Here is a 101,665-nt window from a genome sequence, read left to right on the forward strand (position 1 = left end):
CTTAGTGGTCTAAATAGCATTTTAATCGCAATGCCATTTGTAATATAACCGATTAAGCCACCTACTAAAGGTCCTATTAAAAATTCTAAGTTCATATCCTTCCTCCTTAGATATCCTCTTTTGTCTAGTCTTTTATTATAGCTACCTTATCTTCAAAAAACAATAACCTTTCGCTTTATACCTATACCCTGTTATACTGATAACATTACTTACATTTACTATAACCAATTTTTTATTATTAATAAAGGAGCTATACCATGTCAAAACTTTACTATACTAATCCTTATCAAAAAACTTTTACTGCTGAAGTAGTTTCTATTACTGAAAAAAGCGGAGACTTTCATATTGTTCTTGATCAAACAGCTTTCTATCCCGAAGGCGGTGGCCAGCCAAGTGATACAGGTTTTATAGAAGACTCACCGATCACTTATGTCTATGAAGAAAACGGCACCATCTATCATGTAAGCCCTAAAAAACCAATTAAAATTCATAAGGCGAAATGCCGTTTAGACTGGGCACGTAGACTAGATCATATGCAACAACACATGGCTCAGCATATTCTATCGGCCTGTCTTTTAGATGCTTTCGAGGCTAACACAGTAAGCTTTCATTTAGGTAGGGAAATCTGTACAATTGATATTGATAAAATGCTTACATCTGAGCAGCTTTTAGAAGGAGAACGTCTTGCCAATGCTATTATTAACGAAAATATTCAAGTAGAAATCCTCTATCCTACTAAGCAAGAGCTTAAAAAATTAAATATTAGAAAATCTCTTCCTAAAACTTACGAACCGATTCGTATTGTAAAAATAGGAGACCTAGACATTAATCCTTGCTGTGGTACACATCCTTCTTCAACCATAGAAGTTCAGCTCATTAAACTCATAAAATGGGAAAAGAATAAAACAAATCTTCGTATCACCTTCCTTGCTGGGGACCGCGGTGTAGCAGATAGCCTTTCTAAAGACCAATTTGTACGTCATCTTTGCCATATGCTTAAAGGCAATGAACAAGATGTTCTCACTAGAGTAGAAACGCTTACTCAACATACCAATACCCTTATAAGCGAAAACCGAAAGCTTAAAGAAAAAATTGCAGAATTCGAAGTAAAAGGCTTACTTGAAGAAGCCCCTATTATTCGCAATTGCCACATTGTCAAAAAGTCCTTCTCAAATAGGACACTTAAAGAAGTACAGTTGCTAGGTTCTAAACTTACTGCTACTCCAAATACTATTGCCCTTCTTGGACTTATGCTAGATGAGCAGGCCTATCTCATCTTTATGTGTTCTAAAGAGCTGAAGAAATTTAATATGGATACCCTTCTGAAAGATAGTATTACCCTTATCGATGGCCGTGGTGGCGGCAGTTATTTCTCTGCTCAAGGCGGTGGTAAATCCCTTAGCAATTTAGAATCTGCTTTAGATTATGCTTACTTAAAAATATCTAAATCTTAACTTATGTTCATTGTAATATATAGTAATCTATAGTATATTAATAAGTTGAAATATTAAATTATACTATGTATTATTGGGGAGATGTCACATACAATGGAACTTAGTTTATCTAACTTTTTTAATTGTGAAAAAATGATTAAACCGGCTCAGCAAATTGGTACTATTCCACCTTCTAAACAGATTTATCAAAATACGATTAATCTCGCTTGGCCATCTGCTGTAGAAAGAGTGCTGGTTAGTTTAGTCGGTGCTATGGATACTATGATGGTAGGTATACTTGGTGCAGAAGCTATTGCTGCCGTAGGGATTACACAGCAACCTACCTTTATTCTACTTGCTATTATCTTTTCCCTTAACATTGGTGTAACGGCATTAGTTGCAAGGAGATGTGGTGAGGAAGACTATGTAAGTGCTAATAAAATTCTACGTCAGTCTATTATCTTAGTAGGTATTCTTTCAGCTCTTTTAGCCTGTATAGGGTTTATTTTTGCTAGACCTATTTTAAACTGGATGGGAGCAGGTAGTGACACACTTACTGATGCTACTATTTACTTTAGAATTATTGTTATTGGTATGTTCTTCAACGCACTTAGTCTGAATATTAATGCTGCTCAACGAGGTGCAGGTAATACTAAGATTGCTATGTATACGAATATTACCGCTAACCTCGTTAATCTTGTATTCAACTTTTTACTTATTGGGGGACATTTTGGCTTTCCAGCTCTTGGTGTAGCCGGTGCTGGTATTGCTACTGTACTTGGCAATATAGTAGCTTTTAGTATTTCTACCTATGGGATTATTCGTTCTAAAACACCACTTAAACTTCATCTTAAAGATAGTTGGAAACTAGATTTTAAAATATTAAAAAGTATTTTTAATATCAGTAGCAGTGCTATGGTAGAACAGCTCTGTATGCGTATAGGTTTCCTAGCCTATACTAAAATGATTACGAGTCTTGGTACAGTTGCTTTTGCAACACATCAAATCTGCAATAACATTTTAAATATGACTTTCAGTGCTGGGGATGGTATGAGTATGGCTGCTTCTTCACTGGTAGGTCGTCACCTTGGTGCAAAACGTTCAGACCTTTCTATTATTTATGGTAAAACCGCTCAGCGTATTGGTCTTATCTTATCATCCATTTTAGTATTAGGTTATATTTTTGGACGTACACCTCTTATAGGTGCTTTTACAGACGATCCACAAATTATTGCTCTTGGAAGTGTCATTATGCTTATTGTAGCAGCTGTATCCCCTCTTCAGATTTCTCAAGTTATCATTTCTGGTTCACTACGTGGGGCAGGAGATACTAAATTCGTAGCACGTACTTCTTTTATCAGCATTTTAGTTATTAGACCTATTATTACATATATTCTTTGTTACCCATTAGGACTTGGACTATTTGGGGCATGGATTGCACTACTTCTTGATCAGGGGCTACGTCTTATTCTTAATATCATCCGTTTCTCTGAAGGTAACTGGATTAAAATTAAATTATAAAATACAAAAAAGACTTCTATACTTGTAAGAAGTCTTTTTTTATGCTCTTAAATTTTTTTGAATAATCATTGACTTCTTCACTTTAATGTGATAAAGTTTTGCTATACTAAATTGTTTAAATTAATTATTCTATATATTTATATTAAGGGGGATTTATAATGAAAAAATTAGTAAAGAAATTATTTACTATATCTTTTATAGGATTACTAAGTCTAGGTCTTGCAGCTTGCTCTAATACACCAGACAACACTACTTCTGACAAAGCCTCTTCCATAGTGGATAAAGATACTTGGGTTATCGGTCTTGACGATACGTTTGCACCACTCGGATTTAGAGATATAGATGGAAATCTAACTGGATATGACGTAGATTTAGCTACTGCTATGTGTAAAAAGTTAGGCAAAGAAGTTACCCTCCAACCTATTGACTGGTCTATGAAAGAAGCTGAACTTTCTGCTGGCAATATCGATTTAATTTGGAACGGCTATACGATTACACCAGAACGTAAAGAAAAAGTAGATTTTTCCTTGCCTTATCTAGATAATAAACAAATTGTAGTTGTACTGGCAGATTCATCTATACAGTCTAAAGCAGATCTTGCTGGTAAGAAAATAGGGGCTCAAAGTGAATCTAGTGCTGTTACAGCAATGGAAAAAGAAACTGAACTCTATAAGTCATTTGATGGTGGTAAAGCTACAACTTATGAAGATAACAATCAGGCCCTTATGGATCTTGATATTGGTCGTATTGATGCTGTTGTAGCTGATGAAGTTGTCATACGTTATTATATAAGCTTAAAAGGGTCTGACAAGTATCGTATTTTAGATGAAGACTTTGGTGCTGAAGAATATGGTGTTGGCTTCCGTAAAGGCGACACATCAGCTGTAGAGGCTTTTAACGAAGCTTATAACGATCTTAAGGAAGACGGTACACTTACTGCAATCTCTGAAAAATGGTTTGGCAGTGATGTGAGTAAATAAATTTAATTTTTAAGGGGGAACCTTTATGGACATGATTAACAACATTTTTGAATATACACTTTTACTTATGCCGCAAGTACTAGAAGGTTTAGAGATTACCCTAAAGCTTTTTGCACTTACCCTCATCTTTTCTATACCTTTAGGTATTCTACTTGCACTTGGGAGACTATCCCGTTTTAAACTAGTTAAGGCACTTACAAGTCTTTACATTGTAGTAATACGCGGAACTCCCCTTTTACTTCAAATTGTATTTGTATTCTTTGGCCTTCCTCTTATAGGAATTACTTTTGACCGTTTCCCAGCTGCCCTTTTTGCCTTTTCTCTTAATTATGGTGCTTACTTTGCAGAGATTTTTAGAGCTGGCATTACCTCTATTGACAAAGGACAGTATGAAGGCGCAGAAGTTCTTGGAATTTCTGGTAGAGAGACTTTCTTTCATATTATCTTTCCACAGGCATTAAAGCGTGTATTGCCCCCTGTAGGCAACGAAGTTGTCACACTTATTAAAGATACAGCTCTCGTTTACATTATTGGACTTGATGAGCTCTTAAAGGTTGGAAAAATTGCCTGCAATCGCGATTCTTCCTTAATACCACTTATTATCATTGCTATTGTTTATCTCATCCTTACAGCTATTTTATCTAAAATTATGACTGTTATAGAAAAAAAATATGATTACTACCAATAAGGAGGTCCTCTATGCTACATATTGAAAACTTATATAAAAGCTTTGGCTCTAATGCCGTTCTAAAAGGTGTAAACCTTCATATTTATCCTGGTGAAATCCTTGTTGTAGTGGGGCCTTCAGGGGGTGGAAAGACTACACTCTTACGTAGTATTAATTATCTTGAGAAATGTGAATCAGGCTCTATTTGCCTGGGAAATAATTATCTCTTAAAAGATGGGCGCTATGCCAGTAAACAAGATTTAAAAGCTATTCGCCGAAACATTGGCTTAGTCTTTCAAAACTTCAATCTTTTCCCACACCTTTCTGTAATAGAAAATATAACTGAAGCTCCTACCCGTGTATTAGGCATTGCAAAAGAAAAGGCTACTCAAGATGCTCTAAATATTTTAGGTTTTTTAGGTCTATCAGATAAAGCTAACAGTTATCCTTATGAACTTTCTGGTGGCCAGAAACAACGTGTTGCTATCGGGCGTGCTTTAGCACTTAATCCCAAACTCATGTGTTTTGATGAACCTACTTCTGCTCTTGATCCAGCACTGACAGATGATGTAGCCAATCTTATTAAAAGTTTAAAAGTCAAAGGTATGAGCATGTTGATTATTACACACGATATGGAGTTTGCTAAGAAAGTAGCTGACCGTATTGTCTCTATGGACCAAGGTCAAATTACAAATGAGCATATGTATGATAATGAAAAAACAGGCAGCTGATAATAAGCTGCCTGTTTTATTTATATATTAATATACATAGTTATATGGATTAATTGGTGTCCCATTACTTCTGATTTCAAAGTGAACATGATTACCTGTGGAATTACCTGTACTTCCTACTCCAGCAATATTTTGGCCTTTAGATACTTTTTGCCCTACTTGTACATATAAACTACTACAATGTGCATAGTAAGTTTGGTAACCATTATTATGGTCAATGATAATCAGTTTACCAAATCCACCATTATTATATCCTGAATAAGTAACTGTTCCTGATGCCGCCGCATAAATTGGTGTTCCTGCAGATGCTGCAATATCAAGTCCTCTATGGAATGATCCCCATCTGCTTCCATAATTTGAAGTTAGGGTACCCCCACCATTTAATGGATGCATGAACATACCTGAATTACTACTTGACGCAGATGAACTTGGTTTTTTATTGGTACTTGTACTTGTTGGTTTTGGCTTTTCTTTTGTACCAAAAGCAATAACTTTTGTTTTCGGCTCTTTAAGTACTTTTTCTGTAATTAAATCACGACTTACTTCCTTACCATTTACTTTATGTACATCTACTGTAATCTCTTTTACGCCATCATATCCTTCTTGATAAACTTTAGTCTCATCTTTATAAAGGTCTGAGAATTCTACATACTCTATCTCTGCTGGAATAAGTTCTTTAAAAGTAGCTTGCTCCGTTGTAGAAATAGATAAAATAGGATCTGGTACCTCTAACTTAATAACCTCTCCAATCTGCATACGTGTTTCATCTTCAATCTGCGGATTGATTTCTAAAATGTGGTCCATAGTTGTACCATGTTTAATGGCAATATCCCAAATATTATCGCCCTCTTTAAGTTCATATTCTACAATTTCTTCTGTATTACCTAAAAGAATATTTTTAGCTTCTTCTTCACTTAGAATTTGCTCTTCATCAATATATGTACTTCTTACAATAACTTCTTCATTAAAGTCAAACTCTGTAAGCTCACGTGCTATTTTCTGTCCTTCTGTAGGCTCTTCCTTCTCTTCTTCTTTTTTGTCTACAGTACCTACTTTTACCTCCGACTTAACCTCTGGTTCTTTAAGTGCATCTTTAACTTCTAAAACCTCAATAGGAGAAGTTTCATTTTCAGTCGCTAATGCATTTTCTCCTTTCCCATTGTCTTGTACTGTCTGTATAGTAGCTGGTTCTAACTTAGTTGCTTCTATAGATTCTGTCACCTCTACCTGCCCTGAACCAGATGTCTCATTAACTTCTTCTATTTTTTTTACATCTAGCTCTACTCCGGAGCCTTCTGGTAGATGCATTTTAGCAATATCAGACAAAATACGCTCTGCTATTTTCTGAGTCTCTACAACTGCTTTCACTTCACCATCTACCAGAATTTCATATGCCTCTATTTCATAGCTGATTGTATCCTTTAAAGTTGCTTCTAAAATATCTTGTGTCTCAATTTCTTTTACTTTACTATTAACATGCTCTACAGTTACTGTTTCTTTAATAGCAATATCTACGCCCTTTTGATCCTTAAGTTCCGTTACAATATTCTCGAAGGCTGCTTGTGCCTCTTCTTTTGTTTTTACAACACCCACAACTTCACCATCTACAGAAATGGCATAGGAATTATTTTGCATTCCTATTATCCCAAATGTTAAACCTACAACTGCAATGCCAGCTATAATCTTATATGTATGCTTACTTGATTTTATATTTATTAAAAAGTCCTTCATGTGCGTTCCTTCTCTAGTCCCTAAAATTATTTTGTTAATATTAAATTTATTACATACTTATTACAACGTATAAATTTTATCAAAGTTTTATCAAGCTGTAAAGTTTTCCTTAAATTTTAAAGAGGTGTACAGAATTTTTACTGCACACCTCTTTAAAATTTCTATCCATTTTCACGTAAATTTTTCAGGTACTCATAAGCTTCATTAATCTCAATAATCTTCTGATTAGCAAATTTAGCATAATCCTCTGGCATACTTTCTGCAGCCATCTTATCTGGATGATACTCTTTTACTAACTTTCTATAAGCTTTTTTAATCTCAGATAAACTAGCATTTTCATCCACACCAAGCACATCCGCATACTTCTTTGTAAGAGATTGCGTCCCCTGCGTATGGAAACCACTACTATTTGACTGATTATAACCATACTGACTATAGTTACTATAACCATAGCTATACTGCTCTTGTCTAAAGGAGGCTTTAATACTCTCATATTCATACCTACTAATACCTAGTTCAGCTAAAATACTACGTACTTGCTCATCTTCTGCTACTGAGATGCTTGTCCCATCCTGCATTGTAATTTTTACGAGTAAATAAGCTATAGCAACTAAAATATCTTTTCTGCTGTAATAGCTTGTAATCACATGCGTAAATTCCTTATATTGCTCAGGATGATCTTTACCATACTCAAATGCACCTGCATAGTCATTAAGTTCTTCATAAGATAAGCCAAAAGTTTTTACAACAAATTGTTTAACCACTTTAATTTCTTCTCGGCTAATACTACCATCTGATTTTGCGACAATAGCTGATAACGCCATAATAGATGCTACAACCGGATTTTTCCCTCTAAATGCTTCATGATACTTTAAATCTCCTACAAACTTAGGCATTTTTCTTGGTATAAAAGGCATAATAAAAACAATCCATGGGAAAAAGAATCCTAATATCCCCCAAAACAGAGGACTTCTTCCTTTAAAAGCAGCTATTCCTGCGATAACGAACGCAAGAATAATTGTAAAAATCATTGTTATTAAGGTAAATCCAATACTAAATATACTCTGAATAAGACCGAATAAATAACTCACTCTATTTCACCTCTTCTTCTGTAAGCCATCTCTAAATGTTCTCATTATTTGCCTATTTTATCACATTCATACCTATTCTACAATAAACATACTGTGAACACTAAAAAAAGGTAGAGCCTAAGCCCTACCTCTTATCATTATTATTATAATTTAACTACGTTTTCTGCTTGAGCGCCACGTGGTCCTTGAGTAATATCGAAGCTTACAGCTTGACCTTCTTCAAGAGTTTTGAAACCTTCACCTGTGATTGCTGAGAAATGTACGAATACATCGTCACCGTCTTCTCTAGCAATGAAACCAAAACCTTTTTCTGCGTTAAACCATTTAACTGTACCTTTGTTCATGATGGTACCTCCTAATAAAATTTCACAGTAAACTAAAAAATTCACATGTTATTACAGATTAGATAAGCACGAAATAAGCATTATATAATCTCTAACAACATGTGAAATTTATAAATACATATTAACTGCTTCTTTATTATATGATATTACATATATAAATGTCAAGCAGAACCTCTTTCTTATTTTAATCTTCTTTATATAAACCTTGTTCTAGAATTTTCTTAGCAATAATACCAATATTAACTTCCTTTGTATCCATATACACATCTATAACACGATCTGTAAGCGTTACTTCTACGCATTCAATATGCTTACCTTCTTCATCTATAAAATTAATAATATCATAAACAAGTATCTCATCTTTAAGCTGTTTTAATGTAATCATGTCAAATCTCCTTTATCTATGTTATACAATTTATTATATCAGATTTTTTTATTTCTTGTCAAAAAAACTATAGAACACTTGTTCGATTTATGCTATAATCTTTTTATAACATGAAATTTGAAGGAGAGTTTAGTCATGAGCGTATCGGGAAACATTCGTGAAGTATTACAACAAATAGAGTTATTAATTAAAATCTATGGAGATGCATCTTTAAGAGACATTGCCCAGTCTGTATCTCTTGTAAGAAATAAATAATATATTATAGAAGAAGCTACTATGAAAACATAGTAGCTTCTTCTATAATATAGTTCTTTCTTCACAACCTTTTTGAAGTTTACCTTCTTGCACATAACCTTCTGGTCTATCTTTTAAAGTTTTAATCATTTCTTCTCTAAATGCTGTAATATGTGTTTGATAATTTTCATCTACTATTAAGTTATGTAACTCATAGGGATCTTTTTCTAAATCAAAGAATTGTTCCTTGCCACTTTGTGTATACCAAATATATTTATACTGCTCACTTACAAGGTAATGATTCCCCATATGTCCACCAGAATGTTCTCCATGAAGCACTTTACGCCATTCTTTTTCTTTACAATTACGCACACTTTCTCCATCTACACTATCTGGAATAGGCGCATCTGCAAAGTCTAATAAAGTTGGCATAATATCACGAAGTTCTACCAACTTTTGTTCACGTCTGCCACCTGGTCCTACTAGGTGTTCTGGACCTGATAAGATAAACGGTACTTTAATACTACCTTGGTACGGTCTTGTTTTTCTGCACATATGATGATCACCCAAAAGCTCACCATGATCTGAAACGAATAAAATAACTGTATTATAGTAAACACCTTCTTCAATTAAGGCTTGAATAAGTCTACCAATTTGATGATCCATATGTGTAATACATGCATAGTAACCAATTTGTGCTTCCCTTACAAGTTCTGGATCTGCAATACCTTCTGAAGAATCAAATACTCTCCCCCATCTCTTATATGTTTCAGTATCAGCCCAGTCTCCAATATGAGGTGGCTGAAGCTCTTTATGTCTGTAAAGGTCAAAGTAATAATTTGGTGCATCAAATGGCGGATGAGGTCTTACAAAAGACGTCATAAGAAAGAATGGTTTACTTCTATCTCTCCTTCTTAAGAAATCTAATGAACGGTTAACAACCCAGTTCGTTGGATGAGTTTGTTCCTCATACATCCATGGTCTTGCTACCCATGAATTGCATTCAAGTCCTGTATCTGTCACATCACAGCTAATGCCTTTTTCTTCTTTCAGCCAATAAAGATAATCATCTGCCACCTTTTGACTTTCATAGTAAGGTACATTAGCATAGCGATTATGATGTAAGTAACCATCATGAAGCTCAATATGATGAAAGCCTAGCAAATTACGAAGTGGGCTTACATGCATTTTCCCTACACATTGTGTATAGTAGCCAGCTTTACTAAGCTCGCCTGCTAATGTATGTTCATAATCCCATGCCACACCATCTCTATAGCCTACACGTTTATGATTTTCCTGTGCCATCCCCGTCATAAGTGCAGCTCTTGCCGGAATACATGTCGGACATGCTGAATAAGCATTTTCAAATAAGGTACCACGCATAGCTAAACTATCTAAATAGGGTGTTTTAACATCAGGATGTCCTGCTATTCCTAGACAGTCTCCCCTATGTTGGTCGTCTACAATGAGAACGATATTAGGTCTATTACTCATTTTATTTTCCCCTCTTTGTGTTTATTTGATTTCATTACTGTTTAATATGTGCAGTCTGTCTTTGTGCCATAACAAGGTTATAATATACAGACTCATTTTTCATAAGCTCTTCATGAGTACCTATTTCTTCAATAGTTCCTTTATTAAGTACAATTAAGCGATCTGCCTTCTTAAGTGTTGAAAGTCTATGGGCAATGGCAAAGGTTGTCTTACCTTCAATGACTCTATCTAATGCTTCTTGTATTTTCTTTTCAGTCTGTGTATCCAGTGCTGATGTCGCTTCATCCAGTATAAGAATTTTAGGGTGATGGAGCACAGCTCTTGCAATCGCCACTCTCTGCCTTTCACCTCCCGACAAAGTATAACCTCTCTCACCGATTACCGTATGATAAGCATCTGGTAATTTTACAATAAACTCATGGGCATTAGCAATTTTAGCAGCTTCTATAATTTCTTCAAAAGTTGCATTAGGCTTAGAATAAGCAATGTTATCTAAAATAGTACCTTCAAATAGGAACGTCTCCTGGAGCACAACCCCTATTTGACTTCTTAGAGATTTTTGAGAAAACTTTCTAATGTCAATGCCATCTATTTCAATACTTCCCTCTGTTACATCATAGAGTCTCATAAGTAAGTTGATAAGCGTAGACTTACCTTCTCCCGAAGCGCCTACAATTCCTATCATCTCCCCTGCCTTAATCTGACAACTCACATTCTTTAAAACAGGCTCATATACAGTGTAGCCAAAACCTACTTGATTAAAAGTTACATCCCCATGAATAGTATGCTCAACAGCTTGCTTATCTTCTACAAGCTCACTTTCCTGTTCAAGTAATTCAAAAACTTTCCCTCCACTAACCATAGTATCAGCTAGTACACGAGGCAATTGAATAGACCATCTAAGCGGTACATAAATCATAGATACATAAGTGGTGTACTGAATAAGTTCACCAATTTGCATCTGATTCTTCAAAATTAAATTTCCTGCAAACCAAAGAACTAGAAACTCACCAAGTGTAATAAGATAACCTAGGAATGGAAATGTCTTAGACCAAAAAGTTTCTGCACTAATCATAGCTTCGCTTACTTTATCTGCAGCTTTTGTATAACGTTCAACTTCTATCTCTTCGTTTCCATAAGCTTTAACAACACGAATACCACTTAAAATATCATGTAGCAAACTACTAGATTGCCCATGTTTACGCCACTGTTTCCAGTATTTAAGTTCAATGGTATTCTGAAGTTTAGAAACCATCCATAACACAGGTGGAAGTGGTAAAAGCACTAAAATAGCTAGACGATAATCTGTTACAAACAGAATAATACTTAATACAATTAAAGAAAATCCCCTAATAATAACGTCTCTTCCATACTCTGCAATAAAGTTTTGGATTTTCTCTGTATCTTGCCCCATTCTGTTCATCAGTTCACCTACTGTACGGTTAGATACATCTTTAAGCGATAAGGCTTGTATTTTTTCAAATACCATACCTCTTAGCTCTTTTGCTACTTTATTCGAAAGTTCATTGGTTAACCTCATAGTACATCTTTCTAAAATGGAAATCGTCATAAAGATACCAAGGTAAACGAATATAAGTTGCATAAGCCCTATAGGATCCTGGTTACGTGGTACAATATAACCATCAATAACAAGTCTTAATATATAAGGATTGATAATCCATAACAGTTCCACACATAGTGTGACTACAATAGAACCAACGAGTAACTTTTTATAAGGCTTACAAAGCTCCATCATCTTAATCAGTACTGTACTCTTTTTCTGACACCTGAAACAATGTGTACTTCCATTTAAAAGTGGATAACCACATTTTTCGCAAATGTACTCATCCTTTTTTTCATCATAGTCACTATGTACTTTATTTTGTGCATAGTAGTTAAGCATCTTAGCAAGTTCTGCATAACGTCTAAACCATTTAGGGGTAAAGGCACAAATCCTCGCGCCTTCCCCTTCATAAGTTACTTTAAGCGCACCACTTCCAATAAACTGCTCTACCTCATAGTCCTTTAATGCTTCTAAACTATATGTTTTATCTAACATATGCGCTTTAAAAAGGTGCAATTTAGTTTGGGTTACAACTAAGAACCCGTCTACTTGTTCCCCTTCAAAATCCAAATCGTAAGGAAGTGCATAAATGATGTCTTCCTCTAAAGACTTTTCAATTTCAGGGCTTAGATTAAACTTTAATTTCATTTTTATTTACCCTCCCCAAGCACTTCATCTATAAGAAAACATCTATTTTTTGTCTACTGTCCTTATCTAACTTTTGGATATTGCTCATACGGTACTTATTACCTTCTACATCTGTAATACTGAGAAGATTTTCCTTAATCAGCCTAATATTACTTACAAAGTCTGCAATACAGATTTCTTTCTCCCCACCTTTTGTGTCAAGGTTAATGTAAAGAAATCCCATTTTCTCTTTTACACTATTGATTTTTGTGATCTCTGGTATGTAGTATTTATAATTAAGATGTTTAATAACTTGATCATATTCTTTAGATTCAAGTTCACTTAAATCTTTAATAATACCAATTTCTTCTTGATTTTGTATCACTGCAATATAAGCCTCTTCCTGACTGTAGGGTAAAAGTCTCGTTAGTGTTACTTTATCATAAACTTTATCTTCTAAAGTTAATTTTAAAAAACCATTTTCTAGCGTTTCAAATTTGACTTTTGTGGCATCTATAAACATATTATCACCCTTCTTCTATAAACTTGATCGCTTCAGTCTGCAACTTATGCAGCTCGTAATACTTGCCTTGCTTTTCTATAAGCTCTTCATGAGTACCCATTTCAAAGAGTTCACCGTTTTCAATAACAGCTAGTTTATCTGCATCCCTTAAAGTAGATAAACGGTGGGCAATGGCAATAATTGTACGGCCTTCTTTTAAGTTCTCGATAGCTTCCTGAATTTTTCTTTCAGTCTGTGTATCCATAGCAGCCGTTGCTTCATCTAGAATAAGAATAGAAGGCTTCTGTAAAATCGCTCTTGCAATAGAAAGTCTCTGTTTCTCTCCACCAGATAAATTCACGCCACCAGAACCAATAATCGTATCATACCCTTCTGCATGCTTCATAATAAAGTCATGCGCATATGCTGCTTTAGCTGCAAAAATAACTTCCTCCATTGTTGCATCTGGTTTAGCATATTTAATGTTCTCTGCTATACTTCCTATAAATAAATAAGTTTCTTGAGACACAATACCTATATTTTTACGTAAACTTTCAAAAGAAAGTTGCTTAATCGGTACGCCATCTATTGTAATGGTACCTTCTGTTGTATCGTACAGTCTGGACATCAGGTGAATAAGTGTGGATTTCCCTGCTCCAGTCTTACCTACGATCCCAAACATCTGACCTTTTTCAATATTAAAAGAGATATGTTTTAATATTGGTCTACCCACTTCATATTCAAAGCTTACATTATCTAGTACAATATCCCCTTCTAGTACATCTCTTTGAATCGGCTCAGCTGCTTCCCTTAAAGAAGGAAAAGTGTCAAGTATTTCAAACATTCTAGAGGCAGCATCAATACATCTTGCCCATCTATCCCCCATATTAGCAAGGAAAGTAATAGAATTCTGAATCATACTTGTATAGGAAAAGAGTGCATATAGGCTTCCTAAAGTCAAATTGCCATAAAGAATAGAGAAGGCACCAATAGCTAGAACAGCTGTGTCAGAAGCTCTTGAAATCATACGTACATATGGAAACATATTAGCGGATCTTTCACCTAAATGAAGGCTCACGTCATAAAACTCTTGATTCTTAATAGTATATCTACCTATTTCCTGATCTTCTTTTGCAAAAGCTTTAACAACACGCTGCCCATTTAAAGAGTCACTAATCAGTGCATTCGTTGCCCTTACAGCATGATGCTTCCTTCTATGGAGCTTACGCTGTTTCTTTCTAAAACGTTTTAAGATGACTACTGTAATCATAACTCCTGTAAACATCACAATCGTAATCCATACATTAATAAAGAGCATAAGCCCAAGTAATCCAATGATGGTTACAATACTTACGATAGCATAAGGTACTACATCTACAAAGAACCAATAAATATTAGTAGCATCTTGATCTACACGTGCCATAAGGGATCCTGTCTGTTTACTTGAAAAGAATCCTACTGGTAAAGTCTGTAGCTTTGAGAAAATCTCTACCTTAATATCTCTTGTAATCTTTGGTGTCATACGTGCAAGTACAATACCATAAATGGCTGACAGCACAATACCTATAAAACGTATCCCTGCAATTAATAATACAATAGCTGTTACTTTTCCATACCAACTACCACCCTTAGTAAGTACCTCATCATAAAGCAGCTGCGCACTAAAGTATGGTGTGATTAAATTAAAAAGGGTACTAGCTGTAATCATAGCCATAACAAAGATAAACTCTTTCTTATAGCGCATATACATACCTAAGAGGCGTTTAAATGTACTTCCTTTATCTAAACAGTTAGGGCATACCTTCCTTTCCCTATTTGGATATCTATTATGACACTTAGGACAAAATTCCTCTCTATTTTTAAGGTCTGTATCATCAATCGGCTCATTATTTTTGGTTTTTAGAAGACGGTCTTTAAACTGTTCAAATTGCTCACTTTTACCTAATGAGAAACGTGCAATCTCATATTCCCTATTCTCTTCCCTAACAATCAACCTTGCAGTATGAATTTGTCTATCTATATAGAGATCCTCTATATTCTTTATATCGATTTCTTCATAATCTACAACCTGAAAATAATCTTGTGCTACAGCATCGTAGCCCTGTAATATATACAGGGCTCCTTGATCAAATGTCATATGTACATCCACATAATGACCTTCCTTATTTAGATCTGCCTTCACACAATATAATAAATGTTCTACATCCACACCTCTTTCATGAAGTGCGTCACTTACACTGCTTGGCATACTATAAAAATAGTTCAAGTTCTGTTCCTCTTTTCTTACTCCCCAAAGCTCCCTCTATTGCACTGTATAAATACCAACAAATCTAAGCGTCGGAGAAACTCTAGATTCTAAAACTCTAATACAAATTTTTGAAGTTTTAACAGCTTCAAATTTACAAATCTTAGCACTACCTACAACTGTTCCTTCATAGATTACTTTTTCACCTTCTTCAGTCTCCGCTAAAATTTCAAACTTTTCAATTCTTTGACTAAGTGCTAAAGCTTCTTCTAAAACAATATGATTAATTTCATATACGTCGTCAAATGCAAAGCAGATTGTATCTGCTTCTGTACCATCTGGTGCTTTATAGTAATCTTCATTACGAGTTGTTACATGCTGTACCGGATACTCAGCCTGTGCATGTAGAGATGTAATATGTGCTTTTTCAGTAATACATTCTTTAAAAGTCTTTTTAAGATAACTTGAAAGTTCTTTAAGTCTTTGTACATCTGCTTCATGAATAAGCCCTCTTGTATCAACAGGTATATTTAAAAGTAGAGAGGCATTGCCACCTACAGAATTATAAAAAATTTCAATTAATTTTTCTAAAGGTTTGACATGATCATTTTCACTTTCATGATAAAACCAACCTGGTCTAATAGAAGTATCTACCTCTGCTGGATACCAGATTAAATCTTTTTCATCTTTTAAGACTTCACGGCTTCCAAGATCTTGATCCATTGGAGTAATTGGACGTTCTCTAAATTCTGTATTATCTTCTTGCTGACTATTTTCTGCTATAGTCTCCTGTTTACTTAAACGTCTAGGTACAACATTCCATTCTGCTTTACGGCAATGACCAGCTTCATTCCCACACCATCTTACATCTTCCCCACAGATTGCTGCAACAGCATCTGGTTGATGCTCTCGGATGACTTGATGATAAAGCTCCCAATCATACTCTTGTTTTTTACCATTTGGTCCTTCTCCACATGCACCATCAAACCATACACTAAAGATTTCTCCATATTGTGTAAGAAGCTCCGTTAATTGTTTTACAAAATACTCATTGTATTTTGGAGAATCACCATAGCAAGGTTCATGCATATCCCAAGGTGAAAGGTATACACCAAATTTAAGACCATATTTTTTACAAGATGCTGCCATTTCACCTACAATATCACCATTTCCATCTTTGTATGGACTATTCTTTACACTATGTTCTGTATATTTACTTGGCCATAAGCAAAAACCATCATGGTGCTTACAAGTTAAAATAACAGCTTTCATCCCTGCTTCTTTTAATGTATGACACCATTGATCTGTATCTAATTCTGTAGGATTAAATCTTTGTGGATCTTCTTTACCTGTTCCCCATTCTGAATTGTAGAAAGTATTCATCCCAAAATGGATAAAGGCATAAAACTTTAATTCATGCCATTTAAGCTGTCTTGAAGATGGCACTACTGATACTAATCTTTCTGATAAATTGTTCATCTTTCATATCCTCTTTTCTTTCAAATCTAAAGGTTAATAATAGTTGTTGTTCCTGCTTGACACTGTAATGTATGAAGTTCACCATTTATCCTAAGTGTACAGCTTCCCTCTTTTAAACTACGTACAGTCACCTGCACTACTTTATGATTTTGCCATTTAAAATCTAATGTATAACCACCTCTGGCTTTTAATCCTTTCACCCTACCATGCGACCAATCTTTAGGTAATGCTGGTAATAGTTCAATCACATCTGTATGACTCTGCATTAAAAGCTCACAAACACCCGATGTAAATCCAAAGTTTCCATCAATTTGGAATGGTGGATGTGCACATAATAGGTTTGCATAGGTTCCACCCCCCCCCATATTAATACCGTCCATACCAATATAAGTAAGCTGTTTCTTAATACAATCTAGTGCTCTTTCACCTTTTTTTAGTCTAGCCCACAGATTAATCTTCCAAGCTAGGCTCCAACCTGTACCTGCATCGCCTCTTCTTTCTAATGTCACTTCACAGGCTTTTGCTAACTCTGGTGTATGATCTGGTGTAATTTGATCTCCCGGATACAGACCATATAGATGTGAAACATGTCTATGATGCTGATCAGACTCTTCAAAATCCATAAGCCACTCTTGAAGCTGACCATGTTTGCCAATTAGATAAGGTGGCAGTTTTTCTTTTGCAACCTTTACCTCTTCTAAAAGCTCATCTCGTTCATTTAAAAGGGTACAGATTTTTTCATAAGTCTCAAATAACTCTTTTAAAATAGCTATATCCATTGTGGAAGCTATCGTGGCTGCATAAGTATGACCTTTAGCATCTTTAAAAGTATTTTCTGGTGAGGTAGACGGTATAGTCACATAATAGTCTTGGTAAGGTACTAAATAGCCTAGATAAAAACGAACTGCTTCTTTAATAATAGGAAAGGCTTCTTCTTTTAAGAAAGTCTCATCTTGATTAAAAACATAATGCTCCCATAAGTGTCTACATAACCATCCCGAACTCATTGGCCAGAAAGCATAACATACGGGTGGGCAGTTTTGCTCATAATGTCCTACAGGTGTAGCCATTCCCCAAGGATCTGTATTGTGATGGCTTACCCATCCATCAAGCCCATAAAGTTCTTTAGCAGCCTTTTGCCCCATCTTACTCAGCTTTTTAATGAGTTCAATAAGGGGAATATGGCACTCAGAAAGGTTAGTCGTTTCCGCCGGCCAGTAATTCATCTGTGTATTAATATTAAGCGTATAGTTACTGCTCCAAGGTGGTCTTACTTCACTATTCCAAATACCTTGCAGATTGGCAGCGAGCGTACCTGGCATAGATGAACTAATCATCAGATAACGTCCGTAATTAAAGAGTAATGTAATAAGTGCTGTATCTTTACATCCTTCTTCTTCAAATAAACGTAGTCTTTCATCTGTTGTCCTATCTGTTTTTGCTTCTCCAAGTTCAAGCTGCATGGCATTAAAATAATGCTGATAAGCTTCTATATGTCTTTCTCTAAGTGTTTCATAAGGCATATGAGAAATATTTTCTAACTGCTCTGCTACTACACTTGCAGGGTTATACCCTATTTCCTGCTCAAAATCACTTGTTGCAGTACTTATTAATACTATTTCATCTGCGTCTACAATATGTATTGTATCTTCTTCTATATGTACTAATCCTGTTGTCTGTACCCTAAGTCCCATAGCATAAGCTATTCCTTTTCCTTCCTTATATACCACTGGATCTTCGCATTGATAATAGTTAGGTGCCACATAAGTAGGCGCATGACCTGTTAGCATTAAAGTATGTTGTTTCTCACCTTCTACTATACCCTTTAATGGAGACTTAAGCTTTAACTTTAAGTTAAGTACCGTCTTAGATGCTTTAAGCTTTAAGACAAAGACTTTGTCTTCTATTGAGCAAAATGCCTCCTGCTCATAACTTATACCTTCCTCTATATAAGTTTCTTTATACAGCGATTGAGTTAAATCGAGTCCTCTACTGTATCCTTCTAGATCTTCCCTAAATCTTTCTTCTCTTCTTTCTAAAGTTAATGTTGCTAGTGGCAAGTAAGCCTCTGACCAGTCTCCTAGTATATTTTCTTGAAGACTTTTCTCAGCTGCTTTATAATCTTCCTCTAAAATAGCAGTTCTTATAGCGTTCCAATCTTTCTTATCTGAAGGGTTGCTTTTATTTCTGCCTTCTCCGGACCATAAAGTATCTAAATTAAAATCTATACGTGCTACATCTATTCCCCCGAATAACATGGCCCCTAGTCTGCCATTGCCTAAAGGCAATGCTTCATTCCATTTTGTAGCTGGTCTGTTGTAATATAAGTATTTACTCGCATGATTCATAAAATATCTTCCCTCTTATTTTTTATATAATATTAAAGACGAGGCACTCTAAAGCATCCATTCGAGGGGAATTAATAATCACGAACTGAATACAAAAGAATGACTCGCCTCCAACTTATTCATTCAATATGTTTTTAACCTACGATACCTGAACGCTCTAAGTTTTCTACTAACTTACGTTGAGCTAGGAAGTAAATAATTAAAAGCGGAATTAAGAAAATAAAGAGTGCCGCTTGTTTTGTTGCATCAAAAGTCATTTGGTTAGTGAGGAAAATGTCAAAGTGCTTGAAGAGTGCATCATTGATTGCCTCACGTCTTGTTGGGTCAAACATACGTTGTAATATAACGCTTAAGTATGGCCCATCTGGATGGAAGTAGTTTGTATAGTATACATCTCCATAGTTCCATACAAATGAAAGAACTCCTACTGTCATAACTGGTGGCATAGCATTTGGTAACATAATTTTGAAATATGTACGGTAGAAACCACAACCATCAATTACAGCTGCTTCTTCAAATTCATTTGGCATTGTAATGAAGAACTGTCTGAAGATGAAAATGAAAAGTCCTTGTTTAAGACCAAATCCAAGGAATGCCATTAAGTAAAGTACATAAGGTTTATTAATAAGGTCTATTGTCCCACCTGTAAACATTGTGATAAGACCTAAAACATCAAACTGTTTAAAGTGAAGGTATTGAGAAATAAGTAGTGCTTGTGGTGGTACAAGAATTGTTAATACAACTAATGCAAAGATAATATTACGTCCTCTAAAGTTAATACGTGCAATAGAGTAACCCGCCATGGCGCTCATAAAAATCTGAATAGCTGTAATACTTAAAGCATAAAGTACCGAAATCACTAAACTGCCAATACTTCCACCCATCGCAATCTTAAAGGCTGCCTTAAAACTTACTGTTGAGAATTCTTTAGGAATCCAAACAACGTCTGGATTTCCTAAATCACTCATTTCCCCAAACACTGTTGGGAAAAGTTTTAAAAGTGGATATAAAATAATGAAGCAAAGTCCTACTACTAATGAGATGAAGAAGACTTTTTGAACAAGGCCCATCGCTTCTTTTTTGATACGATAACCTTCCCATGGTATTTTAGCCTTTTTAAATTTTTCAGGAATATATACATTATTGACTTGCATTTTATCTAGCTCTCTATTATTTGCCATAGTCTAACTTCACCACCTTTTTAAGGAACCAACTAATAAGCCCTAATAATACAACTGCATTTAAAATAAAGATTACAGAAAGGGCAGATCCTACCCCAATTTTACTCTTAAGGAACGCAAATTGATGGATTTCTTTTGTAATTGGTGACCTTAAGAATACATCGATTAAAGTGTAGATAGATGCAAAGAAGATAATATTTGCAATAGCTGGAATTGTTACTTTCCAGAATGTCTCATAACTTGTTGCCCCTTCAATCTTTGCTACCTCATACATAGATGGTGTAATAGATTGAAGACCTGCTAAAAGAATTAAAGTTTGTACACCAGACTGTGTAATTAATGTAAAGATATTATTGATGATATCTTTAATAAATATAATTGCTTCTGCTGGTAGGCCTGTGAATTTTAAAATCGATTCTGCAATAGATGCATCTGCAAAGGCTGAAGTTGTTGCTGCAGCTTGTCCCATCATACCTGTATCAAGCTGCATCATACTCATAACGATATCCAACCCCAGGATAATCGGTAGGAAGAAGATTACCCTTACCACGCCACGCCCTGGGAATTTTGCATTAATAATAAGTGCTAAGAATAAACTGAAGATAACAATAAGTGGTACGTTAATAATCATTTGTTGATTTTCTTCAACCAAAAGTCTAAGTACCTGCTCATTAGCTGTTGTAACCTCTTTCTGGAATAAGTCTATATAGTTTTGAATACCTGAATATTCCAGGTTCATTCCTCCTTGTTCCCTAACACTTACTTCATTGAAAGAGTATACTACTGTATTCACTAAAGGAACTGCAAAGAACATAATAAAACCAATTAGCCAAGGCAAGATAAAAACAAACCCATGGAACTTTCTTTTTGTCTCGTATTTTAACTGTTTCATTTTATCCCTCCCTCACTATTTAATAATTTTAAAGCCTACTGGTGAAAGGCTATGCCCTTCTACTGTCACAGCATCTTCATTGTAGTTTGTAAGTACTTTAACACCATTTGCATATTCTGTTTCAAATACACCTTCTGCTACAAGGCGATGATTTACAATTTCAGTTGTACCAATTTGATTGAATGCATTTTCATACTCACTATAAAGCTCTTCAATTCTAGGTTTAAGATTTTCATAACCTACTGTGAAGTAATGTGTATAAGGTGTATCTTTTAAGATATCTTCTTTTTGGTAGCTAATTGTAAATTTAGGGTAGCTTCCTACTTCAAGTGCTTGAAGTAAGTAATACTCCATACGTTCTTTAGACATATTAACATTTAAAGTTGTATACTCTACTAACCCGTTCATTACTAATTGTCTAAATGGAACTGCTGTATACATTGTTCCATATGGACTGCTCTCTCTTGAAATATTAACAGCATAGTCACAGTATGGAAGTGTATTGGCGTTAGGATTATTGAATGCTACAATTTCTTTTGATTCATCCAGTCTTTGAAGCTCTCTTTCAATTACAGCATTTGCCTGAATAGGTGTTACGATATCTTTTACATTGTAGTTTGCATAGTATGTATTTGGTACGTCTGCTACCGAAATATTTGAAATCGTCTCTGTAGCACCTAAGAAATTATCCATTACATCTTTAAAGTATTGTGGATGAAGTAAGTACTTACGATCTACTTTACTTGGTGAGAACTTGCCATCAATTAAATTGTATTTATAGATCTCTGCTGGTTTACCATCGTATCCATTGATTGCATGTACTTTCGCTTTGAATGGGAAGCTTGCATCTTTAATTGTCATAAGGTTTGTTCCTAATAAGAGCTCAGCACCCTTCTCATTAGCTACTTGCATTAAAGCTTCAAGTTCTTTTTTAGAACCATTTTCTTTTACCAGCTCTACTTTATTCATAATGCCTGTTTTTTCACCATTATTGAAAGCCCCTTGATAATCTACTACTAAGTTCATGTCACTTAAATCTTCTATAATTTGACCTAACTCATTATAAGTTGTCATTGAAACAACTTCATCATATGGAACACCTACAAAATGTTTTGGTAATGTAAGTGCACCTAATACTTCTAAGTATAATTTAGGTTCATTTTTATAAGTAAGCTCCATGCCATGTTTTTCACTTAGATATGTTTTGTAAGCTTCTGCAAAGTCATAGTATGTAGTTGCTTCATTAAAGAATTTATATCTTACAGTGTAATCCATTTCAATAGGTCCTGTAGAAGTTAAGTAACGTGTACTTTCTTCAGCATAAGGCCCTTGTAATTTAACCCTTGAGTATTGAGATGTGTCCACAGCAGAGTATACTTTATTATTGATACCACCGCCTGTTGAACTATCATCTGTACCCAGTTGAACATTAACCGAACTAAGTTCTTCCCCCGATTCAATAATTCCCATCATCCCATGTGTAGCATTTTCATCTTTACCATACATAATCCCAAAGACTGGCATAGACACGTTTTCACTGAATGTATCTCTTGTGTACATTTGGTCAAAGTATGTATTGTTGTAAAGCGGTCTTGAATATTGAGGATAGCTTGCATTGTAGCTATTAAGTTCAAAAAGAGCTCCTGAACCATCTGGTACAAAAATATAACCATCTTTTACAACATCTGATGAAGCATATCCAAAGTTAGGAAGTACTTCAATTTTTTGAAGTGTGAAGAAATCATTACCACTTACGCATTCATAAGTTGGAATATTAACAAGTAAGTCACCTTCATCAAGTGTAAGATTCATAACAATTTTGAAGCTAGCCATTTGTGGCATTTCAATATCAAGTCCTGCAGCTTCATTATCTGCTCTTACCATATCTTCTGTATAGCCAATCACCTCAACAAGTTCATTTAATTGTTTAATACCACTTGGTGGAAGTGTATTACCTGATTTAATTTTAAGGCCGCCTTTACCTGAGTCCTTTACATAAACAGAGTTTAATACACTTTTATAAGTGGCAACTTGCTTACTTGTTAATTGACCTTGTTTTTCTTTTTGCTCAATTGGACTGATGAAACGCTCTTCATAGTGCTCTTGGGTAATATAGCTTGGTACAAGTTGCTCAATAGTTTTTGTACCATTTTGGAAATGCATTGTGATACGAGCACCATCTTCAATTTGAGCAATTTCATAGTTACCTTGTTCGATAATATTACTGTATGCATCCCACTCTACTTTTTTATCATCTTTACCAATGTAAGTAATATTTACGATAGATTTTTCTTTATTATTTGCTGCATCTTTAATTTGACTAGACCATTCTTTACCTGATGCTTCATCTACAACACGAATCGATAAATCATCAGTATTTACGAAAAGTTGTTTACCATCTGAAGCCGCAACAAGCATTTCGCCTTGTTTAATAGCAATTTCACTATTTACCGGTGCCAACTCCCCTTTTGCGTAAGGCTCTATAGCCTCCGCTTTAAGGGTCATTTGTGGGATAGTTTGTACAACACCTGTTGTTACAAATATAATGGCTGCCAAAGCAATAATCATGTTTCTTATTTTCTTATTCATACCCTATCACCACCTTCTCATGAATTCTTGGCTAATTGTTGTCACAAAGTTAATAACTTGTTCCATAAGAGAAAAATAAAGAACACATAAAAAGATAATAATAATAGCTGCAACAGCTGTTGCTAGAAGTGTCATAATATTTTCTTTTAATGTAAACTCATGCATAGTTGTCAAGCCTGTAAACATTAAGAATAAGAACCAGATTGTTCCCATTGTATTAAATGAAATAACTAAACTTGCTTCTTCCATAATGATAATGTTACTTAGTAAAACAGTAATCACATTAAACACAATAATAGGAAGTAAAGAGTAACTGACTAATACATAAAGATCTTTGATTTTTGCCTTACCATTGTAGAGTGTGGAAACACTCCAGTTACTAATCATAAATAAGAATAGTGGTGCTAATGCAATGGTCACAATGGCAATACTATTCATTTCAAATAAAGCGTTTTCATTTATGATATAGCCTGTATATTGATAGCTGATTACTTGTACAATGCTATAAATTGCCAGTAATAATGTTGCAAGAAGCATATTACCTTTACCACGCCATTTAATCTCATAAAAAGCATCAAATGGGTGGAAAACTGTATACTTCAGGTAATTTAAATCTTCAACAAATTGTTTCATTTCAACCCCTCCTTATTTTCTTTGCTTTTTATAATAGCGGTATTCAGAGTAAGCAACGCCGGCAACTACAAGAATCATACCTGCAAAGATAAAGGCAAAATGTTCTTGAATCCATATACTACGATAGCCGTTAAAAGCTTTAGAATATTCTTCTCTGTTATTTCCTAATTTGAAGTAATACATTGCTTTTTCATAGTCTTCTTTCATAAGGTAAGATTTACCGATGGTTGTATAAGCCATCTCAAAGTTACCGTTAAGACTAACCGCCTCTTGTAAAAGTTCAGTTGATTTATCCCATTCGCCTTTGTAGTAAGCCTCAGCTGCTTCAAGTGCTAATTCGCCAAATTGTGTTGGTTTGTATACATAGGCACATTTCATTTGTTTATCTGTTACGATAAGTTGGTTATCGAGCCATGCTATTGAAGTTGGATCGTTAAGTTCACCTTTCATAAAACCTTTTTTGCCAAAGACATTCATAAGCTCCCCATCAAAGTTATAGATAAATATACGACCATTATTTTTATCTAATAAAGCATATGTACCATAATCTGTAATGGCAATATCTACAAATTTACTTGGTGACTGTGTCACAACAAGCTCTGTTTTATCGATTAAGTCACCTACTACTGGCCAGAAGCCATTTTCACGAAGTACGTTTTCACCTTTTGGATTTAATCTAAACACCATATCTTTTGCACTTGTGTCAAAAGTAGTAGCATAGATAAAGCCTTCATCATCAATTTCAATATTATTGAAAGACGGCGCAAGTACTTTTTGCATCTTTGCTTTTTGCTCTTCAGATGCCATGTTTCTCCAGAAGTGGTCCATTAAGTTTACTTTTGGTTTATTAACCCCAAAGTATCTGTTGAACTCGCCATCGTTGTTAAGCTCAATGATTCCTTCGAATCCTGATTGTACAATGATGTAAATTCTGTTAATACGGTCTACTGCAACTTTAGAAGGCTTAAAGCTTGTTTGCCCTACCATATTAGCTGGTTTTGTAATAATACGATTAAGTGTAAAATCTTTTTCATTTAAAACGACAATTCTCTCATTACCCGTATCTGCAATGTAGATTTCTTCATTTTGTTCATGAATAAAGACACCCTCTGGGTTTTTTAAAGTAACTTGACTTTTTGTCTTAGGATCGATTGCAATCTTTCCTTCTGCATTACGTACAACTTTAATACTATTTATTAATTCAAACTCTGTATTAAAAACATTAAGACGTGATTCTGTTGTATCGATTATATAAATTCTATCCCCTACAACAGTTACATCATCCATCCCTGAAAGGGTAATATCCCCCATAGCTTCCTTATCAATTGTTTTATAAAGTTCAAAGAAAGGAATATCTTCAATTCCATTTCCCCACCAATTGTAGTTATAAGTTGTTTCTACGGTATTTTGGGCAAATACAATGTTTTGAAGCATTAAAATCGTGGTAAAGATTAAGGCTATAAGTTTTTTTCTTGTTCTCAATTTACCCACTCCTTTATCAGTCTTTCATACCAGAACTTGCCATTGTCTCAATGACATTGCTTTGTGAGATAACAAATACCGTTACCGGCACAATCATCATAATAAGGGATACTGCCGATGCTACCCCTGTTCTTGCAATCCCTCCACCTACAACTTGTGAAAGAGCATAGCTAATAGGCTTTAAGTTTTCAGAATAAATGAAGTTACCACCTGTTGCTCCCCATAGAGTTTGGAAAGATAAAATACAAAGTGTAATCCAAGCTGGCTTGCATAATGGAATAATAACGGTCCAGAAAACTCTAAATTCAGCTGCACCATCAATTTTAGCTGCTTCAATCAGTGATGTTGGAATTTGTACGATGAAGTTCTTCATCAGATAAAGTCCAAGTGTTGAACCAATAACTGGGAGAATAACTGCCCAGTAAGTATTCACAAGTCCCGCTTTACTCATAATGATGTAGTTAGGGATTGCTGTAACTGTACTGTTGAACATAAGTGCGTAAACAATGATGTTAGACATGACTTTAGAACCTGGGAATTCATACTTTGCTAAAGGATAAGCTGCCATTGTTCCAAGTAAAACTGTACCCCCTGTTCCTAATATAGTAATGAACAGTGTATTAAACATATATCTTGAGAAAGGTACCCATGAGTTTCCAATAATTGTTGATAAATCAAAGAAGTTATCCATTGTTGGATTCTGCACAAAAAGTTTAGGTGGGAATAAGAAGATCTCACTTAAAGGTTTAAAGGCATTGTTAATGGCATAAATAAGAGGATAAGCACTAAAAAGTGCAAAGGCTCCAAGTAAGACCATTAACCCCAGGTCTCCCCCAATACTTCTATTTCTTCGTGTAAATTTTCTACTCTTTATACTACTTTTTACTCTGTCAATAATCTGCATCTTAGTCCCCAACCTTTCTTAATAATTTTTGAACTAAAATATTAGCTATAAGCATTATCAAGAATAGTACAGTGGCTATAGCACTTGCATAACCCATCTCAAACCTTACATTACCGAAGTCATGTAAGTGTGTTAGGATTGTATGTCCAGCATAGTCAATAGATGGGAATCCAACTAACTCTATAGAAATTGCAGAGATAGAAAGTGAATTTGTAATCTGCATAACTGCACCGAACATAAGCTGTGGCTTCATAGATGGTAATGTAATATACCAAAGTTCTTGCCATCTATTTTTAATACCGTCTACTGCACCTGCTTCATAAAGTGATTTGTCTACAGTCTGTAAACCAGCGATAAAAGCAAGGAAACTTACACCAAGGCTTAGCCATAACTGAACAAGGATTAAAATTGGTAAAATATATTCTGCAGTTTCAAACCATAAAATCGGTGAATCAATAATTCCCATTTTGATTAGCCATGCATTAGCAAAACCATACATATCAGATGAGAAGATCAGTTTCCAGATCATATACACATTACCGGATATAGATGGTGCATAGAAAATAAGTGTTAAAATGGCACGTGGTTTTGGTGGAAGTTCATTAATAAGCCACGCGAAAAGGAAACACATCAAATAACTAATAGGTCCTGTAATAATTGCTAATAAAAGTGTATTTTTGACTGCTATTAAGAAAACATCATCATAAGCTAAAAGCTGTATGTAGTTTGCAAGTCCTATAAAGTCAGGCGCTTCTAACATATTAAAAGATGTGAAGCTCAGGCCCATTGCAACTGCAACAGGCACTAAGTTGAAGATCACAAATATGATAGCAAAAGGCGCGATTAATAAATATTTTTCTTTATGTAGACTCCAGGCTTCTTTAAAAGAGACTTTTACTTTTTTCTCTTTTTCTACTTTTTGATTTGTACTGGTTAGTGTTTTCATTCTACCCTCCTAATGCTACTCATTATTTTCTAGTGTAGATAAACCAAACTCATTACGTTTCTTTGTTAACTCCTCATTGATTGTCTTAGCATTGAGGTATAGGGCTTCTCTAGGATTTTGTCCATCTGTTACAACATTTTTGAATGCATAATCCACCATACGTGTTGTCATATAAGCACCTGGTACTTCTGGTACCCCTTTTGTTGCTTTAAACTGAGTTTCTAACGCTTCAATTTCACTACGTGACCAAGGTAACTGTCTAAGAACCTCTACGTTTGCAGATGGATAACGTGCTGCAGGTCCCATGATCCCTTCTGTTGTTGTTGCATATTGAAGTTGAGTTTCTGTATCTACCCACCATTTCATAAATTCCCAAGCTGCTTCTTTATCTTTTGCTACATCCATCATCATAGCTTGACTTGTTGCGGTTACGAATGTATTGTCAATTTCTCCATCTGCATTTACTTTACCTGGTATTGGGCCGAATGACCAAAGACCTTTAATTTCAGATGCAAATACTTGAAGCTGTGTATATGTACTATATGGAGCAACCCCTATTGGCATTTCTCCTGTTCTAAAACGGTTTGAGAAATCTGCTACAACTGGTAAATGATAGCTTGTGAAGAATTGTGTAAGCTCTTTAAAGGCTTGCATGGCTTCTTCTTCATATAAACCTGTTTCAATACCATAATCTTTACCTTCTCCTAAGTATAAATCTCCACCTGCTTGGTAAACGAGTGAAGGATATAAACCTGTTGATGGCATATAAAAATCATAGTTATGAGCTTGTAAAATAGGAATCATATCTTTAACTTCTTCCCATGTTTTTGGTACCTCAAGCCCAAGTTCTTGTAAAATATCATTTCTATAAAACATCATCATAAATGTTTGCTGTTCTGGTAATCCATAAATACCATCTTGGTAAGTAATGCTTTCAAAAGCACTTGGATAATATCTACTTGCAATTTCTTCAAAATCTTCAAATTGAGATAAATCTACTAATGCATTACGTACTGCAAAATTCATAGCTTGTGTGTCTGGGAGACCAATAACAACGTCTGGCCCTTCACCAGCAAGTGTAGCTGGAATAATAACACTATCAGGAATAAGTTCTAATTGAACATTAATACCTGTACGAGGTGTAAAGGCTTCTTCTACAAGGTTCATAAGAACTTGTGCTTGGTCACGACCTGATCCAGTCGTAGCCCCTGCTACAGCCCCTGTACCAATCCATACTTTAACAGAACGTTCATCTTTTCCGGCTTCATCCGAGAATGATGTATTATCACCAAAGAATGTTGCTGCAAAACGTTTTGTTTCATGCATAAATTTTTCAAAGAATCCTGGAATTGTTTGGATAAGCTCATCATTTTCTTTACTTAATGTAATCGTATCCACTTCAAGTGGCATAGAAGCAATATCCATATTCCAAAGACCTAATGAAGAAATATTATTTTTAAGCTGTTCAATTTCTTTTACAACTTTATTTGGATCTTTTGCTAAATTAGTAAGCTGATAAGCTAGTTTTTCTAAAATAACAGCTTCTTCACCTTTCTCACCTGTCACCGCAATAACATCTTCTAAAAGGCTATTAAGTCTTATAGCTTCTTGTTCAAAAACTTGTTTAACTTCTGGAAGCTTTTTATCAATTTCATAATCGATGTATTGGTCAGGTACTGTACCTGTTAATTGAATGATCTTACGATAAGTTTCATTCATAATAAATAAACACTCTTCTACTTCTGTTGCAGCTCTGTCAAATTCACCAAGTACTGTTTCAAAAGTAATCGTATTCTTCCCTTGTTCAAGTGGAATGAGGTAAGCTCCATTTTCGTCCCCAATAATGTAGTTAACAAATTCTGTTGAGTATGGGAAACCAATGCTATTTGCTTCTTTGAATGGCACTTCACCATTTACTTTAAGTCTTCTGTAAGATACACTACCTCGATTGATATTTTGTCTTGCTGTAAAGCTTAATTGATAAAGTCCTTTTTCAGGCACTTCAATTTCCCATGTTACAGCATCCCCAGGTGTTTTCCAGCTATCCCCACCAATTGTATTAAAAACAATATGGTAAGCATGTGCAGGTTGGAGTCTTGGACTTGAGTAATTTGAATTCATAAGAATAGATCTTGATGATTTCATAACATTTGTTGTCATACCATCTACACGTTCTGCTTGTCCAATAAGTAAGTTACCGCCATAAACTGGATACTCTGCTTTTAATTCATTTATTTTTTCAGCATAGCTTATAAGTTTTGGTGCTTCTTTAAAAGTAATACCTGTAACACACATAGGTTCTTTAACTGCTTCTAATGTCAGTGTGTGTGTACCTTTTGATAAATAGAATTTATAAGGCTCTGCTACTCTTTTTTGGCTATCTTCAACAAATACAACTTGTTCTCCTACTTTTTCAATAGTGTTCGGCCTTACTTCATCATTTCTTCTAACTTCTATTTCATCACTTTCATTAACCCAGCTTCTATCAAAACTTATTTGTTCCATTCCTTTAAAGAAAGTTTCACCATCAAGGTATAACTTACGTTCAACACTTGAGTTAGTTCCTTCTAATGGAACATATCCGATTTCCAGATTATAAAACCCTGGTGTGTCTACTTCAAATTGCCATGTCACTTTTCCTTGTTCTGATGTACTAATGCCATTTGGTTCTAATGTAGCTACTGCATTTTCTGAAACACTATACTGACTAAGGTCTACTGCTACTTCCCCAGTTGCCATCTTACCTTGATAGCCATTGGCCTCAAGGTAAGATTGATAGGTACTTTCATAGAAAGTTTCTCTTTCAGATACACCTATTGTATAGATGCCTTGTTTTGAATCACTTGCATTTTTGTAGCTAAAACCAACGGCAGCTAGGGCAACCAGTGTCAGTCCAAAGCCGATAAGCCTTTTTTTCATTGCCTCGCCTCCTAAAAAACAAATTTATTATTCAACAACAACTTCTACTGTTTGACTTGCTTCATTACCTGCATAGTCTGTTACTGAAAGCATAACATTATATGTACCAGCTGTTGTTGTATCCAGTTCTGATAAATCTGCTACAACATTTGCTTTAAGGTCTAAACCATCTTTATCTACTGCTGTTTCAACAAAGTCATTAGCCCAGTTAATGGTTGCTGTATCTTCATTTAATGCAATTGTTCTTGGTGCTTCTTTAGCTGTTAATGTTGGTGCTGTTGTATTATTTGCATCGTAGATTACAACATTAATTTTTACTTTACCTTCATTATCATTTGAATCTTTTAATGTACCAATTACACCGCCTTGATAAATACCTGGTGTATTAAAGTCTACTGCTGATGTATCAATTGTCATTTGGCTTGCATCAAGCTCACCATCTAAGTTATCTGCTACTGTGTAATTTGCACTCCATTCAATTGAAGACGGATCTGTACCTACTGGTAATGTATAAGATTTACCTGCTTCGATTTCTGTAAATGCTGGTGGAATATTATCTTTTGCTTCTGTTGTATTAAGAAGTTTTTCTACAGTACTGATTTTGTCTGTAATAAGTGCTTTTTTAGCTTCAATCGCTACATCATAGCTTGGTGAGCCACCAATACCATAGATTGCATCACCTGCAATTTGCATGAAATCCCAATAAACTCCTGTCATATTAGAGAATTCATTAACTTTTGTTCTAGCGATACTTTCTTTATAGATTGCTTCCATATCTGCACCAATTTCTGGATGATAGATATCAATTGTTAATTTAATTTCTGAAGATGTACCTGCTTCAAGTTCTTTTTTTAGTCTTGTTTCTTCAGCCATAAACATTTCATAAGCTTGGATAGCTAAAGGAATTTTTTCTTCATCCACACCTCTTAAGATTCCCCAACTTTCTCCACCTGTACGAACTTGGCGATAATTAGGATCATCAAACTCCATATGATCTGGTCTTGGGAATGGAATGAAACCAATAGATTGTCCACGTTCTGCTGCTTTAGTTGCTGCTTCACCTGAACGCCAGTCTTCAATATTTGTAAATACTGACTCACCTTGATTAAATGGTGCTCCTTGTGCATTGTATGGTCTGTTACTTGTACCTTCTTGTAATTCACAAACTAAGAGTTTTTTATCTACAAGTCTTTGTACGAATGCAACAGCATCTTTAGTTTCTTGTGATTCAATTGCAAGCCCCTCGTCACCGTAGATACTACCACCTGCTGAGTGCATAGCTTGGATAAGTGTTTCTGTATAGTCTGTTCTATAGGCATCAATACGTTTTTCTGGTCTTTCTGGCGCTTGACTGTTTGCATAGTGTGCTTCGATTTTTGCTAAATAATCTTCAAATGTACTCCATGTCCATTTACCAGCTTTGTAAAGGTCTGTTGGATAAACAGTTTTCCCATTTTCTTTTAAAGCATCAACTTGTTCAATGTAATCAATATTGTAGAACAATGGTGATAATGGATGTGTATAGTCACCTGCTACAGAAAGGAAATAATGTTTTCCATAAAGTGCCGCAGGCGCTTCTTCATTAAAATACTCTAAATAATCATCGAGTGGTTGAAGAATATTTTGTCCTAAAATAGTTCCTTGTGAGTTCGCATAAAGGTTAACAACATCAGCAACTGGATCCCCAGCCATAACACTTTGAAGTAATACCTCTGTTGTTTCTCCCGGGAACTGTACCCACTCAATTTTTACATTTAATTCATCTTCAACTTTTTTCATTGCTGCAAGTGTTATCTCACGATATTCTTCACTCATCGCATATTCGCCTGTTACAGGATCTTTGTAATCTGGATTCATAGAGTTACCAGCATGTGATCCAAAACGGATAACTACTGAATCTGATTCACTCCCTTTACCAGCTGTTTCGGTTTTGCTACCTTCTTGTCCCCCAGCACAGCCTGTAAGAATCATAGTGCATGCAAGCCCAAGAGTAAGAGCTTTTTTAAAATTCTTATTCATATTAACTACTCCTTTTTTATTTTTAGCCATTCTTTTTTAGAGAATGACGTTTAAACTAGTTCAAGCTTCTTGTCCATTCTAATGAATTTCTTACTACTTACAGTTACTTTTCCCCTGTTGTCTTATACCTTCTGTCATAACCTAAAAAGTCATACATTATCCAAGCTCTGAATAATGTATGTTTCCTACATCTCCCGCATTACCTTCTGCTTATAGTAGATGCATTTTATCATATGAAGTACTTAAAACTATATTTTTACCATCTGTTTTATGACATATTTAAAAAGTGTTATAACTTCTTTAAATATATAATCCAACAAATACTTTGCGATTTCCTGTTAAATATGTACAATTAAGGATTTGTTAATAACTTACATTATTTTACTTATGTACTTTTTTGTCCAAAAGAATGTTTACAGGAATTCACTTATTTTTTAGTTAATGTACATTTGCTTTTAGTTAATTATTCTTAATGCTCATTGTGCATTTTACTAAAAAAATAGCTTTTTTTTATTTATTTATATATAAATTAGCATATATCACATATAATTTCAAGATATTTGTCTTATTTTTACTAAAAATGTTGTAATTTATCAATCTTTTACTAAATAATCTCAGTTGTCTATTTTAGTAAAACAAGAACTTAATTTTTACTAAATTATGTTTTTTCTATTGTGCATGTTGTTATTTTAGTATATGATTTACTTAATTTTCTCAGAAAGGAGCCTCATGATATGGCCTCACAAATTACATTAGACTCTACAGTTGTTTTTGAACCTTTAAAAGACTTTAATTCTAAATACTTCAGAATTCCTTTTCTCACATCAACTCCTAAAGGAGCACTTATTGCAGGCAGTGATGTACGCTATACAGACGGAAGTGACTACAACCAAATTGATATAGGTATTGCCCGTAGTGAAGATGGTGGAAAAACTTGGATAGGTAAACAAATTGTTTTCAAAAATAACAGCATCCATGAACATTCTCGTAAAATGGATGGTTGTATTGTAGTTGACAAAGTAACAGGAAGAATCTTTTTATTTGCACTTTCTTTAGATTTACACATGCACCTAGACTCCACAGACAATAAGCATCAAAGTTTCGTTTATAAGTATTCTGATGATGATGGACTAACATGGTCAGAAGAAATCAGTCTTAGACATTTCTATGATGATGACTGTATCCTCTTCTTCCAAGGCCCTGGTAACGGCATTCAACTCCAGGACGGTACACTTGTTATCCCTATTCAAAGATGGGTGCCTGTCCCTCATCGCAATCGTTCTCAAGCAGGTATCATCTACTCTAAAGACCACGGTCTAACTTGGGAAAAATGCGAAACACTTATAGATACTTACACTTCCGAAAGTGCAGTTGTAGAGTACAAACCAAATGAAATTCTTATTTCTTGTCGTTCTCCACTTACTGAAGCACGCGGCTTCTATGTAACAAATGATTTAGGTAAAACTTGGACCCCACATATAAGCCATGATACATTATTAGAATTTGGTGGTTGCCAATCTGCTTTCCTTAAGATTACTGCTCCAAACCAAAAAACTTACGCACTTCATACTGCTCCACAACAAACTCACTCTCCATGGGAGCGCAATAAGCTTACACTTATGTGCAGTGACAACTATACTCACTGGAATTACATTGCAGAAATTATACATATGCCTAATGATGGCTACACTTGTATGACCTATGATGAGAAAAAACATGAACTCTATTTACTTGGTGAGCAAAAAGGTTCTATTGTTTTCTATAACCTAACCTGCTTCCTTCCACTTATTATGCAAAATACAAGAAGCTACGATCATCAAGCACTAAGCACAATACATCAATATCCTGTTTATTCACAAGGACATCATCATGCAATTTCTCATCCAGATAACTGGTATAAACTTCTAGATGTAAACATAAAAAAAGGAGGCTTCCTCCTTCTCAATCTAAATCTATTAAGCTTTAATCATAATGAACTTATTACACTAAAACTAAAACAATCTGACGTTGAGCAACACGATCTTGCAAATTGTCACCTTACTCATACTACTTTAGAGCAAAGTACAGATTGTGCTACTTTAGCACTTATTCCTACTAGTCAAGGTACTGATACTTTCCATTATGAGCTCTACTATACTCAATCTAGTATAGATACATTAAGTGTCTCTGTTGTAAACTGCCTAGCGGCAAATCATGATAAAACATCTTTCAGATTATCGACATCTTTCCAAGATCCAAATCTTGAGAAATATGTTACTGCATTACCTAAATGCAACTCAGATTTACAACCAATACTTTTAAATCTTTAATTAAAAATGCTCCCGATATTCTAAATATCAGGAGCATTTTTTAATAAATCTTTTCGACTACCGCATCTGCAGTCTTATGTCTATTTTTAGTATTTACTTCAAATTTACCTCTATAAAAATCCATATACATTAAATCAATAAGGAACATTTGACTAATCTGCGAAGAGGTAGATCCCCCTTCCAAAGGTCCTTCTTTAGAGCCACACAATATAGTTACATCCGAATAAGCCGTTAGGGGAGATTTAGCGAACTTAGTAATACATATCACCTTTGCCCCTGATTTTTTAGCTTGCTTTGCAACATGAATTGTATCTTTTGTAGCTCCAGAATAGGAAATAATAATCGCTACATCCCGCTGTGTCATCATAGATGCTGCCATGGCTTGCATATGAGAATCCATCACACAGTGCACATTAGGCGTAATTCTTAAAAACTTATTCATAGCCACCATAGCTGTAAGCATACTAGTTCCTACTCCAAAAAAATGAATATGCTGGGCATCTTGTATGTAATGCATAGCTTTATCAAATTCCTGCGCATTAATTAAAGAATATGTTTCGTTAATAGCACTTAGATTATTTTGAAGCACTTTTTTAGCAAGCACATCAAAAGAATCTTTAACACTAACTTCTCCTAATTCTTCTAGCGTAGCATTTTCTACATGCATACTTAAAGAGAGCTGCATTTTAAATTCTTGATATCCCTGCAACTTTAATCTTCTACAAAACCTAAATACACTTGTATCTCCTACTTTACAGGCATCTGCTAAATCTGATATTGACATAAAGAGTACTTTTTTAGGATTCTCTAATACAAAACTTGCTACTTTTTTCTCTGCCTTAGTATAATTAGGATAGTCTTCTCTTATTCGCCTAATCAAATCATGATTTGACACTTCTTTCACCTCATTCTTTTTCTAAACCTCTAGCAAGATGAATCACTCCAAGCATTCCAGCCTGATTACCTAGTTCAGCTTGCTTTAAAACCACATTCTTAAAGCTTGGCATAATCTGAGTGTATAGTATTTCTTTCAATTTTTCTAGTATATAAGGTTGAGCAAGTACACCTCCTCCTAATACAACACATGGTGGATTAAATATATGAATAAGTGTAGTAAGCCCATATACTACTTCTTCTAACCATCCATTTACAATATCCTGAATATCAGATTCATCTATTCTTCCAAAAATTGCCCTACCACTACTTAAAGACTCATCATAAACCTTCGCTCTAGCAACTAATGCCGTTGTAGAAGCATATTTTTCATAACATCCACTAAAATAATCACTCTTTATCCTATCTTCAGGATGAATAATCATGCTACCAAATTCTCCTGCCGAAAAAGCTGCCCCTGTATAAATCTGCTTATTGATTACAATAGCACCACCTACACCTGTCCCATAAGTGAGGCATAAAAAATCATTAAATTCTCGCCCACCTCCAAAGTGTGCTTCTCCTATAGCAGCCGCATTCACATCATTCTCCACTACCACAGGCACTTTAAAGCGTTCTTCTAACCTTTCTTTAATACGCATCCCTGTATAACCCGGAATATTTTCATTAGCATATCGAATAACCCCCTCCTTAGAATTTACTTGACCTGCTGTACTAATTCCTATAGCATCAAAGCTCTCATATTCACTTATAAGTTCAATTACTCTTTGAAGAACATGCTCCCCGCCTTTTAGCGCCTGTGTATCACGTTCTTTTAAATCTTCTAATATATCATCCACCCATAAACCACTCTTTATAGATGTCCCCCCTATATCTAGTGCTACAATTTTCATCTTTCTTACTCCTCCACAGCTACTTTTATAACACATTTTTTAAGAGTTCTTTCATCCTGGCATGCTATACTAGGTTTATGCGCCTCTTCTGCCATACATACAATGAACCTTCCTGCCCCCATTACACATCTTGCACTTGTAACCGCTCCATAAAATCCTATATCTTTTCCTTCATCATAAGGTGTAATCTCTTCTAAATCTCCTACAGCTGTTTCTATAACTTCTATCCCCTCTAAGTCAATTTGTATATCCATATACTTCTTATGTACTTCAAAATAAATTTCATCTTCTGGTTTAGCTACAGCTTCCATTACATTAATAAAGACACGATGCTCATCTATATCTGTTCTACCTAATGGTAAGGTATCTAAATCATGTTCCTTGATAAATTTAATCGCTGTATCTAAATTTTTAGAAATACCTTCATAACGTTCTATATTTTTTAATAAATCATAAATCATATATTCTATCTCCTTTGATTAAAACTATATTAACTACTTTTTACGAAAAAATGATGAGGCATATGCCTCATCATCCTTTAACAGCTCCCATCGCAATACCTTGAGTAAAGTATTTCAGAAAGCATATAAACATTAATACACTAGTGGATAGCCTCTAGCATTATTCCAGCCATAATAACACTATAATTGGTTACAAACTTAGCTTGTTTAGAAATTGCCATAACATTGACATAGCCAAACTGTGAAAATTTAAAAACTTTTTCATAAACAAAGTACATAATTGTACTTGTAGAAGAGTTAAATCCTCCCGATGTCAAAAGCTGGACTAGAGAGAAACATTGAAAAGAATTAATAATTGCAATAACAGCTACATAAAAGTTGTCGTCATTAGACAAGTCCATTTTACCTTCTCAAATAGTTTTATAGCGATTACAGATTTACATCTGATAGATCCAAAATTTATTTCCTTTACCTACGCTTTAAGTGCTTCAACATATTTTTTTGTAATATCCATTGGTCTTGTAATGGCTGTACCAACTACTGCCGTAAATACGCCACAGTCCATTACTCTTTTTAATTGTTCCGGGCTCCAGATACCACCTTCACCTATAACTGGTTTACCACAATCTTTTACAAGTGCCTGAACTAAATCATAATTTGGTAAGCTTACCCCTTTTGTATAGTCCGTATATCCATGCAAGGTTGTTCCAATAAAATCAAATCCAATCTCTGCTGCATGTATACCTTCTTCATAATTTGAACAATCTGCCATAAAGAGTTGGTCTTTATAAAGTTCCCTTACCTCTTTAAAGAATTCATCTAAACTTTTACCATCTGGTCTTATTCTATCCGTAGCATCTACAGCAATAATATCTACACCACATTCTACAAGCGCCTGAACTTCTTTTAAAGTTGGGGTAATATATACCTGTGAATCTTCATACTCAGCTTTAATAATACCTATAATAGGAAGGTCTACCACCTTCTTAATCTCTATAATATCTTCTATTGTATTTGCTCTAATCCCAACAGCACCACCTAAATAGGCTGCATAGGCCATTCTAGACATAATATAAGAACTATGTAAAGGTTCATTTTCAAGAGCTTGGCATGATACCACTAGTCCACCTTTAAGTTTTTCTAATATTGACTGTGTCATAGCTCTTCCTCCTTCAGAATTATATGTTTTCTTCTGAATAAATGGTAATATAAAAAAAAGTTTTTTTCAATAGCTTTTGGGAATTTTTTTCCTTTTTCCTTATTCTATTTATTCATTTTATACTATTTCTTTCTAATTTTAATTTCATCTATAAGCTTTTTATCTAATCAAGAAAATTATTTTCTTTTTTTCTATTTATCTTTACTAAACTAGAAAATTTTTTTCTATTTTTATTGATTTCCAATTTTAGTGATGCTATGATAATTTTATGATATATTTCTAACCTATAAAAATCAGGGGGCTCTAAAATGTCAAAATACAATACTTCTCAATTTAGAAATGTAACTATTGCACTTAATACACCTTTTACTTCTACAGGTGATATCGATCTTAAAGCAACAAAGGCACTTACTCGCTACTATATCAATAAAGGTGTTAAAAATATGTATGTATGTGGTAGTACAGGTGAAGGTTTCTTACTCGACCATGACGAACGTAAACAAGTTGTGGAAGCAGTATTGGATGAAGCCGGTAAAGAAATGAATATTATTGTTCATGTAGGTACACCTTCTAGCAGACATGCAGCTGAACTAGCTAAACATGCTGAAGCAGTTGGTGCTGCTGCTACTTCCGCTGTGCCTTGTGTTTACTATAGACCAAGTGAAGAAAGTGTTTACCGTCACTGGAGCACTATTACTGAAGCAGCTGACCTTCCTTTCTTTATCTACAATATTCCTCAGCTCACAGGCTTTAACCTTTCTATGAACTTATTTAATCGTATGCTTGAAAACGAACGCGTTGCAGGTATTAAAAACTCTTCCGAACCTTGCCATGACATTTTACGTTTTAAACAAGCAGGTGGTAAAGACTTCATCGTTTTCAACGGGCCTGATGAACAATATTTAGCAGGTCGTTTAATGGGGGCTGATGCTGGTATCGGTGGCACATATGGTGCAATGCCAGAGCTTTACCTCAAGCTAGAAGAACTCATTGTACGTGGTGAAATTACTAAAGCTCAAGAACTACAAAATACAATCACTGCATTTATTTATCGCCTTTGCAGCTTCCCATCTATGTATGGTGCATGCAAAACAATTATCGGTTTAGATGGCTGCCCAATCGGTAATCCAAGACTTCCATTCTTACCAGTTTCATCAGAAGATCCAGCTATTATTGCACTTTATAAAGATATTCGCGCTGCTGTAGAAGCAAGTAAATCTCTTTAATACATGAAGAGATGTGTACCTACAAAAAACAATAGTATGTTATAGTGATTCCAATGCCCATGGCTACTATAATGCTACAACATATGATGGATTTAATGAGGGCAAAACTATCACGTTATAAAAGAAGGTTTTTATCCTATAACCAAAAAAAGAAGTAGAACTTATTTACTGAGTTCTACTTCTTTTTTTATTGAATAGACTTTCACTTTTTTCTTATCTTTTATCTATAAGATGTTTTTAAAGCTTCTTTTAAAACCTTTGGATCTTTCTTATATGGCGTTACCGGACATATTTCTTTATCTTTCACACCAAATAAGGTATATACTGCAATACGTGCAGCTCTTACAGAGTATTCTTCTGTAAAGACCATATCCTCTGGAATTTCCACAAACTGACTAATCATAGCAAAGTTAGTGGAGCCCTCTGGAACAACCTTTGGACGATCTGTCATTTTACGAGGTTGAAACTGAGAAACAATATAAGGCATCATACATGGAATTACATTAATAACTGTTTCTAAAATCTCTTCCTGCTTATCTTCTAAATGTAAATGATGTAAAAGTTCTATAAGAATCTCTTCACCTGTACATTCACGCATTGTTTTTTTCACATAATCTCCCATGCGATCTGTATAAAGACCATATCCCCAGAAAATAGTTGTATCCATTGGTTGTGCTTTAAAATGTGGCTGTGCTGCTACAACAATACTCATTAACCAATTAGAATCTTTAAAGGTCATTAAAGCACCACTTCCTGGTATATTACCTGAAAATTGTTCAATAAGTTTAAGGAGCTTATTACCCTTACATGTTACAGTAAAGCTTTCCCAGTTAGTTTCTTCTGGATAATCAAAGAAGGGACTAGGATTACCTAAGTTCGGTTTCTTGCTCGCTACTTTCTTCCAAAGTTTAGCTGAAATTGGATTTTCAGGTTTATATTCTGGTGCAGTATGAAGATCGCCTAAAGTAGCACTATCTGTCATAGAGCCATTGGTCATAATACATACATCACCTTTATTTAATTTAATGACCTTTTCACCTTCTGAATCTTCAATGTAAAGCGCTGTAGCTGTAATACCTTCACCATCTGCAAATTCAATATCCGTTACAGTAGCATTAATGCTAAAATCTACCTGATGAGTATCTAAATAAGCCTTAAGCGGAAGAATAACAGATTCATATTGATTATAAGGCGTACGTGTTACACCTTCTAACGTTTCAATGCGAGAGAATTCAAAAATCATACGATTCATATAACGTTTAAATTCAAATAGGCTTGACCATTTTTGAAAAGCAAAAGTAGTCTGCCACATATACCAGAAATTTGTTTCAAAGAAATGGGGTGTATGAGCGAACCACTCTTCTATAGTCATATCATCTAGTTTTTCTTCTGGCGTAATCATAAGTTTGCCTAAGGCCATACGGTCAGCTTGATTAAAGCCCATACTCTTCACATCTAAGATTTTACCATTTTTATCAACAAGACGTGCCTGAGCATGTGTTGGGTGATGGTGGTCGAAGTTTAAAATCTCCTCTGTAACACTCATTCCTGGCATATCCAAAGATGGAATACTAGAAAAAAGTTCCCAGAAATTCTCATAGGTTTCTTCATTAAGCATTCTTCCCCCTCGACATACAAATCCATCAGCCTCACTACCTGCACCGTCATTACTACCACCTAGAATATGCAAGCCTTCTATAATATGAATATTTTCGCCTTTAAAATGGCAGTCTCTTATAAGATAAGCTGCACCTGCTAAAGATGCCAAACCACCACCGATAAAATATACTTCTCTATCTCCATATTCCTCGCATTGAAGTAGATTAAGCTGTTTTTGAGCTGTTTTATAGGTTTGATTGTTTTTACTACTTTTAACAGCAAGGGTTGCAAGTGCCGCACCACCTGCTATTGCGCCTACCGTTAACAAAGTTCTATTAGTATTATTTCTAGATTTTCTATTAAACCTTTTTATCGCTTTTTTATAAGCTTTTTTGTAATGCTTTTTATTCATTTCAAACCCTCCATCTTCTATAGGCGTGCCTAAAACTTTTAAGTCATACTAGATATAGCTTAAACAATCTTCTATTCAATTATGCATTTGCATTATTTCATTCAAAAAGTTATTATTCCTATTCTAACCTCACTTTTATAAAGTGGATTTTATTCAAAACTATTCTGTCAATATAGTTTTAAGTATGAAAAAATACTTAAAAACAAATCCTATAAAAAGATTAATTTTTAGAGACATCATGTAAACTCTTGAAAGGAGTACACTTTATGAACGTTACTCAAATTATAGCTATTTTAATTTTTCTCGTTGTTCTCTTTTGTATTATTACGGAGAAAATCGATCGTACAGTAGCTGCTATGAGTGGAGCCATTTTAATGGTATTACTTAAAATCTTACCTGCTCCTAACGCTATTAGTTATATTGACTTTAATACAATAGGCGTACTTATCGGCATGATGCTTGTTGTGTCTATTGTCAAAAACTCCGGCCTGTTTGAATATATAGCCATTTATACGGCAAAAAAAGCTAAAGGAGATGCTTGGAAAATCCTTATTAGCTTTGCCATTATTACAGCAATTTTATCTGCTACTCTTGATAACGTTACGACTGTTTTGCTTATTGGTCCCATGACTTTAGTTATTACACAAATTCTTGAACTTAACCCTATACCGTTTCTTATTACAGAAATATTAGCCTCTAATATCGGAGGTACTTCTACTTTAATAGGTGACCCTCCTAATATTATGATTGGTAGTGCTGCCGGGCTTAGTTTCAATGATTTTCTTACTCATACAGGACCAGCTGCTCTTGTTATTCTCATTGTTACTATTGCTATTTTGTACTTCTTATACCGCAAAGATTTAATGGTAGATGATAAATATAAAGAAGAAATTCTAGCATTAGATGAGAAAAAAACTATAAAAGACAAATCCTTACTCATTAAAAGTCTTATTGTTATGGCACTTATTTTAATAGGGTTTATGACACACCAATCATTAGATCTTGAATCGAGTACAGTAGCTTTAACTGGTGCTGTTATCCTTCTACTTATTGGTAAACAAGATGTAGAAGAGATTATCTGCGGCATAGAATGGCCTACCATTGCCTTTTTTACAAGTCTCTTTGTCCTTGTTGGAGGACTTGAAGAAGTAGGCATTATTCATAGCCTTGCAATTTGGCTCATCGACCTTACATCAGGTAGACCAATTATGACTATGATCTTACTCCTTTGGTTAGCAGCTATTGTATCTTCCTTCTTAGACAATATCCCATTTGTTGCTACACTTATTCCACTTATTTTAACAATGGGTACTCAAGGGATTGATATTAGACCACTTTGGTGGGCCGTATCTCTTGGAGCCTGCCTAGGTGGAAATGGTACACTTATTGGTGCTTCAGCTAACGTTGTACTGGCTAATATTGGTGAACGTAATGGCTATAAAATCTCATTTGGAAAATACTTCAAAGTGGGCTTTCCGCTTATGATTCTTTCCATTATTATCTCCACTGTTTATTTACTTTTTTTCTTTACTTAAATTCTATGACGAAAAGGATGTGTTATTATGAATGCTTCATCTGTTAAAGGTGATACCATTGAGGCAAGGCTTAGATGCCTCGGTGCTGATAGTGTTCAACAGGTACAGGGCATTTTGTACTTTGTAACCTTCAAAGAAGGAGAACATGAAGTCTCCTACTCTTATAATATAAATGGTAAAAATAAATATTTTCTTCAACGTATTAAACCATACCCTCTCCCTGAGGGTATCTTCTCTGACGAAGAGCAAGTTGTAGAATTTATCAAACGTGACCTTAAGAAATTTAGAAATGCTAAACATAGTCACAACTTTGCTCAATTTATACATGTTACCAATATGATTGGTGAAACAACCAAAGAGATTGAAACATTCTTTTTAAATTACAATGTAGATAAAGAATGCTTAGATGAACTCACCCAAGAGTTAAATGCTATTCATCAAATTATTTCTAACGCTAAAAAACGTAGTGCCCACATTATTGTTTAAGATATAAAGGCTGTCACTTTTATGTAACAGCCTTTATATCTTTTTATTAATAATTAACATTCACTCTAAAAAAATCAATAATCATAGTAGGGTATTCTCTTATTAAATAATTGATTCTTCCTAAAAGACTACTTTCTGCCGATAGCCCTATACTCTCTAAATCCATAAAATAGGCAAGCATTTGCGCTCTAAAAAGGTGATAATCATGTGTAATAATAAGTACACTTTCAACCGTTTCTTCTCTCGTCATCAAAATTTCTTTACTAAATGCAATATTCTCTAGTGTTGTTGTAGAACGGTCTTCTTTTATAATAGATTCTCTTAGAATTCCCATTTCTTCTAGGTATTTTCTCATTGCCTCTGCTTCTGATATGACTTCATCTGGTCCCTGCCCACCTGACACAATAATCATAGTTTTGGGATGAAGATTATAATAAGCTATCGCCTGATCTAACCTAGCTTTTAAAGTAGGCGATACATCTTCTCCTCTAAGCCCAGCCCCTAGTACAATCATATAATCTACTTCTTCTAAGCTCTCTACTGATTGATGATGTCCTATATTATAGACAAGAAATCCTTCTATTAAGATAAATGAACCCACAAAAATAGCTATTCCCCACATATATATTTTTGATAAAATACATAACCACTTCTTCTTATAAGAGTATGCTAACCGCCTTACTATAACTATCCCATAAACAAGCCATAAAACTACGATCATAAAGATAGCTGAAAAACTTAATTCCAAAGTTAAAACTAATAAAAAATCTACTACTATAAGTGCTATTATCTCTAGTAATACTTTCATATAAACTCCTCTTAATATATATTGTTTTACATATAATAAAATATTATAATATAATAAAAAAATTTAAAATACCAAAAGGAGTTTTTATGACACTTTATAGAAAAGGCCTCTCAAATGATCAAGAAGCTATTATTCATTTAGGTAATTATGTATTTGATACAGATTTTCCTGCACTTCTTCCTAAACTTTACTCACCTTCTGTTAATACAGCTACTTCCCACTTTCTTGCTGAAGAAGAGGATGGTATTAAAGCCCTTGTAGGTTCTTTTCCTTTGGACCTTCATGTACTTGACTATGATCTTAAAGGCTTTGGTATTGGCACAGTCTGCGTAGACCCTGATGCAAGAAGTAAAGGTTACATGAAACAACTTATGACAAACGCCTTAGCTGAAATGCATGAAGAAAAAGCTGACTTTGCCGTTCTTGGTGGCCAAAAACAGCGCTATGAATATTTTGGTTTTACACCCAGTGGGACTCATCTAAACTTTACACTTACTGCTACTAATTTAAGACACCACCATATAGTTGCTTCACCTAATTTCACCTTTAAATCTTTTGATGCACTAGATACTCCTACTTTATCTTGTATCCATAAAATGCATCATTCAAAACCACTTTTTAGTACACGCTCATTCCAAAACTTTATATCTATTTGCAGAAGCTGGAAAAGTGAATCCTTTGCTATATACAACAAAAATGAACTGTGTGGCTATGTCCTTTATAAAAATAATTGTATAGAAGACTTTTATGTCTCTCATTCTGACTTACTTATTCCAGCATTAGCCTCACTTATGCAAACTTTATCTTGGAATGAATGCACTATTTGCCTTAATACATATGAAACAACACTTATTAAACTGCTTATAAACATCTGCGAAGGGTATACTACTAGGCTTTCTACCTGCTTAAATATCTTGAACTACCAAAATTTTATTAACGCCTTTTTAAATTTAAAAAAGAGTTATACTGCTTTAGAAAAAGGTCATCTTGTACTAGAAGTTCAAGGAACTGAAAACCTTCTTATTGAAGTAGGTGAAAATATCAACGTAATGCCAACCACCCTAGAGGCAGACTTATCTTTAACCCATTTAGAGGCTACCCACCTTTTATGCGATCCCCTTCAAGTATATATAGATTATCATCATGAGAAAAATAGGCTTATCAAATCTTGGTTTCCTCTTCCTTTTGCTTTCTGTAGCATTGATAACGTATAAAAAAATAACATCTTTTCTTATACAAAAAGCCATATATAACTAGAACGCACTCTAGCTATATATGGCTTTTATTCATCAAGGTTTATAAAACACTGTTTCATCTAATTATAAATTTCAAGTTCCTGTTTTGCTATGGTTAAAGCTTTAATAAAAGTTTCTACAAGTTCTGGGTCAAACTGTATACCTTTACATGCTCTAAGTTCTGCAAATGCATCCTCATCACTTTTACGTCTTGTGTGATAAGGTCTATTAGACGTCATAGCATCAAAGCTATCAACTATAGTCAGTATACGTGCTAATAAAGGAATCTCCTCTCCCTTCATACCATTTGGATAGCCTGTACCGTCATATTTTTCATGATGATGTAAAATAAGTGGTATAATTTCTTTTAAAGAATCTACTGTTTTTATAATTTCTACACCATGTTCTGGATGCTTCTTAAGCATTTCCCATTCGGCCTGATCTAAAGGCATTTTCTTGTTAAGAATTTGCTCTGGAATGTTAATCTTACCTATATCATGCATATAAGCTCCATACACGAGCGTTTTCTTGTCTTTTTCACTAAGTCCGAGATAGTCTGCTATAATTCGGCTATACATCACTACACGCTCACAATGTCCATAAGTATATTTATCCTTCGCATTAATAACGCTAATAAGCGTCTTAATAGAAGTTACTAATTCATTATGATCATCATTAATTTCTCGTTTTAACTCATCTAGTACAGATACATAGACTTCTACGCGATTCTTCTTAAAAAATTTAGCTCTATATAAGGCGTCATCAGCACTTTTAATAAGTGCTAGTTCATCCTTAGCGTTATCTGGATAAGTAGCTATACCTATTGAAATAGTAAGATTTCCTGTAGGCTGATTTTCCTGCCCCATAATATAAGTGTCTTGCACTTTTTTTCTAACTGTTTCAGCTACTTTAATACTTTCTTCTCTATCTGTATTCGGCAAAATAATAGCAAATTCTTCTCCACCATATCGTGCTACTAAATCCCCTTTTCTTACACTACCTTCAATGAGCTTGGCAACTTCTTTTAGAACCTCATCACCTTTTTGATGCCCATTTAGGTCATTATAATATTTAAAGTTATCTATATCTAAGAAAAGCATAGAAATAGGTTGATTGTTTTGAGACGCTACATGAATGTTTTCTCTTAATGCATCTTGAAAAAAACGATGATTATACATGCTTGTAAGACCATCGCGATTTACCATTTCTTTTAGCTCTTCTATATGCTCATTACCAAGTTTAACATAATAGCCTAACGGAGCAGCTGTTAAGACAAATATACCTACTAAAATAAGGTCATCTTCAAAATAAGGATTAATTGCTAAAGCAGGAAAAAACATTAAGTCTACTAATAATATAAGTACTGCTGATACAGCTGCCATTACCATCCCATTTTTCATACCCGACTGAATCGTTGTCGTCATAATAGTAAATACAAATAAAAACTTATGCGGGCTGTCTGGCCCCCCTGATATAAGAATCATTACAAAAAAGATAGCTATAAAAATACAATTTTCAATAACCTGTTTATACTTCTTTCTTTTTTCACTAAATTGTCTAACAGCGACAGTTGACCATATTAAATATATACCAAGTAGGAATAAAGCTATAAATAACATAGAAAAAGCTGAGCCATACTCCTCTAGACTACCAGTAATTGTTTTTGTAGCTAAATATTTAAAACAAATAATCCCACAAAATAGCAAGGCAGACAACTTAACAACTACAAGTATATTATTAACCTGTTCATACTTTGTATCTTCTAGTCGTTTATGCATGTTCACTCCCCTCTCTCTTAACTTTACAATAAATAAAGATCGGTAAAAACCGATCTTTATTTACTAGTCTCTTAAACATTCAGGCTCTTCTGGTTGATACGTAAACCAAAAACATGCTGATGTAGATACAAGAGATGCAAATACTGTTGCTACAGCTGCAAGTGTCATTAAAACTTTTGCATTAATCTTTTTCATCTGTACATTCTCCTTTTCGTCTTAAAATAGTATGTATTAAAAATAAATCTATTTTTTCTACTATAAGATGTCCAAGAGGTGTAAGAGTAAGAATTTGCCAAAATATACCTATGCATATACACATAACCCAGACTAATACTATATCTTTCTGTTTAGTCAAATATATACTTAGCAAACCTATTGTTCCTACTAAGTAGACTCCTAAAGTAAATATAGATTTCTTTTTAAGCGCTTCTTTCTTTTCTTGCTTTCTGATAGGTTTTGCCATACTATCAACAGGTGCTAACTGATAGACTTTATAAAACCCTAGAATAAATATAACTAGTACACTAATTATTACAACTATTAAGTTCCAATGCATTTTAGATAATAACCATGCACCTCCTACCGAAATAATAACACCTATAATAGCACATGACTCTGGTGAACTAGCATGTGCCCCACCTGAGTATTTTCTAAGAATAACTGTTGTTACAGATAGTATAAGCGCAGGTATAAGTACACCTAAAAGGCTTCCTGCTAGTACAATAGCTCCTATAGAGATACTTGTATGAATAATCGCAAATAATCCGTAATGGATAACTGCCTTTTCATTCTCACTTACTTGCAATTCCCTACCTATTTTATTTGAAAGCCTAGTGCACACCTTATCAATCATGACTTCTCCCTTTCTTTTTACTTATCCACTTATAGTAGATAAATATAACTAACATCCAGATTATAAGAGATGGTATACCATAAATAACCTTTGTAATAGGATCACTTACTATCTCTTGTACACTTTTTCTAAACATTCCCTGGATTAATAGCATATTAATCCCCTCTGCCAAGAACTGCACAATAACATTAATAATCGCGGCACGTATAGTCTCTATAATACCTAGTTTATTCAGTGTAATAGATAATGTAATCATAGCCATAATGATTAGGATCGTATGAATACCATAACTAATTGGTAAAAACCTAATAAAAAGCATCATTATCGCTAAAATGATGCCTGTCTTAACATAACGGCGCTTGTCCAATTTTACTCCAGTAAAAGCATACATCGCAAAAAGATGAATAAAAGCCTCTGGAATACCTCTTAAAATAAATTCTATCAACGTTACTTTTAACATTTCTTCTCTTTTACCCCTATATTCCTTTCTCTTGACTCAAGGAACTATTAATCTCTTTAATCGCCCCATATAAAACAAGTACAACAAATACTCTAATCAGTACATCACCGATACTTAGTACGCTATAGCCTAGATCAATCCAGTCTGTTAACCATTTTAACTTAGTCTGGTCACTACCTAGAATATGAAAATCATTCGCTACTTGCCTAGCTTTTTCAAAAGCTTCTGGAGATGCATACCCTGTCCAGTAAGTCAAAGTTGGAAATACAGGCATTTTCCCTCCATTGACTTTTATGGCTATATCATTGCATAAGCCTCCTAAAAAGACACAGCCAGAACCAACTAAGGCTTCTTTATAAAGTTCGTATCTGAAAATCAGTCCTAAATAAGTGCATAGATAAATACTTTTTAGTAGACCTGCATATTTAATCCATTCATAATGCTGTTTAAACAGAGCAATTTGAATACCTATATAAATAAGCTCAATACCTAATATATAGTACATTTCTTTCTGTTTGAATATAGGTGAAATTTTATATTTTTTATATTTACTGTATATAAGTACCAATATGACCGTTTCTAACATTATTGCCTCTTTCATATTTTTCTTTACTAAATTATACTACATACTTTAATAATTATCCACTATTTAATAAATGTATATATTATTCTTTAATTACCTAACTAAATATGTCAAAAAAACATAAAATAATCATTATTATTCCATATTTTAGTTTTATACTTGTATACAATTCACTTTTATGTTACCCTACTTACATCATGTATTTGACTTATCTTTAGGAGGTTTTACATAATGAAAAAAATGACACTAACTACGAAAATACTCCTTTCACTTATATTAGGTGCCTTATTTGGAGTTCTTCTTTCTCATTTAGAATCTGATTTCATTAAACATACCCTTATGCTTGATGGTATACTGAAACTTATTGGTACAGGATTCTTAAATGCTATTAAACTACTTGTTGTACCACTCATCTTCGTTTCTATTGTATATGCAACAGCTTCTTTAGATGATATAAAAAAAATTGGACGTATTGGTAGCAAAACTTTCCTTTATTATATAACTACAACTGCTATAGCTATTGTAGTAGCACTTACTGTTGCCAATGTCATTAAACCAGGTATAGGCATTGACCTCAGTATGATTACATCTGGTGAAGGGGTAAGTGAAGTTGCTTCTATAAGCTTTATTGATACCTTACTTCAAATTATCCCTACAAATATTTTTGAAGCCTTCAGTACAAATAATGTACTTGGTGTTTTATTCTTTGCTGTATTAATGGGACTTAGCATTACTTTAGTAGGTGAAAAAGCACAACCTGTACTTGTACTATTTGATGGCCTTAACGAAGTCTTTCTTAAACTGGTTACACTCATTATGCAATTTGCTCCATTTGGGGTATTTGCACTTGTAGCCAATACATTTGCAACTTTTGGCTTCTCTGCTATGCTTCCACTCTTTAAATATGCATTAAGTATACTAGTAGCACTTGCTATCCAGTTCTTTATTGTCTATTTAAGTATGCTATTATTCATTGGAAAACTTAGCCCTAAAATATTTGTCAAGAAATTTACACCAATATTCAACTTCTGCTTCTCAACTGCTTCTTCAAGTGCAGCACTTCCACTTGGCCTTGAGAGCTCAGACAAACAATTTGGTGTATCTAAAAAAGTTAGTTCCTTTACTCTTCCTTTAGGTGCTACAATCAATATGGATGGTACTGCTATTATGCAAGGGGTAGCCGTTGTATTTATTGCTCAAATCTATGGTATTCAGCTTGGTCTTGGAGAGTATATGATGGTTATCTTAACTGCAGTACTTGCTTCAATCGGTACAGCAGGTGTTCCAGGTGTTGGACTTGTTATGCTTACAATGGTACTTAGTGCCATTAACCTACCAATTGAAGGTATTGCCCTTATTATGGGTATTGATAGAATTCTAGATATGATTCGTACGGGTATTAATGTTGCAGGCGATCACGTCTGTACACTCCTTATTGCTAAACAGGAAAATGAATTTGATGAAACTGTTTATAACCGTCCTATGGTAGATTTAGACTAAAAAAGAGCGTATTGCCATGAATGCAATACGCTCTTTTCATTTCTATTAAGCTTCTGGATTTAAAGCTGTCAGTACTTCTTCAGCTTCCTTTACTAGTATCATCGTTACATTATTTTAAAAGTATTCATCACTATACGTACTTATATTACAACTGATTTTTAATTAAGAATTAGGCAATTCTTTAAAATCTAGTCACCTACTCCAAAATCTGTATTATTATAGAGGACTTCTATTTTAGGATTTTCATCTAAAAACTTATATTTTTGTATAAACCACTGTACAAGCTCTTCATCTCTTTTCACTGTCGTTGTATTATCTATAAAAACATTAATGGTAGCATGGTCAAAATGCTTAAGAACAAGCTCCATATCCCTATCTATCATTGCTTTTGTTTGCCCTTTGATACCCACCATCATACACGGTGAATCAAAATACTTTTTCAGCTCATCTATAGATTTAAAATGAGCACTTTTATTAAGATACCCATTTCTAAAATCCTCATCAAAAGTCTCTACACCAATTTTAAAAGTAATAGGAATACCAAAGAAATCTCTCATTTCTTGAATTCTGTTTCTATACGCCCAATGACTCTCTAAGAAAAGCTTTTCAATGCCCTTTTCCTTAATAATAGCTTTAATTCTTTCTAATGTAGCCTGTGGCAGTTCAAAACAGCTTCCTGAATTAATAACTTCAAGTGCTTTATATTTACCTGTAATCTGCCCTAATACTTCAAAGTTTAGTGCGTTCATTTCCTCTTCATGAGTACCATTATCTAATATATAGTCACAGAAGCTACATTTTCCCCACACACAAGGAGATCCCTTTAACAGTACAATCTCTCTTATATTTTTATTAGTGACTTCACTATATCTATCCACTCTAGTATACCCCCTCCGTATGCTCAATAACTTCTTCATAACCTCTAAAGATGCGTTTTAAGAAGAAATCCATAAAGCGTTTTTCATCTACCGAAGTAAGAATTTTGGCATTGCGTTCTTTCCTATAAAAACTTGCTACATCTACCAATGTTTGGCCTATAGCAATGCCATCAGTAGCTACCTGTACATAGGAATCAAATCCATCGCATAAGCTTCTATCTATAAAATAGGCTACAGCAAGCGGGTCATTAATCACACATCCAATAATGCCTTCCTGCATCCAATGAAAATCTATATAAAAACGTGTTATTTCTGTTATAAACTTAGCCTTATTTTGATCTAACCTGTTAATAAATTCTATAATGTTAGGTGTGAGTACAATTTTTCTTGTAACATCTAGCCCTACCATATGTATTTTATGACCTAACATCTCATAAACATACTGCGCTGCATGAGGGTCTACCCAATAGTTAAATTCTGCTACTGGTGAGCAGTTACCATGTATCCTAAAGGCTCCTCCCATAGAAATACATTCATCTAAATACGTAAAAACTTCTTTATCCTTCATTAAGGCTTTTGCTAAATTGGTAAGTGGCCCCAATGCAATAATAGAAACTTTTTCATGAGTTCTTAAAGTGTCTAGAATAAAATCTACAGCGCCATCCCTGTAGCTTATACCTTCTACCTCTTCATAAAAATTCTCACCAAGACCATCCTCGCCATGGGTATCTTGCGCCGTTACAAGTTCTCTTTCAAGTGGATCTGTCTCTCCAACATATACAGGAATATGTAATGCTTCACACTTTTTAAGAACAATGAGTGCATTTTTAGCTCCCATATATGCTGGTACATTCCCACTACATACAGTAAGACCTAATACCTCTAGTTCTGGTGAATGGACCGCAAGCATAATGGCAAGTGCATCATCTATACCTGGGTCACAGTCAATAATTACTTTTCTTTTTTCCATATCTCTTTCCTCCTTAATAGTGGTTTTAAGGAGAACTATACGACTTTTCAACCTAAAAAAGTCGTATCTAAGGATACGACTATATACTGTCACTATACATGCCCTTAGTTTTTTATACTGGGAGTTCCCGAACCAGTCCTAACCTTATAAGTTTAGGTTTCAACAAGACATATACTAGCATTATTAGTTTTCTTTTTCAAGCTTACTTAGGTTAAATGCGCTCCATAAACAGCTCTATCATCTCTTCTTTTGATAAATGTTTAAAGATATTACCATTATTTAGTCCATCTGTCATGATTGCATCAATTAATTCTTTTTTACTTTCTTGCAGTTGCAACACTCTTTCTTCTACCGTTCCTTTAGCAATAAGCTTAACAACATTTACCACTTGCTCTTGCCCGATACGATGGGCCCTATCTGTAGCCTGATTCTCTACAGCTGGATTCCACCATGGGTCAAAGTGTACAACTATACTTGCACTTGTAAGGTTAAGCCCAGTTCCACCTGCTTTTAAAGAAATGAGAAAGACCTGTTTACTTTCATCCTGATTAAAATCCTCAACCAGATGCATACGTTTTGCTGCAGGCGTACTTCCATCTAAATAACTGTAAACAATATCTTCTTGTTCAAGTCTATCAGCTATCCCGCCTAGTACTTTAGTAAACTGTGAAAAGACAAGTATCTTCCTACCTTTTGACTCTTTAATAAGATTGACCAGGACTTCTAACTTAGAATTTTGGCCTTCATAGTTTTTCACAAGCCACTCTGGTGCTAGTGCTAGCTGTCTAAGCTTAGTCAAATAGGAAAAGGCCATAAACCCTGTACTTTCATCCTCTTCCATTTTTCTTTTGGCCAGCTGCGTATAGGAACGGTAAACACGCTCATGCTCCTTTTCTAAAGGTACATAATATACTTGCTCAATTTTATCTGGTAATTCTTTAGCAACTTCCTTTTTACTTCTTCTTAACATAAAAGGCTGAATCATTTGTTTCAGTTCCCCATACTGGTCTTCACCAGACATGAAAATCTTCTGGAATTTAGCTCGTGTATAAAGATAATCTGGCATAACAAAGTCAAAGATAGACCAGAGCTCTAAAAGGTTATTTTCAATAGGTGTACCTGTTAATGCAAATTTTACGTTAGCCTTAATACTTTTAATCACTTTTGTGAGGGTTGCATCTGGATTTTTAATGGTTTGCGCTTCATCAATTACACAATAATCAAAAACCTTTCCTGCATAGAAGGATGCATCATTTTTAAAAGTAGTATAAGTAGTAAGGAGTACATCATACTCTTTGTATTTATTAATAAGCTGGCTTCTTTCCTTGATACCATGTACAATAGCAACTTTAAGTGCTGGTGCAAATTTTTCTATTTCCTTCTTCCAGTTATAAAGAAGAGCCGTTGGTGTAATAACTAAGCTTTTCTGTCCCTTTCTTGCTAATAAGAAGGTAATGATTTGAAGCGTTTTTCCAAGTCCCATTTCATCTGCTAATACGCCGCCAAAGTTATAGGCTGCCAAACTATTTAAAAATTCGAAGCCTTTTACTTGATAATCTCTTAATGTAGCTTGTAAGGTTTCTGGCAATGTATCTTCTATTTTTTGTTTTCCTTTAAGCTTAGCCACCACATTAGCTACAAATCTTTGCCCTTCAAGAAAATCCATATGTTCATTTATATAACTTTCTAAGTATAAAGCTTTTTCATTAGGTATACGTAAATCTTCAAAGTCATTGAAGAGTCCTAATAAATCAATAAGCTTAAAAGTAGACTGTAATTTATCATCTGCTAAGTCTAAGCAGCTTCCATCTTGAAAACGGTACAGTTTTTTCTTTTCTTTATAGGCATTGTAAATTTTACGGTACTCACTTCGTTCTATTCCCTCAATATCAAATTCCATTTTCATATAGCCATTACGTCCTGGTGACATACTTACTGTTACCTCTGGGCTATAAATAACACCTTCATTCGAAACACCTTCTTCAGCTTGATGTTTCAAACTATCAAGACCTTTAAGCACTGTTGCCACTACATGAGGGCAAAGGGCCAAATTACTTGTAACACTTACATAGCTTTGACAGTCACAGCTTGCATCAATGGTACCCTTAAGCCCATTAATATTAGCCATACATGTATAATGTTGATGATGGTATTCATCTTTGACATTAGCATAGAATGTAGCCGTAACAGTCTCTACTCTAGCATACTCCCCAAAGACTTGTCCATTTTTAAAGAGTGCCTGCCCACTTACAAACTTCTGGCGATCTGTATTTAATTTTAAAAGCTCTGGTATTCTTTTTAAATCCATATGTTTCACCTCTTTCCGGAACATATAAAATCCTCAAACAACTATTCTTTAGCTAGTTTGAGGATTTTATACATTAAATTCTCTTCAATTATATAACAAGCCTTTTGAAATTACTACAAATTTCCACTAGCTTTATACTTTTAAAGTGCTATAATGGTAAATCTCCCCTAAGGGGACTTGATTAAAAACACTAATAGAAAGGGAAATCTATATGAAAAAAAGAACATTATTAGACTTTGTTATGTATTTTGTTATCTCTACTATCGCTAACTAAGCCTTTAAGTAGAGATTACTTAATCTCTTTACATATCTTTTACTTTCATCTACCTTTAACCCTATCTTGCTATACTCCTAGCCAAACTTATAAAAAAAGTAGCTATTAACTCGTAACCTTTGTTTTACAACTTTACTCTCCACACTTTCTCTATTTATCTTCTTTTTCAGTTTATAAGAATGCATCTTACGGAGCAATTCCATCATACAATCAATTCTTAGTTTATCTTTCTTAATTTCTTAAGAATCTTTAAGAATTCTCTACAGGCCATATTAAGATTTATCCCTTATTCTAGAATTATTAAAAGGTTTGCAAATGCAAACTAACTACTAAAGGTGATTCAAATGGGTATAAATCAAACTTTTATAAAAAAACTTATTAATTTATCCTCTATCATAGGTATATTAGCTACTATTACTTTACTTATTTATGGATATCAAGCCGGTATCTTCTCTTCTGCTGAGCAACTCTCTTATATGATTAGTCAAGCTGGCATATGGGGACCTCTTATTTTTATATTTATTCAAATTATTCAATGTGTTATTCCTATTATCCCAGGTGGCCTAAGCTGTGTAGCTGGCATTATCCTATTTGGTCCTTTTTATGGTTTCATCTATAATTACATAGGGATCTTACTTGGTTCACTTATTAACTTTATTCTTGCACGCCATTATGGAAAACCACTTATTGAAACTATAGTGTCTAAAAAAACGTATAACAAATATATTAGCTGGCTTGATAGAGGCAAGCATTTTGACAAACTCTTTGCTCTTGCCATCTTTATGCCCGTTGCTCCTGATGACTTCTTATGTATGCTAGCAGGTCTTACAAAAATGACCTACAAAAAATTTATTACCATTATTGTACTAGGAAAACCTGCTTCTTTATTAGTTTATAGCTTAGGTCTTACTACTGCTTTAGAAGCCATTATGAAAACTCTAGGATAAAAAAGAAGCTATTATCTTCCTATAATAGAAGATAATAGCTTCTTTTTTATTGCTTAGTTCTCATACCTTTTATAACTAACCAAATCATCCCTATACAAAGTACAATATCACCTATACTAATGACAAAGCCTACTTTGCCTAAAAAGATAGGTATGATATCTGATAAAATTTTAAAATGTGTTTCTTCTCTCATAATACTATAGAGACCTGTAAGTGATGCATCAGTAGAAATCCCCATATAGTCCATGGCTTTAGGACTCACTGGCATAGCTCCTCCATTTGCAAAAATAGGTATTGCATTCATTACAAAGCCTATTCCCATAGCACATAAAGGTTTTAATCTACTATTTCTCCAAATAAATATAAGTATCAGTATGTACATCAATAAATCTAATAGGTAAGTAAGAATTCCTAGCTCCATCCAACCTATCTTTAATAAAAGATTTAGCCCTCTTTCTAACAAGAAACCTATCAGAATAAGCCAAATACCTCTTATCTGTAAATTTATTAGATGACTCAATCTACCTTTTAATAAATACCCTAGTATAATTGCAACAATAAGTGATATACCAAACATTGTTTACTCCCATATTTGATCTAATTTTGTACTGTCTTGTGCGATTTCTAAGTAAGCCCTTGCTACATTTGGATGAAACTGTGAACCCATATTTTCTTCTATTATTTTTATAATAACGTCTTTAGGTAATCCTTTTCTATAAGGCCTATCACTTGCCATAGCATCTATAGCATCAGCTATTTGAATAATATATACCTCTAATGGTAATTCATCACCTTTTTTACCATCAGGATACCCTTTTCCATCAAAGCGCTCATGGTGATGTCTCACAATCATTCTAATATCATCAAAATTTTTAATTCCTTTAATAATCCCTTCACCTATAATTGGATGACTCTTAATAATTGTAAATTCTTCTTCTGTCAATTGCCCTGGCTTATTCAGTATAGCATCACTAATGCCTATTTTCCCTACATCATGTAACATAGCCCCAATACGTAGCTTCTCTATCTTCCATTCATTAAATCCCATACGTTCTGCTAAAATAGCAGCCACTTCTGCTACACGGTGTGAATGCCCTTCTGTATAGTTATCTCTTGCTTCTATGGCATTCATTAAAGATTCAACAGTCTGAATGAACTGAGACTGAGAATCTGCATAATAAGTAAAAGTATATTTAACAAGTAATACCGGAAACAAAATAAAGATAATTCCCCAGTAACTATATTGCGTATATAAATAAACAAGAATAACTCCAAATGGAATCATAATAATATAATTTAACAGAGCTAGTTTAATATCTTTCATAAAGCAGTATATTAAACTTTGACCTGTATAGATCTTCATCATACTTGCAAGTAATATTTTATTTACAATAAAATATACACCACTAAATAGTATAATAAATAAAATACTATCTTTTATTGTTATGCCCTTAGTTACATAATTTGTAACACAATGAGCTACTAGTAAACTAATACAAAAAATACTACAATTAAATAGTGTACCATACCAAGGTGTATTAAACACATGTTTATATGTATCATTATCTATTTTTAAAACTCTAATTAAATAACCTACTTGACAAATAATTAGTGTTTCAAAAGGTCCTATTAAAATATACATTGCTAAAGTAACTGCAAAGGTCGTACTAAATGATATCTTATTAAAATATAAAGTAATACTTTCTGTTAATCCTATTACAGCCATAAAGAAAATTAACTTACTATAATCTTCAATTTTAGCTACCAAATTTCCTTGTATCAAGCTATACCATAATATAATCAGTGCTATTGCATATACACTACAAAAGAATCTCTTTTGCGCTAAAGGTAACCCTTTCACTAAATATCCCCCTCTATATATAAAAGCCAATTATAGATATTATATCTGAATAATTAGAATACCCAAGTCATTTCTGATCCGCCAGCGATTGCAAGTGCTACTAAAGCAAATACAAGTGGCATTAATCTAATAATAGTATTTTTCATCAGTGTTTCCCCCTTTATGTAGATTAACAGACCTCCGCTAATCATCCGTCATGTTTCCTCTCCGCTAAAGGGTTATTGCATTTTCTATAATTGGCCTCTATACCAAATTAATAATCGGTAAGTTTCCGATTTACTGCATCTAGGGTTGCACGAGCCATTGCTTCGTTAATGTCATCCCTAATTAAAGCTGTTCCTATTAAATGATCTTCTTTGCCCTTTTCAATCCTATTAACAATAACGCAGGCAAAACTAATCTCTTTACTATCTATTACAAAAGTATCTTGTACATCAAAAATATACTTACCTTTTGTAATTTCTTCTATGGCTCCAATTGTTGTTCTCGCAATAATGTTATATCGATTACGTGTTGTTTTAATACACTGTTTTATACAAGAATGAATTTCCCCTTCATGCTCTAATTTTACTTGGCATTGAAGTTCATTACCTTCATTACCTATAGAAAGTCCTTCATACTTAATTCGCTTAATAGGTTTTACAATCTCTGTATCTATTTGGGCAATACTAATAATTTTGCGATCAATCTCATAATCAAATACTGCTAATAGAGTAGATTCTATATCCCTCACAATTTGCTTAGCTGATCTATTATTCCCCGCTACAATATGTATCTCTTTTATAGTCTCTTCATCAAATTGTATTTTAACATGTAAGATACCATCAATTTTTTTGATCATATCATGAAATAGCTGATAATTCATTCTCTCGCCTCATTTCTGCCCCTCTTTTCATATTCTAGCTTTATTATACATATTCATATATTATATTACAACAATATAATAATCTAACACAGCATAATTTTACTTATAAGTTTATATATTTTTTACTACTAACTTTTTCTTATTAAAATTTTTCTATCAAATTGATCCGTTATAAAAATTATAAAACTCCTTAGATTATAATCTAAGGAGTTTTATAATAGTATTACTTTTCCAATTTTAAAGGACTTTCTTCTAATATAAAAATGCGAAGTATAATATAAGTAAATGCACACACCCAAACTATTATAAGTAATGGGCGAAGCTTCTTACAGGTGTCAGAAAAACTACATCCTATAATAGCTCCTACAATAAGAATAGCCATTTTAAAAATAAACCAATCTTCTACTTTAAAGTTAGTAACTTGACTATTTACACGTTCTATAAGTTGTTGCATCCTAGTCCCTCCCTCGTATCTTTTATACCTTTAGTATACCTTGTTACTTACTATAATTCTACCTTTTAGGCTATACAACCTAAATATTTTGTTGCAAAGTCTTATTCTGATTCAACTCAGGCCAGATGAGCATCAACATAGTAATAAAGCAGGCCGCTCCTCCGATAAAATTAGAGATAGGTTCAGCCATAAATACACCTGCTATATTTAATCCAAATAATCTCGGCAGAATAAGTGTAAGTGGAATAACAATAATGGCCTTTCTAAATAAGGAAAAGAATATAGCTTGCTTAGACTTCCCGAGTCCTACAAATACAGATTGTCCTGCAAATTGAAGCGCCATCATAAAGAATCCGAAAAAATAAATCTTCATAGCTGGTATACCTGCCTGAATAATAGCTTCATCATGATTAAAAATTTGGATGAAGAAAGCTGGAAAACCATGTACAACAGCCCAGGCCACTAATGTATATAAAATACATGCTCCTGACATAAATTTGATAGCAATTTTAACCCTACTATAAGCCTTTGCACCATAGTTATAACCTATTACGGGTTGAGCACTATTGGTGACACCTAAAACAGGCATGGTCACTAATTCTCTTACTGTATTAATAATAGTCATAACCCCTACATAGAGGTCTCCCCCGTAAAACTGCAGACTAGCATTACAAACAATCTGAACAGCACCATTGGTAATAGCCATAATAAATCCTGATAATCCAAGACCTACTATCTTTTTGACACGTTCCTTCTTAAGCTTAAAACAAGTTACTTTAAGCTTTAGAAGAGCTTTCTTCCCAGTTAAAAACTTTATAATCCATATAGCTGATAGGATTTGTGAAATAACTGTAGCTAAAGCTGCTCCTTGAACCCCCATATTAAAACCAAATATAAAAATTGGGTCTAAAATAATATTAGCTACAGCACCAATAGCTACAGTTAGCATACCTATTTTTCCAAATCCTTGCGCATTGATAAAACTATTCATACCTAGTCCTATCATCACAAATAAACTCCCTAAAAGATAAATAGTAATATAGTCATTTGCATAAGGAAAGGTTGACTCACTTGCTCCAAACAAGAAGAGCAGGGGTTTCTTAAAGAGTAAGCCTAATAGAGTAAGCAGTATTCCAAAACTTATGAGTAGTACAAAAGCATTTCCCATAATATGTTCTGCTTCTTCATCCTCCCCTGCCCCTCTTGCTATAGAAAAAAGTGGTGCACCACCCATACCAAATAGATTGGCAAAAGCAATTACAATTGTAATAATAGGCAATGCTAACCCTAGCCCAGTTAAAGATAAAGTAGCATTTTCTGGCATCCTCCCTATGTACATCCTATCTACTACATTGTAGAGTACATTAATCAGTTGTGCTAATGTCATAGGCACAGCAAGTTTTAATATACTACCTATGACACTTCCCTTTGAAAAATCAGTTTCCATATTTGTCTCTTCTTTCTTCTAGTATGATTCAGTTACTAAATTATTATATTTCAAATTTATCTTGTATTTCAATTTATTTATTCTAAACCTTCATCTAAAGTTAAAGTCTATAAAAAAATCCTCTTTAGAAAACTAAAGAGGATGGTATGTCATCTTTCCTTCAGAATAAACACCAGCTTTTCTAAGCTGTCCACAACCTGTTACAGCTTCTTTTGCTGCATCTAACTTTGGATCTGCATATTTAGTAAACCAGTTCGCCAGTTCACTACGAAGTTTTTCTTCTATTTCCTTGTACTCTAACTGGCCAATTAAATTATTCTTTTCTCCTGGATCTTCACTTAGATGATAAAGTTCGTGTGGTCCATAAGGATAGCGATGTATATATTTCCATTCTTTTGTACGAATCATACGGTTCGGACCATATTCATCTAAAATGATAATGCTTTGATCCTCGGCCTCTTCTCCTAGAAGACTGCATTTAAAGCTTCTACCTGGTAAGCGGTCACTCAGCTCTTCATCAATTTCCAGCCAATCTACTAATGTATGAATAATATCATAGTGACTTGCCATATCAAAACTTATCTTGCCACCTTCAAATGCCTTCGGATAACTTATAATAAAAGGTACTTTAACAGCTGTGTCATATAAATTCATCGGGAAAGTTCCATTGCCTTTTCCCCAAATACCATGATGTCCCATATTCATACCATTATCAGCACTAAATATAATCATGGTATTTTCAAGTTCACCTTTTTCTCTAAGCTTGTCTAAAATTCGTCCTACACCTGCATCCATAGCACTTACTGCAGCATAGTAACCTCTTAAGAGTCTCTTTCTTTCTTCTCCTATGCCAATTGGTGCGCTATGAATTTGATTTGGATGGATAGGTTCATTTGGTGTTGCATTAAATTCACAGTCTCTGTAAAGGTCTACAAATTCCTTCGGGTGCTGATTTTCATCCCAAGGGTCATGAGGTGCTGTATAATTGACATTTATGTAATAAGGCTCTTCTTTACTACTAAGCTCTTCAATATACTCAATAGCTTTATTTGTAATGACATCTGTAATATAACGATTTTCATAATAGATTTCACCATTCTCGATAACATCTGCTTTATAGTAATAACAACCTCCTCGGCCTATGGTAAACCACTTGGAATATCCATGCTGTGGTGTCATACTATCTCCAAGATGCCACTTTCCAGCTAGTGCACAAGTATAGCCATTTTCACTTAAAATATCTGTATAAGTTCTTAAGCCCTCTAAATATTGAATAGGTCTATCTTCATTGCTATAGTAAGGATCATTTTTCTTCTCCCCTAATTTTTCCTTATCTAAGCTTCCGGAGCGAATCCAGTCATGCACACCATGCTGTGAAGGAATACATCCTGTTAAAATAGAAGCTCTTGCTGGTGAGCATACAGGAGATGCACAGAAGAAATTATCAAATCTTATACCACTCTCTGCTAAATAATTAAGATTTGGTGTTTTAATATCTGCATTACCTGCACAGTTCATAGCCCATGCCCCTTGATCATCTGTTAATATAAATATAATATTGGGTTTTTTACGCATACTTATTCTCCTTAGAAGTTTCATAATTAAAATAAATTGCAATCCTATAACCTATTATAAATAATTTTACATGAATTTAAATGCTTATTTGAAAAAATTAAATACTTATGTGCAAAAAGCTGTCGCAAACAACTCTTTAATTGAGTGTTACGACAGCTTCTATTTTTAGTGTAATTGAGCTTTACCTGTATAAAGTTGATAATAACGTCCTTTTTGTTCTAATAAAGACTCATGGTTTCCTCTTTCAATAATTTCACCTTGTTCAAGTACCATAATTGCATCGGCATTGCGAATAGTTGAAAGTCTATGTGCAATAACAAATACTGTTCTGCCTTCCATTAACTTGTCCATACCTGCTGCAATAAGCTTCTCTGTCCTTGTATCAATAGAACTTGTTGCCTCATCCATAATTAATACAGGTGGGTTGGCAACCGCTGCTCTAGCAATAGCAAGAAGCTGTCTTTGTCCTTGTGAAAGCCCTTCTCCATCTCCTGTTAGAACAGTATCGTATCCATGTGGTAAATGCTTAATAAAGCTATGAGCATTGGCAAGTTTTGCTGCTGCTATAACCTCTTCATCTGTAGCATGTAGATTACCATAACGGATATTTTCTGTAATTGTTCCTGTGAAAAGATGGGTATCTTGAAGGACAATACCTATTGATTTTCTAAGGTCATCTTTTTTAATATCTTTAATATCAATTCCATCATAAGTAATCGTTCCTGAGTTAATTTCATAGAAACGATTAATAAGGTTGGTAATTGTTGTTTTACCTGCTCCTGTTGAACCAACAAAGGCAATTTTTTGGCCAGGTTTTGCATAAAGGGAAATACCTTTTAAGATAGTCTTCTTCTCATTATATCCAAAGACTACATTTTCAAACTGTACATCCCCGCGAAGTTCTTTTAAAGTACCTTGTGCATCATTCATTTTCCATGCCCAGTGACCTGTATACTGATCCGTTTCTGTCAATTTAGAACAATCCTTACTATCTACTTCAGCTTTACAAAGTGTTACTGTACCTTGATCTACTTCTGGTTCTTCTTCAAGTACATTAAAAATACGTTCTGCCCCTGCTAATGCAGCCAAAATCATATTAACCTGTTGCGATACTTGTGCAATAGGTTGAGATACTTGACGCACATATTGTAAGTATGAAACAAGTGACCCTACATCAAAAGCACCTGCAATTGTCATAAGTCCACCGATACAACAAGTAATAGCATAACTAATGTGTGTTAAATTTCCAAGTGCAGGCATCATCATCCCTGCATAAGTTTGTGCACCTGTTGAAGCCTCTCTTAATGCTTCATTATATCCTTTAAAGTCTTCTAATGCTTGATCTTCATGGCAAAATACTTTAACAACTTTTTGCCCTTCAATCATTTCTTCAATATAACCATTTACATCTGCCATTTTTTGTTGTTGCATACCAAAGTAATATTTACTCTTCTTACCAAACATTTTGATAATGCCAAACATCAAAGCAAGCATTACAAATGTCACAAGACTTAATACCGGACTTAAAACAACCATCATGATGATAATTCCTATAAAAGTTAAAAGTGAAGAAATAATATTAGTTAAACTATTATTAAGTGCCTCACTAATATTGTCAATATCATTCGTATAAAGACTCATAAGGTCACCATGTGTATGTCTATCAAAGTATGCAATAGAAAGTTGTTGCATCTTATTAAATAAATCTGTACGAATATCTTGAATTGTACTTTGTGCAACACGTACCATAAGACGTGAATAAATATAAGCACTTGCTGCTCCTGCAAGGTAGATACTTCCCAGTATCACTAGCATTTTAAGAAGTCCTGCAAAATCTCCAAGCAAGATATAGTCATTAATAATAATCTTTAAGAAATAAGTACCAGCTACCATAGAAAATGAGCTGACTACAATAAAACATGCTACAAGCACAAGTATTAATTTATATTTACCTAGGTAGCCAGCTAGCTTACCAAGGGTTTGTTTCATCTTGTTAGTTTTCTTTATTTGCTGTTCCTTACTCACTAAAACCAGCTCCTTCCTGTTGAGAATTGTATACATCGCGGTAGATCTCACTATGAATCATCAATTCATCATGGGTACCTACTGCACAAATCTTCCCATCATCTAATACAATAATTTGATCTGCTTCACAAATTGAATTAACTCTTTGTGCAATAATAATCTTAGTTGTTCCATTTAGATTCTTACCAAATGCTGCCCTAATTTTAGCATCTGTTGCAGTATCCACAGCACTTGTACTATCATCTAATATAAGTACTTTAGGCTCTTTTAAAAGTGCCCTTGCAATACATAATCTTTGCTTTTGCCCGCCAGATACATTGACTCCACCTTGGCCAAGGTCCATCTCAAGGCCTCCTGGTAGCCTGCTAATAAACTCATTGGCACAAGAAGCTTCACATACCTTATCTATTTGCTCGTCTGTAGCATTTTCATTCCCCCATTTAAGGTTCTCTCTAATACTACCAGAAAATAGAGTATTTTTTTGAAGTACCATAGCTACAGCATTACGAAGTGTTTCTAATTCATAATCTTTTACATTAACGCCACCTACTAATACTTCTCCTTGGGTTACGTCATATAATCTTGGAATAAGCTGTACAAGACTTGTTTTTCCTGATCCTGTTCCACCTATTATTCCTATTGTTTGACCTGCCTTAATCTTAAGATTTATATTTTCTAAATTATTTTGGTCACCATCTTCTTCATACTTAAAGCTTACATTCCTAAATTCAATCTCACCATCTTTAACTTCCAAAATAGGAGATACTTCTGGGTTCTTAATATCTACTTCTTCTTCTAATACCTCAATAATACGTGCTATTGATGCAATTGAACGTGAAATCATCATAAGTGCCATAGCTAACATCATTAAAGAAATTAAAATTTGATTAGAGTACACAACAAAACTTGTAAGATTCCCAATAGTAAGCTCTCCATTATAGACGAAATGCCCACCATTCCATAAAATAACAATAATACTTGCAAACATTACAAGTTGCATTACTGGCATACTAAATACAACAATGCTAAATGCACCCTCTGATGCCATTCTTAATTCGTCATTACTCTTTTTAAACTTTTCTTTTTCTTTCTTTGCTCTAACAAATGCCTTAACCACACGAATACCTACTAAGTTTTCTTGAACAGTCGTATTCATTTGGTCAATACGTTTTTGCATCATTTCAAACTTAGGTCTTACTTTCATAATAATAAAACCTATAGCACAAATTAATGCTGGCATTGAAACAAGGAAAATTAATGCTAATTTAGGACTAATGAGCGTTGCTAAAATACATGCACAAATAAGCATCATTGGTGCACGAACTAATAATTTAATTCCCATTGTTACAGCATTTTGTACTGCTGTAACATCTGTTGTTAAACGTGTAATTAAAGAAGCTGTACTAAACTTCTCAATATTTTTAAAGGAATAAGTCTGTATTTTTCTATATTCAGCTTCACGAAGCTCCGCTCCTAATCCTTGCCCCGCAATAGCTGCATACTTAGAAAGTGCTAATCCAAAGCTTAATGAAATAAGTGCCATTACAACCATAAGTATACCCATCATTACTGTATAGCTCATATCTCCTGTACTAATTCCAACGTCTACAATACGAGCCATTACTAATGGAATCAACAACTCAAATACCGCTTCTAATGCTGCAAACATGACAGCTAGGCCTAGTGCCTTTTTATATTTACTCATATACGGCATAAGTTTTTTAATCATTCTAGTCACCCCTCTTGTTGTTTTAATTCTGTCTATATACCGGTATAACAACTATATAGCAAGCTATCTATTTACTGATAATTATCTATTTTATGCTCTTAAGCACTTTATTTAACAGTGTCACCAGTTCCTTACGCTCTTCCTGGTTTAATCCTTTTGTTAAATAGCCTTCTATCTTATTAGGACCAATACTTAAAGTTTCAAGTACAACTTCTTCACCTTTTTCTGTAAGTACTAGACATTTAAAACGACCATCTTCTTTTGCCGGAAAACGATTTATCATCTTCTTGCTTTCTAGACGTTTTACAATACCTGCCACAGTTGGATTGGACAACCTTAGATAGTGTTCAATATCTTTTTGATACACAGGTCCTTGATTTTTTGAAAAATATAAATAAACGAGAATTTCCTGTTGTACTGCTGTTATATCATATTTTTCTAACTCCTTATTAATTTCATTAACAATAGTCTTATCAATGCATTTAATTAAGAACCCTATATGCTGATGATGATCTGTACATTTCACTTTTTTATCCTCCAAATATATAGCATGCTATATATTTTATCTTATTTTTCTTATTTGTCAACTTCCTTCTTTTCACCATAAATTTTTTCCCGTTTCTTAAAAAGTAAAAAGTTACAAGCTCTTTCTACCTATTATAATTTATTCTGTAAACATAACCTAAAATTAAGGATGTATTCCATAATAAAACACACTAAAAATCCTTTATAAAATAAAGTTTTTTAGTGTGTTTTTAGTTTATATTTATTTTAAATTTACACATCACCTATATTGCCAAGCTAACTTTGCAATAACAGGATAGTGATCAGATGGAAAGTGCTCATTGATTCTATCACGGCATATCTTTACCTCTTCAATATCTAGGTCAGGGCTTACAAAAATATAATCTATAGGCTTCCCTTGTACGCTTCCCTTAAATCCATGATAACTTCGGCCTATAGATCCATCTTTTAAATCTTGTCTGACTGTATAGAGATTTATAAGAGATATCCTTTTTTCAGAATCTCTTTCTTGATCCCATTTACGGAATGTTCTACTTGTAGGCGTTGCATTAAAGTCCCCCATAAAAAGAATAGAATCAGAACTCTTCATATACTGCTCATGAATTTTATTTGTAATCAGTTTAAGACTATTGATTCTGGACCAATAACTCATATGATCAAGATGCGTATTAAAAATGCTTAGCCTTTGCTCCTTATTATCTTTAAAAGACAAATTACATGTTGTACAAATCCGTGGAAATGCTGCGAACCAAGCACGACTTGGCCTCTCTGGTGTACTAGAAAGCCAAAATGTATGCTCCTCATTTAAAATAAATTTATCCTTTAAATAAAAAATGGCTGTATATTCTCCTTTATCGCCACCATTTCTTCCCATGCCTACATAATCATATTCTGGAAGCATACGCTGCATATCTTGAAGTGCCTTTCTTGTTAGCTCTTGTGTTCCTATAATATCTGGTTTATATTCTTTTATAATTTTTTCAATACGAACAGCTCTATATAGCCATTTATTCATACCAAAAGATAAATAATTGCGCTTCATATTAAAACTCATTACTTTAAGAGAAATAGACTTATTCATCAGCTTCTCCTCCATTCACTCTTACTTACTCATAGTATTCATTATACAATAAAAATCTACATATATTCTACATATTTCAAGCATCCATGAATTGTTAAAATAAAATCCCTAGGAAGTATATACTTCCTAGGGATTTTATTTTTATAAAGATTCGATAGATTTTAAAATCACATTGGCTACTTCATTACTTTTTGCCTTTAAAATAACAAATGTATTAGCTTCATGACTTTCATAGTCAGCTACTGTACGACCTCGTGTTTCACCCACTAAGTCTACATGTACTCTTGCCTGTTTACCTTCAAAGAGGCTTTCATCAATAAGGTAGGCCATAGCACATGGGTCATGCATCACACAGCCTGTTGCTCCAAAAGCAGGGCTACCTTTAATGTAGAAATCCATAAGCTCTGCAAAAACTCTTCCTGCATCACTATGCTTTCTAAGATATTCATAATCTTCTTTTAGAATCTCAACTTGTTCTGTTACATCTAGACCACACATTACAATCGGAAGACCTGAACTAAATACAATTTGTGCTGCTTCTGGATCGACGTAAATATTAAACTCTGCATATGGTGTAATATTCCCGTGACAGACTCCTCCACCCATTAGAGAAATTCTCTCTATTTTGTGTAAGTATTGTGGATAAGCTTTAATCAAAAGAGCTACGTTTGTAAGCGGCCCAAGTGCTAAAATCGTTACTTTCTCTTTAGCATCTCTTAAAATGTCTGCCATAAGTTCTACTGCACTTTTATCAGAATCCTTAGAGGTTGTCTCAACTTCTAAAGTTGGGCCATCCATCCCACTATCACCATGGAACTCTGCTGAAATAATGGGTTCATTAATAAGAGGTGTTTCTGGTCCTTTCGCCACTTCTACCTCTGACTTCACTACAGATAAGATATAGTGTGCATTTTTTGTTATCTTTTCTAAAGTATTATTTCCACATACTGTTGTTACAGCACGCAGGTTATATTGATCACTATGTGCAAGAGCCATAAAAATAGCCGTTGCATCATCATGTCCTGGATCACAGTCTATTATTAAATCTTTTCTCATATTTTAGGCTCCTTTTGATCTTCTTTTCTTTTTACGATTTTCAGAAAGCGCATAAGCTAAAAGCCCTAGTAGCGTTACAACGTATGGTAAAATACGTAAAAGTTCTGATGGAATACCTACTGTACCTAATGCATTGGCTGTAGCATCAGCTGCCCCAAATAAAAGGGACGTAATAGTTGTTCCTATTGTTGAACTTTGCCCCATAGCTTCTGCCGCGATAGCAATCCATCCGCGTCCAGCCACCATATCTCTTGCAAACCATGATACATACCCCATAGACATAAAGGCACCACCAAGACCTGCAAGTGCACCACTTAAAAGAAGTGCAATAGTCTTTGTACGCATAACGTTAATCCCCACTGAATCTGCAGCATTAGGATTTTCTCCTACAGCTTTTAAACGATAACCAAAAGCTGTCTTTTTAAACATTAGATAAATCACAACCACTGCTACAGCTGCCATATAAGTTAAAATATTATGCCCCGATAAAATAGCACCTAAGACAGGAATATCTTTTAAAATTGGAATATGAATAGTTGGTAATACTTTACTTGCAAGAGCTGCTGAAGTTCCTTTATCATTTGCAAAAAGATAAAGGAAGAAAACTGTCCCGCCACTTGCGAATAAGTTGAGGGCAATCCCTCCAAGAATTACATTTGTTTTATAGTAAAGTGTAAAGAATGCTAACACACCTGCAAAAGCTACACTTGAAAGTACTGCTGCTATAAGGCCAAGCCATGCACTTCCTGTAAAAGCACTTACAATAACCCCTACAAGTGCTGCAATCAGCATGAGCCCCTCTAAAGCAATATTGGCAATCCCTGCTGTATTAGCAATAACTGCCCCTAAGGCTGCAAATAAAATAGGAGTTGTTACCCTAATAATGGAGTAAGCAAATTCTGATGTAAAGAGTAAATCCATAATCTCACTCATTTATTTTGCCTCCTTTAAAATCATTTTTTGTTTATAACGTGCAAGAAATCTCTCTGCCGAAATAAAGAGGATGATAACCCCTTGCAAAATACCGATCATCTCTGCTGGTACATCTGAAAGTCTCGCTACGAGATCAGCACCTACCCTGATATAAGCTAGGAAAAGTGCTGCGCCAATAACACCAATTGGATTATTACGTGCTAACATAGCAACAAGTGCACCATCAAACCCATAACCTGGAAGCATCGTCCATTCAAATCTTTTATGCATCCCGATTGTTTCAATAGCACCACCCATACCAGCAATAATGCCTGATAAAAGGTGAGCAATTATAATAACTTTAAAAGTATTAATACCTGAGTATTTCGCAAACTCAGCATTAAGTCCTGTCATACGGATTTCATAGCCCCACTTAGTCTTATATAAAATCATATAAACAACTGCTACTGCCACTAAAGCAATAATAAGACCAAAGTGAATACGTGTTCCTGGAATAATACGTGGTAAGAGTGCTGATTCTTGCATCTCATAAGATACAACTGACATAGCATTAATATCTCTTAACTTATAGTTAAGGAAATAAAGCCCTATACCAAATACAATATTATTAAGCATAAGGGAAGTTACAAGTTCACTTGCATTCCATTTTGCTTTCATCACACCTGGAATAAAAGCAACCACTGCCCCTACCATGGCACCTGCCATAATAACTACAAGCTGATGGAAAATAGTTGGCATTGGTACAAAGATTGCTACTGCTGCTGATACCGCACCACTAATGTAGAAAATCCCTTCACTTCCTAGGTTAAATAAAGAAGCTTGGAAAACAACTGACATAGCAAGACCTGAAAAGATAAGTGGTATTGCCATTTCTATAATATTTCCTATGTATCGTTTATTAGATAATGGTCCAAGTACGAATGTTTTAAGCGCTTCTAACGGCTGATCACTAATAAGGAGAATCATACCGAATGCAAGTACAATCGCAATGAATACAGATACTAAGGTACGAATGAAGTTAAATCTCTGTTCTCTATTCACTTAAAGCCCCCCTGATTCTAGTCTGATCATGTTTATTAATCCCTAACATACATAATCCAAGTTCATGTTCTGTTACATCTTTTGTATCTTCAAAGTAAGCTGTAATCTCACCATTGTACATAACAAGTAATGAGTCAGACAGCTCCATAAGTTCGTTAAGGTCAGCTGACATAAGAAGTACAGCACATCCTGCATCACGTAATTCAATAAGTTTTTCATGAATAATTTGTGCCGCCCCAATATCTACGCCTCGTGTTGGTTGTTCTGCAATAAGGACTTCTGGGTTAATATCACACTCACGTGCAACAACAACCTTTTGCATATTACCACCTGATAGCATCGCAATCTTTTGGCTATAGCCAAAGCATCTTACTTTATAGTCAGCAATAGCTTTTTCTGCTAAACGAATAGCTTCTTTATGATTAAAGAAAATTCCTTTGTAGAATTTCTTATGATCATAAATATTAGAAACATAATTATCTTTAATAGAACCTTCTTTAGCCGTTCCTTGTCTTAAACGATCCTCTGGTATGTAGCCAAAACCTGTATCTCTTAACTTCTTAACTGTTAAATCTTTTATATTTTGACCATTGATTTCTACACTGCCACCTTCAATATTCTTCTGACGTGTAAGGATTTCAATGAGTTCTGCTTGTCCATTTCCTTCAACCCCTGCAATACCTAAAATGCAACCACCACGTACATTGAAGTTAATATCTTTAAGTACTGGCACTTCACTTTCACCTTGATAATGAAGTCCTTTAACTTTCATTTTAGCTGGTCCTAATTTCATAGGCTTTTTATCATATTTAATAACCACATCACGGCCTACAATCTTATTACTAATTTCCATTTCTGAAACAGTATTAGTATCAAATACGCCTTCCCATTTTCCTGCTCTCATAACAGTAATACGATCAGAAATAGCTTTAACCTCTCTTAACTTATGAGAGATAAAAACAATAGTATGTCCTTGCTCTTTAAGATTAATAAGTTCTTCAAAAAGAAGGTCTGTTTCTTGTGGTGTTAAAACTGCTGTTGGCTCATCTAAAATAAGGATCTTAGCTCCTCTAGCTAGTGCTTTTAAAATCTCAATTTTTTGTTTCATTCCTACTGAAATATCACTTACTTTTGCTGTAGCATCTACTTTTAAGTTATATTTCTCACTTAAAGCATTAGTAAATTCTATAGCTTTCTTCTCATCTACAAAAAGCCCTTTTTTAGGTTCCATACCTAGCATAATATTTTGTGCTACAGTAAAAGACTCTACGAGCATAAAGTGCTGATGTACCATTCCAATTCCACTTGCAATAGCATCCTTTGAAGAGCTAAAATGCATTTCTTTACCTCTTAAAAGAATTTTTCCTTCCGTCGGCTTTTCCATACCAAAAAGCATTTTCATAAGTGTAGATTTACCTGCACCATTTTCTCCTACCAGTGCATGAATCTCTCCTTCTTTTAAAGAAAAGTTAATGCCTTTGTTTGCAACCACACCGTTGTCATACACTTTTGTAACATTGTTCATTTGTAAAAGATAATTAGACATACTGGCTCCTTTCTAAAAAAGGGGCGTAGCATTTTTCTAAATGCCATACCCCTATACATTTAAAAATTATGGACGAACTGCATCTCTTCTTGCTGCGATTTCTTCGTTGCTAAGACCAAAAGCAGTTGATACTTCTACTTCACCATTTGTAATTTGAGCTTCAATAGCCTCAATTCTAGCTTGATTTTCTTCACTTACAAGTGATTTGTAAATCTCATTTTTTGCAAGACCTACCCCACCTTCAGCTACGCCAAGCACTTCGTGACTGCCGTATGGAAGTGTACCTTCTACATGCATGTTAACTGCTCTTAAAATAGATTCGTCGATTTTTTTGATGGCTGATGTTACAACATGTTCTGCTTTTTCTTTATCACTTTCCATGAAGGCTAAAGCTTGGTCAGAGTCTACACCAATTACATATTTGTCTAACTCTTTAGCTGCGTCGATTACACCAAGTCCTGTTTGACCTGCTACTTGGAAGATAATATCGATACCTTGGTTGTACATAGAAATGGCTACTTCTTTACCTTTTGTAGCATCTACAAAGCTTCCAGCATAAGCTGTTGCGACTTTAATATCTTTATTAACGTGCTGTGCACCTTCAATATAACCTAATAAGAAGTCATTAATTCCTGGGTTATCCATACCACCAATGAAACCAATTGTATTTTGTCCTTTTTCTTCTGCCTCAATAGCTGCAAGTGAACCAGCTAAGAATGCAAGCTCATTTGTACGATAGAACATAGAATATACATTATCTACTACTTCTGGCTCTGATGTATCAAAGTTAATGTATTTTTTATCTGGGTAAAGTTCACCAATTTCGTTAAAGATAGGCGTCATATCCCATGAACCTGATATAATAATATCCCAGTCTTGCTCCGAAAAATCAAGTACAGTTGGTTCCCATTTTGTTTGATCTGTTCCCATTTCTACAACTTTAACTTCTGCACCAAGTTCTTCCTCTACCTTTTTAACACCGTTGTTAGCCGCATCGTAGAAAGATTTATCTCCTAAATTTCCTGGAATTAAAAGAGCTACTTTTAATGCATCTTCTGTACTTACCTCTTGATTTCCTTGTACTGGTGTAGAACCTTCTTCACTACTACAACCCACAAGTGATGTTACTGCCATTGTGCCCGCTAATAATGCTGCTAGTATACGTTTCATTTCAAGTCCTCCATTATGTAATATATTAAACTTTTTATTGCTCTTAAGTAACCGTTTTAGTATAACGTTTACTTCATTCTAGCATCCCGAACTTTTTACGTCAACTAAATCCGAACGTTTTTTTTAAGTTTATTCACTTTATACGATTTTCCATAAATTAATAGCTTTTTTATTGTTATTGACATTTATTCCCTTAATCAGTAGTATAAGTAATTAAAGAAAACGTTTACGTTAAGGAGATTCTTATGAAATCATCAAATATTCTTGTCATCGGAAGCTTAAATATGGACTGGATTATTAAGGTGCCACGCACTCCTCTTGCAGGAGAAACACTTACAGGTGAATTTTCACTTGCTGTACCTGGTGGCAAAGGCGCAAATCAAGCTTTTGCTGCAAGTAATTTAGGCGGCCATGTTTACATGCTTGGTGCTGTAGGCACTGATGAAGACGGTCAAACTTTAATTCAAACACTTAAGAAAGCTCATGTGCATACTGATGCTATTGCTCAGCTTGAAAATAATAAAACAGGTCTAGCACTCATTTATGTGAATAGCGAAGGAGATAATACTATTGTTGTTCTTCCTAATGCCAATGCTAAAGTAGATCATGCGGCCATCGATGCTCATATGGACCTCATGCATCATAGCGATATTGTCTTACTCCAGATGGAAATTCCTGAAGAAACCCTTTACTACGCTATAGATCTTGCTCATAGTCTAGGCAAAACTATTATTCTAAACCCTGCACCTGCACCAGATACTATTCCAGATCATATTTTATCTAAAATTGACTATCTTACACCAAATGAAACGGAGCTTACTACCTTATCTGGTATACAAGCAGATACTTTTGAAAATATAGAAAAGGCTTGCCAGTCTCTTATTGCAAAAGGCGTAAAAAATGTTATTACAACACTTGGCCCTCGTGGTGCACTTCTTGTTAACCAAGAACGTACTGCTCATTTTAAAGGTTTCCCAGCTCATGCTATTGATACAACAGCTGCAGGCGATTCCTTTAATGGTGCTATTGCTACTTACCTTTCACAGGGTAAAACCATTGATGAAGCCATTACTTTCGGTAATAAAGTTGCTTCCATCACTGTGACCCGCGTAGGCGCTCAGTCCTCCATTCCATCATTGGAAGAAGTACTTAATCACTAAACTCATCTCTACACAAAAAATAGAGAACCTATACAAAAAATAATTTTGTATAGGTTCTCTATTTTTATAGCTTTCGTTTCTCCCTTCCCATTTGCCTAGAAGTTTAGCATCACACAGCCTTCCTAATCCACTCTTATTTTATTTCCTGTAATTTATAGCTTATAAATCCTGTACGGCTTGCATGATTATTTCCAAATCCAATACATCCATGTCCATAAGTTCTATCTGTATCCTCATATGTAAGAACTTCACTTCCTGCTACGCTTACTGTGATTTTATTGTCTTTTGCAGTAATTTCTAATGTATATACCTCACCATGTTGCCACTCAAAATCTACTTCATGAAGCGTTGTATAATCTTCATATTTTTTATAAAGAGCAAGTTTACCTTCTGGTGCAAGTCCAACAGCATAACATCGATTACCCCCTTGTACTCTTACAAGCACATGGTGATGGTCACCTAATAAAGGTTTTAATGTAGCTTCAAGCTTATAATCACTCCAATGTAAATTACCTGTGTAAGCTTCAACAGGTTTACTGCTACCACTTGCCATAAGCATGTCTTCTTCTACTCTAAAGATACCTCTTAAGAATGTAAGATGGGCTGGTAATTCATGAATTGGATTCCATTTTTCATTTGGCAGCTTACCTAAATGCATTGCATAGTTACTATGACTAATGATTTCCATCTCATCTAAGTTAACGCTTAATGAGAACTGACGCATAGCCATATTACCTCTTACACAAATGATATAGAAACCAATCTCTTCTACAATCATATCCGTAGCTTCTGGAATTTTAAAGCTTACTTCTTTCCATTCTTTCTCATCTACAAGAAAACTTATTTCACTTTCCATAATATTTCCTGTCATACGGTCTAGTACATAAGGTACAACTTTCACCGTCCCTTGTTGATTTCCACTTACCTTAATTCTAGCTTTTACTTCATCCCCAGGGAATACAATAGGTGAGAAGTCTGGATCATAGCGGCTATCATCAAAATCACTTGGTGTATAGTAAGTTTTATAATAAAGCTTAAACTTATCTCCATTTCCTAAAACAGGTACTGTAGCACGTAAAGAACGTGTCCCTTTATAGCACTCATCATCTACATTTGTAAGGATTACATTTGGCTTACCAGCAAAATCTGCTCTTATACCAAAAGTAGATTTTGGATACTCAAAGTTAAAGTATTTGCCTTCCTCATGGCTAAAGAGTTCTTGCCACATTTCATTTGGCTCTATACCATACATTTCATGTGTTGTCTTAGCTGTAAGTGTCGCAATTTGAGGCACGTTTTGAATATTGAGGTAACCTAAGCTACCTGATGCACATACAAAATCACCAATTTGAGGAAGCCAACTATTATCAATGCCAGATATGCCGTTCATAACACCTAAAATACTTCCTACATTTCCTACATTACAGTCGGTGTCCCATCCACACATATTACAAATATTAATCGTACGAGAGTAGTCTCCTTCGCCATACATCATAGAAAGTACCATGACTGCTGCATTAGGAATAATGTGGCATACCCCTTCATAATGCTGATAACCATAGTGTTTTTCTACATAATGGAAAGCAGCTCTCCAATCAGCTGGATTTTCCTTAACATATCTGATTACATCTTCAGCAACAACTCGATACTCACAATCTGCTGGAATGAGGCTAAGTCCTGTTCTTATAATTTCTTCAATATCATCACATACATAAGCCTTAGCAATACATGCTGCCACAAAAGCTGCTCCATATATGCCATTACCGTCATGAGTTACACTTGCCATTTTCATAGCAAGGCTTGCAGCCAATTTCTCGTCTCCCGGACATAAGAAGCCCCATCCATCTGCAAAAATCTGTCCGCCAATCTGTTCTGCCATTGTTACACCATTTTGCGCAATAGACCCTGATCTAGGTGCTGGTATACCATTCATAAGGTTTTCATATGCTGTATGCTCAGTAGATACACCATAGCCCCCCCACCAGAAGAATCCATGTCCATCTGCTACATAATTGGTCAAAGTATGTGCCATATCCTCAGCTGATAACGCCTTATTATAATTAAAATCTTGAAGCGCTCTTATATAAAGCATTGGCCCATTAATATCATCATCGGCACAGAAGTTTTTATATGTAAATGGATAAGTGGTAATCTCACCAAAAGTATCTTTTATCTTTTGATACTCCCATCCTTCTACATTGGCACCATGAATGACACCGATAATTTTCCCAATCCATCCACCATACATCTTATCCATATACAATCTATCTAACTGCATTTTAAGTCCTCCTTAGATGTCATTTATTTTGAGTGTATTGTAGCATAGCATTTCAAAAGTATAAACAAAAAAATAGAAGTAAAGGTGTAAAAATAAATTTTTACCTTTACTTCTATTTAGGCCTCTTTAAAGAAAAATGAAACAATATACACTACTTGCAAGTCCTATGCAAGCTACAATTCTAGCTGCCCTACTCACGCCATACTCTTTATTTTGAAAGCTCATTAAAATAGCTGCAAGAGCTGGTATGCCTGGTAATAACCCTACTAATTGACTTGTCATATAGTTAGTTGGCAAACTTGTTACCGTAAGAAAAATAATTATACCTGTAAGTACAAGTGTTACAATAAATCCTGTATGAATTACTGTTAAATTTTTGCTAAATAGTGTAGTAATTATAGTAATAATAGAAATAAATAAAATACTTATAAAGAATAACCCTAATATACCTAGTGCCATATGGAGCACCTCCTTTAATTGATAAGCTTATTATAAAAGTTAATTCTGTAGATTCTTCATAGATAATTCTAAAGAATTCTGTAGAGGAAGCTCCATAACCACTTGAAATTGCAACTTATCTTGCCAAATCTTACAGCTTCCATTATAACTTTCTATAATCTCTTTGCAATTTTCAAGTCCAATACCATGACTCTCTGTCTCTACACCTTTAAGATTTATAGCGTTCGTTATACTTAGAATAAACTTCTGATTTTCTTTTTTTATGGAGACTTGTACAGGCTTCATTTTATCTGCATACTTTTCAATATTAGAACAAAAATTATCTAGTACACGTCTTAATAAAACTACATCTATACTAAGTGTATCACCTTTTGTCATAGTATTTTCATAAGTTACATTAAAACCACAACTATCTAACCAATCATCTATTTCTAATAAAATCTGGTCTGCCAAAATATGTGCTTCAAATAGCTGATTTTTCTTAGTCATCCCTCTTTTAGATGTACCTACATAACTAAAAAGTGTATCTGTGACACCTTTAATCTGAAGTGCTTTTTGGCTAGCAATGTGTATATACTCTTCCATCTGGCTAGAAGAACTATAAGCTCCTTTTTCTAAAAAATCCAAATAGCTCATAACTGCAGTTAATGGTGTTCGAATATCATGAGAAAGGGAAGAAACCATCTGCATATTCTGTGCTCTAAGCCTTTTCTCTTCTTCTATTTCCTGTTCAATACGACTCGCTAACGCATTAATATGACGTGCTACTTGCGTCAGTTCATCTTCCCCTTCAAGCGGAATACGCTTTTTTAGGTCTCCACTTTCCATAAGTTTAAGTATTTCGCTTATTCTAAGCAAATACTTAAACTTATAATGGCACATAAAAAGTACGAAGAAGATAAAAAGCATTCCTGAAGCCATCCTACTCATAATGCCTACCTGCATGACAAACTGCTTAGTATAACAAGGATATAACTTTACACTTTCCCTCCCATAAGGTGTCTTGACTTCAAAAGTATAAAAATCTTCCAGACCATAATGACTTGCCGTCAAATCCGGGCTTGTATAATAGAGCTTATCCTCCCTATACAAACTAATTTGTAGTTCTGGATACTCAACATTCCATGTTAATAAGCTACCTATAGGAAATTCTTCTCCTTCAGAACTTTGTAAAAGAGTCACAAGTTCCAAAGCCCCTTCTTTAATATAGGCCTGAAACTTTTCCGAACGTATTAATACCTTACTTCCCATAGATAAAGCAGCTGTATGAATAAAAACATATGAAAAAATAGCACCTATTGCAGCGATGATTATATACCCTATAATTTCTAAACTTAATTTCTTAGTCAATGTAGTAACCCTTTCCCCAGGCTGTTTTAATATAGCGTGGATGCCTTGTATCCTTTTCTATTTTCTTACGTAAATTCTTAATATGAACCATAACTGCATTATCGCCTACCACTGTCCCATCTTCTTCCCAAATACTCTTATAGATATTCTCCATAGAAAAAACTTTTTTACGGTGGGTTAAAAGTAAATGTAAAATATTATACTCCGTAGAAGTTAGGATAACTTCTACTCCCGCTACTGTAACCTTTTGAGTTTCTTCATCTAGGCATAAGTCTCCTACACTTAGTATAAGACTATCTTTAATAGGCATAGGTTGATAAACATAGCAACGTCTTAGAAGCGCCTTTACCCTAAGTAACAATTCTGTATTTGAGAAAGGCTTTGTAATATAGTCGTCGCCACCTGCACAAAAGCCCATAGCTTTATCTGATTCTTGTCCATAAGCTGTCAAAAATAAAATAGGTACCTGCCATCTTTGTCTAATCTCTGAGCAGGCTACAAAACCAGATTTTCCTGGCATATTTACATCTAATAGAATGAGCGCTATAGTCTCATCCACTAATTTTATAGCTTCCTCGCTATTACACGCACATACCACTTCATAGCATTCTCCCGTAAGGAGTATAGTTAAAATCTGACGTATATCTTGTTCATCATCTACAATTAAAATCTTCTGCACATTACTTGCTTTTATATTCATAAAAAATAACCCCCGTATTTATAAACTATAACTTTGAACTCATTATAGCATAAATAAAGGGGTGTTGTAGATTAAGCCTTATAGACTATTTGCCCATCAATGATGGTATAAAGTGTATCTGTAAAAATTTCCATTGGATTTCCTGAGAAAATAGCAATATCTGCATCTTTCCCTACTTCAAGACTTCCCACACGGTCTGACACACCACAAATAGTTGCAGCATTAATGGTAATTGCTTTAAGACCTTCTTCAATACCTAAACCTTCCTTTGCAGCAAGTCCGGCACATTTACTTAAATATTGCACAGGAATGACGGGATGGTCTGTTGTAAGCGCTACAAGCGTACCTGCCTTATGTACAATTCCTGGTGTTTTAAAGGTTTTGTTTTGAACTTCTATTTTACTTCTACGTGTTAACGTTGGACCAATAATAGCAGGATAAGAAGAGGCTGCTACATACTCTGGAATGAAGTGCCCCTCACTACAGTGGTCAAGTGTCATATGTAAATTAAATTCTTTTCCAATACGGATAGCTGTAAGAATATCATCGCTACGGTGTGCATGGGCTTTAAGTGGAATTTCTTTATTAAGCACTGGAAGCCATGCCTCTTGTTTAAAGTCTTCTGTAAAGTCCTCACCTTTTGCAAGGGCTTTTTCCTTCTTCTCTTTATACTGCGCAGCTTTTGTAAGCGTTTCGCGAAGCAGTGCTGCTGTAGCCATACGTGTAGCTGGCATTTTACCTTTACCGCTGTAGACACGCTTCGGATTTTCTCCAAAAGCAATTTTCATTGCTGCTGGCTCTTTCACAATCATATCATCTATGCTTTTTCCTTTTGTTTTCATAAAGACAAATTGGCCACCTACTACATTAGCACTTCCTGGCCCTGTCATAACCGATGTTACACCACCTTCTACTGCATCATTAAAGGCTGTATCCATTGGATTAATTGCATCAATGGCTCTAAGCTGTGGTGTAACTGGGTCTGTCATTTCATTTGTATCATTTCCCTCAAAGCCTTTATCTTCTTCCATAATCCCTATATGGCAATGTGCTTCTATAATACCTGGCATAACCCAGCCACCTTTAGCATCAATAATCTCCATATTTTCTGTCTCTACAATAGATTCCCCTATTTCTTTGATTTTTCCATCTTCCACAAGGATACATCCCTTTTCATAAGTAATCCCTGCCATTGTCAATACTTTACCATTTTTAATAAGTAACACGACCTGCCTCCTTAGCATCTACTACATAAACTCTAAGCTTATTGCTTCTTGGAAATTCTCTTCTTTCCAGTGTCTTTAACAATTTCTTCATATCCTGTACTTCTAGATTCATAAAAGACTGCTTTTCAAACCCCTCTTCATAAACATTATAGTTTACTGCAAGTTTTTCGATAACTACTTTTCTATCTTTCTTAAAAGTACGGATATCTAAACACTTTCCTACTTCAAGCTTTTCTAATCTTTTTAAAGTGTCCGCAATAAAGCTATCCTTATTAATCATATTTTCAGCCCTTCCTCTTGATGTCTTAATTTTATTTTACACCTTTTTATGATTTTAGAAAGTTTTTTAGCTTGTTTTATTCAGATAAAATATAAAATTGTACTCTCCCCCTTAGACTTTACTACTGTTAATGCAGAGGAGGTATATGACATTCTTAATCATGAGGTATGTAATTAAAATGATACCCTCCTAATTCATGTAAATTAGCCTAAACTTTCATCGACAATAACCCTATATGGCATAATCGTATCATTTCCTTGCTCCCTCTCACTCTTTCACATCCCTTCTTGTATCCTTCACTTTATATACCCTCTATCTTATCAAAAAGTTTGAAGAAAAATATATTTTTATAAAATAAAAACACCTACCAAATGGTAAGTGTTTGAAATACTACTTATTTTGTCTTGAAATGCCTTAATAATTCCATTGCAATAAGTAAAGCACTATATAATGGAATGGCAACTAGCAATAACAAATGATTTATTTTTGCTCAATTAATTATTTCAGTATAATGCTAAGCCTTAATACTATTACCCTAACTAACCTTTTAAAGATAGATTCTAGATCTTCCTTTTCTTGTACAATCCCTATGGATATTCTTAGTGCGTATTTTGTCTACGCTAAAAAATATATCCTATGAAGATTAATACTAGCCCTATACCTATTAAGATAAATTGTGCAATTGCAAAATTTCTTAATAAACTCTTTGTACTATTCCATAAATCTCTTTACCTATACTACTCATATTAGAAATATTATAATATGTGATGTCAGCATGAGCATCTGTGTGCTGCCTTAGTTCTGCTTGGCAATTGGCACAGTAGAAATCCCCCTCATTATTTTCATAATTACATTTCGGACATACTTTTTTCATAATCTATTACTATTTCCTCCTGTATTTATTATCTGATTGATATACTAATATTTACATTTAATTATATAAAATAATTCATTATACAATAAAAAAATAGACTTAAGCCTTATCTCATAAAGCTTAAGTCACATTTTATATACTAAGAGCGGATGACGGGAATCGGACCCGCGTCCTCAGCTTGGGAAGCTGTAATTGAGTCATTTTTTAATTTTCATCAATCCCTTTATTTACAATACTTAGGGCTATTTTTGCACAATCTATTTTTATAGATTTTCTCGTTTGTAACTCATTTGTAACTCACTTAAGTTTTTTTACATTAATTTAACACAACTATGTAAGACCTCCTCTTTAGGAGGCTTATTTTATTAACTCTTATACTATATTTTACTCCATATTAATTCAGCATTCTATAGTATACCTAATTAAAACTTTGAATGAAATACTGTACATATAGATAATACAGCAAAGCCTATCATCAATATTCCCATAATAAACATGCTTATAATAAATCGTTTAGTCCTCTTTTCATCTCTCTTAGTATAATTTTTAAATGTAAAAATTGGGCTAAATCCCAAAAGCAATAACTGTTGAAAGGCTTCAGAAAAGTTCCTAAAGGAAACCTTGTACAGCGTCTTTCTTCCCTCTTTAACCCTAATCATTCTGAATGCATGAATACCATGATTATCTACACTATACAAGTCTCTTAAAAAATTTGCCCCAAATGCCGACATAATAAGAATCCCTATAAAAATACCCGCAAGTATCAGAATAACCTCTTCAAAATGAACTAGAAAATTATATGGGAATATCTCCACCATTGTTTCCTCATACCATTCTAGAAATTTATTAAACATATCTATCTCTCCTTTTCTTTTGCTAAGTGCTCTGCCATTTCACGAAGTGCTTGTATAGCTTCATCTATTTCTTCATTCGAAAGCGATTTGTCTTTAGATATTTGATTAAGTGTTTTTCTTATTGAACTAGGTAATGCAATAATATTGGGAACTTGTTCACTTTCTATCCTTCCATACATATCAAATAACTCTTGCTTATCAATATCATAAAATTCAGCTAAACCTATTAACATTGACTCTCCGGGTAAGGTTTTCCCTCTTTCTATTAAGCTAATATAATTTCCTGATACGCCTAATTGCCTTCCAACTTTATGTACTGATAAGTTTTTTTCTTTCCTCAATTCTCTTAATTTCTCACCAGCACACACCCACATTTGATTTTTTTTCATATATGCCACCTCATATGTCTAGTGTGAGATATAGAGCAGATAATATGTATATGAGTGTACAAAAAAAGACCTACAATAAGGCCTAATTTATATCCTATATTTCTCTGCTATCTCTTTCAATTCATCTAAGACTTCATCAAAATATTCTTGTGTTGCTAATTTACTAATTGAACGATCATTAGCAATCTGCCTCAAATATGGTGATAATGATGCTATTTCTTCTGCCCTATTACTTTCAATTAACTGATACATATCATATATTTGTTTTCTATCTATCTCATAAAGCATTGCTAATGAAACTATTATTGCCTCTGAAGGCATCACCTTACCACGTTCTAACTTTATTATATAAATAAGTCGCACTCCTAACTCGTCTCTAACTTGAAATACCGATAAACCTTTTTTCTTTCTTATATTGCGTAACTTTGAACCTGCTTCTATCCACACTTCGTTTTTGTTCATAAATTTCACCTCAGTAATTAGTGTGGATTTAAAAGTTTGAAATATGTATTTTATTGAGTGGAAATAAAAAAGAGGGGGCAATACCTTTATATAGATACTGCTCCCTAATTTTTAATCTCTTGCCTTATAACATAAGGCCCTATTTCTAAGATTAGATGCTCTCAATATACCTATTAATTTAAACTTTCTACATAACCCAGCGCATTTCCCCACCATCTTACCTCTATTGCTACTTCTACATTATTCTTAACCTTCCCTTCAACAGCTCCCAAAAACTTCTCTGCCCCTCCACCAACAAATACCTTATCATGCAAGATGGTCTTACCAAACCTATTTTCGATGTCTTTCATAATGTCTCTACAAACCGGAAGTATATCTGACAAATGGTCAACTAAATTAAAGTCCCCTTTTTCTGTCCTAATAATTGGCTTATTGGATTGAAACTTTTTATCGATTTGCTCTATAGTAACTTCTACACCCTCACTAGCAATCTTATCCTGCAATACCTTATACATATCATAAAGGGCAATGTTAGTCGTTCCATAATTGCTTATTGTAAATTTACCATTCCATTCTACTAGGATAACATCTGTGGTCTTCATTCCTATATCTATAATAAGTGTGGTATTATCTTTGTCTATATAATTTGTCAGAATCCTAAGTGCTGCATACCCTTCTGCTTGTACTTTAACATCAACAAGGTTTACTGATATCTCTTTTCCATTAACCACACCTTCTATTGTTCCAAGAGCCTTTATCTTCTCTCTAAACTCTTCCTTCTTGGCTTTGTAGATACTGATTGGTAATCCCACACCTAAGTTAATATAATGTGTGCCACTTCCATATAAACTATGTACTGCCCATACTATTTGATGCTCTATGTATTCTCTATTTGTCTTGTCCACATTACTAAGGGTAGTCTGCCCTACCCCTAGTGCTAACTTAACTCCCTTACATTCTATAATATCTCCACTTATAAGAGCCGTATCCATTGAGTATACGCTATTCGTGTAGGCCTTTATTATCTCACCTTTATCATTTATGCCAGCCACACAAATGGTGCTGTTACCCATATCAAGTCCTAAATTTTTCACATTGTTTGCCATGTTGTCATGCTCCCTGTTGTTTAAAATTCTTCTATTTCATCAGTATTGTGTAGTGTGGTTATAATTGGTGCATTTTGGTGTACTATTGGTGCTTGCTGGTGCTTGATTGGTTCAATTAGGTGTTGCTGTGGTTGACATTCTTGCCCTTTTGATTCACACTCCCACCAATTTAGTGCATCTTCTACCACACTTGTACCATTCTTCCTTATATAATCATCTAAGGCCTTATTAATCTCACCATTTAGGTTTCTAAAATTAGCCTTTGCCATAAGTCCTAGTTGCTTCTTCATTCTACTGCTTATGGATATACTAAATCGTTCCATTACAATGTACTTCCTACGATTTTTTCTATATCTACTGCACGTATTTTTATAGTTCCAAACTTAATAGCTGGAATTTCCTGTCTCTTAATCATTTGATAAACAGCTTCCCTAGTTACCCCTAACCTTTTAGCTACTTCTTCAACTGAATATAGTGCTTTTTCATGCTTCTTCTTTTTTTCAATTTCCTCTAATCGCTTAGTTAGTTGTTCAATTTTTACTGCTAGTTCTCTATTTGTCATTTTATCACCTCTATGTAAATTGTAGTTGACTTACGCCACACCATTCAGTTGGTACTTCCCTATAGGTGCTTGCCAGTTCTTCATTCGTTCTAAAGCGAGTGGGTTGAGCCTGATCTATAGGCTCCCCCTTTAGGAAAGCTTCTATCTCAGGGAATCTTCTTTTAAGCCTTTCGATTGCATCCTCAGCCATCTTATTAAGGTCGAAGCCTTTCCACATGAGTGGCTTCTTTTTAGGTGGTGTGGTTGATAGTTCTTGTTGTTCTTGAGGTACCTCCTCCTCAATATTTTCTTCCTGTGGTAATGTATTCTTAACCACACGAATTGTTCGTTTATAGTTGTCCTCAAGGGTTGAGATTATGTAATTCTTGGTAATGAGTGATTGGATAATATCACTTGCTCGTTTAGGTGTTACTTGAAGGATTTCTGCAAAATACTTATTTGATGCAAAGCAACCGTTATTTTTATCTAATGCCTTGATGATTGCTAGTGTGAATTTTTCTTGAAGTGTTAAATTAGAATCTGTAAGAATGTCAAGGCCAATCCAAAGACCTTCCATAGTATTAGATGTGGTATTTTGCATAGCTGTACTCCTTTCTAGTTTGTCCAAGTTGTTATAGTGATATTATACCATAACGGATATACCCAGTCAACAGGTCACCTGTTTATAGGTTGTATCTTTTTAAGTGGGCATGTGATAAAATAAGTACAAGAATATGCTACCGAGGTGACAAGTACGTGAGAGTAACAAATAACATCATAGCGATATTAGAACAGCAAGGTAAAACCATATACTGGCTAGCAAAAGAATGCGACATGAAATATGAAAGTGTCCACCGACTAGCAAATAATAAAACTGAATCTATAAAATTTGAAAATATGGCATCCATTTGTACTGCTCTTGGATGTACGTTAAATGATTTATTTACTATAAGTGATTAACTCAATGTGGTTAGTTGCTTATTTTTTTGTCCTCATTCTTCCTACTCTCTTTCTTTAACAATAACGATACTATAAAACATATTATAAGCTTTATTATAAATATATTATTTATCCTCACATCCTTATATCCCCCTCCCTGTTTTCATGGAACCCCCTTGGAAATAAAAAAGAACCCCCTAGAAGAAAAGTTCTAAGGGGCTAGAAGTATTTAGTGATATGGGGTAGAAGAATATTTATAGGGGTGTGGATAAGAATATTGGGTAAAAAAATAGAACCAGTCTTTTGGACCGGTCTTATCTATATTTATTCTAACGTATTTCGCTCAACATCAAATGTTATATCTTTCCCCTCATCATCATAAAATCTTAGTGTTTCAGACTCAGGAAACGTGCTCTCTATATTGTTATTAACCTCAAAACCAACCATAAAATACTCTTGTTTTGGAACATTTATAGTATACTCTTCACCTTCTAAGATAAACGATATTTTATTTATTAATAAGTCAGTGTTCTTTCCAGCAAATATAAAGCGCTTTTCATTTTTACCTTCTTCTACGCGATATCTAAAATTTCCTGTTCCATGACCTGAGGACTCTATCATATATTTACCATTTATCCCCTTTATAAGTCTAACTTCACCTAATTGACTATCCAATAAAATGGATACATGCCTTCTGTTTTCAAAGTCTATCCAATCAAGTATTTGAACATCTTTTTTAGGAATCTCATTGTTTCTATTATGACGATTCGACCACTCTAATATATATTTTTTTAGATTACTATTATCTGACTTAATCGGATATCTAAAGTGCTGCGTAATTACTAGTAAAATTACAAACATAAAAATTATTACTGTGCCTAAAGATATTCTCTTCATCGTCCCACCCCCTAATTACCACTTAATATTATAACACTCAATTCAATCATTTCTAACATTCTTTACATACTTCACAAAAAATCCCCTCACATTCCCCCTACTATAAATCCCTAATGAATGTAAAAATAAGGCCAACCATAATGGCTGGCACATTAAATTATTAGATTCAGTTGGTCTTGTGAATTAATCGGTCTTCCATATTATTATTTCTTCCTCACTTACTTATTCCCCTGAAAGTGTTTTTAGAGTGTTTTCATCAATATGACCGTCTGGAATGTAATAATAAGTTATACCAGAACGTACTTCATCTTTACAAAAATCCATATAGGTTGTTTTTCCCTTAGATTTTACAAACCACACACCTTTTAAGTTATATTTATTATTTTTCAAGTTATCTTGTGAAATTTCTTGTACAGTTTTTTTTATGTATTTAAATGAGCTGAGATAGCTCAGGATTTGGTCAATTTGGTAGTGGTCAGTTATACTATTAGGTTGATCCTTCCAGACAAGATGTATTTCAACAACATCATCCATTCTAAAACCTAATAGATGTTGAAAATTTTTAGGTGAATGCTCATTAATGTACCACCCCCATATACCTATCAGTACAATCAACAATATTAATATCTTTTTTTTCATCATAAACACCTTCCTATTATGAAATATAAAATAACACTCTGGTGTAACAATATCGCGGATATAACCATCACAATCAATGGACTATTCATTCTATGCTTTAACTCTAGTGTATCATCACTTTAATTGTTTGGGATTTCTGCATTTTCTCCAATGTAGGAACTCACCTCTCAAATGTCTAGCTACTTACTTTAATGTTATATCAGCACTTAACCCTCTTTTCTATTCTTTATATATTTAATAAATTTGACTATCTCCACCCCAACTATAAGCCCCCCTACATATCGCAAATTCCCCATAGATACTATAAGCAGACGCTGCATTGGTATTAAAACTCCCAATGGAAATGTTAATAACACCAGTAGAGCATTTGGAATTAATATAGTACATATCTCTAATCGTATATCTCTTGTTGAGGAAATACTTTTTTTACTTACTAACCAGCTTATACCTAAGCCTACCAATATCCACACACCTACTTGAGCCAACATCCCTAAATAACTCCACTCCATTTGACCAGTCCTTTTTATTTGGCTCTGTGCATAGTTTACTATTTTACTTTCAACCAAAATAATTCCCCACATATACAAGTTCCATATTAAGTAAATGACAGGTTGCTTTATCTTGTTTAGCATCCTAATCCCCCTTTTAATTCATATGATGTAATTATAACTCATAACTTGGATTGTATATAGCAGTTTATTATTTTGAGTTTCTTTATAGGGTATATGATAATTTTAGTATAAGCGACCTCACATTATCCCTCGTATAAACCCCATTAATCCACACCTCGGGACTACTAATAACCCCCTTCTTCTGCAACACCTTCACCGCTTCAACAAGCTCTTTATCCTCCTTCATTTTACCCTTTACTTCTTCCTTCAACTTTTTAAATGCCCCCACATCTTCCACATAATACTTAGGGCAAGTCTTCCCTGTTACGTCATAATGGCGAATAATGGCCCGTGTAGGTTCTAATTTGTACTTTTTACATAGTTCTACTAATAGGCTAACAAGGCTCTCATGTGCCTTTTGTGTAGGCTTTCCTGACCAATCAGGATGACAAACTTCCACACCTATAGAATGGCTATTAGCCTTACTTGCATGATAAGCCACCTCATTTTCAGGAACGCATCTTACTACCACACCATCATTGCCTATGATGTAATGAGATGATGCGTAGATGTAGTCACCAGCTGAGTTCTTTTTTCCTCCTTTCAATCCATCAAAATACTTCGCATTATTTTCTGCTGTCGTTCCAGCATTGCCAATCCAATGGATAACGATATTTTTAATTTGTCCTATCTTCTTCTGTGGTCTACTATATGGGTTTGGTGTAATGATCATTTCTTTGATTTGCATCTTATGTACCTCTCTTACTGTTTTATATTTTTAACAATCTGATCGAGTTTTGTATTAATATCTCTTGCTAATATTGCGTTTGTTTCAAGTAGCATTTTATTTGTAGCTGACATTTCTCCTAGCTGTGTAAGTAGCTTTTCTTCTCGTTCCTTTGAATCTACTCTTTGTTCTGCTTGCACTTTGGCAATATAAAATCCAAGACAAGCCACACAAGCTACTGGAAAGCCAAAAGTCTGTAGTAATTCTGTGAAATTCATGTTGTCACCTCTTTTCTCGATATAAAAAATCACCTAAGTGCATTGCAACTTAAGTGTCGAAAATTCTCTTTGATTTATACATTCAATTCGTCATAACAAATCTCTACCTTACCTGACATAGTGAGTTTAGTAAAAGAAGTCCAGCTAGGTGGTGATAAAGTTGGTACAATCATAATATCTACTGATTCATCATTAAACCAAACATCACCACATTGTGTTAATGTGCCATTTAATGCGCCTCCTCCTTGAACCGTTTGAATCCCTTCTATATAACCATTATCATTAATAGCAGATAGACCAATTGTTATAAAGCCTGCCAAATTGGGTGATTTTGCATGGGATTGGTTCTGTGTTAACTCTAAACTTGTTCCTACTGGTGCATCAGCAAATGATTTTTTAACGCTGTGACTATCTGTTAAAAAGGTAGAGGCTGTTAGGAATATTTCACAATACCCACTTGCTTTCCCTGCTGCTGATGCATTGGATTTGGTTGTACCACTCCAAGTAGTTGTCACCTTAATTCTAGCCGAACCATTTAATTTAGGTAGTCTTGTGCAAGGCAATGCTATCTTCCGATGGGATTTCTTTTCATTGTCTGCACTTATGGGTGTAACATCCATACTTGGAATATTATAGGTTATTTTTACATGATTACTTGCTCTTATTTGCATGCCCATTCCTCCTAGTCTCTCCCATCTTGTCCACGCCTTACCTGACGAAGACCTCATATACATTTCATTTCTTCCATATGGCATAGCTATTTGTGTACCATATCCATCTACATTCAGGTGTTTCTTGTAACTCAAATGCCAATTTCCTGCATCAGGTAATCCTATAGCTGTAGCTTGTGTACTATGTACCCAACAATCATAGTTTTGATGATGTGCCGGATTATTAATAATAGATGTACTTGGATTTGAGCCAAGATATACTGCAATATTTTGTGCTGACACATTGCCTATTTTATCTGAGTTCACTGCATGACCTACACTTACTTGACTAGGCTGATAAACATATTGTTCTGTACTAGAACCTTCTGAACCCCATAGGTGTGTGGGTGCTTTAGTGCCAAAAGACCAGTTAAACTTTTTACCTCCTATAGTATCTGCATTACCTCCATTAGCTGGAAGTGAAGAGGGGAAGTCTGTTATTTGTGCTTTTGTGTGGATGTGGTCAATAGGTTGAAACTCTGTAGGTTTATTCTGAATCCCCTCCCAAGATACATCTAGTTCCTCTACTTGCCTTTGAATTTCTTCCACATTCGCCCTAATATCCTGATGAGTCTCTCTATCATTTTCATGCTCCTTCAAAGCTTCAGCTGTTAGATAGACTAGACTCTTATCAATGACTGCTGTAACTTGTGTGGTGCTTGCTACAAGTACGGTTACATTAATCATCTTCTCATTTAAAGAATCCTTTGAGATATAGGAACTGTTGGTAGTATAGCCATACATATAAAGCACTTCTACATTATCCTCCCCCCTTGCATAGACTCCAATTTCAGTCCATTCAAAGGGTGTGGTTATATCTTCAATTTTAAGAGATGTGCTTAAGGTAACTTGACTGCCTTTCCTTACAATCTTATTGATAGGCAAGCTTTGTCTGACTTCAACTAATGATTCTGTCAAGCCAATATCTCCTTCAAAGTTTCCACTTCCCATTTCTATTCTTGTAAATTCTAGCTGCTCTCCACTAATGGCTTTTGAAAGCAACTCCATTCCTTTTGTGGTTATGGATTTAGTTTTAAATTCACTCATGATGTCTCCTTTATATTAGATTTCTATTGTGTCACTTGTTTGGATATATGTACCTACATAATGTGGTATATCTACAGGACTTAATACATTTATGACTAAAATTAAATGAGCTGGAAGTTTATCCTCCAACTCTTGCCTTAAATGGGTTATGAGATGCTCTTTGTGTTTCATAATACTAATCATTAAAGTGTAGTTCGTGTGGTCGAGATCAAGTAAGTAACTTTCCTTTCCAATGGTACTATTTAGGGTATTTTGTAACCATCTCATTGTAAAAGGTATTGTAGAGTTGAACTTACTTAGGATATTAAACCTTCTAACTTCCATATCTTTATCAGGTCTTATCTTAAGCATTCTTTCATAGTAACTTAGCCCTTCGTGATTGGCTGTCTCTACAAATTGATTCTGTTGGATTTGTTGGATAGTGTGGTTAAGTTCATCTAGCTCAGGTGTTAGGGCTTTATCTAGCTCTTGAAATTCTCTAATGTTACTTACAAAGTCAGGTAAATATTTATTAAGCCTCATTGACCACACCTACAAGCACAGGAACCTGTTCATCGGTTAAATAAAGGTTAGTACTGCTTCCATTTAGCTTAGTTCCTTGTACATCAATGATTCCTTCTATATCTAATAGCCTTGCTTCAATTTGACTTATTCTTACTACCACATCATCCTCTGACCATTTACTCCTTAACTCTCTAAAATACTTTTCTACCACACCTTCAACATCCTGCCTCACATTTTCCCATGAAGTCTCTTTAAAGGTAAGTTGTGTGGTTATCTGTAGTTCTACTTCTTCTGCACCTTCTACTGTAACCTTATGCCCTATGGGTGCTATACCTAAGCCTTCTCCACTTGTTTCTATTGGGTCAACTAACTCTTGAACCGTTTGAACTAATTCAGGTGAAGGTACATTATATTCTGCATCGAGTAACCTTACTTTCACAGTGCCACCTCCTGCCCAAGTAGGATAAACTTTAACCACACCTACCCCTTCTATCTTTCCAATCTTCTCTTCATAATCACGTTTATTCCCTCCAAAGGCTTCTTTTTCAAAACTACTAAAATACCTTAACCTCAGTGATTCATCTTTCTCCTCATCTTCACCAGCAATCACCACTTCTCCTAAAGTTGCACTCGTTAGGTTCTCTATGAAGTCCATATTCACCAATTCACCACTATATCTATTACCTATTGCACCAGTTTGGTTCGCCTTGGTGAGAAATACACCATCTTGCACATTTTCCGTAACTGTATACACCAATTCTTCTTTTGCCCAGCGTGAGCCAATAGGGACATCAATATTAAAGTAAGCCTTTCTAATGGCATGAGTTGCTGATTTTCTATAGATACCTCTTTCAGCTGTTCTTCTTTCTAGGTATTCACCATAAGCTGTATCTGCAAAGACTCTCTTTTCTAGTTCCTCTATATATAAATAGGCTTCATAAAGTTCAGCCGCACATGATGCTATGGCATCAAATAAAAAAGAACCCTCAGAAGTATCCATTTGACTTGATACCTTCTTAAGAGCTCTTTGTAATAATGCATCATATGTTAGGGACATTAATATTCACCTCCCCATAAGTTGTATTGACTGTAAAATCAACATGTAGTTGGTCTTGTTGTAGCTTAATATCAAAGTTCTTACATTCCTTAATGTGTGGATGAACAAGTAAACAATCTTTTATTCTTCTCTCCACTTCACTTCTTATAAGGCCTTTCTCATAGCCTTGTCCAATAATTTCTTCTAAATCCTGACCATAATCCCAACTGTAAATAATGTGCTTATAGCGTTTAGTTAGAAGTGTTTTATAAATCCACATCTTTAAAGCTTCTTTACCCTCTAATATCTTTCCTGTAAGTTGACCTGTTTCAAAGTTAAATTCATACTCTTTGTATATCTTAGGCGCGGCTATGTCTTGCTCTTCCACACTTCTCATAAACGGAAATAAACTCATAGCTTCACCACCTTACAAAGCACAATATAGATTTGTCTATTTTCTGTCGGCATAAGAGCTAATAGATCTCCACTTTTTAGGTCAGTCTTAAAAACTATATCTGCTGTTCCACTCAAATTGTAGGATGCACTAATTTTATGATTATGTGTGGCAAAGGATGCATCTCCCGTTCCTCCTGAGGTGGCTTGAGTACTTGAGGTAAGTTCTCCACTTGATACGATATGAGCACTTCTTTTATAGGACTCTGTTAGAAGGTCAGATACTAAAAGATCATCTTGATCTAGTAATAGTTCACCTGTTTTAATTTGTAATGGTTGCACCTTTACTACCTTTCCAATACATACAGATGGTGTATTATATTTCTTTCCTTGTTCTTGCATAATGTTTAATAGTCCTGTGTATGGGTTATTTATTGTTATCACTCCTTTCAAGGCATAAAAAATACCCCTAGTAAATTTCTACTAAGAGTACTATTAAGTAGGTTATTGAATTAATTTTAGAGCTAGTAAAATCACTATTTGGTTGGTTAAATACTCCATGATTACCCTAGTATTATGCTCATTTGGGGAATTCATCTGACTTTGGCTCTCTTACATGTATAAGCATATCCTGACTACAAGCTCCCAATATTTTATAATTTCTTCGTCCTTCGTTTAATGTCATTCCTCGGTTTTCATCACTGGGCTCATCATCGCTTGATGTAAAAACATCATTCTCCCAAAAACATACAGGACATATATAAGCGATGGCATCTTCTTTAGGAACAGGAAATGTATTATAACAACAACATGGACAAGGATATTTCCCCTTTACTTCACAAGTTGTTTCAAGGTCCGATACTTTTTCACAATCATTTGTTGCTTCAGGCAAAAAGGAAAGCTTATATTCATATTGTTTCATAATAGTACTCCTTCACAAAACAAATATTATTTTATTGGTTGAGAACTTATATTTATAGGATATAGTCGATTATAATATCTTCCCAAATATCATTAATGTTTTTATCTGCAAACTTAGCATTTAGGAGTAATTCATTAGAGGATATAAAACGTTGTTTTTCTTTACTTTCTTCACAATATATATACCAATCATTATTGCTATCTCTACTTTCAAAATAATGTTTACCATTATAACTAAACTCTATTTCTTGACCACAGTTTACAGCTTAATAAAATTCAGTTTTTGTATCTTTCAAGATACCCCTCCACTCATAAAATGTCTACTTGTATAATGTATATCCCTCACATTTATAATTTTCTCTAATACCTCTAATTTCTTATTTAAAAAAATATTTTAGGCATTGCCTTCATTTCATCGTAATCCATCTGTTTATCTATAACATAAGCTTTTTCATTTCTCTCATTTAAAATAAAACTATTTATCCACTCCGCTGAAGCATACCCTATATACTTCCTCATGCCGTATTTCTTTTTATACTCCTCCTCTTTACAAATGCCCTCACTATTTTTGTTTGTAAGCCATTTTCTAAAACTTTCTATTTCAGTATGGATTAATGCTGTAATATCTTTAGGATATTCGGCTCTACAAACCAATCCATCTTCATCAACACTTTGTTCTACAACTTTAGCCTTTTCTTCATGTTTATCTAAAATAAATTTATTAAGCCATTCTACAAATGCTTCTGAGCGATAACTACATCCATATTTTTCTCCATCCTTATACATCCAATAAGCGTGGTCATTTGTTTTATCATAGAGCCATTCTGTAAATTCATTCTGATAGGACTTTAAATCATTTAGAATAAACGCTGGACACTCTATAATGTCTGCATTTACACAGAACTGTACAAGTATACGCATCTCTATCCCCCCACTAAATATTCCTTCTGTATTATACATTTCAGTATAACTAATTTAGTGTATTCTCACAACTCTTAAACACATATTTGTGGTATATTGCCCACCACTCCAACTGTGACTATCACTCACAATAAAAAATAGACCCAGCTGTTTGGTTGCCGAGTCTTCAAGATTTACTAATTTCCCACTAACATATGAAGTATTGCCTAGTGTGGTTAACTCTATACTTTGCTCTATCCCTCTAAGCATATTACTTGCTACTGTTCCAGCTTGTTTGTCTTGCTCTTTGGTATAGACATCTTGAAAAATACCTACTAGAGCAATAAGCTCTTTATCTTCTACCACACCTAAGTACTGGTCTTGCTCATCATAAATCTTTACTCTATTAATAACTTCTTCTGCATTTTCTGAGTAAGAACTCTCTAGGATATTGGTATCTGAACTAATTGGAGTGGCTACAACTTCTTTCCCTATCTCATCCACACATAACTTGCCTTGTCTCATCCCAATACTATACTTCTTTTTATTTTGCTTACTTACCCCTTCATAGGCCTTTTGGATAATCTCATATATGCCCTCACCATTACAAAGCATCTTTTGTGATATCCCTGTAGGAGCTAACTCTCCTATTTCCACACCTAAATCATTACAAATTATCTGAGTGATTGCTTCAGCTGTTGTACCTTTAAAGTTATATGTACCTTTACTTTTTGCCAATCTTATTGCATCATCATAAGCTGTTACTTGGATTGTACCTTGCTCCCCTAGTCGCTCATTATAAAATACTCTTCCTCTAAATAATTCCACATCTTTATCATCATAAAGGAATAATTCTTCGCCTATGTTTGGATAGACTTCAGGAGTATAGTGGTCATGTAAAGGATATAGAAAGTTAAGTTCTAGCTTCCTAGCTATTTCATCTTCACTTCCACTCCATATAATTTCACTCACCATATGTGTTACATCTATAAATCCATTTTTATTCTTCAATAATACCTTTGGAATTATATCACCAGCCTTTGTCCTACCTTAAGCAAGTCAGGATTTTTTATATTATTCTTTTTTGCGATGACCTTATAATTAGAGCCTTCGCCTGTTACTTTCTTTGCTATCCCCCACAATGTATCACCTTTCTTAACCACATATTCAGATGGTATGGGCTTAGTTTCCCTTTTGGTTTCAGACACTTTCAAGGTTGTGCCATTTGCTGTGGTTGTAGTAGTCACATTACTTGCCTTAATAAACTTATATTCCTTTAGCTCCAAAATAAAATAAACATCACCTGTTCCATCAATTTCAGAATAGGTAATGCTTTCTATAGCCATTGCATAGTTTATAGGAGTTTCTGTAACAATCACTCTAATTGGTTTGCCTGAGTCCTTCCACTTCAAGAGCATCTTAATGCAGTCATAGGGCTGTGGAAAATCATTGTATAGACAAAAAGAATATTGCTGGTTTGGAAAGAAAGATTCTATTGTCATTGTAGCGAGCCCCGTTTTGCCTATTAGATTAATCTCGCCTAAGTTCGTTATATTTACAGTAGTATTTTGATGTGGTATTGAAACCTCAAAAGAGGAAGGAATGACCGGTAGCCTTAACCTTTCCTCGTTGTTATTAAATGAAAGATAGTAGTCCACACATACCTCCTTTATGACCTATTAAAAGCATACTTCTTCATTTTGTTATAGAGTGCATTAGCAATTCGATCAATGTCAGCATCTTCACGAACTATAATAGTGTCTGCTAGTTTTGCAATGTTAAAACTGCCACTACTTCTTGCACCATCATTAAAGGCTTTTTTAATACTTTCATCATGTGGATAGACTCTTGTTCCTCTTGGTAAATCCACAATTTCAGCCCCTCTATCATGAATCATAGCTGTACCACCTTGCCAGTTGTCAGTTCCTTTGTAGAGCATTGGTATTTCAGGAATACTAAAACCTATTTGCTTCCCACCTAAAAAATCAGGAAGTTTGATATTAGTCAGCTTATTTAGTCCTCTAATTCCTCTATTAATAAAGCCAATAATGGTATTCATCACACTTCTACATACACCGGCTATGCCTTCAAAGATACCACTAAAGATATCTTTTACACCTTGCCAAGCCTTTTCCCAGTTTCCTGTGAATACTCCCACAATAAAATCAATAAGGCCTCCAAATAAACTCATCAATCCATTAATGATATTACCCACACCGGTCATCATCCCTTGGAAAGCTCCCACTATTTCATGACATACCACAAAGATACTCATACCAAAAAGTTCAACAAAAGGCTTGATTTTCTCCCATAAGCCCATGAAAAAACTTATTAGAGCCTGAATAGCTAATCCAATAGCTTGTACTACTTTATTAAATGTTTCCTTCATCTTATTAAAGTCCACACCACAAGCTTCAAGATACCTGCCAATCTTACTTACTAAATCTAAGAAGAATCCTTTTAGAGGCTCCCAATACTTAATGACAAGTACAGCCACTAAAGCAATAGCTGTCATAGTAAGTACAATCTTATTAGCTGGTGAAAAGATAACCTTAAAGATTGAGCCAGCCATTTGAACATTTTTTGAAAATCTACTATACGCTCCAATAGCACCACTTACCCCTTTGACCATCTTGCCGAATATTAAAATAGCCACAGGAATAATAGCAATAAATGCTCCTATCTTTAAGGCTGTATCTTTTTGCTCATCACTCATGTTATTAAATGTAGTAATGACATTTTGAATACTATCAGCTAATTTTCTAGCATATGGCGTTAATCTTTCTCCTATTGCAAGTGCAAGAGATTCCACACCGCTCATAATAAGAGTGATTTGACCAGCCAAGTTATCTAACATCACGTCAGACATTCGTTCGGCTGAACCTGTCGAGTTATCTATTGCGGTGGCTAGACTATTAAAAGCTTCATCTGATGTATTCATAATGGCAAGTAATCCAGCCATTGCATTTTTGCCAACTAAAGATTCAGCCATTGCAGACCGTTCAGCTTCAGTTAATTCTTTGAAGGCTGTTCTAAGTGATTGTAAAGTTTCTCTAAAGGGCTTCATCGTTCCATCTGCATTAGATGTTTGTATTATATATGTACCTAAGTTTTTCCCTGTTACTTTAATCGTTCCACTCAGTTCAGTCATCATACTTCTTAAAGCTGTACCAGCTTGACTTGCCTTAATCCCACTATTCGCCATCATTCCAATAGCAAGAGCTGTATCTTCCACACTATAGCCTAACGCCCCAGCTACCGAACCAGCATAAGTAAACGCTTCACCCATCATACCTATTGTGGTGTTCGCATTAGTTGCTGTGGTTGAAAGTACATCTGCAAAATGATTTGCCTTACTTGCTTCTAGGCTAAAAGCACTCAAACCATCTGTAATAATATCACTTACTGTGGCTAACTCTTCACCACTTGCACTTGCAGCTGCTAAGATACCCGCTGTACCTTCTAGGATATCATTTGTTTTCCATCCAGCTAAAGCCATATATTGCATTGCCTCACTTACTTGTGAGGCACTAAAGGCTGTGGTTGCTCCTAGTTCTGTAGCCTTTTCTTTAAGTTGTATAAGTTGCTCACCTGTTGCACCTGATAAAGCTTGAACCTTCGACATTGACTTATCAAAATCCATTGTTGCTTTTAGGCTGGCTGTTCCTATACCCACAATAGGAGTTGTAACCCCCAGAGTGAGGAATTTCCCCATATTGGTTATGTTATTCCCTATCTTGTGGAGGTCTTTGCTAACCCTTTGAGCCTGCCTTGAATATTTAGTAAGTCCATCCTGCGCTTTAACTAATGTAGGTGTGAAGTTATCTGTTAGCCTAAGAATCGCATCAACAATATTAGCCATTAATCACCCCCATACATCTGCTTCATTTCTTGCTGTCGTTCTTCTATCTCTAGTTTCATAAAGCAGGCAAGGATGCGCTTTTCTCCAAGTGGTATATGATAGAATTCACTTGGTCTTATGTTTTTATATTTAAAAAGGAGATACATAAGCTGTAACTCCCAATCCTGGCTTATTGCTTTTTTACTTCTTCTTCGTCCTCTTCTGTTTTATCATAGCCTGATAGCTCTGTAACCACATTTGATAGATCTGCAATCTCACCAGCTAAAAATAACTTTTTGACTAACTCCTTTGGTGTTACACAATTAAAGTGCTGCAATAGCTTTGTATCCTTTAAACTAGGTTCTACCACACCATCAATAACAGTGAGTACCTGCATATCAAAGAGGTTAATATTACGCACGCCACCTTTCTTATTAAGGTCAATAGAAGCCTTCTGAATATCTGCATACCTTTCTCCATCGATTGCCTGACATACTACCTTAAAAGGTTCTCCTAAGGTTTGAGTAAGTCTAGGTACTTCCACCTCTCTTTTAGGCAGTTCCATAATTGTTTTATTGTCCATTTGAAGTAATTTATCTATTAATGACATCTGTTATGTCCTCCTCTATTCTGCAATATCTAATAAATCCCAATCTGAGAATGTAAAGTTAATTTGTTCTTCTCCTAATGTTTTCGCTGACCAGTTGGCAAGGATTAATTCATCAAAGACTGCATCCTTAATAACAATACGTTCTGAACCGATTGCATCAGGATCATCTAGCTTTGATATAATGGTACAAGCTGTTTGCTTGCCCTGTTTCATATCCTCATTTAATTTCTTAATAAAAAAAGAAGATACTTTGTTCATCGTGAGCGAACCACTACACGAAAAACCAGTTACCTTCTGAGATTTTGCTAATCTTCTTGTCATGTTGACATCTGTTTTATCGAGTGAAACTTTGGCTTCAAAGGCTGTGACTTCTGCCATATAGGTTCCGTCTATCCACACCTCACCCCAAGTTCCATTCATTATTTGCTGTGCATTGTATTTATCCATGTTGTTCCTTTCTTGTGGCATAAAAAATAGGGCTATATTAAGCCCTTATTATCCAATATCAATACTTTTTCCTTTCTTCAATAAAGTGCATAACCACTAATATGCCTCCATAAATAATTAATCCCCCCATAGTCATTAAAGATGCTCTTGTGATATCATCACTCTTTAATAACCCCTTTGCATCAAAACCGATTGTTTGCGCATATAATCTAAATCCATATAATTGAAGTGATAAAACTAAGCTTCCTAAAATAATAGCTATACTCCCCCATGATAATTTACTCATATATCCCTCCAGTAAGCTTTTTTCTAAATATTTTATCATACTATTTGATAAATATCACTATATACTAACATTCAATACAATATCCTCAATCGCATCCAATATCTTAATCTGTGACTTCAAAAACACCTTATCCCTTGTATTAGCCTTTTTAATATCAAGTTCTTTCATATTGCTCACATCCACACCAATACGCTTCAGATAATTCCTTTGTTGCTCTACATCAATCTTTACCACATTCTTAAAGTCTACATCTAAGATACCATCCATCACCAACTGATCAAGATATGCCTGAATAGCTGTAATCAGCACACATTTATTATCATAGCTATTAGAATACTTTCCAATATAACTATCTTCACAAGTCTTTTTTATATCATCTTCAATCATGTGCATAGCATCCACAATTTTTATCTTCTTAAAGGATTCTCCTTTATCTTGTGTGGTTGTGGTAAAGCTATTGACTCCTCTTGCAATTTTAGTTTTTTCTCCATCATGATATAGGATTAATTGCCCTTTGCCTATGGCTTGATCCATTTGCTCTTTAGTCAATTGGTCAAATCCTATCACTTCTTTAAGTGGTGCAAAAGTTGCACTAATCGTCATAGGTGTTCCAGCTAAAAGGCCAGCTATTCGTGAGGTATATTCTGCTGTACTATAATCACCCTCACTAGTCTTAATATTTGTGGTAGTAAAGTTAATGACCTTTTCTGTATCTGCTGTAGTTGCATTAGGTAAGACTACTTTGCACCTTTTATTTAGACCTGTCATCCACACAACCATACTAGCTACATCTCCACTCTCAATCTCTGGAATAGCTAGATAATCCCATTTAAGAGATTCCAATACTTCTTGAGCGTGACTATAATCCTCTTCCTCACCTCTTCTAAAAATAATAATGACCTTCTTAGGAGGTTTGATATATCCCATGAATGCCAACTGTATGTATTCTTTTTGTTTGTCTGTGAGTTGTGCAATACCAGCTGCATCTTTTATATTGTTTAATTCATGTACTTCTTGTGTTTCTCCATTCAATACAAGTGCCACTATACCACGTTCGCCTCTTTGGATAGCTGTTGCACCTGTCTGTTTGAAGTTAATCATCACGTTTGGTAAACTCATTTATTGCTCCCTTCTATATGGTGTTCAATGGTTGTGATAAGTTCATTATCAGGTTCAAAATTAATAAGCTCATGATAAGTAATACGAAAAGAAAATTGGTAAACATCCTTTTCAACTTTCTCAATCATACTATCTTGTATTGTAAAGTGCCTATCTTCCACACTTAAGCAAATACCAAAGGCTTGCTTTAACTTTGACATTACCTCTAGGCATTTAAGGCTATCCTTACAATCTGAAAAATAGGAAATAACAATGAGTAAGTTT

General features: G+C 34.5%; 98 protein-coding genes, 1 pseudogene and 1 riboswitch (1 of these 100 cut by a window edge). Of the genes and pseudogenes, 14 read left to right on the forward strand and 85 right to left on the reverse strand.

What is annotated here, in order from left to right; genetic code table 11:
• Nucleotides 1-95, reverse strand: the start of a protein-coding gene (locus ACLTBU_RS05175; RefSeq protein ID WP_412217967.1) for a DUF445 domain-containing protein. The gene continues 796 nt to the left of window position 1, outside the view; only the first 95 of its 891 coding nucleotides appear in the window; it begins with the start codon at nt 93-95; its stop codon lies beyond the left edge, outside the window.
• Between the two features lie 162 nt (nt 96-257).
• On the opposite strand from ACLTBU_RS05175, the gene ACLTBU_RS05180 reads away from it, so the two are divergent.
• From ACLTBU_RS05180 to ACLTBU_RS05200, 5 genes are all read left to right on the forward strand, one after another.
• Entirely contained in the window at nt 258-1,454 is a 1,197-nt protein-coding gene (locus tag ACLTBU_RS05180; protein WP_412217969.1) for an alanyl-tRNA editing protein, read from the forward strand.
• Nucleotides 1,455-1,547: 93 nt separating this feature from the next.
• The gene (locus tag ACLTBU_RS05185; protein WP_412217970.1) at nt 1,548-2,954 is read left to right on the forward strand and encodes an MATE family efflux transporter; all 1,407 of its coding nucleotides are present in this window, start codon (nt 1,548-1,550) and stop codon (nt 2,952-2,954) included.
• A 158-nt stretch (nt 2,955-3,112) separates the two neighbouring features.
• Nucleotides 3,113-3,934: an amino acid ABC transporter substrate-binding protein gene (locus ACLTBU_RS05190; protein ID WP_249331093.1), complete on the forward strand. Its 822-nt coding sequence runs from the start codon at nt 3,113-3,115 to the stop codon at nt 3,932-3,934.
• 25 nt (nt 3,935-3,959) lie between these two features.
• Nucleotides 3,960-4,622 (forward strand): amino acid ABC transporter permease, encoded by a 663-nt coding sequence (locus tag ACLTBU_RS05195; RefSeq protein ID WP_249331092.1) that lies wholly within the window; start codon nt 3,960-3,962, stop codon nt 4,620-4,622.
• 11 nt (nt 4,623-4,633) lie between these two features.
• A complete protein-coding gene (locus ACLTBU_RS05200) occupies nt 4,634-5,332 on the forward strand; it encodes an amino acid ABC transporter ATP-binding protein (RefSeq protein ID WP_320649654.1) in 699 nt (232 codons plus the stop codon).
• Between the two features lie 27 nt (nt 5,333-5,359).
• On the opposite strand, the gene ACLTBU_RS05205 is transcribed toward ACLTBU_RS05200, so the two are convergent.
• From ACLTBU_RS05205 to ACLTBU_RS05295, 19 genes are all read right to left on the reverse strand, one after another.
• Nucleotides 5,360-7,063: a M23 family metallopeptidase gene (locus ACLTBU_RS05205; RefSeq protein WP_249331090.1), complete on the reverse strand. Its 1,704-nt coding sequence runs from the start codon at nt 7,061-7,063 to the stop codon at nt 5,360-5,362.
• Nucleotides 7,064-7,224: 161 nt separating this feature from the next.
• Nucleotides 7,225-8,154, reverse strand: a complete 930-nt coding sequence (locus tag ACLTBU_RS05210; protein ID WP_249331089.1) for a DnaJ domain-containing protein — start codon at nt 8,152-8,154, stop codon at nt 7,225-7,227.
• A gap of 143 nt (nt 8,155-8,297) precedes the next feature.
• Nucleotides 8,298-8,498, reverse strand: coding sequence for a cold-shock protein (locus ACLTBU_RS05215; RefSeq protein ID WP_177671281.1), 201 nt, complete (start codon nt 8,496-8,498; stop codon nt 8,298-8,300).
• A 184-nt stretch (nt 8,499-8,682) separates the two neighbouring features.
• Nucleotides 8,683-8,883 carry a hypothetical protein gene (locus ACLTBU_RS05220; RefSeq protein WP_177671282.1) on the reverse strand — a complete coding sequence of 67 codons (201 nt, stop codon included), beginning with the start codon at nt 8,881-8,883 and terminating at the stop codon, nt 8,683-8,685.
• Between the two features lie 297 nt (nt 8,884-9,180).
• A complete protein-coding gene (locus ACLTBU_RS05225) occupies nt 9,181-10,611 on the reverse strand; it encodes an arylsulfatase (protein WP_320649704.1) in 1,431 nt (476 codons plus the stop codon).
• A 34-nt stretch (nt 10,612-10,645) separates the two neighbouring features.
• Nucleotides 10,646-12,823, reverse strand: a complete 2,178-nt coding sequence (locus ACLTBU_RS05230) for an ABC transporter ATP-binding protein (protein WP_177671284.1) — start codon at nt 12,821-12,823, stop codon at nt 10,646-10,648.
• A 28-nt stretch (nt 12,824-12,851) separates the two neighbouring features.
• A complete protein-coding gene (locus tag ACLTBU_RS05235; RefSeq protein WP_177671285.1) occupies nt 12,852-13,325 on the reverse strand; it encodes a DUF1854 domain-containing protein in 474 nt (157 codons plus the stop codon).
• A 4-nt stretch (nt 13,326-13,329) separates the two neighbouring features.
• Nucleotides 13,330-15,570, reverse strand: coding sequence for an ABC transporter ATP-binding protein (locus ACLTBU_RS05240; RefSeq protein WP_249331087.1), 2,241 nt, complete (start codon nt 15,568-15,570; stop codon nt 13,330-13,332).
• 36 nt (nt 15,571-15,606) lie between these two features.
• Nucleotides 15,607-17,028, reverse strand: a complete 1,422-nt coding sequence (locus ACLTBU_RS05245) for an alpha-L-fucosidase (RefSeq protein WP_320649708.1) — start codon at nt 17,026-17,028, stop codon at nt 15,607-15,609.
• A gap of 26 nt (nt 17,029-17,054) precedes the next feature.
• The gene (locus ACLTBU_RS05250; RefSeq protein ID WP_412217975.1) at nt 17,055-19,376 is read right to left on the reverse strand and encodes a glycosyl hydrolase family 95 catalytic domain-containing protein; all 2,322 of its coding nucleotides are present in this window, start codon (nt 19,374-19,376) and stop codon (nt 17,055-17,057) included.
• A 134-nt stretch (nt 19,377-19,510) separates the two neighbouring features.
• Nucleotides 19,511-20,557, reverse strand: a complete 1,047-nt coding sequence (locus ACLTBU_RS05255; protein WP_412217978.1) for a carbohydrate ABC transporter permease — start codon at nt 20,555-20,557, stop codon at nt 19,511-19,513.
• Entirely contained in the window at nt 20,547-21,449 is a 903-nt protein-coding gene (locus ACLTBU_RS05260; protein WP_320649711.1) for a sugar ABC transporter permease, read from the reverse strand. Before ACLTBU_RS05260 ends, ACLTBU_RS05255 begins: the two co-directional genes overlap by 11 nt.
• A gap of 15 nt (nt 21,450-21,464) precedes the next feature.
• The gene (locus tag ACLTBU_RS05265) at nt 21,465-24,038 is read right to left on the reverse strand and encodes a DUF5696 domain-containing protein (protein WP_320649712.1); all 2,574 of its coding nucleotides are present in this window, start codon (nt 24,036-24,038) and stop codon (nt 21,465-21,467) included.
• Nucleotides 24,039-24,044: 6 nt separating this feature from the next.
• A complete protein-coding gene (locus tag ACLTBU_RS05270; protein ID WP_412217981.1) occupies nt 24,045-24,671 on the reverse strand; it encodes a YIP1 family protein in 627 nt (208 codons plus the stop codon).
• 12 nt (nt 24,672-24,683) lie between these two features.
• A complete protein-coding gene (locus ACLTBU_RS05275) occupies nt 24,684-26,153 on the reverse strand; it encodes a hypothetical protein (RefSeq protein WP_320651165.1) in 1,470 nt (489 codons plus the stop codon).
• A gap of 16 nt (nt 26,154-26,169) precedes the next feature.
• Nucleotides 26,170-27,057, reverse strand: a complete 888-nt coding sequence (locus ACLTBU_RS05280) for a carbohydrate ABC transporter permease (protein WP_412181266.1) — start codon at nt 27,055-27,057, stop codon at nt 26,170-26,172.
• A 1-nt stretch (nt 27,058) separates the two neighbouring features.
• A complete protein-coding gene (locus ACLTBU_RS05285) occupies nt 27,059-28,003 on the reverse strand; it encodes a sugar ABC transporter permease (RefSeq protein ID WP_320651167.1) in 945 nt (314 codons plus the stop codon).
• Nucleotides 28,004-28,018: 15 nt separating this feature from the next.
• Nucleotides 28,019-30,922, reverse strand: coding sequence for an extracellular solute-binding protein (locus ACLTBU_RS05290; protein ID WP_320651168.1), 2,904 nt, complete (start codon nt 30,920-30,922; stop codon nt 28,019-28,021).
• Nucleotides 30,923-30,949: 27 nt separating this feature from the next.
• Nucleotides 30,950-32,941 (reverse strand): hypothetical protein, encoded by a 1,992-nt coding sequence (locus ACLTBU_RS05295; protein ID WP_412217984.1) that lies wholly within the window; start codon nt 32,939-32,941, stop codon nt 30,950-30,952.
• A 734-nt stretch (nt 32,942-33,675) separates the two neighbouring features.
• Here ACLTBU_RS05295 and ACLTBU_RS05300 point away from each other — a divergent pair.
• The gene (locus tag ACLTBU_RS05300) at nt 33,676-35,250 is read left to right on the forward strand and encodes a sialidase family protein (protein WP_412217986.1); all 1,575 of its coding nucleotides are present in this window, start codon (nt 33,676-33,678) and stop codon (nt 35,248-35,250) included.
• Nucleotides 35,251-35,290: 40 nt separating this feature from the next.
• On the opposite strand, the gene ACLTBU_RS05305 is transcribed toward ACLTBU_RS05300, so the two are convergent.
• From ACLTBU_RS05305 to ACLTBU_RS05325, 5 genes and pseudogenes are all read right to left on the reverse strand, one after another.
• Nucleotides 35,291-36,145, reverse strand: a complete 855-nt coding sequence (locus ACLTBU_RS05305; protein ID WP_177671298.1) for a MurR/RpiR family transcriptional regulator — start codon at nt 36,143-36,145, stop codon at nt 35,291-35,293.
• Nucleotides 36,146-36,155: 10 nt separating this feature from the next.
• Nucleotides 36,156-37,037, reverse strand: coding sequence for an ROK family protein (locus ACLTBU_RS05310; protein ID WP_249331082.1), 882 nt, complete (start codon nt 37,035-37,037; stop codon nt 36,156-36,158).
• A 5-nt stretch (nt 37,038-37,042) separates the two neighbouring features.
• Nucleotides 37,043-37,498 carry a YhcH/YjgK/YiaL family protein gene (locus ACLTBU_RS05315; RefSeq protein WP_177671300.1) on the reverse strand — a complete coding sequence of 152 codons (456 nt, stop codon included), beginning with the start codon at nt 37,496-37,498 and terminating at the stop codon, nt 37,043-37,045.
• A 212-nt stretch (nt 37,499-37,710) separates the two neighbouring features.
• Nucleotides 37,711-37,913: pseudogene (locus ACLTBU_RS05320) on the reverse strand (sugar ABC transporter permease); the annotation flags it as partial.
• A 57-nt stretch (nt 37,914-37,970) separates the two neighbouring features.
• Complete coding sequence (locus ACLTBU_RS05325) at nt 37,971-38,657, reverse strand: N-acetylmannosamine-6-phosphate 2-epimerase (protein WP_177671302.1); 687 nt, start codon at nt 38,655-38,657, stop codon at nt 37,971-37,973.
• 308 nt (nt 38,658-38,965) lie between these two features.
• Here ACLTBU_RS05325 and ACLTBU_RS05330 point away from each other — a divergent pair, with 308 nt between their 5' ends.
• Nucleotides 38,966-39,883 (forward strand): dihydrodipicolinate synthase family protein, encoded by a 918-nt coding sequence (locus ACLTBU_RS05330; RefSeq protein ID WP_177671303.1) that lies wholly within the window; start codon nt 38,966-38,968, stop codon nt 39,881-39,883.
• Between the two features lie 220 nt (nt 39,884-40,103).
• Here the strand turns inward: ACLTBU_RS05330 and ACLTBU_RS05335 are convergent, their stop codons facing one another.
• Entirely contained in the window at nt 40,104-41,894 is a 1,791-nt protein-coding gene (locus ACLTBU_RS05335) for an oleate hydratase (RefSeq protein ID WP_412217990.1), read from the reverse strand.
• Between the two features lie 266 nt (nt 41,895-42,160).
• Between ACLTBU_RS05335 and ACLTBU_RS05340 the strand changes: the two genes are divergently transcribed.
• Both ACLTBU_RS05340 and ACLTBU_RS05345 read left to right on the forward strand, forming a co-directional pair.
• Nucleotides 42,161-43,429 (forward strand): SLC13 family permease, encoded by a 1,269-nt coding sequence (locus ACLTBU_RS05340; RefSeq protein ID WP_412217992.1) that lies wholly within the window; start codon nt 42,161-42,163, stop codon nt 43,427-43,429.
• Nucleotides 43,430-43,456: 27 nt separating this feature from the next.
• Complete coding sequence (locus tag ACLTBU_RS05345; protein WP_177671306.1) at nt 43,457-43,915, forward strand: hypothetical protein; 459 nt, start codon at nt 43,457-43,459, stop codon at nt 43,913-43,915.
• Between the two features lie 46 nt (nt 43,916-43,961).
• On the opposite strand, the gene ACLTBU_RS05350 is transcribed toward ACLTBU_RS05345, so the two are convergent.
• Nucleotides 43,962-44,723, reverse strand: a complete 762-nt coding sequence (locus ACLTBU_RS05350; RefSeq protein ID WP_412217993.1) for a YdcF family protein — start codon at nt 44,721-44,723, stop codon at nt 43,962-43,964.
• Between the two features lie 86 nt (nt 44,724-44,809).
• Here ACLTBU_RS05350 and ACLTBU_RS05355 point away from each other — a divergent pair, with 86 nt between their 5' ends.
• On the forward strand, nt 44,810-45,937 hold the full coding sequence (locus ACLTBU_RS05355) for a GNAT family N-acetyltransferase (protein WP_249331077.1): 1,128 nt from the start codon (nt 44,810-44,812) through the stop codon (nt 45,935-45,937).
• A 101-nt stretch (nt 45,938-46,038) separates the two neighbouring features.
• Here ACLTBU_RS05355 and ACLTBU_RS05360 read toward each other — a convergent pair whose 3' ends face one another.
• From ACLTBU_RS05360 to ACLTBU_RS05380, 5 genes are all read right to left on the reverse strand, one after another.
• A complete protein-coding gene (locus ACLTBU_RS05360; RefSeq protein WP_412217994.1) occupies nt 46,039-47,736 on the reverse strand; it encodes a diguanylate cyclase in 1,698 nt (565 codons plus the stop codon).
• 63 nt (nt 47,737-47,799) lie between these two features.
• Nucleotides 47,800-47,931: a cyclic lactone autoinducer peptide gene (locus ACLTBU_RS05365; RefSeq protein WP_177671310.1), complete on the reverse strand. Its 132-nt coding sequence runs from the start codon at nt 47,929-47,931 to the stop codon at nt 47,800-47,802.
• Nucleotides 47,918-48,589 (reverse strand): accessory gene regulator ArgB-like protein, encoded by a 672-nt coding sequence (locus tag ACLTBU_RS05370; protein WP_177671311.1) that lies wholly within the window; start codon nt 48,587-48,589, stop codon nt 47,918-47,920. The genes ACLTBU_RS05365 and ACLTBU_RS05370 overlap by 14 nt, the downstream gene beginning before the upstream one ends.
• Nucleotides 48,582-49,049, reverse strand: a complete 468-nt coding sequence (locus ACLTBU_RS05375; protein WP_177671312.1) for a hypothetical protein — start codon at nt 49,047-49,049, stop codon at nt 48,582-48,584. The genes ACLTBU_RS05370 and ACLTBU_RS05375 overlap by 8 nt, the downstream gene beginning before the upstream one ends.
• 16 nt (nt 49,050-49,065) lie before the next feature.
• Nucleotides 49,066-49,635 carry a DUF5317 family protein gene (locus ACLTBU_RS05380; protein ID WP_177671313.1) on the reverse strand — a complete coding sequence of 190 codons (570 nt, stop codon included), beginning with the start codon at nt 49,633-49,635 and terminating at the stop codon, nt 49,066-49,068.
• Nucleotides 49,636-49,863: 228 nt separating this feature from the next.
• On the opposite strand from ACLTBU_RS05380, the gene ACLTBU_RS05385 reads away from it, so the two are divergent.
• The gene (locus ACLTBU_RS05385) at nt 49,864-51,132 is read left to right on the forward strand and encodes a dicarboxylate/amino acid:cation symporter (protein ID WP_249331074.1); all 1,269 of its coding nucleotides are present in this window, start codon (nt 49,864-49,866) and stop codon (nt 51,130-51,132) included.
• A 188-nt stretch (nt 51,133-51,320) separates the two neighbouring features.
• On the opposite strand, the gene ACLTBU_RS05390 is transcribed toward ACLTBU_RS05385, so the two are convergent.
• The 3 genes from ACLTBU_RS05390 to ACLTBU_RS05400 form a co-directional block, all read right to left on the reverse strand.
• On the reverse strand, nt 51,321-52,010 hold the full coding sequence (locus ACLTBU_RS05390; protein WP_412217996.1) for a radical SAM protein: 690 nt from the start codon (nt 52,008-52,010) through the stop codon (nt 51,321-51,323).
• Between the two features lies 1 nt (nt 52,011).
• On the reverse strand, nt 52,012-52,980 hold the full coding sequence (locus tag ACLTBU_RS05395; RefSeq protein WP_412217997.1) for a nucleoside hydrolase: 969 nt from the start codon (nt 52,978-52,980) through the stop codon (nt 52,012-52,014).
• Between the two features lie 98 nt (nt 52,981-53,078).
• A riboswitch (PreQ1 riboswitch) is annotated at nt 53,079-53,122 on the reverse strand.
• Between the two features lie 69 nt (nt 53,123-53,191).
• Entirely contained in the window at nt 53,192-55,288 is a 2,097-nt protein-coding gene (locus ACLTBU_RS05400) for an SNF2-related protein (RefSeq protein ID WP_412217998.1), read from the reverse strand.
• A gap of 618 nt (nt 55,289-55,906) precedes the next feature.
• Between ACLTBU_RS05400 and ACLTBU_RS05405 the strand changes: the two genes are divergently transcribed.
• A complete protein-coding gene (locus ACLTBU_RS05405; protein ID WP_412217999.1) occupies nt 55,907-56,509 on the forward strand; it encodes a TVP38/TMEM64 family protein in 603 nt (200 codons plus the stop codon).
• A 46-nt stretch (nt 56,510-56,555) separates the two neighbouring features.
• Here ACLTBU_RS05405 and ACLTBU_RS05410 read toward each other — a convergent pair whose 3' ends face one another.
• From ACLTBU_RS05410 to ACLTBU_RS05480, 15 genes are all read right to left on the reverse strand, one after another.
• The gene (locus ACLTBU_RS05410; RefSeq protein WP_177671318.1) at nt 56,556-57,086 is read right to left on the reverse strand and encodes a DUF5317 domain-containing protein; all 531 of its coding nucleotides are present in this window, start codon (nt 57,084-57,086) and stop codon (nt 56,556-56,558) included.
• Between the two features lie 3 nt (nt 57,087-57,089).
• Entirely contained in the window at nt 57,090-58,370 is a 1,281-nt protein-coding gene (locus ACLTBU_RS05415; RefSeq protein WP_412218000.1) for an HD-GYP domain-containing protein, read from the reverse strand.
• 253 nt (nt 58,371-58,623) lie between these two features.
• On the reverse strand, nt 58,624-59,235 hold the full coding sequence (locus tag ACLTBU_RS05420; RefSeq protein WP_177671320.1) for a hypothetical protein: 612 nt from the start codon (nt 59,233-59,235) through the stop codon (nt 58,624-58,626).
• Between the two features lie 223 nt (nt 59,236-59,458).
• Nucleotides 59,459-59,689, reverse strand: coding sequence for a hypothetical protein (locus ACLTBU_RS05425; protein WP_249331069.1), 231 nt, complete (start codon nt 59,687-59,689; stop codon nt 59,459-59,461).
• A gap of 79 nt (nt 59,690-59,768) precedes the next feature.
• Nucleotides 59,769-61,136, reverse strand: coding sequence for an MATE family efflux transporter (locus tag ACLTBU_RS05430; RefSeq protein ID WP_412218002.1), 1,368 nt, complete (start codon nt 61,134-61,136; stop codon nt 59,769-59,771).
• A gap of 132 nt (nt 61,137-61,268) precedes the next feature.
• Complete coding sequence (locus tag ACLTBU_RS05435) at nt 61,269-62,711, reverse strand: sulfatase-like hydrolase/transferase (protein ID WP_412218004.1); 1,443 nt, start codon at nt 62,709-62,711, stop codon at nt 61,269-61,271.
• Nucleotides 62,712-62,876: 165 nt separating this feature from the next.
• The gene (locus ACLTBU_RS05440) at nt 62,877-64,736 is read right to left on the reverse strand and encodes an ABC transporter ATP-binding protein (RefSeq protein WP_412218007.1); all 1,860 of its coding nucleotides are present in this window, start codon (nt 64,734-64,736) and stop codon (nt 62,877-62,879) included.
• The gene (locus ACLTBU_RS05445; protein WP_249331068.1) at nt 64,729-66,465 is read right to left on the reverse strand and encodes an ABC transporter ATP-binding protein; all 1,737 of its coding nucleotides are present in this window, start codon (nt 66,463-66,465) and stop codon (nt 64,729-64,731) included. The genes ACLTBU_RS05440 and ACLTBU_RS05445 overlap by 8 nt, the downstream gene beginning before the upstream one ends.
• A gap of 85 nt (nt 66,466-66,550) precedes the next feature.
• Nucleotides 66,551-66,991 (reverse strand): MarR family winged helix-turn-helix transcriptional regulator, encoded by a 441-nt coding sequence (locus ACLTBU_RS05450; protein WP_177671326.1) that lies wholly within the window; start codon nt 66,989-66,991, stop codon nt 66,551-66,553.
• Between the two features lie 258 nt (nt 66,992-67,249).
• Entirely contained in the window at nt 67,250-68,071 is an 822-nt protein-coding gene (locus ACLTBU_RS05455) for an endonuclease/exonuclease/phosphatase family protein (protein WP_412218010.1), read from the reverse strand.
• Nucleotides 68,072-68,212: 141 nt separating this feature from the next.
• On the reverse strand, nt 68,213-69,127 hold the full coding sequence (locus tag ACLTBU_RS05460; protein ID WP_177671328.1) for a nucleoside hydrolase: 915 nt from the start codon (nt 69,125-69,127) through the stop codon (nt 68,213-68,215).
• A gap of 3 nt (nt 69,128-69,130) precedes the next feature.
• Nucleotides 69,131-70,060: an ABC transporter permease gene (locus ACLTBU_RS05465; RefSeq protein WP_177671329.1), complete on the reverse strand. Its 930-nt coding sequence runs from the start codon at nt 70,058-70,060 to the stop codon at nt 69,131-69,133.
• The gene (locus ACLTBU_RS05470) at nt 70,061-71,101 is read right to left on the reverse strand and encodes an ABC transporter permease (RefSeq protein WP_249333416.1); all 1,041 of its coding nucleotides are present in this window, start codon (nt 71,099-71,101) and stop codon (nt 70,061-70,063) included. It lies immediately after the preceding gene.
• Nucleotides 71,094-72,647, reverse strand: a complete 1,554-nt coding sequence (locus ACLTBU_RS05475) for an ABC transporter ATP-binding protein (protein ID WP_177671330.1) — start codon at nt 72,645-72,647, stop codon at nt 71,094-71,096. Before ACLTBU_RS05475 ends, ACLTBU_RS05470 begins: the two co-directional genes overlap by 8 nt.
• 66 nt (nt 72,648-72,713) lie before the next feature.
• Nucleotides 72,714-73,817, reverse strand: coding sequence for a BMP family ABC transporter substrate-binding protein (locus ACLTBU_RS05480; RefSeq protein ID WP_177671331.1), 1,104 nt, complete (start codon nt 73,815-73,817; stop codon nt 72,714-72,716).
• A gap of 245 nt (nt 73,818-74,062) precedes the next feature.
• Here ACLTBU_RS05480 and rbsK point away from each other — a divergent pair, with 245 nt between their 5' ends.
• A complete protein-coding gene (gene rbsK / locus ACLTBU_RS05485; RefSeq protein WP_249333417.1) occupies nt 74,063-74,977 on the forward strand; it encodes a ribokinase in 915 nt (304 codons plus the stop codon).
• A gap of 133 nt (nt 74,978-75,110) precedes the next feature.
• Here the strand turns inward: rbsK and ACLTBU_RS05490 are convergent, their stop codons facing one another.
• From ACLTBU_RS05490 to ACLTBU_RS05555, 14 genes are all read right to left on the reverse strand, one after another.
• Nucleotides 75,111-77,255, reverse strand: a complete 2,145-nt coding sequence (locus ACLTBU_RS05490; RefSeq protein ID WP_412218015.1) for an ADP-ribosylglycohydrolase family protein — start codon at nt 77,253-77,255, stop codon at nt 75,111-75,113.
• Nucleotides 77,256-77,381: 126 nt separating this feature from the next.
• Complete coding sequence (locus ACLTBU_RS05495; protein WP_320650964.1) at nt 77,382-77,714, reverse strand: hypothetical protein; 333 nt, start codon at nt 77,712-77,714, stop codon at nt 77,382-77,384.
• 39 nt (nt 77,715-77,753) lie between these two features.
• Nucleotides 77,754-79,064, reverse strand: a complete 1,311-nt coding sequence (locus ACLTBU_RS05500) for a histidine kinase dimerization/phospho-acceptor domain-containing protein (protein ID WP_412218017.1) — start codon at nt 79,062-79,064, stop codon at nt 77,754-77,756.
• The gene (locus ACLTBU_RS05505; RefSeq protein WP_412218018.1) at nt 79,057-79,764 is read right to left on the reverse strand and encodes a response regulator transcription factor; all 708 of its coding nucleotides are present in this window, start codon (nt 79,762-79,764) and stop codon (nt 79,057-79,059) included. The genes ACLTBU_RS05500 and ACLTBU_RS05505 overlap by 8 nt, the downstream gene beginning before the upstream one ends.
• A 71-nt stretch (nt 79,765-79,835) precedes the next feature.
• Nucleotides 79,836-80,957, reverse strand: coding sequence for an amidohydrolase (locus tag ACLTBU_RS05510; protein ID WP_412218071.1), 1,122 nt, complete (start codon nt 80,955-80,957; stop codon nt 79,836-79,838).
• 19 nt (nt 80,958-80,976) lie between these two features.
• Complete coding sequence (locus ACLTBU_RS05515; RefSeq protein WP_177671338.1) at nt 80,977-81,270, reverse strand: hypothetical protein; 294 nt, start codon at nt 81,268-81,270, stop codon at nt 80,977-80,979.
• 694 nt (nt 81,271-81,964) lie between these two features.
• Nucleotides 81,965-82,144: a hypothetical protein gene (locus tag ACLTBU_RS05520; protein ID WP_412218019.1), complete on the reverse strand. Its 180-nt coding sequence runs from the start codon at nt 82,142-82,144 to the stop codon at nt 81,965-81,967.
• Nucleotides 82,145-82,566: 422 nt separating this feature from the next.
• Nucleotides 82,567-82,998, reverse strand: a complete 432-nt coding sequence (locus ACLTBU_RS05525; RefSeq protein WP_412218020.1) for a hypothetical protein — start codon at nt 82,996-82,998, stop codon at nt 82,567-82,569.
• A 2-nt stretch (nt 82,999-83,000) separates the two neighbouring features.
• Nucleotides 83,001-83,387, reverse strand: a complete 387-nt coding sequence (locus ACLTBU_RS05530) for a helix-turn-helix domain-containing protein (protein ID WP_249332886.1) — start codon at nt 83,385-83,387, stop codon at nt 83,001-83,003.
• Between the two features lie 87 nt (nt 83,388-83,474).
• Nucleotides 83,475-83,849, reverse strand: a complete 375-nt coding sequence (locus tag ACLTBU_RS05535) for a helix-turn-helix domain-containing protein (RefSeq protein WP_412218022.1) — start codon at nt 83,847-83,849, stop codon at nt 83,475-83,477.
• Nucleotides 83,850-84,022: 173 nt separating this feature from the next.
• The gene (locus ACLTBU_RS05540) at nt 84,023-84,955 is read right to left on the reverse strand and encodes a hypothetical protein (protein WP_412218023.1); all 933 of its coding nucleotides are present in this window, start codon (nt 84,953-84,955) and stop codon (nt 84,023-84,025) included.
• Between the two features lie 20 nt (nt 84,956-84,975).
• Complete coding sequence (locus ACLTBU_RS05545; RefSeq protein WP_320650810.1) at nt 84,976-85,278, reverse strand: hypothetical protein; 303 nt, start codon at nt 85,276-85,278, stop codon at nt 84,976-84,978.
• A complete protein-coding gene (locus ACLTBU_RS05550) occupies nt 85,278-85,517 on the reverse strand; it encodes a helix-turn-helix domain-containing protein (RefSeq protein ID WP_320650811.1) in 240 nt (79 codons plus the stop codon). Before ACLTBU_RS05550 ends, ACLTBU_RS05545 begins: the two co-directional genes overlap by 1 nt.
• Nucleotides 85,518-85,527: 10 nt before the next feature.
• A complete protein-coding gene (locus ACLTBU_RS05555) occupies nt 85,528-86,097 on the reverse strand; it encodes a helix-turn-helix domain-containing protein (protein WP_412218026.1) in 570 nt (189 codons plus the stop codon).
• Nucleotides 86,098-86,252: 155 nt separating this feature from the next.
• Here ACLTBU_RS05555 and ACLTBU_RS05560 point away from each other — a divergent pair, with 155 nt between their 5' ends.
• Nucleotides 86,253-86,456, forward strand: coding sequence for a helix-turn-helix domain-containing protein (locus ACLTBU_RS05560; RefSeq protein WP_412218028.1), 204 nt, complete (start codon nt 86,253-86,255; stop codon nt 86,454-86,456).
• Nucleotides 86,457-86,759: 303 nt separating this feature from the next.
• Here the strand turns inward: ACLTBU_RS05560 and ACLTBU_RS05565 are convergent, their stop codons facing one another.
• From ACLTBU_RS05565 to ACLTBU_RS05665, 21 genes are all read right to left on the reverse strand, one after another.
• Entirely contained in the window at nt 86,760-87,332 is a 573-nt protein-coding gene (locus ACLTBU_RS05565; protein WP_412218030.1) for a hypothetical protein, read from the reverse strand.
• A 222-nt stretch (nt 87,333-87,554) separates the two neighbouring features.
• Nucleotides 87,555-87,974: a hypothetical protein gene (locus tag ACLTBU_RS05570; RefSeq protein ID WP_412218032.1), complete on the reverse strand. Its 420-nt coding sequence runs from the start codon at nt 87,972-87,974 to the stop codon at nt 87,555-87,557.
• Nucleotides 87,975-88,177: 203 nt separating this feature from the next.
• On the reverse strand, nt 88,178-88,603 hold the full coding sequence (locus ACLTBU_RS05575) for a hypothetical protein (protein WP_249332895.1): 426 nt from the start codon (nt 88,601-88,603) through the stop codon (nt 88,178-88,180).
• A gap of 82 nt (nt 88,604-88,685) precedes the next feature.
• Nucleotides 88,686-89,330, reverse strand: coding sequence for an N-acetylmuramoyl-L-alanine amidase family protein (locus ACLTBU_RS05580; RefSeq protein WP_412218036.1), 645 nt, complete (start codon nt 89,328-89,330; stop codon nt 88,686-88,688).
• Between the two features lie 14 nt (nt 89,331-89,344).
• On the reverse strand, nt 89,345-89,587 hold the full coding sequence (locus tag ACLTBU_RS05585; protein ID WP_412218038.1) for a hypothetical protein: 243 nt from the start codon (nt 89,585-89,587) through the stop codon (nt 89,345-89,347).
• 74 nt (nt 89,588-89,661) lie between these two features.
• Nucleotides 89,662-91,344, reverse strand: a complete 1,683-nt coding sequence (locus tag ACLTBU_RS05590) for a pyocin knob domain-containing protein (protein WP_412218040.1) — start codon at nt 91,342-91,344, stop codon at nt 89,662-89,664.
• A 15-nt stretch (nt 91,345-91,359) separates the two neighbouring features.
• Nucleotides 91,360-91,866 carry a putative phage tail protein gene (locus ACLTBU_RS05595; protein WP_412218042.1) on the reverse strand — a complete coding sequence of 169 codons (507 nt, stop codon included), beginning with the start codon at nt 91,864-91,866 and terminating at the stop codon, nt 91,360-91,362.
• Nucleotides 91,856-92,905, reverse strand: coding sequence for a baseplate J/gp47 family protein (locus tag ACLTBU_RS05600; protein ID WP_412218045.1), 1,050 nt, complete (start codon nt 92,903-92,905; stop codon nt 91,856-91,858). Before ACLTBU_RS05600 ends, ACLTBU_RS05595 begins: the two co-directional genes overlap by 11 nt.
• Entirely contained in the window at nt 92,889-93,299 is a 411-nt protein-coding gene (locus ACLTBU_RS05605) for a DUF2634 domain-containing protein (RefSeq protein ID WP_412218047.1), read from the reverse strand. Before ACLTBU_RS05605 ends, ACLTBU_RS05600 begins: the two co-directional genes overlap by 17 nt.
• Nucleotides 93,296-93,679 (reverse strand): DUF2577 family protein, encoded by a 384-nt coding sequence (locus ACLTBU_RS05610; RefSeq protein WP_412218048.1) that lies wholly within the window; start codon nt 93,677-93,679, stop codon nt 93,296-93,298. The genes ACLTBU_RS05605 and ACLTBU_RS05610 overlap by 4 nt, the downstream gene beginning before the upstream one ends.
• A gap of 178 nt (nt 93,680-93,857) precedes the next feature.
• Entirely contained in the window at nt 93,858-94,199 is a 342-nt protein-coding gene (locus ACLTBU_RS05615; RefSeq protein ID WP_412218050.1) for a CPCC family cysteine-rich protein, read from the reverse strand.
• 380 nt (nt 94,200-94,579) lie between these two features.
• Nucleotides 94,580-95,119: a hypothetical protein gene (locus tag ACLTBU_RS05620; protein WP_412218052.1), complete on the reverse strand. Its 540-nt coding sequence runs from the start codon at nt 95,117-95,119 to the stop codon at nt 94,580-94,582.
• Nucleotides 95,120-95,173: 54 nt separating this feature from the next.
• On the reverse strand, nt 95,174-96,109 hold the full coding sequence (locus ACLTBU_RS05625) for a hypothetical protein (RefSeq protein ID WP_412218054.1): 936 nt from the start codon (nt 96,107-96,109) through the stop codon (nt 95,174-95,176).
• A gap of 14 nt (nt 96,110-96,123) precedes the next feature.
• Nucleotides 96,124-96,756 carry a LysM peptidoglycan-binding domain-containing protein gene (locus ACLTBU_RS05630; protein ID WP_412218057.1) on the reverse strand — a complete coding sequence of 211 codons (633 nt, stop codon included), beginning with the start codon at nt 96,754-96,756 and terminating at the stop codon, nt 96,124-96,126.
• A gap of 11 nt (nt 96,757-96,767) precedes the next feature.
• Entirely contained in the window at nt 96,768-98,960 is a 2,193-nt protein-coding gene (locus tag ACLTBU_RS05635) for a phage tail tape measure protein (protein ID WP_412218058.1), read from the reverse strand.
• Nucleotides 98,960-99,106: a hypothetical protein gene (locus ACLTBU_RS05640; RefSeq protein ID WP_412218059.1), complete on the reverse strand. Its 147-nt coding sequence runs from the start codon at nt 99,104-99,106 to the stop codon at nt 98,960-98,962. The genes ACLTBU_RS05635 and ACLTBU_RS05640 overlap by 1 nt, the downstream gene beginning before the upstream one ends.
• Before the next feature lie 23 nt (nt 99,107-99,129).
• A complete protein-coding gene (locus tag ACLTBU_RS05645; RefSeq protein ID WP_412218061.1) occupies nt 99,130-99,549 on the reverse strand; it encodes a phage tail assembly chaperone in 420 nt (139 codons plus the stop codon).
• A gap of 15 nt (nt 99,550-99,564) precedes the next feature.
• Nucleotides 99,565-100,017, reverse strand: coding sequence for a phage tail tube protein (locus ACLTBU_RS05650; RefSeq protein WP_412218062.1), 453 nt, complete (start codon nt 100,015-100,017; stop codon nt 99,565-99,567).
• Between the two features lie 37 nt (nt 100,018-100,054).
• Nucleotides 100,055-100,282: a hypothetical protein gene (locus tag ACLTBU_RS05655; RefSeq protein ID WP_320651253.1), complete on the reverse strand. Its 228-nt coding sequence runs from the start codon at nt 100,280-100,282 to the stop codon at nt 100,055-100,057.
• 57 nt (nt 100,283-100,339) lie between these two features.
• Entirely contained in the window at nt 100,340-101,401 is a 1,062-nt protein-coding gene (locus tag ACLTBU_RS05660; RefSeq protein WP_412218064.1) for a phage tail sheath C-terminal domain-containing protein, read from the reverse strand.
• The coding region (locus ACLTBU_RS05665; RefSeq protein WP_412218066.1) for a DUF6838 family protein at nt 101,398-101,665 on the reverse strand (268 nt) is incomplete at its 5' end. The genes ACLTBU_RS05665 and ACLTBU_RS05660, both read right to left, overlap by 4 nt.

Source organism: Zhenhengia sp. (assembly GCF_046966505.1).
Classification (GTDB): domain Bacteria; phylum Bacillota; class Clostridia; order Lachnospirales; family Cellulosilyticaceae; genus Zhenhengia; species Zhenhengia yiwuensis.

Bases quoted from the DNA above. Each gene is read 5' to 3' on its own strand.
- ACLTBU_RS05180 (WP_412217969.1), top strand. From the start codon at position 258: ATGTCAAAACTTTACTATACTAATCCTTATCAAAAAACTTTTACTGCT.
- ACLTBU_RS05185 (WP_412217970.1), top strand. From the start codon at position 1,548: ATGGAACTTAGTTTATCTAACTTTTTTAATTGTGAAAAAATGATTAAA.
- ACLTBU_RS05190 (WP_249331093.1), top strand. From the start codon at position 3,113: ATGAAAAAATTAGTAAAGAAATTATTTACTATATCTTTTATAGGATTA.
- ACLTBU_RS05195 (WP_249331092.1), top strand. From the start codon at position 3,960: ATGGACATGATTAACAACATTTTTGAATATACACTTTTACTTATGCCG.
- ACLTBU_RS05200 (WP_320649654.1), top strand. From the start codon at position 4,634: ATGCTACATATTGAAAACTTATATAAAAGCTTTGGCTCTAATGCCGTT.
- ACLTBU_RS05205 (WP_249331090.1), bottom strand. From the start codon at position 7,063: ATGAAGGACTTTTTAATAAATATAAAATCAAGTAAGCATACATATAAG.
- ACLTBU_RS05215 (WP_177671281.1), bottom strand. From the start codon at position 8,498: ATGAACAAAGGTACAGTTAAATGGTTTAACGCAGAAAAAGGTTTTGGT.
- ACLTBU_RS05220 (WP_177671282.1), bottom strand. From the start codon at position 8,883: ATGATTACATTAAAACAGCTTAAAGATGAGATACTTGTTTATGATATT.
- ACLTBU_RS05225 (WP_320649704.1), bottom strand. From the start codon at position 10,611: ATGAGTAATAGACCTAATATCGTTCTCATTGTAGACGACCAACATAGG.
- ACLTBU_RS05230 (WP_177671284.1), bottom strand. From the start codon at position 12,823: ATGAAATTAAAGTTTAATCTAAGCCCTGAAATTGAAAAGTCTTTAGAG.
- ACLTBU_RS05235 (WP_177671285.1), bottom strand. From the start codon at position 13,325: ATGTTTATAGATGCCACAAAAGTCAAATTTGAAACGCTAGAAAATGGT.
- ACLTBU_RS05245 (WP_320649708.1), bottom strand. From the start codon at position 17,028: ATGAACAATTTATCAGAAAGATTAGTATCAGTAGTGCCATCTTCAAGA.
- ACLTBU_RS05250 (WP_412217975.1), bottom strand. From the start codon at position 19,376: ATGAATCATGCGAGTAAATACTTATATTACAACAGACCAGCTACAAAA.
- ACLTBU_RS05255 (WP_412217978.1), bottom strand. From the start codon at position 20,557: ATGGCAAATAATAGAGAGCTAGATAAAATGCAAGTCAATAATGTATAT.
- ACLTBU_RS05260 (WP_320649711.1), bottom strand. From the start codon at position 21,449: ATGAAACAGTTAAAATACGAGACAAAAAGAAAGTTCCATGGGTTTGTT.
- ACLTBU_RS05265 (WP_320649712.1), bottom strand. From the start codon at position 24,038: ATGAATAAGAAAATAAGAAACATGATTATTGCTTTGGCAGCCATTATA.
- ACLTBU_RS05270 (WP_412217981.1), bottom strand. From the start codon at position 24,671: ATGAAACAATTTGTTGAAGATTTAAATTACCTGAAGTATACAGTTTTC.
- ACLTBU_RS05280 (WP_412181266.1), bottom strand. From the start codon at position 27,057: ATGCAGATTATTGACAGAGTAAAAAGTAGTATAAAGAGTAGAAAATTT.
- ACLTBU_RS05285 (WP_320651167.1), bottom strand. From the start codon at position 28,003: ATGAAAACACTAACCAGTACAAATCAAAAAGTAGAAAAAGAGAAAAAA.
- ACLTBU_RS05290 (WP_320651168.1), bottom strand. From the start codon at position 30,922: ATGAAAAAAAGGCTTATCGGCTTTGGACTGACACTGGTTGCCCTAGCT.
- ACLTBU_RS05295 (WP_412217984.1), bottom strand. From the start codon at position 32,941: ATGAATAAGAATTTTAAAAAAGCTCTTACTCTTGGGCTTGCATGCACT.
- ACLTBU_RS05300 (WP_412217986.1), top strand. From the start codon at position 33,676: ATGGCCTCACAAATTACATTAGACTCTACAGTTGTTTTTGAACCTTTA.
- ACLTBU_RS05310 (WP_249331082.1), bottom strand. From the start codon at position 37,037: ATGAAAATTGTAGCACTAGATATAGGGGGGACATCTATAAAGAGTGGT.
- ACLTBU_RS05315 (WP_177671300.1), bottom strand. From the start codon at position 37,498: ATGATTTATGATTTATTAAAAAATATAGAACGTTATGAAGGTATTTCT.
- ACLTBU_RS05325 (WP_177671302.1), bottom strand. From the start codon at position 38,657: ATGACACAGTCAATATTAGAAAAACTTAAAGGTGGACTAGTGGTATCA.
- ACLTBU_RS05330 (WP_177671303.1), top strand. From the start codon at position 38,966: ATGTCAAAATACAATACTTCTCAATTTAGAAATGTAACTATTGCACTT.
- ACLTBU_RS05335 (WP_412217990.1), bottom strand. From the start codon at position 41,894: ATGAATAAAAAGCATTACAAAAAAGCTTATAAAAAAGCGATAAAAAGG.
- ACLTBU_RS05340 (WP_412217992.1), top strand. From the start codon at position 42,161: ATGAACGTTACTCAAATTATAGCTATTTTAATTTTTCTCGTTGTTCTC.
- ACLTBU_RS05345 (WP_177671306.1), top strand. From the start codon at position 43,457: ATGAATGCTTCATCTGTTAAAGGTGATACCATTGAGGCAAGGCTTAGA.
- ACLTBU_RS05350 (WP_412217993.1), bottom strand. From the start codon at position 44,723: ATGAAAGTATTACTAGAGATAATAGCACTTATAGTAGTAGATTTTTTA.
- ACLTBU_RS05355 (WP_249331077.1), top strand. From the start codon at position 44,810: ATGACACTTTATAGAAAAGGCCTCTCAAATGATCAAGAAGCTATTATT.
- ACLTBU_RS05360 (WP_412217994.1), bottom strand. From the start codon at position 47,736: ATGCATAAACGACTAGAAGATACAAAGTATGAACAGGTTAATAATATA.
- ACLTBU_RS05365 (WP_177671310.1), bottom strand. From the start codon at position 47,931: ATGAAAAAGATTAATGCAAAAGTTTTAATGACACTTGCAGCTGTAGCA.
- ACLTBU_RS05370 (WP_177671311.1), bottom strand. From the start codon at position 48,589: ATGATTGATAAGGTGTGCACTAGGCTTTCAAATAAAATAGGTAGGGAA.
- ACLTBU_RS05375 (WP_177671312.1), bottom strand. From the start codon at position 49,049: ATGTTAAAAGTAACGTTGATAGAATTTATTTTAAGAGGTATTCCAGAG.
- ACLTBU_RS05380 (WP_177671313.1), bottom strand. From the start codon at position 49,635: ATGTTAGAAACGGTCATATTGGTACTTATATACAGTAAATATAAAAAA.
- ACLTBU_RS05385 (WP_249331074.1), top strand. From the start codon at position 49,864: ATGAAAAAAATGACACTAACTACGAAAATACTCCTTTCACTTATATTA.
- ACLTBU_RS05395 (WP_412217997.1), bottom strand. From the start codon at position 52,980: ATGGAAAAAAGAAAAGTAATTATTGACTGTGACCCAGGTATAGATGAT.
- ACLTBU_RS05400 (WP_412217998.1), bottom strand. From the start codon at position 55,288: ATGGATTTAAAAAGAATACCAGAGCTTTTAAAATTAAATACAGATCGC.
- ACLTBU_RS05405 (WP_412217999.1), top strand. From the start codon at position 55,907: ATGGGTATAAATCAAACTTTTATAAAAAAACTTATTAATTTATCCTCT.
- ACLTBU_RS05410 (WP_177671318.1), bottom strand. From the start codon at position 57,086: ATGTTTGGTATATCACTTATTGTTGCAATTATACTAGGGTATTTATTA.
- ACLTBU_RS05420 (WP_177671320.1), bottom strand. From the start codon at position 59,235: ATGAATTATCAGCTATTTCATGATATGATCAAAAAAATTGATGGTATC.
- ACLTBU_RS05425 (WP_249331069.1), bottom strand. From the start codon at position 59,689: ATGCAACAACTTATAGAACGTGTAAATAGTCAAGTTACTAACTTTAAA.
- ACLTBU_RS05430 (WP_412218002.1), bottom strand. From the start codon at position 61,136: ATGGAAACTGATTTTTCAAAGGGAAGTGTCATAGGTAGTATATTAAAA.
- ACLTBU_RS05435 (WP_412218004.1), bottom strand. From the start codon at position 62,711: ATGCGTAAAAAACCCAATATTATATTTATATTAACAGATGATCAAGGG.
- ACLTBU_RS05445 (WP_249331068.1), bottom strand. From the start codon at position 66,465: ATGATTAAAAAACTTATGCCGTATATGAGTAAATATAAAAAGGCACTA.
- ACLTBU_RS05455 (WP_412218010.1), bottom strand. From the start codon at position 68,071: ATGAATAAGTCTATTTCTCTTAAAGTAATGAGTTTTAATATGAAGCGC.
- ACLTBU_RS05460 (WP_177671328.1), bottom strand. From the start codon at position 69,127: ATGAGAAAAGATTTAATAATAGACTGTGATCCAGGACATGATGATGCA.
- ACLTBU_RS05465 (WP_177671329.1), bottom strand. From the start codon at position 70,060: ATGAGTGAGATTATGGATTTACTCTTTACATCAGAATTTGCTTACTCC.
- ACLTBU_RS05475 (WP_177671330.1), bottom strand. From the start codon at position 72,647: ATGTCTAATTATCTTTTACAAATGAACAATGTTACAAAAGTGTATGAC.
- ACLTBU_RS05480 (WP_177671331.1), bottom strand. From the start codon at position 73,817: ATGAAACGTATACTAGCAGCATTATTAGCGGGCACAATGGCAGTAACA.
- rbsK (WP_249333417.1), top strand. From the start codon at position 74,063: ATGAAATCATCAAATATTCTTGTCATCGGAAGCTTAAATATGGACTGG.
- ACLTBU_RS05490 (WP_412218015.1), bottom strand. From the start codon at position 77,255: ATGCAGTTAGATAGATTGTATATGGATAAGATGTATGGTGGATGGATT.
- ACLTBU_RS05495 (WP_320650964.1), bottom strand. From the start codon at position 77,714: ATGGCACTAGGTATATTAGGGTTATTCTTTATAAGTATTTTATTTATT.
- ACLTBU_RS05505 (WP_412218018.1), bottom strand. From the start codon at position 79,764: ATGAATATAAAAGCAAGTAATGTGCAGAAGATTTTAATTGTAGATGAT.
- ACLTBU_RS05510 (WP_412218071.1), bottom strand. From the start codon at position 80,957: ATGGCAGGGATTACTTATGAAAAGGGATGTATCCTTGTGGAAGATGGA.
- ACLTBU_RS05515 (WP_177671338.1), bottom strand. From the start codon at position 81,270: ATGATTAATAAGGATAGCTTTATTGCGGACACTTTAAAAAGATTAGAA.
- ACLTBU_RS05520 (WP_412218019.1), bottom strand. From the start codon at position 82,144: ATGAAAAAAGTATGTCCGAAATGTAATTATGAAAATAATGAGGGGGAT.
- ACLTBU_RS05525 (WP_412218020.1), bottom strand. From the start codon at position 82,998: ATGTTTAATAAATTTCTAGAATGGTATGAGGAAACAATGGTGGAGATA.
- ACLTBU_RS05530 (WP_249332886.1), bottom strand. From the start codon at position 83,387: ATGAAAAAAAATCAAATGTGGGTGTGTGCTGGTGAGAAATTAAGAGAA.
- ACLTBU_RS05535 (WP_412218022.1), bottom strand. From the start codon at position 83,849: ATGAACAAAAACGAAGTGTGGATAGAAGCAGGTTCAAAGTTACGCAAT.
- ACLTBU_RS05540 (WP_412218023.1), bottom strand. From the start codon at position 84,955: ATGGCAAACAATGTGAAAAATTTAGGACTTGATATGGGTAACAGCACC.
- ACLTBU_RS05545 (WP_320650810.1), bottom strand. From the start codon at position 85,278: ATGGAACGATTTAGTATATCCATAAGCAGTAGAATGAAGAAGCAACTA.
- ACLTBU_RS05550 (WP_320650811.1), bottom strand. From the start codon at position 85,517: ATGACAAATAGAGAACTAGCAGTAAAAATTGAACAACTAACTAAGCGA.
- ACLTBU_RS05555 (WP_412218026.1), bottom strand. From the start codon at position 86,097: ATGCAAAATACCACATCTAATACTATGGAAGGTCTTTGGATTGGCCTT.
- ACLTBU_RS05565 (WP_412218030.1), bottom strand. From the start codon at position 87,332: ATGAAGAGAATATCTTTAGGCACAGTAATAATTTTTATGTTTGTAATT.
- ACLTBU_RS05570 (WP_412218032.1), bottom strand. From the start codon at position 87,974: ATGATGAAAAAAAAGATATTAATATTGTTGATTGTACTGATAGGTATA.
- ACLTBU_RS05575 (WP_249332895.1), bottom strand. From the start codon at position 88,603: ATGCTAAACAAGATAAAGCAACCTGTCATTTACTTAATATGGAACTTG.
- ACLTBU_RS05580 (WP_412218036.1), bottom strand. From the start codon at position 89,330: ATGCAAATCAAAGAAATGATCATTACACCAAACCCATATAGTAGACCA.
- ACLTBU_RS05585 (WP_412218038.1), bottom strand. From the start codon at position 89,587: ATGAATTTCACAGAATTACTACAGACTTTTGGCTTTCCAGTAGCTTGT.
- ACLTBU_RS05590 (WP_412218040.1), bottom strand. From the start codon at position 91,344: ATGAGTGAATTTAAAACTAAATCCATAACCACAAAAGGAATGGAGTTG.
- ACLTBU_RS05595 (WP_412218042.1), bottom strand. From the start codon at position 91,866: ATGAGGCTTAATAAATATTTACCTGACTTTGTAAGTAACATTAGAGAA.
- ACLTBU_RS05600 (WP_412218045.1), bottom strand. From the start codon at position 92,905: ATGTCCCTAACATATGATGCATTATTACAAAGAGCTCTTAAGAAGGTA.
- ACLTBU_RS05605 (WP_412218047.1), bottom strand. From the start codon at position 93,299: ATGAGTTTATTTCCGTTTATGAGAAGTGTGGAAGAGCAAGACATAGCC.
- ACLTBU_RS05610 (WP_412218048.1), bottom strand. From the start codon at position 93,679: ATGCAAGAACAAGGAAAGAAATATAATACACCATCTGTATGTATTGGA.
- ACLTBU_RS05615 (WP_412218050.1), bottom strand. From the start codon at position 94,199: ATGAAACAATATGAATATAAGCTTTCCTTTTTGCCTGAAGCAACAAAT.
- ACLTBU_RS05620 (WP_412218052.1), bottom strand. From the start codon at position 95,119: ATGCGTATACTTGTACAGTTCTGTGTAAATGCAGACATTATAGAGTGT.
- ACLTBU_RS05635 (WP_412218058.1), bottom strand. From the start codon at position 98,960: ATGGCTAATATTGTTGATGCGATTCTTAGGCTAACAGATAACTTCACA.
- ACLTBU_RS05640 (WP_412218059.1), bottom strand. From the start codon at position 99,106: ATGTATCTCCTTTTTAAATATAAAAACATAAGACCAAGTGAATTCTAT.
- ACLTBU_RS05645 (WP_412218061.1), bottom strand. From the start codon at position 99,549: ATGTCATTAATAGATAAATTACTTCAAATGGACAATAAAACAATTATG.
- ACLTBU_RS05650 (WP_412218062.1), bottom strand. From the start codon at position 100,017: ATGCCACAAGAAAGGAACAACATGGATAAATACAATGCACAGCAAATA.
- ACLTBU_RS05655 (WP_320651253.1), bottom strand. From the start codon at position 100,282: ATGAGTAAATTATCATGGGGGAGTATAGCTATTATTTTAGGAAGCTTA.
- ACLTBU_RS05660 (WP_412218064.1), bottom strand. From the start codon at position 101,401: ATGAGTTTACCAAACGTGATGATTAACTTCAAACAGACAGGTGCAACA.